This window comes from Hyphomicrobium sp. DMF-1, from assembly GCF_027886585.1.
In the GTDB taxonomy this organism is placed as follows: Bacteria; Pseudomonadota; Alphaproteobacteria; order Rhizobiales; family Hyphomicrobiaceae; genus Hyphomicrobium_C; species Hyphomicrobium_C zavarzinii.
Map to the genome: position 1 here is coordinate 3,417,754 of NZ_CP115706.1, position 115,343 is coordinate 3,533,096.

At 63.6% G+C, this 115,343-nt stretch carries 98 protein-coding genes and 2 tRNA genes (2 of these 100 only partly in view); 38 read left to right on the top strand and 62 right to left on the bottom strand.

Translation table 11 applies throughout. The features are described 5' to 3' along the window. Positions 1 to 325: the 5' portion of an FHA domain-containing protein gene (locus PE058_RS15715; RefSeq protein WP_020087378.1), read on the bottom strand. Its footprint begins 293 nt before the window's first position; only the first 325 of its 618 coding nucleotides appear in the window; the start codon lies at positions 323 to 325; its stop codon lies beyond the left edge, outside the window. Positions 326 to 401: 76 nt separating this feature from the next. Next, on the bottom strand, positions 402 to 1,928 hold the full coding sequence (locus tag PE058_RS15720) for an FHA domain-containing protein (protein ID WP_271028834.1): 1,527 nt from the start codon (positions 1,926 to 1,928) through the stop codon (positions 402 to 404). 220 nt (positions 1,929 to 2,148) lie between these two features. On the opposite strand from PE058_RS15720, the gene PE058_RS15725 reads away from it, so the two are divergent. After that, positions 2,149 to 3,621: a protein kinase domain-containing protein gene (locus PE058_RS15725; protein ID WP_271028835.1), complete on the top strand. Its 1,473-nt coding sequence runs from the start codon at positions 2,149 to 2,151 to the stop codon at positions 3,619 to 3,621. Positions 3,622 to 3,956: 335 nt separating this feature from the next. On the opposite strand, the gene PE058_RS15730 is transcribed toward PE058_RS15725, so the two are convergent. Further along, positions 3,957 to 5,639, bottom strand: coding sequence for an NAD+ synthase (locus PE058_RS15730; protein WP_020087380.1), 1,683 nt, complete (start codon positions 5,637 to 5,639; stop codon positions 3,957 to 3,959). Positions 5,640 to 5,849: 210 nt separating this feature from the next. Between PE058_RS15730 and PE058_RS15735 the strand changes: the two genes are divergently transcribed. After that, positions 5,850 to 6,791 carry an AEC family transporter gene (locus tag PE058_RS15735; protein WP_020087381.1) on the top strand — a complete coding sequence of 314 codons (942 nt, stop codon included), beginning with the start codon at positions 5,850 to 5,852 and terminating at the stop codon, positions 6,789 to 6,791. A gap of 192 nt (positions 6,792 to 6,983) precedes the next feature. Further along, the gene (ppa, locus tag PE058_RS15740; RefSeq protein WP_026868244.1) at positions 6,984 to 7,523 is read left to right on the top strand and encodes an inorganic diphosphatase; all 540 of its coding nucleotides are present in this window, start codon (positions 6,984 to 6,986) and stop codon (positions 7,521 to 7,523) included. 29 nt (positions 7,524 to 7,552) lie between these two features. Here the strand turns inward: ppa and PE058_RS15745 are convergent, their stop codons facing one another. From PE058_RS15745 to PE058_RS15820, 16 genes are all read right to left on the bottom strand, one after another. After that, entirely contained in the window at positions 7,553 to 7,906 is a 354-nt protein-coding gene (locus PE058_RS15745) for a hypothetical protein (RefSeq protein ID WP_156827510.1), read from the bottom strand. Positions 7,907 to 8,149: 243 nt separating this feature from the next. Further along, positions 8,150 to 9,541, bottom strand: coding sequence for a class II 3-deoxy-7-phosphoheptulonate synthase (locus PE058_RS15750; protein ID WP_020087384.1), 1,392 nt, complete (start codon positions 9,539 to 9,541; stop codon positions 8,150 to 8,152). Between the two features lie 306 nt (positions 9,542 to 9,847). Next, entirely contained in the window at positions 9,848 to 14,071 is a 4,224-nt protein-coding gene (gene rpoC / locus PE058_RS15755) for a DNA-directed RNA polymerase subunit beta' (RefSeq protein WP_020087385.1), read from the bottom strand. 110 nt (positions 14,072 to 14,181) lie between these two features. After that, complete coding sequence (gene rpoB, locus PE058_RS15760) at positions 14,182 to 18,336, bottom strand: DNA-directed RNA polymerase subunit beta (protein WP_020087386.1); 4,155 nt, start codon at positions 18,334 to 18,336, stop codon at positions 14,182 to 14,184. Positions 18,337 to 18,687: 351 nt separating this feature from the next. Next, the gene (gene rplL / locus PE058_RS15765; RefSeq protein ID WP_020087387.1) at positions 18,688 to 19,065 is read right to left on the bottom strand and encodes a 50S ribosomal protein L7/L12; all 378 of its coding nucleotides are present in this window, start codon (positions 19,063 to 19,065) and stop codon (positions 18,688 to 18,690) included. Positions 19,066 to 19,163: 98 nt separating this feature from the next. Then, the gene (gene rplJ / locus PE058_RS15770) at positions 19,164 to 19,685 is read right to left on the bottom strand and encodes a 50S ribosomal protein L10 (protein WP_026868245.1); all 522 of its coding nucleotides are present in this window, start codon (positions 19,683 to 19,685) and stop codon (positions 19,164 to 19,166) included. 362 nt (positions 19,686 to 20,047) lie between these two features. Beyond that, positions 20,048 to 20,812, bottom strand: a complete 765-nt coding sequence (gene rplA / locus PE058_RS15775) for a 50S ribosomal protein L1 (protein WP_020087389.1) — start codon at positions 20,810 to 20,812, stop codon at positions 20,048 to 20,050. A gap of 4 nt (positions 20,813 to 20,816) precedes the next feature. Further along, entirely contained in the window at positions 20,817 to 21,263 is a 447-nt protein-coding gene (gene rplK / locus PE058_RS15780; protein ID WP_020087390.1) for a 50S ribosomal protein L11, read from the bottom strand. Between the two features lie 156 nt (positions 21,264 to 21,419). Then, a complete protein-coding gene (gene nusG, locus PE058_RS15785; protein ID WP_020087391.1) occupies positions 21,420 to 21,956 on the bottom strand; it encodes a transcription termination/antitermination protein NusG in 537 nt (178 codons plus the stop codon). 68 nt (positions 21,957 to 22,024) lie between these two features. After that, positions 22,025 to 22,222 carry a preprotein translocase subunit SecE gene (secE, locus tag PE058_RS15790; protein ID WP_020087392.1) on the bottom strand — a complete coding sequence of 66 codons (198 nt, stop codon included), beginning with the start codon at positions 22,220 to 22,222 and terminating at the stop codon, positions 22,025 to 22,027. 110 nt (positions 22,223 to 22,332) lie between these two features. Next, positions 22,333 to 22,408, bottom strand: a tRNA-Trp gene (locus PE058_RS15795). 217 nt (positions 22,409 to 22,625) lie between these two features. Then, a complete protein-coding gene (locus tag PE058_RS15800) occupies positions 22,626 to 22,949 on the bottom strand; it encodes a YbjQ family protein (protein WP_020087393.1) in 324 nt (107 codons plus the stop codon). 945 nt (positions 22,950 to 23,894) lie between these two features. Then, a complete protein-coding gene (locus PE058_RS15805) occupies positions 23,895 to 24,293 on the bottom strand; it encodes an Acb2/Tad1 domain-containing protein (RefSeq protein WP_271028836.1) in 399 nt (132 codons plus the stop codon). 67 nt (positions 24,294 to 24,360) lie between these two features. After that, positions 24,361 to 24,434: transfer RNA gene (locus PE058_RS15810), tRNA-Gly, on the bottom strand. A 165-nt stretch (positions 24,435 to 24,599) separates the two neighbouring features. Beyond that, positions 24,600 to 25,991 (bottom strand): S41 family peptidase, encoded by a 1,392-nt coding sequence (locus PE058_RS15815; protein WP_271028837.1) that lies wholly within the window; start codon positions 25,989 to 25,991, stop codon positions 24,600 to 24,602. A gap of 123 nt (positions 25,992 to 26,114) precedes the next feature. After that, complete coding sequence (locus tag PE058_RS15820) at positions 26,115 to 26,507, bottom strand: hypothetical protein (protein ID WP_271028838.1); 393 nt, start codon at positions 26,505 to 26,507, stop codon at positions 26,115 to 26,117. Between the two features lie 682 nt (positions 26,508 to 27,189). Between PE058_RS15820 and mprF the strand changes: the two genes are divergently transcribed. Both mprF and PE058_RS15830 read left to right on the top strand, forming a co-directional pair. After that, entirely contained in the window at positions 27,190 to 29,868 is a 2,679-nt protein-coding gene (gene mprF, locus PE058_RS15825) for a bifunctional lysylphosphatidylglycerol flippase/synthetase MprF (RefSeq protein WP_271028839.1), read from the top strand. Beyond that, complete coding sequence (locus tag PE058_RS15830; protein WP_020087397.1) at positions 29,868 to 31,268, top strand: virulence factor family protein; 1,401 nt, start codon at positions 29,868 to 29,870, stop codon at positions 31,266 to 31,268. Before mprF ends, PE058_RS15830 begins: the two co-directional genes overlap by 1 nt. A gap of 13 nt (positions 31,269 to 31,281) precedes the next feature. Here PE058_RS15830 and PE058_RS15835 read toward each other — a convergent pair whose 3' ends face one another. Then, on the bottom strand, positions 31,282 to 31,791 hold the full coding sequence (locus PE058_RS15835; protein ID WP_271028840.1) for a CreA family protein: 510 nt from the start codon (positions 31,789 to 31,791) through the stop codon (positions 31,282 to 31,284). Between the two features lie 260 nt (positions 31,792 to 32,051). On the opposite strand from PE058_RS15835, the gene PE058_RS15840 reads away from it, so the two are divergent. The 3 genes from PE058_RS15840 to PE058_RS15850 are packed head-to-tail and all read left to right on the top strand — an operon-like array spanning position 32,052 to position 35,120. After that, positions 32,052 to 33,467, top strand: a complete 1,416-nt coding sequence (locus PE058_RS15840) for an ABC transporter substrate-binding protein (protein WP_020087398.1) — start codon at positions 32,052 to 32,054, stop codon at positions 33,465 to 33,467. 10 nt (positions 33,468 to 33,477) lie between these two features. Then, positions 33,478 to 34,272 (top strand): ABC transporter permease, encoded by a 795-nt coding sequence (locus PE058_RS15845; RefSeq protein WP_020087399.1) that lies wholly within the window; start codon positions 33,478 to 33,480, stop codon positions 34,270 to 34,272. Continuing rightward, positions 34,272 to 35,120, top strand: a complete 849-nt coding sequence (locus tag PE058_RS15850) for an ABC transporter ATP-binding protein (protein ID WP_020087400.1) — start codon at positions 34,272 to 34,274, stop codon at positions 35,118 to 35,120. The genes PE058_RS15845 and PE058_RS15850 overlap by 1 nt, the downstream gene beginning before the upstream one ends. Before the next feature lie 231 nt (positions 35,121 to 35,351). Here PE058_RS15850 and cysK read toward each other — a convergent pair whose 3' ends face one another. After that, positions 35,352 to 36,341, bottom strand: coding sequence for a cysteine synthase A (gene cysK / locus PE058_RS15855; protein WP_020087401.1), 990 nt, complete (start codon positions 36,339 to 36,341; stop codon positions 35,352 to 35,354). A 167-nt stretch (positions 36,342 to 36,508) separates the two neighbouring features. On the opposite strand from cysK, the gene PE058_RS15860 reads away from it, so the two are divergent. Beyond that, positions 36,509 to 37,921: an FAD/NAD(P)-binding protein gene (locus tag PE058_RS15860; protein WP_271028841.1), complete on the top strand. Its 1,413-nt coding sequence runs from the start codon at positions 36,509 to 36,511 to the stop codon at positions 37,919 to 37,921. A gap of 34 nt (positions 37,922 to 37,955) precedes the next feature. On the opposite strand, the gene PE058_RS15865 is transcribed toward PE058_RS15860, so the two are convergent. From PE058_RS15865 to PE058_RS15875, 3 genes are all read right to left on the bottom strand, one after another. Next, on the bottom strand, positions 37,956 to 38,945 hold the full coding sequence (locus tag PE058_RS15865) for an aliphatic sulfonate ABC transporter substrate-binding protein (protein ID WP_020087403.1): 990 nt from the start codon (positions 38,943 to 38,945) through the stop codon (positions 37,956 to 37,958). Between the two features lie 144 nt (positions 38,946 to 39,089). Beyond that, on the bottom strand, positions 39,090 to 40,028 hold the full coding sequence (locus PE058_RS15870) for a CysB family HTH-type transcriptional regulator (RefSeq protein ID WP_271028842.1): 939 nt from the start codon (positions 40,026 to 40,028) through the stop codon (positions 39,090 to 39,092). Between the two features lie 222 nt (positions 40,029 to 40,250). Beyond that, on the bottom strand, positions 40,251 to 41,117 hold the full coding sequence (locus PE058_RS15875) for a 3-methyl-2-oxobutanoate hydroxymethyltransferase (RefSeq protein WP_020087405.1): 867 nt from the start codon (positions 41,115 to 41,117) through the stop codon (positions 40,251 to 40,253). A gap of 127 nt (positions 41,118 to 41,244) precedes the next feature. Here PE058_RS15875 and PE058_RS15880 point away from each other — a divergent pair, with 127 nt between their 5' ends. Then, positions 41,245 to 41,994, top strand: a complete 750-nt coding sequence (locus PE058_RS15880; RefSeq protein WP_156827512.1) for a Crp/Fnr family transcriptional regulator — start codon at positions 41,245 to 41,247, stop codon at positions 41,992 to 41,994. Positions 41,995 to 42,017: 23 nt separating this feature from the next. On the opposite strand, the gene PE058_RS15885 is transcribed toward PE058_RS15880, so the two are convergent. Then, the gene (locus PE058_RS15885) at positions 42,018 to 42,251 is read right to left on the bottom strand and encodes a 4Fe-4S dicluster domain-containing protein (RefSeq protein ID WP_020087407.1); all 234 of its coding nucleotides are present in this window, start codon (positions 42,249 to 42,251) and stop codon (positions 42,018 to 42,020) included. Positions 42,252 to 42,274: 23 nt separating this feature from the next. After that, positions 42,275 to 42,583, bottom strand: coding sequence for a gamma-butyrobetaine hydroxylase-like domain-containing protein (locus PE058_RS15890; RefSeq protein ID WP_020087408.1), 309 nt, complete (start codon positions 42,581 to 42,583; stop codon positions 42,275 to 42,277). Positions 42,584 to 42,876: 293 nt separating this feature from the next. On the opposite strand from PE058_RS15890, the gene PE058_RS15895 reads away from it, so the two are divergent. The 3 genes from PE058_RS15895 (at position 42,877) to PE058_RS15905 (ending at position 45,779) form a co-directional block, all read left to right on the top strand. After that, the gene (locus tag PE058_RS15895) at positions 42,877 to 43,812 is read left to right on the top strand and encodes a sulfurtransferase (protein WP_020087409.1); all 936 of its coding nucleotides are present in this window, start codon (positions 42,877 to 42,879) and stop codon (positions 43,810 to 43,812) included. A gap of 82 nt (positions 43,813 to 43,894) precedes the next feature. Then, positions 43,895 to 45,052: a YeeE/YedE family protein gene (locus PE058_RS15900; protein WP_271028843.1), complete on the top strand. Its 1,158-nt coding sequence runs from the start codon at positions 43,895 to 43,897 to the stop codon at positions 45,050 to 45,052. A 436-nt stretch (positions 45,053 to 45,488) separates the two neighbouring features. Next, a complete protein-coding gene (locus PE058_RS15905; protein ID WP_271028844.1) occupies positions 45,489 to 45,779 on the top strand; it encodes a hypothetical protein in 291 nt (96 codons plus the stop codon). Between the two features lie 115 nt (positions 45,780 to 45,894). Here PE058_RS15905 and PE058_RS15910 read toward each other — a convergent pair whose 3' ends face one another. From PE058_RS15910 to PE058_RS15935, 6 genes are all read right to left on the bottom strand, one after another. Further along, on the bottom strand, positions 45,895 to 47,241 hold the full coding sequence (locus PE058_RS15910) for a porin (protein WP_020087412.1): 1,347 nt from the start codon (positions 47,239 to 47,241) through the stop codon (positions 45,895 to 45,897). Positions 47,242 to 47,865: 624 nt separating this feature from the next. After that, positions 47,866 to 48,402, bottom strand: coding sequence for a flavin reductase family protein (locus tag PE058_RS15915; protein ID WP_271028845.1), 537 nt, complete (start codon positions 48,400 to 48,402; stop codon positions 47,866 to 47,868). Positions 48,403 to 48,425: 23 nt separating this feature from the next. Further along, the gene (locus tag PE058_RS15920) at positions 48,426 to 49,259 is read right to left on the bottom strand and encodes an ATP-binding cassette domain-containing protein (RefSeq protein ID WP_083929247.1); all 834 of its coding nucleotides are present in this window, start codon (positions 49,257 to 49,259) and stop codon (positions 48,426 to 48,428) included. 15 nt (positions 49,260 to 49,274) lie between these two features. After that, entirely contained in the window at positions 49,275 to 50,057 is a 783-nt protein-coding gene (gene ssuC, locus PE058_RS15925; protein ID WP_020087415.1) for an aliphatic sulfonate ABC transporter permease SsuC, read from the bottom strand. Further along, positions 50,054 to 51,226, bottom strand: coding sequence for an FMNH2-dependent alkanesulfonate monooxygenase (gene ssuD, locus PE058_RS15930; RefSeq protein WP_020087416.1), 1,173 nt, complete (start codon positions 51,224 to 51,226; stop codon positions 50,054 to 50,056). The genes ssuC and ssuD overlap by 4 nt, the downstream gene beginning before the upstream one ends. After that, complete coding sequence (locus PE058_RS15935) at positions 51,223 to 52,173, bottom strand: sulfonate ABC transporter substrate-binding protein (protein WP_020087417.1); 951 nt, start codon at positions 52,171 to 52,173, stop codon at positions 51,223 to 51,225. The genes ssuD and PE058_RS15935 overlap by 4 nt, the downstream gene beginning before the upstream one ends. A 364-nt stretch (positions 52,174 to 52,537) precedes the next feature. Between PE058_RS15935 and PE058_RS15940 the strand changes: the two genes are divergently transcribed. From PE058_RS15940 to PE058_RS15950, 3 genes are all read left to right on the top strand, one after another. Next, complete coding sequence (locus tag PE058_RS15940; protein ID WP_271028846.1) at positions 52,538 to 54,304, top strand: fumarate reductase/succinate dehydrogenase flavoprotein subunit; 1,767 nt, start codon at positions 52,538 to 52,540, stop codon at positions 54,302 to 54,304. Continuing rightward, positions 54,304 to 55,284, top strand: coding sequence for a HEAT repeat domain-containing protein (locus PE058_RS15945; protein ID WP_271028847.1), 981 nt, complete (start codon positions 54,304 to 54,306; stop codon positions 55,282 to 55,284). Before PE058_RS15940 ends, PE058_RS15945 begins: the two co-directional genes overlap by 1 nt. Positions 55,285 to 55,463: 179 nt before the next feature. Continuing rightward, the gene (locus PE058_RS15950) at positions 55,464 to 55,775 is read left to right on the top strand and encodes a DMT family transporter (RefSeq protein WP_020087420.1); all 312 of its coding nucleotides are present in this window, start codon (positions 55,464 to 55,466) and stop codon (positions 55,773 to 55,775) included. A gap of 136 nt (positions 55,776 to 55,911) precedes the next feature. Here PE058_RS15950 and PE058_RS15955 read toward each other — a convergent pair whose 3' ends face one another. The 7 genes from PE058_RS15955 to PE058_RS15985 all read right to left on the bottom strand — a co-directional run bounded on the left by PE058_RS15955 (position 55,912) and on the right by PE058_RS15985 (position 65,555). After that, positions 55,912 to 58,266 (bottom strand): DUF1989 domain-containing protein, encoded by a 2,355-nt coding sequence (locus PE058_RS15955; RefSeq protein WP_020087421.1) that lies wholly within the window; start codon positions 58,264 to 58,266, stop codon positions 55,912 to 55,914. A 90-nt stretch (positions 58,267 to 58,356) separates the two neighbouring features. Then, positions 58,357 to 59,724 carry an NAD(P)-binding domain-containing protein gene (locus PE058_RS15960; RefSeq protein WP_020087422.1) on the bottom strand — a complete coding sequence of 456 codons (1,368 nt, stop codon included), beginning with the start codon at positions 59,722 to 59,724 and terminating at the stop codon, positions 58,357 to 58,359. Positions 59,725 to 59,837: 113 nt separating this feature from the next. Continuing rightward, positions 59,838 to 60,965 (bottom strand): aminomethyltransferase family protein, encoded by a 1,128-nt coding sequence (locus tag PE058_RS15965; protein WP_020087423.1) that lies wholly within the window; start codon positions 60,963 to 60,965, stop codon positions 59,838 to 59,840. Positions 60,966 to 61,022: 57 nt separating this feature from the next. Then, positions 61,023 to 62,063 carry a heme-dependent oxidative N-demethylase family protein gene (locus tag PE058_RS15970; RefSeq protein WP_020087424.1) on the bottom strand — a complete coding sequence of 347 codons (1,041 nt, stop codon included), beginning with the start codon at positions 62,061 to 62,063 and terminating at the stop codon, positions 61,023 to 61,025. A gap of 41 nt (positions 62,064 to 62,104) precedes the next feature. Next, on the bottom strand, positions 62,105 to 63,067 hold the full coding sequence (locus PE058_RS15975) for a PDR/VanB family oxidoreductase (RefSeq protein WP_020087425.1): 963 nt from the start codon (positions 63,065 to 63,067) through the stop codon (positions 62,105 to 62,107). Further along, positions 63,064 to 63,669 (bottom strand): dimethylamine monooxygenase subunit DmmA family protein, encoded by a 606-nt coding sequence (locus PE058_RS15980; protein ID WP_271028848.1) that lies wholly within the window; start codon positions 63,667 to 63,669, stop codon positions 63,064 to 63,066. Before PE058_RS15980 ends, PE058_RS15975 begins: the two co-directional genes overlap by 4 nt. Positions 63,670 to 63,761: 92 nt before the next feature. After that, the gene (locus PE058_RS15985; RefSeq protein WP_271028849.1) at positions 63,762 to 65,555 is read right to left on the bottom strand and encodes an APC family permease; all 1,794 of its coding nucleotides are present in this window, start codon (positions 65,553 to 65,555) and stop codon (positions 63,762 to 63,764) included. Positions 65,556 to 66,030: 475 nt separating this feature from the next. On the opposite strand from PE058_RS15985, the gene PE058_RS15990 reads away from it, so the two are divergent. Beyond that, a complete protein-coding gene (locus tag PE058_RS15990; RefSeq protein ID WP_271028850.1) occupies positions 66,031 to 66,747 on the top strand; it encodes a hypothetical protein in 717 nt (238 codons plus the stop codon). A 1-nt stretch (position 66,748) separates the two neighbouring features. Beyond that, the gene (locus PE058_RS15995) at positions 66,749 to 67,519 is read left to right on the top strand and encodes a FadR/GntR family transcriptional regulator (RefSeq protein ID WP_020087429.1); all 771 of its coding nucleotides are present in this window, start codon (positions 66,749 to 66,751) and stop codon (positions 67,517 to 67,519) included. A 13-nt stretch (positions 67,520 to 67,532) separates the two neighbouring features. Here the strand turns inward: PE058_RS15995 and PE058_RS16000 are convergent, their stop codons facing one another. Continuing rightward, positions 67,533 to 68,810: an ABC transporter substrate-binding protein gene (locus PE058_RS16000; protein WP_020087430.1), complete on the bottom strand. Its 1,278-nt coding sequence runs from the start codon at positions 68,808 to 68,810 to the stop codon at positions 67,533 to 67,535. Positions 68,811 to 69,396: 586 nt separating this feature from the next. On the opposite strand from PE058_RS16000, the gene PE058_RS16005 reads away from it, so the two are divergent. The 4 genes from PE058_RS16005 (at position 69,397) to lpdA (ending at position 75,434) form a co-directional block, all read left to right on the top strand. After that, on the top strand, positions 69,397 to 69,834 hold the full coding sequence (locus PE058_RS16005; RefSeq protein WP_026868250.1) for a CBS domain-containing protein: 438 nt from the start codon (positions 69,397 to 69,399) through the stop codon (positions 69,832 to 69,834). A gap of 162 nt (positions 69,835 to 69,996) precedes the next feature. Then, positions 69,997 to 72,684: a pyruvate dehydrogenase (acetyl-transferring), homodimeric type gene (aceE, locus tag PE058_RS16010; protein ID WP_271028851.1), complete on the top strand. Its 2,688-nt coding sequence runs from the start codon at positions 69,997 to 69,999 to the stop codon at positions 72,682 to 72,684. 18 nt (positions 72,685 to 72,702) lie between these two features. After that, on the top strand, positions 72,703 to 73,989 hold the full coding sequence (locus PE058_RS16015) for a 2-oxo acid dehydrogenase subunit E2 (protein ID WP_271028852.1): 1,287 nt from the start codon (positions 72,703 to 72,705) through the stop codon (positions 73,987 to 73,989). A gap of 17 nt (positions 73,990 to 74,006) precedes the next feature. Next, positions 74,007 to 75,434, top strand: coding sequence for a dihydrolipoyl dehydrogenase (gene lpdA / locus PE058_RS16020; RefSeq protein ID WP_271028853.1), 1,428 nt, complete (start codon positions 74,007 to 74,009; stop codon positions 75,432 to 75,434). A 70-nt stretch (positions 75,435 to 75,504) separates the two neighbouring features. Here lpdA and PE058_RS16025 read toward each other — a convergent pair whose 3' ends face one another. The 3 genes from PE058_RS16025 to PE058_RS16035 all read right to left on the bottom strand — a co-directional run bounded on the left by PE058_RS16025 (position 75,505) and on the right by PE058_RS16035 (position 78,654). Beyond that, positions 75,505 to 76,023, bottom strand: coding sequence for a PRC-barrel domain-containing protein (locus PE058_RS16025; RefSeq protein WP_020087435.1), 519 nt, complete (start codon positions 76,021 to 76,023; stop codon positions 75,505 to 75,507). A gap of 259 nt (positions 76,024 to 76,282) precedes the next feature. After that, positions 76,283 to 77,347, bottom strand: coding sequence for a zinc-binding metallopeptidase family protein (locus PE058_RS16030; RefSeq protein ID WP_271028854.1), 1,065 nt, complete (start codon positions 77,345 to 77,347; stop codon positions 76,283 to 76,285). A 140-nt stretch (positions 77,348 to 77,487) separates the two neighbouring features. After that, the gene (locus PE058_RS16035) at positions 77,488 to 78,654 is read right to left on the bottom strand and encodes an alpha/beta hydrolase family protein (RefSeq protein ID WP_271028855.1); all 1,167 of its coding nucleotides are present in this window, start codon (positions 78,652 to 78,654) and stop codon (positions 77,488 to 77,490) included. Between the two features lie 289 nt (positions 78,655 to 78,943). Between PE058_RS16035 and PE058_RS16040 the strand changes: the two genes are divergently transcribed. The 5 genes from PE058_RS16040 to otsB all read left to right on the top strand — a co-directional run bounded on the left by PE058_RS16040 (position 78,944) and on the right by otsB (position 85,067). Next, a complete protein-coding gene (locus PE058_RS16040; protein WP_020087439.1) occupies positions 78,944 to 79,201 on the top strand; it encodes an EF-hand domain-containing protein in 258 nt (85 codons plus the stop codon). 343 nt (positions 79,202 to 79,544) lie between these two features. Continuing rightward, positions 79,545 to 81,377 carry a glycoside hydrolase family 15 protein gene (locus tag PE058_RS16045; RefSeq protein WP_156827515.1) on the top strand — a complete coding sequence of 611 codons (1,833 nt, stop codon included), beginning with the start codon at positions 79,545 to 79,547 and terminating at the stop codon, positions 81,375 to 81,377. An 87-nt stretch (positions 81,378 to 81,464) separates the two neighbouring features. Next, positions 81,465 to 82,994, top strand: coding sequence for an alpha,alpha-trehalose-phosphate synthase (UDP-forming) (locus tag PE058_RS16050; RefSeq protein ID WP_333780402.1), 1,530 nt, complete (start codon positions 81,465 to 81,467; stop codon positions 82,992 to 82,994). Positions 82,995 to 83,052: 58 nt separating this feature from the next. Next, positions 83,053 to 84,147, top strand: a complete 1,095-nt coding sequence (locus PE058_RS16055; RefSeq protein ID WP_020087442.1) for a carbohydrate kinase family protein — start codon at positions 83,053 to 83,055, stop codon at positions 84,145 to 84,147. Positions 84,148 to 84,251: 104 nt separating this feature from the next. Next, positions 84,252 to 85,067: a trehalose-phosphatase gene (gene otsB, locus PE058_RS16060; protein ID WP_271028856.1), complete on the top strand. Its 816-nt coding sequence runs from the start codon at positions 84,252 to 84,254 to the stop codon at positions 85,065 to 85,067. 91 nt (positions 85,068 to 85,158) lie between these two features. Here otsB and PE058_RS16065 read toward each other — a convergent pair whose 3' ends face one another. Beyond that, entirely contained in the window at positions 85,159 to 85,464 is a 306-nt protein-coding gene (locus PE058_RS16065; RefSeq protein WP_020087444.1) for a hypothetical protein, read from the bottom strand. 249 nt (positions 85,465 to 85,713) lie between these two features. Here PE058_RS16065 and PE058_RS16070 point away from each other — a divergent pair, with 249 nt between their 5' ends. Both PE058_RS16070 and PE058_RS16075 read left to right on the top strand, forming a co-directional pair. Further along, positions 85,714 to 86,514, top strand: a complete 801-nt coding sequence (locus PE058_RS16070) for a matrixin family metalloprotease (RefSeq protein ID WP_271028857.1) — start codon at positions 85,714 to 85,716, stop codon at positions 86,512 to 86,514. A gap of 127 nt (positions 86,515 to 86,641) precedes the next feature. Beyond that, complete coding sequence (locus tag PE058_RS16075) at positions 86,642 to 87,094, top strand: PRC-barrel domain-containing protein (protein WP_271028858.1); 453 nt, start codon at positions 86,642 to 86,644, stop codon at positions 87,092 to 87,094. A gap of 32 nt (positions 87,095 to 87,126) precedes the next feature. Here PE058_RS16075 and PE058_RS16080 read toward each other — a convergent pair whose 3' ends face one another. Continuing rightward, positions 87,127 to 88,458, bottom strand: coding sequence for an autotransporter domain-containing protein (locus tag PE058_RS16080; RefSeq protein ID WP_271028859.1), 1,332 nt, complete (start codon positions 88,456 to 88,458; stop codon positions 87,127 to 87,129). Positions 88,459 to 88,786: 328 nt separating this feature from the next. Between PE058_RS16080 and PE058_RS16085 the strand changes: the two genes are divergently transcribed. Further along, positions 88,787 to 89,830, top strand: coding sequence for an ROK family protein (locus PE058_RS16085; protein ID WP_271028860.1), 1,044 nt, complete (start codon positions 88,787 to 88,789; stop codon positions 89,828 to 89,830). A 72-nt stretch (positions 89,831 to 89,902) separates the two neighbouring features. Here PE058_RS16085 and PE058_RS16090 read toward each other — a convergent pair whose 3' ends face one another. Beyond that, positions 89,903 to 90,400 carry a YciE/YciF ferroxidase family protein gene (locus PE058_RS16090; protein WP_026868251.1) on the bottom strand — a complete coding sequence of 166 codons (498 nt, stop codon included), beginning with the start codon at positions 90,398 to 90,400 and terminating at the stop codon, positions 89,903 to 89,905. Positions 90,401 to 90,576: 176 nt separating this feature from the next. Between PE058_RS16090 and PE058_RS16095 the strand changes: the two genes are divergently transcribed. Further along, entirely contained in the window at positions 90,577 to 91,083 is a 507-nt protein-coding gene (locus PE058_RS16095; RefSeq protein ID WP_020087450.1) for a DUF892 family protein, read from the top strand. A gap of 306 nt (positions 91,084 to 91,389) precedes the next feature. On the opposite strand, the gene PE058_RS16100 is transcribed toward PE058_RS16095, so the two are convergent. Both PE058_RS16100 and PE058_RS16105 read right to left on the bottom strand, forming a co-directional pair. Then, positions 91,390 to 91,998 carry a response regulator transcription factor gene (locus PE058_RS16100; protein ID WP_198011231.1) on the bottom strand — a complete coding sequence of 203 codons (609 nt, stop codon included), beginning with the start codon at positions 91,996 to 91,998 and terminating at the stop codon, positions 91,390 to 91,392. After that, positions 91,995 to 93,620, bottom strand: coding sequence for an ATP-binding protein (locus PE058_RS16105; RefSeq protein ID WP_020087452.1), 1,626 nt, complete (start codon positions 93,618 to 93,620; stop codon positions 91,995 to 91,997). The genes PE058_RS16100 and PE058_RS16105 overlap by 4 nt, the downstream gene beginning before the upstream one ends. A 320-nt stretch (positions 93,621 to 93,940) precedes the next feature. Between PE058_RS16105 and PE058_RS16110 the strand changes: the two genes are divergently transcribed. Further along, positions 93,941 to 96,391 carry a TonB-dependent receptor family protein gene (locus PE058_RS16110; protein ID WP_271028861.1) on the top strand — a complete coding sequence of 817 codons (2,451 nt, stop codon included), beginning with the start codon at positions 93,941 to 93,943 and terminating at the stop codon, positions 96,389 to 96,391. A 465-nt stretch (positions 96,392 to 96,856) separates the two neighbouring features. Continuing rightward, positions 96,857 to 99,277, top strand: a complete 2,421-nt coding sequence (locus tag PE058_RS16115; protein WP_271028862.1) for a TonB-dependent receptor family protein — start codon at positions 96,857 to 96,859, stop codon at positions 99,275 to 99,277. Between the two features lie 94 nt (positions 99,278 to 99,371). Here PE058_RS16115 and PE058_RS16120 read toward each other — a convergent pair whose 3' ends face one another. From PE058_RS16120 to hemP, 5 genes are all read right to left on the bottom strand, one after another. Continuing rightward, entirely contained in the window at positions 99,372 to 100,685 is a 1,314-nt protein-coding gene (locus PE058_RS16120; protein WP_020087455.1) for an O-acetylhomoserine aminocarboxypropyltransferase/cysteine synthase family protein, read from the bottom strand. A 132-nt stretch (positions 100,686 to 100,817) separates the two neighbouring features. After that, positions 100,818 to 101,657 carry a heme ABC transporter ATP-binding protein gene (locus PE058_RS16125; protein ID WP_271028863.1) on the bottom strand — a complete coding sequence of 280 codons (840 nt, stop codon included), beginning with the start codon at positions 101,655 to 101,657 and terminating at the stop codon, positions 100,818 to 100,820. After that, positions 101,650 to 102,750 carry a FecCD family ABC transporter permease gene (locus PE058_RS16130; RefSeq protein ID WP_020087457.1) on the bottom strand — a complete coding sequence of 367 codons (1,101 nt, stop codon included), beginning with the start codon at positions 102,748 to 102,750 and terminating at the stop codon, positions 101,650 to 101,652. Before PE058_RS16130 ends, PE058_RS16125 begins: the two co-directional genes overlap by 8 nt. Next, positions 102,747 to 103,682: a heme/hemin ABC transporter substrate-binding protein gene (locus PE058_RS16135; RefSeq protein WP_271028864.1), complete on the bottom strand. Its 936-nt coding sequence runs from the start codon at positions 103,680 to 103,682 to the stop codon at positions 102,747 to 102,749. The genes PE058_RS16130 and PE058_RS16135 overlap by 4 nt, the downstream gene beginning before the upstream one ends. Positions 103,683 to 103,690: 8 nt before the next feature. After that, complete coding sequence (gene hemP / locus PE058_RS16140) at positions 103,691 to 103,885, bottom strand: hemin uptake protein HemP (RefSeq protein ID WP_026868253.1); 195 nt, start codon at positions 103,883 to 103,885, stop codon at positions 103,691 to 103,693. Positions 103,886 to 104,215: 330 nt separating this feature from the next. On the opposite strand from hemP, the gene PE058_RS16145 reads away from it, so the two are divergent. From PE058_RS16145 to PE058_RS16165, 5 genes are all read left to right on the top strand, one after another. Next, a complete protein-coding gene (locus tag PE058_RS16145; protein ID WP_020087460.1) occupies positions 104,216 to 106,375 on the top strand; it encodes a TonB-dependent hemoglobin/transferrin/lactoferrin family receptor in 2,160 nt (719 codons plus the stop codon). Between the two features lie 142 nt (positions 106,376 to 106,517). Next, positions 106,518 to 106,859: an antibiotic biosynthesis monooxygenase family protein gene (locus PE058_RS16150; protein ID WP_020087461.1), complete on the top strand. Its 342-nt coding sequence runs from the start codon at positions 106,518 to 106,520 to the stop codon at positions 106,857 to 106,859. Positions 106,860 to 106,883: 24 nt separating this feature from the next. After that, on the top strand, positions 106,884 to 107,399 hold the full coding sequence (hutX, locus tag PE058_RS16155; RefSeq protein WP_271028865.1) for a heme utilization cystosolic carrier protein HutX: 516 nt from the start codon (positions 106,884 to 106,886) through the stop codon (positions 107,397 to 107,399). A gap of 46 nt (positions 107,400 to 107,445) precedes the next feature. Further along, on the top strand, positions 107,446 to 107,940 hold the full coding sequence (locus tag PE058_RS16160) for a hypothetical protein (RefSeq protein ID WP_020087463.1): 495 nt from the start codon (positions 107,446 to 107,448) through the stop codon (positions 107,938 to 107,940). Between the two features lie 8 nt (positions 107,941 to 107,948). Next, complete coding sequence (locus tag PE058_RS16165) at positions 107,949 to 108,950, top strand: TonB family protein (RefSeq protein ID WP_271028866.1); 1,002 nt, start codon at positions 107,949 to 107,951, stop codon at positions 108,948 to 108,950. A 21-nt stretch (positions 108,951 to 108,971) separates the two neighbouring features. Here PE058_RS16165 and PE058_RS16170 read toward each other — a convergent pair whose 3' ends face one another. The 9 genes in view from PE058_RS16170 to PE058_RS16210 are tightly spaced (at most 44 nt apart) and all read right to left on the bottom strand, a layout consistent with a single transcriptional unit that may run on beyond the window. Continuing rightward, positions 108,972 to 109,307 (bottom strand): hypothetical protein, encoded by a 336-nt coding sequence (locus tag PE058_RS16170; RefSeq protein ID WP_020087465.1) that lies wholly within the window; start codon positions 109,305 to 109,307, stop codon positions 108,972 to 108,974. A gap of 44 nt (positions 109,308 to 109,351) precedes the next feature. Further along, a complete protein-coding gene (locus tag PE058_RS16175; RefSeq protein WP_271028867.1) occupies positions 109,352 to 110,320 on the bottom strand; it encodes a YVTN family beta-propeller repeat protein in 969 nt (322 codons plus the stop codon). A 22-nt stretch (positions 110,321 to 110,342) separates the two neighbouring features. Then, positions 110,343 to 110,879: an SRPBCC family protein gene (locus PE058_RS16180; protein ID WP_020087467.1), complete on the bottom strand. Its 537-nt coding sequence runs from the start codon at positions 110,877 to 110,879 to the stop codon at positions 110,343 to 110,345. A 20-nt stretch (positions 110,880 to 110,899) separates the two neighbouring features. Continuing rightward, a complete protein-coding gene (locus PE058_RS16185; protein ID WP_271028868.1) occupies positions 110,900 to 111,928 on the bottom strand; it encodes a vWA domain-containing protein in 1,029 nt (342 codons plus the stop codon). Further along, entirely contained in the window at positions 111,925 to 112,542 is a 618-nt protein-coding gene (locus tag PE058_RS16190) for a hypothetical protein (RefSeq protein WP_271028869.1), read from the bottom strand. The genes PE058_RS16185 and PE058_RS16190 overlap by 4 nt, the downstream gene beginning before the upstream one ends. Next, on the bottom strand, positions 112,539 to 113,540 hold the full coding sequence (locus PE058_RS16195) for a vWA domain-containing protein (RefSeq protein ID WP_020087470.1): 1,002 nt from the start codon (positions 113,538 to 113,540) through the stop codon (positions 112,539 to 112,541). Before PE058_RS16195 ends, PE058_RS16190 begins: the two co-directional genes overlap by 4 nt. Beyond that, entirely contained in the window at positions 113,540 to 114,454 is a 915-nt protein-coding gene (locus tag PE058_RS16200) for a hypothetical protein (RefSeq protein ID WP_020087471.1), read from the bottom strand. Before PE058_RS16200 ends, PE058_RS16195 begins: the two co-directional genes overlap by 1 nt. Before the next feature lie 3 nt (positions 114,455 to 114,457). Further along, positions 114,458 to 115,330, bottom strand: a complete 873-nt coding sequence (locus tag PE058_RS16205) for a DUF58 domain-containing protein (protein ID WP_020087472.1) — start codon at positions 115,328 to 115,330, stop codon at positions 114,458 to 114,460. After that, a protein-coding gene (locus PE058_RS16210; protein ID WP_020087473.1) for an AAA family ATPase crosses the window boundary here: on the bottom strand, positions 115,327 to 115,343 show its end. Its footprint extends 1,033 nt past the window's final position; only the last 17 of its 1,050 coding nucleotides appear in the window; its start codon lies off the right edge, out of view; its stop codon occupies positions 115,327 to 115,329. The genes PE058_RS16205 and PE058_RS16210 overlap by 4 nt, the downstream gene beginning before the upstream one ends.

The following is a 115,343-nucleotide window of genomic DNA, read 5'->3' on the forward strand; positions in this document are numbered from 1 at the left end:
ACACCGGGCGGAAGCCGCCGCGGCCCGGTCCCTTGACGACGACGATCCAGCCAGCAACCGGATCGTTCGTATCGACCACGCCTTCGCGCACGTATTGCGTCTTGGCCTGCTGTTGAGGCTTGAGCGCCGGGCTTGCGGGCAGGGGACCGCCGCCTGCCTGGCCCTGGTTGCCGACAAGGCGCGTGGTGCCGATCACGGAGCCGCCACGCGGGGGCGTGGGGTCGACGCCGAAACCGCCCTCCGCCACGTCCGGACGCATGACAAGGCGGGTCTTCTTGTTGCCGTCGCTGTCGTCGTCTCCCGGATACCGTGGATCGTTGCTCATCGTCAGGTCTCCTTGATCTTTCGGCAGCCAAATCGCCAGGCCGCACGGCCATGGTTTTCGCACCGGGCGGCGGCGGTCATGTCAGAAACTCCGTCTCGGCCCGGAAGCGCAACCGGACCTCGCCCAGCTCAACCGTGTCGCCGTCGTTCAGCTCGCGCGACTTGTACTTGGTCTTGTTGACGAGCACGCCATTGCCGCCACCGAGATCGGTGATCACGAAGCGGCGCGTGTCGGCGTTGTAGTGCAGCACCGCGTGACGGCGCGAAATGGAATCGTTCTGCAGGCAGATGTCGTTGTCGCGATGGCGACCCACGCGCACGTTGGTGGTGCGCAAGGGATGGCGGCCCGCGTCTCCGTCGAGCCCTTCGAGCCATCCGTAGATCACGGGGCGGCCATCGGCATCGCGCAGCAGCTCGCCGTGGCTTTCGTCCCCGGGAACCGCGGGCTCCGCCCCGGAAGGAGGATCGGCCGCGGTCTCCTTCACGGTGGCCTTCGGCCGGTAGAGAAGGAAGCCCGCGATGCCAAGCCCTGCGAGTGCGCCGAGCCCTGCGAGCAGCAGCGCGTTCTCGGAAACCCAATCGAGTATCCCGCCGGGCGCGTCAGCGCGATCCTTGGTGTCGGAGCCGACCGAACGCTCGATCGTGGTGTCGAAGCCCGGCTGCGCCGCGGCCGGGACCTCGACCTTCTCCTCCGCTTTGAGAACGGTGCCTTCCGAGAGCGTGGCAGAGAGCTCGACCGTCTGAGGACCGGCCGGACCTTTGAGGGTCGCCTTCACCCAGCCGCCGTTCTCCAAAACCTCTCCGACAAAGCGGGGGGTGACGACATCCTTCGTGAAGTCCTTGCCCGAGCCCTGCTTCACCTCCGTCGCGTAGCCGCCCGTATCCTCTGCGAGCCGCAACAGCTTCTGAAATTTCGGCCGCTCAGCACGGTCGTCGTAGTAGCCGAGCACGTGGATGATGACGCCGGCATCCTTTGCCGCCTTCACCACCTGGTCGTGGCTGTAGCCAGTGTCGTCGGAGGTGCCGTCGGCGAGCAGCACGAGCGCCTTGCGTTCTCCGCTCTCCTTGGCGAGGGCCTCGATGGCCTGAAGGAGCACCTTGTAGAGTTGTATGGTCGCCGACGCGGGTTTCACAGCGATGATCTGGCGCGCGAACTCGTTCTTCGAGGCGCCCGAATCGGACACCAGCGTCAGGTCGTTGGCGAACGTGTAGGCCGTGAACCGGCGCTTGCTGTCGCGCCGGTCGGCGAATGTCACGACCGCATCGCCCATCTGCGAGAGCGTGCCGCGGCGACTGTTGGGGAGAAGCTGGATGAGGTAGGCGGTGGTGGCGCCCTCATTCGCCGGATCGAAGGCTTCGAACTTGGTCTCGAGCTCGCCGGCCTCGCCCTTGAGGACCGCTTTCACGTCGTTGAAGACGGCAAAACCGTTGGCGCGCACATCGCAGGACAGCGTGGGGCTGCCTGCCGTGCCCGCGGCCGCCTCAGGCGGCTGGCATTTGGCAATGAGCTTGGTCTCGGCAGCGCTCGCGCCGGACGATCCCAGTACGGAGAGCAGCAAGCCGATCGCCACAATCGCTTCGCGCTGCCTCGTGGGGCGCCGCATGCTTGCGTCTCCAAGTGTCGTCCCAGATGGGAAAGGAAAATCATCTTACGCTGACGATGTTTGGGGTTCAACATCGCCAAGGCTCGGCCCACAGCAGCTATCCTGTTAGCGTTAGCGTGTAACGGCGCCGCGAACGCCAGAGTAACCCTTTCCGCCGTAAAGCGAATGGGGCATTGTAGGGCCTTCAAGGCCCGCGGGGGTGCGAGGAGGGTGCCGATCCATGGACGGTCAGGACGATGCCGTGCTGGCACCCGGCACGCGGATCGATCAGTACGTGATCACAGGCCTCCTGGGGCGGGGCGGATTCGGCATCACCTATCTCATCAACGACGAGATGCTGAGCAAGGAATTCGCGCTCAAGGAGTTCTTCCCCGAGGATCTCGTCCGCCGCGACGGCAACAGTCTCAAGTTTCTGGCGCGGGCAAACTCCGAAGCCGACTACCGCTGGGGCCTCAAGAAGTTTTTCGACGAGGCGCGGCTGCTCGCGCAGTTCAACCACCCGAACATCATCGGCGTGCGGCGCGTGTTCGAGCAGAACGACACGGCCTACATGGTGCTCGATCTCGTCAAGGGCATGACCTTCGAGAAATGGCTGAGGGGGCTCGACAGCCGGCCGACGCAGGACGAGCTGGACCTCGTGGCCGAACCTCTGCTCAGCGCGCTCGAGCTCGTGCATGAGAACCGCACCTGGCATCTCGACATCTCGCCCGAGAACATCATGGTGCGCGCCGCTGACGGTGCGCCGCTCCTGCTCGACTTCGGCGCCTCCCGCTTCGAGATCAAGCAGCACTCGCAGCTCGTGTCCGCGCTCGTGTTCAAGAGCGGATATTCGGCGCCCGAGCAGTACACCTCCAATGCCGATCGCTACGGGCCTTGGACGGACATCTACGCCTTCGCCGCGACGCTCTACCGGGCGGTCACGGGCGAGCGTCCGATGGAAGCGACATCGCGGCAGCTTTCGGACGATCTCGTCCCGGCCGTCAAAGCCGGAGCCGCGGGCGGCTACCGCGAGAGCTTTCTCGCCGCCATCGACGAGGCGCTCAGGCTGCCTCCAAGTGCGCGGCCTCAGTCGGTGCGGGCGTGGCGTCCGCTGCTGCTCGGGGGTAGTCACGTCGTCTCGCCCGAGCCGCAGACCGCCTCCCAGCGCGGGCACATCTCCTCGAAGCACAGCGTGCCCATGCGCGCGCCCAACGTCTACACGCGCCTCATCACCACGAGCCTGTCGAAAATCGGCGCGGCGAAGGGGAAACGTAAACTCGTGATGGGGGCCATCGCGGCGGGCGCGGCTGCGCTCCTCGCGGGTGGCGCCGTGCTTCTCATGAGTGGCAAGCGCAGCCCGTTCGCGGAGTGCGGCGGGCTCTTCTCCGGGGCCGATTGCTGGGGCGCGGTGGTCGATCACGGCGGCAACATCTTCGCGCGCGTCGAGGAGCGCAGCAAGGAAGCGGCGGAGGCCGCGGCTCTCAAGAAATGCACGGACAAGTTCGGAGCGCAGGGCTGCGAGGTGATCGCCACCATCTCGAAGCAGGAGTGCTGGGCGCTGGCGGAGATGCCTGCCGATCCGACACGCTGGAAAGCTGCCTCCGGCAAGTCGATTCAGCTCGCCGAGACCAACGCCCGCTGGGACTGCGAGCGCGCTTACGGCGTCTGCCAGATTGCCCTCACCTTCTGTGCCGACGGCACCAAGGGGAAGTGAGCTTCGCTCTCCGCTTGCGCCCAGGCCGGACCGTCCCTCATCGGGTGCAAGATCGGATGCGTGTCTGGATCCCGGCCATCCTCCGCGCGGAACTCGGCTTCGCCGTGACGCCGGGATGACGTCAGGGGTAGGCAGGCTGACAGCCTACATTCAACGTCACCCCGATGAAGATCGGGGTCCAGTCACCTCTCGTGCAGGGCACGTTCGAGGCTAGATCCGGCGCCCATCCGCCAACTCCGTGGCCGGGCTTGACCCGGCCATCCAGGGGGCTACGCGCTCCGCCATTCAGACAAGTTGCCCGTGGATGACCGCCTCGATAACGCGGCTCCTCCGCCCTACTCGCGAAAGCGGTTGGTGATCGGGTAGCGGCGGTCGCGGCCGAAGTTGCGGCTCGAGATCTTGACGCCCGGCGCAGCCTGCCTGCGCTTGTACTCGGCGAGATAGAGCAGCCGCTCCACCTTCCGCACCACCTCCTCCGGGTGGCCACGCGCGATGACCTGCACGATCGGCATCTCCTGCTCGACGAGGCACGACAGAATATCGTCCAGCACCGGATAGGGCGGCAGGCTGTCCTCGTCCTTCTGGTTCTCGCGCAGTTCCGCCGTGGGGGGGCGGACGATGATGCTCTCGGGGATGACCTCTCCGGCCGGGCCGAGACCGCCCGTTGGAACATGCGCGTTGCGCCAGCGGCAAAGGCGATAGATCTCCATCTTGTAGAGATCCTTCACCGGGTTGAAGCCGCCGTTCATGTCGCCGTAGAGGGTGGCGTAGCCGACGCTCATCTCGCTCTTGTTGCCGGTGGTGAGCACCATGGCGCCGAACTTGTTGGAGATGGCCATCACGATGACGCCGCGTGCGCGGCTCTGGATGTTCTCCTCCGTGATGTCGGGCGCGCGGCCTGCGAACACAGCGGAGAGCGCCGCCGCGAACCCCGTTACCGCGGGCTCGATGGGCACCGTGTCGAGCTTGATGCCGAGCGCGGCCGCGCATGCCTTGGCGTCAGCGATGCTCTGGTCCGACGTGTAGCGGTAAGGCATCATCACGGCGTGAACCCGTTCAGGCCCCAGCGCATCAACGGCCATGGCGGCGACGAGCGCGCTGTCCACGCCGCCCGAAAGGCCAAGCACGACGCCCGGGAAGCGGTTCTTCTCCACGTAGTCGCGCAATCCCAGCACACAGGCGTGATAGGCGGCGGCATCGCCCTCGGTGAGCTTGTGGATGGGCGCGCCCGCGCATCGCCAGCCGTCAGCGGTGCGGGTCCATTCGGTTACCGCAAGATGCTCCTCCCAGGCCGGAAGCTGGCAGGCGAGGCTGTGGTCGCTGTTGAGCACGAACGAAGCGCCGTCGAACACCAGCTCATCCTGGCCGCCCACCTGATTGACGTAGGCGAGCGGCAGGCCGCTCTCGGTGACGCGCGCCAGCGCCACGTTGAGGCGCACGTCCGGCTTTTTCCAATCGAACGGAGAGCCGTTCGGCACGAGCAGGATCTCGGCCCCGCACTCGGCCAGACACTCCGTCACCTCGTCCTTCCAGATGTCCTCGCAGATGGGCACGCCGAGCCGCACTCCGCGGAAGGCGATCGGGCTCGGCAGATCACCCGCCGTGAAGACGCGCTTCTCGTCGAACACGCCGTAATTCGGCAGATCGACCTTGCGGCGAACGGCAACGACTGCGCCCTGGTCCAGAAGCGCAACCGCATTGTAGATCGCGCCGTTGTCCGGCCAGACGGTGCCGACCAGCACGGCAGGGCCAGGGCCGAGACGGGCTGCGAGCGCCTCCACCTGGGCGCGCGCGGCATTGTGGAAGGCGGGCTTCAGGACGAGGTCTTCCGGCGGATAGCCGGTCAAAAACAATTCCGGAAACACGACGAGATCCGCGCCCTGGGCGGCCGCAGCGGCGCGCGCATCGAGGAGCTTGCGCTCGTTGCCCGCGAGATCCCCCACGATGGGGTTCAACTGGGCAAGAGCGATCTTGAGGGAGGCGGGTGCGGCGGGCGGGGTCGACAGAACTGTGCTCATGCGGGCAAGATTTACGTGTCCCGCCGCCCGGGGTCCAGCGGCATCGAGCGCGCGCCTTTCGCACAAGTCCGCTGGCCTCGTCGCGTACTGGCCCGCGAAAAGCGCGGACCACCCCCTCGCTTTCCGGGAGGCCGCCGCTTTGGCAGGTGGACTTCTCGCAGGTAGACAGTATCAGAGAGGGGTGTTCTGGCCGGTCCAGGTCTTTTTTCGATGCTCTCAATCCTCTCGATCATTGCCCCTGTCTTCGCGCTGATGGCGAGCGGCTATGCCGCGCGCAAGATTGGAGTCATGGGGCAGGCGGCCGTCTCCGAGCTCAACCGCTTCGTCGTCTATCTGGCGCTTCCGGCGCTGCTCTTCGACGTGATGGCGCACGCGAGCTGGGGCGACCTAGCCCAGCCCGCCTTCATCGGCGCATTCGGCCTCGCGTGCGGGATCGTGTTCTATCTGACGGTCGGTTTGAGCCTGCTCGCGGGACAGCGCCTCGCCTCCGCCAGCATCGACGGCCTGCTCAGCTCGTATGCCAACACCGCTTACATCGGCTTTCCCGTCCTGCTCATGTTCTACGGCAAGGAGAGCCTTGTTCCGGTCACCATCGCCTCCATCCTCACGGTATGCGTACTGTTCGCCTCCGCCATCGTGCTGATCGAGGTGGCAAGCCACAACGAGCGCAATCCGCTGAGGCTCGCGCGCAAGGTGGGCGGATCGCTGGTGCGCAATCCGCTGCTGATTGCCCCGGTGCTCGGCGTCGCCTACGGCACGACGGGGCTCGGGCTTCCAGCTCCGGCCGACGCGTTTCTAAAGCTCCTCGGCGGCGCAGCGAGCCCGCTCGCGCTGGTGGTGATCGGTCTTTTCCTAGCCGAGCCCCGGCCGATTGCCGCGAAGGATACGAAGACGGCCGTCGTGCTCACCACGGTGAAGCTTCTCGTCCATCCGGCGCTGACCTGGGTACTGGCCATGGCCTTTGCCGTGCCCCCGCGCCTCGCGGCCATGGCCGTGCTGCTGGCGGCGCTCCCCACGGGCACGGGGCCGTTCATGCTGGCCGAGTACTACCGGCTTCCGGCAGTCGTCACGTCAGCGGTCATTCTCATGTCCACGATTGGCGCGCTCATCACGCTGCCGATCCTGATGGTGCTGACCGGGAACGCTCCCTGACCGAATCCGCCGGTTTTCATTCGATCCGGCATCGGACTTGCGGGCCCGGGACAGCCCCGGCGGGCAAGCAGCGCAATGCCCCTCTTTACCGCTTCGACCAAATGATGGTGTGACGTGTTGCGTCTCCCCCTTGTGCGGGCCCGCGCCATGGGGCACAGCTTGATCATCATCATTCCTGGGAATCCTCAGCACATGCGCCTCGACGCAATTCCGATCGGACAGAACCCGCCCCACGACATCAACGTGGTCATCGAGGTGCCGGTGGGCGGCGAGCCGATCAAGTACGAGATGGACAAGGCGTCGGGCACCCTCGTGGTGGACCGCTTCCTCTACACGCCCATGCGCTATCCCGGAAATTACGGGTTCGTGCCGCACACGCTTTCCAACGACGGTGACCCCATCGACGTGCTGGTGTGCAACACGCGCGCCATCGTACCCGGCGCGGTGATCAACTGCAGGCCGGTCGGCGTGCTGGTGATGGAAGATGAAGGCGGCGGGGACGAGAAGGTGATCGCCGTCCCCTCGAGCAAGCTCACGAAGCGCTACGACAAGGTGAAGAACTATTCGGATCTGCCCGAAATCTCGGTGCATCAGATCGAGCACTTCTTCAGTCACTACAAGGATCTCGAGCCCGGGAAGTGGGCGAAGATCCATCACTGGGGTGACAGCGCGGAGGCGCAACGCCTCATCGAGGAGGCGGTTGCGCGCGCCAAACAGCAGGGCAAAGGCTGATCAGAGCCAGCCGCTCCGGCGAGACCGCCCTACGAGACCTTCACGGCCGCCGAAGTGTTGGCGGGTGTTGCGGCGGCTTGATCGTAGGCCGTCTTGACGTAGGCATCGTCTGTCTTCGTGATCTTGGTCGTCCAGCCAGTGTCCCACTCAATGACGGCTGATACCTGACCGTCCTCGGTCCAGGTTCCGCTCATGCCCTCGCCTGCGCGGTTCGCCTCGGCGGTGCCGGACGGAAAGAGCGTGATCTCGAAGGGGTTGCCGGCGCTGTCCGAAACCTTCCACGTGCCGACGAAGGGGCTGTCGGCCAGGGTGCGCCCGTCAGACGAGACCAGCGAGAGAAAGTTGGAGAGCATCGCGCTCCCCTGTCTGCTGAGATTTGCCATGGGTTTCTCCGCTATTGCTGGGGGTCGCGGCATTCAGGCCGCAAAACCTCGTGTGAAGAAACGCCCCGGCAGACGGCAGGTTCCCCTCGGTTAACCTACGGGCTCCGTCCAGTACATCCCCTTATGAAAAAGGGTTCCGATGCCTGCGTTTGCATCGGAACCCTTTCCTGTCATTTTGTAAAAGGCCGCGACTTTTACCGCACGCGACCTCCGGTACTTATCCGAAAGCGACCTCCGGGCACTTTATCCGAAAGCGACCTCCGGTCGGGCAGGCGCCCCCCGGGTCTCGCGCTCGAGCTTCATGCGCTCGGCAACGAGGAAGGCCAGCTCCAGAGACTGATCGGCGTTGAGACGCGGATCACAGAGTGTGTGGTAGCGATCCATGAGATCGTTCTCGGCGATCGCGGTCGCGCCGCCGGTGCACTCCGTCACGTTCTGGCCCGTCATTTCGACGTGGATGCCGCCCGCGTGCGAGCCTTCCGCACGGTGCACGTCGAAGAATGCCTCGACCTCCTTCAGGATGCGATCGAACGGACGCGTCTTGTAGCCGTTGGCCGCGCTGATGGTGTTGCCGTGCATGGGATCGCACGACCACACAACCGTGCGGCCCGCCTTCTTCACGGCGCGGATCAGCTTCGGCAGGTGCTGGCCGACCTTGTCATGTCCGAACCGGCAGATCAGCGTCAGACGTCCCGCCTCGTCCTTCGGGTTCAGAATGTCGATCAGGCGAAGGAGCGTGTCCGGGTCCAGGGACGGACCGCACTTGATGCCGATCGGATTCTTCACGCCGCGGCAGAACTCCACATGCGCATGATCCGGCTGGCGCGTGCGATCGCCGATCCACAGCATGTGGCCGCTGGTGGCGTACCAGTCGCCGCTCGTGGAATCGAGACGCGTGAGCGCCTGCTCGTAGCCGAGCAGCAGGGCCTCGTGGCTGGTGTAGAAGCTCGTGGCGCGGAGCTGGGGCGTGTTCTCGCTGGTGATGCCGCAGGCGCGCATGAAGCCCAAGGTCTCGGCGATGCGATCGGCGAGCTCCTGGTAGCGGTGGCCCTGCGGGCTATCCTTGACGAAGCCCATGTTCCACTGGTGCACGCGCTCGAGATCGGCGTAGCCGCCGGTCGCGAAGGCGCGGATCAGGTTCAGCGTCGCCGCCGACTGACGGTAGGCCTCGAGCTGGCGCTGCGGATCGGGAATGCGGGCCTCTGGCGTGAAGTCCGTTCCGTTGATGATGTCGCCGCGATAGCTCGGCAGCTCCACGCCGTTCTTCTTCTCCATGGGCGAAGAGCGCGGCTTGGCGAACTGGCCAGCAATGCGGCCGACCTTCACCACCGGGCTGCCACCCGCATAGGTGAGCACAACCGCCATTTGCAGGAAAACGCGGAAGAAGTCGCGGATGTTGTCGGCGCGGTGCTCGAGGAAGCTCTCGGCACAGTCTCCGCCCTGCAGCAGGAAGCCTTCGCCAAGCGCGACCTCGCCCAGGGCCTTCTTCAGCTCGCGCGCTTCGCCTGCAAAAACGAGCGGGGGAAAGGTGGACAGACGGCCTTCGACGTCCTTCAGCACGGCGGCGTCGGGATAATCGGGAACTTGGACGATCGGAAGCGAGCGCCAGCTCTCTGGGGACCAGGTTGCGGCCATTGTCTTATGTACCTTCTCCACCCGCCGCATGAGGACCTCAGGCGGCCTATTCCACGTTTTTCCGGGGGCCTATGAGACAGCCGCTCGCGCGCCCTGTCCTTGATACCCCTCAATTTTAACTGGGCTTATAGGGCAAGAGCCGGCCGATAGCCAGCGGGCAAGCCGACGGGCAGGCCTGCGAAGGAAGACGCCGCCGCCCGGAGCCTGCCTCTTGCGTTTCCAGAAGCCCCCTCCGAACCTCAGATAAGAAGAAGGCGGCCAGTTTCCCAGCCGCCTCCCCGAAGTTCTTGCTCGATCCGGCTGCCGCTACTCGGCAACCCGGCGACGGCGGCGGGCCAACCCGCCCGCTTCCATGCCAGGTGCGGACAGGGACTTGTCGCCCTCGGAACGAGCCTTCTCCTTGCTGATCAACTCGTCGCGCTTCTGGGCGATGCGGCGCAGGCCGCGCAGCATTCCGCCCGTACCGGCCGGGATCAGACGGCCGACGATGACGTTTTCCTTGAGGCCTTCGAGCGTGTCCGACTTGCCGATGACGGCCGCGTCGGTGAGCACGCGCGTGGTCTCCTGGAACGAGGCCGCGGAGATGAACGAGCGGGTCTGCAGCGAGGCCTTGGTGATGCCGAGCAGAACCGGCGTCGCGGAGGCCGGGCGCTTGCCCGCCTTCTCGATCTTGGCGTTCTCCTCGTCGAACTCGATGCGATCGATCTGCTCGCCCTTGATGAAGCCGGTGTCGCCGACCTCGGTGATCTCCACCTTCTGCAGCATCTGCCGGACGATGACCTCGATGTGCTTGTCGTTGATGGTCACGCCCTGCAGACGATAGACGTCCTGGATCTCGTTGATCAGGTAGTTGGCGAGTTCCTCGACGCCCTTGATGGCGAGAATGTCGTGCGGCGCCGGGTTGCCGTCGTAGATGTAGTCGCCGCGCTCCAAGTGGTCGCCAGGCTGGACAGCCAGGCTCTTGCCACGCGGGATCAGGTACTCGACCGGCTCCTGGCTCTCGTCATCAGGCTTGATGGTGATGCGCTGCTTGTTCTTGTAGTCCTTGCCGAACTCGACGGTGCCCGAGACCTCGGCGATGATCGCGTGATCCTTCGGGCGACGCGCCTCGAACAGCTCGGCCACGCGCGGCAGACCGCCCGTGATGTCGCTCTGCTTGGCGGATGCCAGCGGAATACGCGCAATAACGTCGCCAGCCTTGACCTCCTGGCCGGGCTCGACCGAGAGAATGGCCTCGACCGTCAAGAGGTAGCGGGCATCGCCGCCACGGGCGACCTTGATGTGCTTGCCCTTGGCGTCCTTGACGACGATCGCGGGCTTGAGCTCCGCGCCACGCGGAGTGGCGCGCCAGTCGACGATGACGCGGTTGGTGGTGCCCTTTACGTCGTCCGTCTGCTCGCGCACGGACACGCCCTCGATCAGGTCCTCGAACTCGACCTTGCCCGAGGCTTCCGTGATGATCGGACGGGTGTAGGGGTCCCACTGTGCGAGCTTGGTGCCGCGCTTGACCTCATCGCCCTCGTCCACGTGCAGGCGGGCGCCGTACTGGATCTTGTGAGTTGCAAGCTCCTTGCCCGACTGGTCGACGATGACGATCGACATGGTGCGGCCCATGGCGATGAGACGGCCCTGGCCGTCCTTCACGATGGCGCGGTTCTTGATCTTCACCTTGCCGTTGAAGTTGCTCTCGATGAACGAACTGTCGACGACGTTCGCGGTGCCACCGATGTGGAACGTACGCATCGTGAGCTGCGTGCCCGGCTCGCCGATCGACTGGGCGGCGATGACGCCGACAGCCTCACCGATGTTGACGGGCGTTCCGCGCGCGAGGTCGCGGCCGTAGCACTTGCCGCAAACGCCGGTCACGGTTTCGCACGTCAGCACCGAGCGGATGCGGACTTCCTGAATCTGCGCCTTCTCGATGGCGTCGGAGTGACGCTCCTCGATCAGCTCGCCCGTCTTGAGAATGACGGTTTCCTCGCCGTTCGGGCCGGTGCCGACGACATCCTCTGCCGCGGTGCGGCCGAGAACGCGCGCGCCGAGCGAGACGATGACCTGGCCTGCGTCGACAACCGCCTGCACCTTGATGCCGCGATCGGTTCCGCAATCCTCCTCGGTGATGATGCTGTCCTGGGCGACGTCGACGAGACGGCGCGTCAGGTAGCCCGAGTTCGCGGTCTTGAGAGCCGTATCGGCCAGACCCTTACGGGCGCCGTGGGTCGAGTTGAAGTACTCGAGAACCGAGAGACCTTCCTTGAAGTTCGAGATGATCGGCGTCTCGATGATCTCGCCCGAGGGCTTGGTCATGAGGCCGCGCATACCCGCGAGCTGCTTCATCTGCGCGGGCGAACCACGCGCACCCGAATGGCTCATCATGTAGATCGAGTTGACCTGCTTCTCGCGCCCGTCCTTGTCCTTGGGAGCGGTCGAGATGCGATCCATCATCTCCTTGGCGATCTGATCGGTGCACTTCGACCAGGCGTCGACGACCTTGTTGTACTTCTCGAGCTGCGTGATGAGGCCATCGTTGTACTGCTGCTCGAACTCGCGGACCATTTCGGTCGTGTCGTGCACGATCTTGGTCTTGGTGTCCGGGATCAACATGTCGTCCTTGCCGAACGAAATGCCGGCCTTGAACGCGTGGTGGAAGCCCAGCGCCATGATGCGATCGCAGAAGATGACCGTCTCCTTCTGACCGCAGTTACGGTAGACGGCGTCGATCATGGCCGAGATGGCCTTCTTGGTGAGGAGCTGGTTGACGAGCGCGGGCTTCACGCCCGGCTTCTTCGGCAGCACCTCGCCCAGGATCATGCGGCCCGGAGTGGTCTCGAGAAGCTCGATGACCTCCTCGCCCTCAGGGCCGACCGTGCGGAAGCGGCCCTTGATCTTAGCGTGCAGCGTCACGGCGCCAGCCTCGAGAGCATGGCGCACCTCGCCCACCGATCCGAAGACCATGCCTTCGCCGGGCTCCTTGTCGCGAACGATCGACAGGTAGTAGAGGCCGAGAACGATGTCCTGCGAGGGCACGATGATCGGCTGGCCGTTCGCGGGATGCAGAATGTTGTTGGTCGACATCATGAGCACGCGTGCCTCGAGCTGAGCCTCGAGGGAGAGCGGCACATGGACGGCCATCTGGTCGCCGTCGAAGTCGGCGTTGAAGGCCGCGCACACCAGCGGGTGAAGCTGGATCGCCTTGCCTTCGATGAGTTGCGGCTCGAACGCCTGGATGCCCAGACGATGCAGCGTCGGCGCGCGGTTCAGCATCACCGGATGCTCGCGAATGACCTCGTCGAGGACGTCCCAAACCTCGGGCTTCTCCTTCTCGACGAGCTTCTTCGCCTGCTTCACGGTGGCAGCCTGGCCGAGCGTCTGAAGACGCGCATAGATGAACGGCTTGAACAGCTCGAGCGCCATCTTCTTCGGAAGGCCGCACTGGTGCAGCTTGAGCTCCGGACCGACGACGATGACCGAGCGGCCGGAGTAGTCGACGCGCTTGCCGAGCAGGTTCTGGCGGAAGCGGCCCTGCTTGCCCTTCAGCATGTCGGCGAGCGACTTAAGCGGACGCTTGTTGGCGCCGGTGATGACCCGGCCGCGGCGGCCGTTGTCGAACAGGGCGTCCACCGACTCCTGCAGCATGCGCTTCTCGTTGCGGATGATGATATCCGGCGCACGCAGCTCCATCAGCCGCTTCAGACGATTGTTGCGGTTGATGACGCGGCGGTAGAGGTCGTTGAGGTCGGAGGTCGCGAAGCGGCCACCGTCGAGCGGGACCAGCGGGCGCAGCTCCGGCGGGATGACCGGAACCACGGTCAGGATCATCCACTCCGGACGGTTGCCGCTCTCGATGAAGCTCTCGATAACCTTGAGGCGCTTGCCGAGCTTCTTCGGCTTGAGATCGGTGGTGCTCTCGGCGATCTCCTGACGCAGATCGTCACGGATCTTCGGCAGATCCATGTTGGTCATGAGGTCGCGAATGGCCTCGGCGCCGATGCCAGCGGTGAAGCTGTCGGCTCCGTGCTCCTCGATCGCCTGGTTGTACTGATCCTCGGTCAGGAGCTGCTTCTCCTTGAACGGGGAGATGCCGGGCTCGGTGACGATGTAGTTCTCGAAGTACAGGACGCGCTCGAGATCCTTGAGCGTCATGTCGAGAAGCAGGCCGATGCGCGAGGGCAGCGACTTCAGGAACCAGATGTGGGCAACCGGCGCGGCCAGCTCGATGTGGCCCATGCGCTCGCGGCGCACCTTGGCGAGCGTCACTTCCACGCCGCACTTCTCGCAGATCAGGCCCTTGTACTTCATGCGCTTGTACTTGCCGCACAAGCACTCGTAGTCCTTGATCGGTCCGAAGATGCGCGCGCAGAACAGACCGTCGCGCTCCGGCTTGAAGGTACGGTAGTTGATCGTCTCGGGCTTCTTGATCTCGCCGAACGACCACGAATGGATATCATCCGGCGACGCGATCGAGATCTTGATCTCGTCGAAGGTCGGAATCGACTGCTGCGTCTTGAAGAGGTTGGTGATCTCGTTCATCGGCTCTCTCCAGGGATCAGCGGTGGGTGGGGGCCGCGATCCTCAAAATTCTTGGCAATCAGCCTCCCTCCTGCGAGGGAGGGAGGAGACTCAGGTGTCGTAGCCGCCTGTTACTCGGCGGCGGCAGGCGGAAGCCGCGGACGCTCGGGCGAAGCCTCGGGCGGAGCCTCGACGGCCGGTGCATCGGAGTTCAGAAGCTCGACGTTGAGGCCGAGCGCCCGCATCTCCTTGACCAGCACGTTGAAGCTTTCCGGCACGCCGGCCTCGAACGCGTCGTCGCCGCGGACGATCGCCTCGTAGACCTTGGTGCGGCCCGCAACGTCGTCCGACTTGACGGTGAGCATTTCCTGCAGCGTGTAGGCCGCGCCGTAAGCTTCGAGCGCCCAGACCTCCATTTCGCCGAAACGCTGGCCGCCGAACTGGGCCTTGCCGCCCAGCGGCTGCTGGGTGACGAGCGAGTAGGGACCGATCGACCGGGCGTGGATCTTGTCGTCGACAAGATGGTGGAGCTTCAGGATGTACTTGTAGCCCACGGTCACCTTGCGATCGAACTGCTCGCCGGTGCGCCCGTCGTAGAGACGAACCTGGCCGGAGCTGTCGAAGCCCGCGGCGTCGAGCATCTGCACGATGTCCGGCTCCTTGGCACCATCGAACACAGGCGTCGCAATCGGCACGCCCTTGGTGAGCTTCTCGGCGACGGAGGCGAGGTCGTCGTCCTTGATGGCCGGCTTGATGACCTCCTTGCCGTAGATCTTCTCCATCTCCGCGCGCAGCTCATCGGCCTTGCCCGAAGCGTGGAACTCCTTCAACGCCTCATCGATGATGCGTCCGAGACCTCGGCACGCCCAACCCATGTGCGTCTCGAGGATCTGTCCGACGTTCATGCGCGAGGGCACGCCGAGCGGGTTCAGCACAACGTCGACGTGGGTGCCGTCCTCGAGGAACGGCATGTCCTCGCACGGCACGATGAGCGAGACGACGCCCTTGTTGCCGTGACGGCCGGCCATCTTGTCGCCCGGCTGGATCTTGCGCTTCACGGCGACGAAGACCTTGACCATCTTCATCACGCCCGGAGGCAGCTCATCGCCACGCTGCAGCTTGTCGACCTTGTCGACGAAGCGGCGCTCGAGGCTCTTCTTGGCTTCCTCGTACTGCTTGTTGATGGCCTCGACCTCGGCCTGGGCCTTCTCGTCCTTGAGGCCGATCTCCCACCACTGGCTGCGCGGAATGTCAGCCAGAATGGGCTCGTCGATCTCGGTGCCCTTGCGCGCACCCTTCGGACCCTTCGCAACCTCCTTGCCGAGGAGCGAGTCCTTCAGGCGGGCATAGACGTTGCGGTCGAGGATCTGCAGCTCGTCGTCGCGGTCCTTCGCGAGACGCTCGATCTCCTCGCGCTCGATCGCCATCGCGCGCTCGTCCTTGTCGACGCCGTGGCGATTGAACACGCGCACCTCGACGACCGTGCCGGTCACGCCCGGGGGCAGACGCAGCGAGGTGTCGCGCACGTCGGAGGCCTTCTCGCCGAAGATGGCGCGAAGCAGCTTCTCTTCCGGCGTCATCGGGCTCTCGCCCTTCGGCGTGATCTTGCCGACGAGGATGTCGCCCGGGTTCACTTCGGCGCCGATGTAGACGATGCCTGCTTCGTCGAGGTTCTTCAGCGCCTCTTCCGAGACGTTCGGAATATCGCGCGTGATCTCCTCAGGCCCGAGCTTGGTGTCGCGAGCCATGACCTCGAACTCCTCGATGTGGATCGAGGTGAAGATGTCGTCGTACACGACGCGCTCGGAGAGGAGGATGGAGTCCTCGAAGTTGTAGCCCATCCACGGCATGAACGCGACGAGCACGTTCTTGCCGAGCGCCAGATCGCCGAGGTCCGTCGAGGGGCCGTCGGCCACGATCTCACCGGCTTCGACGCGATCACCCACGTTGATGAGCGGACGCTGGTTGATGCAGGTGTTCTGGTTCGAGCGCTGGAACTTGCGCAGGCGGTAGATGTCGACACCCGGCTTCGACGGATCGGTCTCGTCCGTCGCGCGGATGACGATACGGGTCGCGTCCACCTGATCGACGATGCCGGAGCGGCGGGCGGCGATGGCGGCGCCCGAGTCACGGGCTACGCGCTCCTCCATGCCGGTGCCGACGAGCGGCGCCTCGGCCTTCACGAGCGGCACAGCCTGACGCTGCATGTTCGAGCCCATGAGCGCGCGGTTGGCGTCGTCGTTCTCGAGGAACGGAATGAGCGCCGCCGCAACGGACACGAGCTGCTTCGGCGACACGTCGATGTAGTCGACGCGGTCCTTCGGCACGAGCATCACGTCGCCCTGATAGCGGACGGTGACGAGATCCTCGGTGAGGTTGCCCTTGGCGTCGATGTCGGCGTTGGCCTGGGCGACGTGGTGGCGCATCTCCTCCATGGCGGAGAGATAGGACACGGTGTCGGTGACCTTGCCATCCTTGACCTTGCGGTAGGGGCTCTCGATGAAGCCGTACTTGTTCACCCGCGCGAACGTCGCGAGCGAGTTGATGAGGCCGATGTTCGGACCTTCCGGCGTCTCAATCGGGCAGATGCGGCCGTAGTGGGTCGGATGCACGTCGCGGACTTCGAAGCCCGCGCGCTCACGCGTGAGGCCGCCCGGCCCGAGCGCCGAGAGACGACGCTTGTGCGTGATCTCGGAGAGCGGGTTGGTCTGGTCCATGAACTGCGAAAGCTGCGAGGAGCCGAAGAACTCGCGCACGGCGGCAGCCGCCGGCTTGGCGTTGATCAGATCCTGCGGCATGACCGTGTCGATCTCGACCGAGCTCATGCGCTCCTTGATCGCGCGCTCCATGCGGAGCAAGCCGACGCGGTACTGGTTCTCCATCAGCTCGCCCACCGAGCGGACGCGGCGGTTGCCGAGGTGATCGATGTCGTCGATCTCGCCACGGCCGTCGCGCAGGTCGACCAGCGTCTTGATGACGGCGAGGATGTCCTCGCGGCGCAGCACGCGCATCGTGTCCGGCGCATCCAGCTCGAGGCGCATGTTCATCTTCACGCGGCCGACGGCCGAGAGGTCGTAGCGCTCCGCGTCGAAGAACAGGCTGTGGAACAGGTTGGTCGCCGCCTCGATGGTCGGCGGCTCACCCGGGCGCATGACCCGGTAGATGTCCATCAGCGCTTCCTCACCATTCGAGTTCTTGTCGATGTTGAGGGTGTTGCGGATGAACGGACCAATGTTGACGTGATCGATGTCGAGGACGTGGAATTCCTTGACCTTCTGATCCTTGAGCTCGGCAAGCAGCTTCGCGTCCAGCTCGGCGCCGGCTTCGGCGTAGATCTGTCCGGTCTCGAGGTTGACGATGTCCTCGGCGATGTAGCGGCCGGCGAGGTCCTCGGACGAGACGAGCACTTCCTTGAGGCCGTTCTCGGCGAGCTCACGTGCCTTGCGGGCCGTGATCTTGTCGCCGGCCTTGGCCACGACGTCGCCCGACTTGGCATCCATGAGGTCGGCGAGAGGCGTCATGCCGCGCATCTTCTCGGGCATGAACGGCATCTTCCAGCCGCGCTTGCTCTCCTTGACCGAGATCATCTTGTAGAACGTCGAGAGGATCTCTTCGTCGTCGAGGCCGAGGGCGTACAGCAGCGTCGTCACCGGCAGCTTGCGGCGGCGATCGATGCGGACATAGACGTTGTCCTTGGCGTCGAACTCGAAGTCGAGCCAGGAACCGCGATAGGGAATGATGCGGGCGGCGAACAGCAGCTTGCCCGACGCATGCGTGCGGCCGCGGTCGTGATCGAAGAACACGCCCGGCGAACGATGCATCTGGGAAACGATGACGCGCTCGGTGCCATTGATGACGAAGGTGCCGTTCAGCGTCATGAGCGGCATGTCGCCCATGTAGACGTCCTGCTCCTTGACGTCCTTGATCGACTTGGAGCCGGTCTCCTCGTTCACATCGAATACGATGAGGCGAAGCTTGACCTTGAGCGGCGCGGAGTAGGTCATGTCGCGCTGCATGCACTCGTCGACATCGTACTTCGGCGGCTCGAACTCGTAGCGCACGAACTCCAGCGTCGCGCGGCCGGAGAAGTCGGAGATCGGGAACACGGACTTGAAGACAGCCTGAAGGCCATGATCGTCAGGACGGCCGCCCGGGGGCTCCTTGACCATCAGGAAGTCGTCATAGGAACTCTTCTGAACCTCGATGAGGTTCGGCATTTCCGCGACTTCGTGGATGGACCCGAATTGCTTACGAATACGCTTGCGGCCGTTGAACGTCTCAGCCATGTCCGCTCCTCATCTCGCCCGGGGCCGTGCCAGGGGTTGCACGACCGCTCGACTTTCTTGCCCAGCGCCGGGGTCGCCCTCCCCTGCGCCTCGTTCTCGAGCGAAGTTGCTTTTCCAGGAAAAGCGGCTTCGCCCCAATTTTTCGTCAGACCGACGTTCCCGCCTCAGACTCCGAAGCGTTCGTGGTCTTGAACCATTGAAACGGCTCGCCGGAGGGCCTCTTCGAGGGGGGAAACCCTCGGAGGACCTCCGGTGAACCGTCTTTCGGCGCCCGCTTCGCGGGCCAAGCAGCAGGTCGCAGGCAACAGGCAGCAGGAAAATCCTGATGCCCGCCGCCTGCTGCCAGTTGCTTTACTTGAGCTCGACGACCGCGCCCTGGTCCTCAAGCTGCTTCTTGATCTTCTGTGCCTCGTCCTTGGACACGCCTTCCTTGACCGTCTTGCCGCCGGCCTCGACGAGGTCCTTGGCTTCCTTGAGGCCGAGGCCCGTGATGGCGCGCACTTCCTTGATGACGTTGATCTTCTTGTCGCCGCCCGACTTCAGGATGACGGTGAACTCGGTCTGCTCCTCAGCGGCAGCAGCAGCACCGCCAGCGGCGGGAGCAGCAGCAACGGCCACGGCAGCAGCAGCCGACACGCCCCACTTCTCTTCGAGAAGCTTGGCGAGTTCGGCTGCCTCGAGAACGGTCAGCTTCGACAGGTCTTCAACAATCTTTGCAAGATCCGACATGTATATAGTCCTTCCGGTTTAGCCTTCGAGAGGGGCGCTTTGTCTCAGCTTCATCATTTGTGCCGAGAGCGCCTGTTCAGTGATGCCCAACATTAGGCTCAAGCTGCTTCGCCACCTTGCGATGCCTTGGCCTGAATGACGCGTGCGAGCTTTGCACCGGGCTCCTTGACCGTGCGGGCGATCTTCGTCGCCGGCGCGTTCAAGAGACCAATCAGCTTTGCTCTCAGCTCATCAAGCGAAGGCAGGTCGGCGAGTGCTTTGACGCCGTTCGCGTCGAGGACGGACGCTCCCATCGCGCCGCCGAGGATCACGAGCTTCTCGTTCTCCTTGGCGTACTTGACGGCAGCACGGGCCGCGGCGATCGGATCCTTCGAGTAGGCCAACACTGTCGGCCCGGCGAAGAGATCGGCGATACCTTCGGCTTTCGTGTCCTTGAGCGCGAGCTTCACCAGCTTGTTCTTGGCCACTTTGACAGACCCGCCCGCCTCTTTGACGCGCTTGCGGAATTCTGCCGATTGAGCGGCCACCATGCCGGTGTTGTGGGCGACGACGACCACACCGGTGTCTTTCAACACCTCGTGGAGCGACGTCACGAGCGCCTGTTTTGCGGCTCTATCCACCTGCTCACTCCTGGTTGCGACTGGCCCGTTCGCGGGCCGGTCGCGGGTTGCACCCTGCCGCAGCGTTCTCCGCGAGGAGGTTGCCGCGACGCTAGTCCTGTCCAACCGCGCGCATGCAATACGGCACGGTGCTGACCCAGAAGGCTCATACCGGCAAGGCGCCCATTCGGGCGTCAAACCGGGTGGTCTCCCGTCTCATGCGGGCCCTCATCTGAGGATTATGCGTCACCGGCAAGCCGGATCGGCGCCCATCAATCTCGGACAGGTCCTCGGCAGATCGGCCCGGGGGCTTCTCTGCCGAGATCCCAGGCCGCTCCTCTTGCGAAAGGCGGCCCGGAATTCTTGCGAGCAACTCGGCTGGCTTAGGCCGCCGGAGTTGCCGAAACGACGGAGCCGGTCTCGATCTTGAGGCCCGGTCCCATGGTGGAGCTCAGCGACACCTTCTTGATATAGGTGCCCTTGGAGCCCGCAGGCTTGGCTTTCGACACGGCTTCGACGAATGCCTTGATGTTCTCGACGAGGGCCTGCTCGGTAAAGCTCGCCTTGCCGACGCCGGCGTGGACGATACCGGCCTTCTCGACGCGGAACTCGACCGAGCCGCCCTTGGCGCCCTTGACGGCGGAGGCGACATCCATGGTCACCGTGCCGACGCGCGGGTTCGGCATCAGGCCGCGCGGGCCCAGCACCTTACCGAGACGGCCGACGAGGCCCATCATGTCCGGCGTCGCGATGCAGCGATCGAAATTGATCGTGCCCTTCGAGACGATGTCGACCAGATCCTCAGCGCCAACCACGTCGGCACCGGCTGCCTTGGCCTCTTCGGCCTTGGGACCGCGCGCGAAGACGGCGACGCGGGAGGTACGGCCCGAGCCGTTCGGCAGGTTGCAAACGCCGCGCACCATCTGATCGGCGTGCTTCGGATCGACGCCGAGGTTCATCGCGACCTCGACGGTCTCGTCGAACTTGGCCTTGGCGCGGGCCTTGATGAGACGCACGGCCTCGTCAACGCCGTAAGCCTTGTTCCGATCGATGCCTTCGCGGACGGCCGCGTTGCGCTTGCCGCCGGCTTCGCGCGTCGCCTTCACTGCGTCCTCAGAAACGGACTTCTTTGCTGCTTCTTTCGCCATCGGTTTACTCCACCACCTTGAGGCCCATCGAGCGGGCGGAGCCGGCAATCGTCTTGGTGGCCTGGTCGAGATTGTCCGTGTTCATGTCCTTGAGCTTCACCTTCGCGATGTCGCGGAGCTGAGCCATGGTGATCGAGCCAGCCACGTCGCGGCCGGGGTTCTTGGAGCCCGAGCCCGGCTTGCCGGTGGGCTTCATGCCTGCGGCCTTCTTGATGAGGAACGTCGCCGGCGGCGTGCGCATCTCGAAGGTGAAGGAGCGGTCCGAGAACACGGTGATCTTCACCGGAATCGGCGTACCCTGCTCCAGGTCCTTCGTCTTCGCATTGAAGGACTTGCAGAATTCCATGATGTTTACGCCGCGCTGGCCGAGCGCGGGGCCGATCGGCGGAGACGGATTGGCCGCTCCTGCCGGGACCTGAAGGTTGATGTAGCCGTCTATCTTCTTTGCCATCGTATCCCCTAAGTTCTGCAGGAAGCTCGAGGCTTCCCAGGGTTAGCGGTCCACGGATCCGAGCTTTCGCCCCAAACCCTCCCGCACATTCGAGAGATGACCGAACCATCGGCTCACCTCTCTCAACCGGCGCGGTTACGCCGGAAGCTCGTCGTTTTAGGCTGGCACCTTCTCCACCTGCCCGAATTCCAGCTCGACCGGCGTCTTGCGCCCGAAGATCGACACGCCGACCTTGAGACGCGAACGCTCTCCGTCCACTTCCTCGACCTCGCCCTGGAAAGAGGCGAACGGTCCATCGACGACCTTCACCTGCTCGCCCACCTCGTAGATGATCGAGGGCTTCGGACGCTCCACGCCTTCCTTCACCTGGTTGAGGATGCGGGCAGCCTCCTCGTTGGAGATGGCGATCGGCTTGTTGTCGGCGCCCAGGAACCCCGTGACCTTCGGCGTGTTCTTGATGAGCACGAAGGCGGCGTCGGTCATCTCCATGTTGACCAGCACGTAGCCCGGCAGGAACTTCCGCTCAGCCTGCACCTTGCGGCCGCGCTTGACCTCCACGACCTCCTCGGTCGGCACGACCACCTCCTCGAAAAGGTGCTCGAGCCCAGCCGACCGCGCGCGCTCCTTGATGGCTTCGGCCACCTTGCGCTCGAAGTTGGTGTAGGCGTGAACGATGTACCAGCGCTTGGCCATTCTCAATTCGTCTCTATGTCCTGCCTTCGCAGTGAAGGCGCTCGCGACCCGGCTCACTTGAAGCCCGATCAACCGCGGAGTCCAAGCACCATGTTGACCAGATGCCCAAGGGCCTGGTCCGTAACGAGAAAAAAGGCTGAAGCCAACGACACCATGACGAGGACCATCAGCGTGGTAATCCACACTTCCTTCCACGTCGGCCAGGTGACTTTGGAGACCTCCTGCCGTACCTCTTGAACAAATTCAAACGGATTGAACTTCGACATCAAAACCGCTTCCTAAGCGCCATGCGACAGATTGACGCGCCCTGTGTTTAAAGGGTTCGTCTTATGAGCCGGATCACGCGCCCTCTTCATTCGATCCCGCCCCAAACAGCTGGCAGGGGAGGAGGGTCTCGAACCCCCAGCCTTCGGTTTTGGAGACCGACGCTCTGCCAATTGAGCTACTCCCCTATCGCACGGCTCGTACACGCCTCGTCGACGCGAAAGGCGCACATGCCTTATGCGGGGGCGGCATCCTTAGCTGAACTTTTTACGTTTGTCACTCGCCTGTGGACACTTTATCGAGCGCCTTTTTCTGGACTTGCTCGTTGCGGGCCGGTCATGCGCCTGTCCAAACGCCCCAACAGGCCCATTTTCCGGGCTTTACGGAGGGGAGTTTTTTCGCCGTTCAGCCTGTCTTTTCAACGACGACGGCGGTGCCGTAAGCCAGCACCTCGGTCACCGCCGAGGCAATCTCGTTGGCATCGTAGCGCATGGCGAGAATCGCATTGGCCCCCATGGCCTCGGCCTGCTTGATCAGCAGGTCGAACGCCTCCTGCCGGGTCTCCTCGGCCAGCTTGGTGTAAACCGATATGGTGCCGCCGAACAGAATTTGTATGGCTGCGCCTATGTTTCCGACCACGGATCGAGACCGGACTGTCAGCCCCCGTGCCACGCCCAGGTGGCGAACGACCCGATAGCCTTCAAGCTCGTTGGTGGTGGTGACGATCATGAGGAGCGCTCCGCGGCGGCTCAGACCACGGCGCGTTTCATGCGCCGGGAAACTGGAGCGGGTGATGGGAATCGAACCCACGTATTCAGCTTGGAAGGCTTTATGCTCTTCAATCTCGTCAATGACTTACTGACCTCGTGGCACTCTTTTGGCACTCGACTTTACGCAACAAGATAACAAAAGGTGATGCAGGATGACGTGAGTTGGCGATACTCGCATTGTTTTCTTGACCGCGCGACTTCCGCGATTCGCCGACGAAGTGATCCGTCGTCCATATTGTGCGCCAGAGTGCGCTGGAGTGCATACAGTGTCGTTTGTTGAGGTTCACGCGTGCAACAACTGTAGCGAACAAAATCCTCTCGACTGTTAAAGCCCATACTCCCCACGATTGCCCCTTGACCCTTCGCAAGCAGCGTGCAGGCTACTTCTCTCCCTTAAATCTTCGATTCGGTTCCGGTCTCACGACTAAAGGGCGCATTGCGTGCGCTCGGTCGTGCGCTGGAGGGACTGATGAAGCGTCGGTGGTTGAGAGCGTGGAAGCATGTGCGGCGTTGGGCGCCAATCGTTGCCGCCGGCGCGGCAGTGATGAGAATGCTGCGCGCGTATGGTGTGCTTTGAACACGGAAAAGGGCACCTCATCGCTGAGGTGCCCTTCCCTTAGATCAACCGCGCGAAAGCGGCCACCATCTTAGCCATTCGAGATGCAACGCGCACCCGAGGGCGAGGCGGTAGCTTCTACCGCACGGTCGCCTGGCTTCAAGACAGACAACCAAGGTCATTGGTCAGTCTCCTCGAAGTAATGTGCGAAGGCCCATGTAGCAGCCGATCTTCGCACGCCAGGCTAGCAGTTTGGGATTTTTTGGGTGTACGCCCGTGACCCCTTACACGCCTCGGCTGTTCCGTGACAGCGAAGTGGGAACAGCACACAGAACTTTCAAGGGACGCCTATGCGGCGGTCGCCGCCTTCACGGCCCACATTGCGGCTTCCTCGTAAGCTGTCTGCGCGAGGGACGCGAGCCGTGGGTCTTCCGGCTTGAGCGCTTCGCATAGGTCGATGAGTTCAGCGCTCTTGACCTTTATTTCGCGCACCCGGTCGGCCACTTCGCCCCCGCGCTCGGCGTTCGCCGGATTGAAGCTGATACGAACCCGCTGCTCACCTAACGTTTCTGATGGTCCCATAGTGATGTCGCTATCTGATATGCTTTCAGTGTACGCAGCATCACTCGGCAAGCAAGCCTGGCACTGTGCATATCCGGTTTGGCACTTTTGGCACTCGCTGACGCTTGGTAGGATGCAAATCACCAGCAAAATCAGCGTGTGGAAATCGCAATAGCGCGAGAGCATCAGTCTTTTGAAACAATGTAACGGCGACGCAAGGCGTTGAATAAGCTGCTGATTATGTTGTGGAAATTGGAGCGGGTGATGGGAATCGAACCCACGTATTCAGCTTGGAAGGCTGCTGCTCTACCATTGAGCTACACCCGCGAAACTCAGTCGAAACAGCGGCTTGAGGACGCTTCCTCATAACGCCTTACCCCTGGAAGGGGCACTGGCGGCTCGCCGCCCGATGCTCGGCCCGCTTCTATAAGTGTAATCGGCGCGATTGGGAAGGTGCTGGCGCAGCTTGCGGGACGACTTCCTCAGCTTCTCTCAGTTCGGCACGACAGCCGGCGCTGGTGGAGCCGGCGCTCGGGACGCGAGCTCAGGCGCCGGGCGAGGCACATTGACCTGAAGCGTCCCGGCCGGGAGCCGGTTCAGGAAGTCGAGCGCATAGTGGAGCTGCGTATCGTCGGCTGAGCTCTCCGGAACGTAGGGGATTGAGCGCGCGGTCCCAGCCTCGGCAGCCTCTCCATCCGGGTTCCTCAGATGATTGGCGAGGGACTGCTCCCCGCCGGTCAGCGCCCCTTCGGCGGCGGCCGCCTTCACGCTGTCCGGGACCTTCTCCTCCACCAGAACGTCGGGATCGATGCCCTTGGCCTGAATGGACCGGCCCGACGGAGTGAAGTAGCGCGCCGTGGTTAGGCGCAGGGCGCCCTTCGATCCGCCGAGCGGAAGGATGGTCTGGACGGTTCCCTTGCCGAACGAGCGTGTGCCCACGACGATGGCGCGCCTGTCGTCCTGCAGGGCGCCTGCGACGATCTCGGCGGCGCTCGCCGTTGCACCGTTGATCAGGACGACGATCGGCTTGCCCTTCATGAGGTCGGCGCCATCGGCGTCGAAGTCGGTCGTGTCAGTCTTGCTGCGGCCCTTGATGCTGACGATGCGCCCCTTCGCAACGGCTTCGCTCGTCACCGCTATGGCCTGCTCCAGCAAGCCGCCTGGATTGTTCCTGAGATCGAGCACGTATCCCTTGAGACCGGGGCCGATGGCCTTCTTCGTCGCGGCGATGGCGGCGGCAAGCTTCTCGGCGGTCTGGCCGTTGAATGTCGTGACCTTGATGTAGGCGACGTTGCCTTCCGCACGCTGCTCGACAGGGCTGACGTTGATGATCTCGCGCCTCAACGTCACGGAGATCGGGGCGTCCACACCTTTGCGCGTGACGGTGAGCGTCACCTTCGAACCGGGCGCACCATGCATGCGATCGACGGCTTTCTCCAGCGGCATGCCGTCAGTCTCGTCGTTATCGATCTTCACGATGACATCGTTGGACTTGAGGCCGGATCTCGCGGCCGGCGTTCCTCCGATCACCGTGACGATGCGGATGGCGTCATGCTCCGCCTGGATCTCGAGGCCGACGCCGCCAAACGTTCCGGAAATCTCCTCGCTCATGCGCTCGTATTCCTTCTGGCTCATGTACGAGGAATGAGGATCGAGCGCGGCCAGCATGCCGTTGATGGCGCCTTCCATCATCTTGGCGTCATCCGGCTTGTCCACGTAGTTGGCTTGGATCTGCTGGATAACCTCGCCGAAGAGATTGAGCTCGCGATCGAGCTTTGATTTCGATGCTGAGAAAGCGTCCACGCTCAGCGTGGCGCCTACCGACGCCGCCATCATTGCGGCTATCACGCAGCGCCGCGTGGCGCGTGACCAGGATCCCATCATGGCGGCGAAAGCTCCAACGATATCATCTTGCGGCCGCGCCGCCCCGGATCGTGTCGGAGGCGCGGAAACTTACCTCATGCGGCGGCTCGCAGGTTCTGGCCGGGCCGCCGCATCTCCTACCTGCTAGTCTACACAGTCGTAGTAGCGCTCACGCCAATACGGGCTGCCAGTGGCTTTCCAGCGGGAATACTCGTAGCCGCAGCTGTAGTAGCCGTAGTCTCCCACATAGACGTCGCCGAGCCCGAACACGACACCATGGCGGTGATGGAAATGATGATGGTCGTGACCGGGATGCATGTGAGCCGTGTGGATCGGCCCCATGTGATGTTCCATATGGTGTGCCATGGGCGCGTGTCCCATCGCGTGCCCCATGTGAGGGCTGCCCATGCTCATATGCGGCATGCCCATGCCGCCCATCGGCATATGGCCGCCAGCGGCTCCCGCCGCTCCCGCGGCAAGACCGATCGCTACAACGCCACCCGCGCAAGCGGCGGCTATTTTCGAGACTGCATTCATTTGCCTTACTCCTTCTTGGTTCGCGTGGAGCGAAATCTCCTTCCCCGGCGAAAGGGCAGGCTCCGGGCAACCAGGACATTCCCGCTGCCAGAGGCCAGTCGCAAAAAAGTGAGGTCAGGCTGAAGGGGGCCCGCGCGTCGGACCATTGCGAACGCGACAGACCGGAATGAGGGCTATGCGTGCGGGCCTCGCCGCGCGCAGAAAGGCAGTGCCGAACAGGGCCGCGATGGCAAGGCTGCCGAGCACCGCCAGGCCGGGATCACCCCCGGTTTCAGGGCTAGCCCATGGATCGAGCCAGAGGGACCCGCCCTCTGTCAGGCTCGCAATGGCGGTTGTTTCCGGGGAGGCGCGGCCAGTGCTGGAGGATCGCCCGTCGGCTTCGCCGAGGGCAAACGCCAAGCTCGCCACCGCGCCGCAGACCAGGGCGACCAAAATGCCGAGCCAATTACTACGATTTATGAACGCGTTTTTCACCGGGCACGTCCTCGTGCATCCTTCCAACACATAGGTCGCATTTGAAGAATAACCAGGGGCGTGCGGCGGCGTTCCCCTCCGCCCCGCGGTTTCACGGACAGCAAGGCGCCGGCAGGCAGGACTTGATACATTTGCGCGATTTGCCCGTTGTGCGATTGAGGCGTGTCGTCAAGGCTGCATCCAGCCGGCAGAAGACCAAGCGAACCAGATGGCCAAGCATAATTCGAATGCAACCGCAGAACGCGTGACGAGCCCCGGAGCGGACCCGCACGCGGGCGAGGCGGCGACCATCGACGCGCCGGTGCTCGCAGGCAGCCGCCTCGCCCGGCTCGCCGGAAACTCACGCGTGCGAGCGGGCGTGGTGCTGGTGCTGTTCGCCATCGTGTGCTTCGCGCTCTATCACGAGATCGAGGTCACCTCCTGGCACGAGGTGCGCGTGGCGCTCGCTCAAACGCGGAGCGATCAGATCGCGCTCGCCCTCCTCGGAACCGCGATCTCCTATTTCGCGCTCACGGGATACGATGTGCTCGCGCTCCGCCATCTCGGCGCCGTGCGCATCCCGTTCAGCACGGTCGCGCTCACGTCGTTCGTGAGCCAGGCGTTCACGTTCAATTTCGGCTTCGGAATTCTCACGGGGGGCGCGGTGCGAATGCGCCTCTACGGCGCGGCCGGGGTCAAGCCGGACCACATCCTGGCGACCAGCGTGTTCGCGGCGCTCGCCATCTGGACCGGCATCGCCGCCGTGGCGGGGCTTTCGCTCGTGATCGCGCCGGACGTCGCGGAGACCGTTCTCTCCATGCCGGAAGCCGGCGCGCGGGCCCTGGGCTTCGCCCTGATTGGTCTCGTCCTGTGGAGCTGGTGGTATACGGCGACGCGGCGCCCCAAGATTCCAGGCCTCGACGTGCCTGCTCCCGACGGCACCGTCACCGGGCTCGCCCTGCTCGTCGGCGCAACCGACATCGTGGCGTCGGGCTTCGCGCTGTGGGCTCTGCTGCCCTCCGAAGTGACGCTCAGCTTTCCAGCTTTTCTGGTCATCTTCGTTTCCGCCATCGCGCTCGGCGTGATCAGCCACGTTCCGGGTGGACTTGGCGTGTTCGAGGGCATCATCCTTCTGGCCCTGCCCACGGCACCCGCAAGCGGCCTTCTGGCCTCGTTGCTCTTGTTCCGCTTCCTCTATTACCTTCTGCCGATGGGGCTCGCGGCGGGCGCCCTCGCCTTTCTGGAACTCAGGGAACGGCAGGAGGCGCTCGCGAAACATGCCAAGCGGCTCGGCTCGTCGCTCGGCGCCTCGATTCCGCTGGTGTCGGCCATTCTCGTCTTCCTCGGCGGGTTCATCCTCATGGTGTCCGGCTCGCTACCCGCCGAGCATCACCGCATGGCCATCCTGCGCTATGCGGTGCCGCTGCCCTTCGTCGAAGCCTCGCATTTCGTCGCCAGCATAGCCGGCACGCTGTTGCTGATCGTCGCCTATGGTCTCGCCCGGCGGCTCGAAAGCGCTTGGCGCGTCGCGACGACGCTCCTGCTGCTCGGGGCGGCGTTCTCGCTGCTCAAAGGCATCGACTACGAGGAGGCCGTGGTGTGCCTCACTATCGCGGGCCTTCTGATCGCGGGCAACCGGTGGTTCTATCGCAAGGGCGGCGTTCTCTCGGGCGCGCTGCAGCCGAGCGAGATCCTGGCGATCGGGCTTGCGTCCATCACCTCGATCTGGATCGGCTTCATCGCCTTCCGGGACGTGGCCTATGACGACACGCTGTGGTGGGATTTCGCGTACAGAGGGGACGCGTCTCGCTTCCTCCGGGCCACCGTCGGTATCGCCGTCACCGTTCTGATCACGGTCGTCTATCGACTGATCAACCGCGCCGCGCCCGCACGCAACACGGCCTCGCGGGAGGAGCTCGACACGGCGCGCTCGATCGCGGCGGCGTCCGAGTTCGCCCATGCCAATCTGGCGCTGATCGGCGACAAACGTTTCCTGTTCAACGCCGAGAAGACCGGCTTCGTGATGTTCGGCACGCAGGGATCGAGCTGGATCGCAATGGGCGATCCCATCGTCAACGGCGACGACGACGAGGTCGCGGCGCTTGTCTGGCAGTTCAAGGAGCTTGTGGACCGGAACTCCGGCGTGCCGGCGTTCTACCAGGTCTCGAGCGAGAACCTTCCCATTTATCTCGATGCCGGGTTCTCCATGGTGAAACTCGGCGAGGAGGCGTGGGTCGATCTCGGCGCGTTCACGCTCGACGGCGCGGAAGGCCGCAAGCTGCGACACGCCATGTCCAAGGCGCAGCGCACGGGCGCCACCTTCGAGGTGGTGCCTGCGGCCAACGTCACGCCGGTTCTACCGGAGCTCCGGCGCGTCTCGGATGCGTGGCTCAAGGAACGGAAGCAAAAGGAGAAGGGCTTCTCGCTCGGCTACTGGACCGACGCATACATGACGCAACACGACATCGCCATCGTGCGCATCAACGGCCGGATCGCCGCCTTTGCCAACATCTGGCGCAGCGCCAACCGCAACGAGATGTCCATCGACATCATGCGCGTTCGCCACGAGGCACCCAACGGCACCATGGACTTCCTATTCACCGCGCTCATGGATTACGCCAAGACAGAGGGATACCACTGGTTCAATCTCGGGATGGCACCGTTGTCGGGCCTGCCGCGACACCGCCTCGCGCCGCTCTGGAGCCGCATGGCGACGTGGATTTCACGCCACGGCGACAGGTTCTACAAATTCGAAGGGTTGCGCTCGTTCAAGAGCAAATTCCGGCCTGAATGGCGCCCCAAATACCTCGCTTATCCCAGCGGCGTGCTTCTGCCGCAAATCCTGATCGACGTGACGACGCTGATCGCCACCGCGCCTTCCCGGGCGCGCACCGAGGAGACGACTTGATGACGCCCCAGCCAAAGCCGCTCGGTTTCAATCTCCGGCGTCTTGTCCTGCCGCTCGCGGCCTTGCTCGCGAGCTTTTTCAGTCTCCCGGCGCTTGCCGAAACGCGCAGCATCAGCCTCACCCAGGACACGCTCGGCACCATCAAGATCCTCGCGCCCGCCGAGGAGCCCAAGCATTTCGTGATCTTCATTTCGGGAACGGACGGGCTGACCAGCGAGCGTCTGGCGGAAGCCGACAAGCTCGTCGCGCAGAACGCGGCGGTTGCGCTGATCGATCTCGCAGCGCTCAAGGCCGTGTTCGCGAAGCACAACGACGACACCTGCCACTATGTATTCGGAGATTTCGAGGACCTTTCGCGCAATGCCCAGCGCAAGCTCGGCATGACGGACTGGCAATGGCCGCTGCTGCTCGGCACCGGCGAGGGCGGCACGCTCGCCTATCTCGCCCTCGCGCAGGCGCCTGCAAACACCGCGGGCGGCGCCGTGAGCCTCGGCTTCTCCCCGAGCTTTCCGACCAAACGTCCGATCTGCGACGGCGCGCCCGTGGCGTCCGACAACCGCGGCAGCATCACCTACGATCCCAAGGACGATCTGCCCGCGCCCTGGGCACTGGTGGTGGACAATGCGCCTTCGGACGCGGTGAAGGCCTTTGCGGCGAAGCCCGAGCAGACGGCGATCCAGATCGTTCCCGGGGACGATGCGACGCGGTTCGATGCGGCGATAAAAGCCCTGTTCGACATGAAGCCGCCGACCGGCCAGGCACTCGCAGACCTGCCGCTGACGGAGCTACCCGCGAAAGGCACGGCGACGACGCTGCTCATCCTGCTTTCCGGCGACGGCGGCTGGCGCGATATCGACAAGCAGATCGGCGAGTATCTCTCGGAGCGGGGCGTCGCGGTAGTCGGGCTCGACTCGCTCCGCTACTTCTGGAGCCGGAAGGAGCCGAGCCAAATCGCGGCCGACATCGAGCGGATCGCCGATCACTATCGGGAAAAATGGAAACTGCAATCGCTGGCGCTGACCGGCTACTCGTTCGGCGCGGACGTCTTGCCGATGGCTTGGCCGGAGCTCGAACCCAACACGCAAGAGCGGACGACGGTCATCGCGCTGCTTGGCTTCGAGCCGACGTTCGATCTCGAAGTGTCGGTATCGGGTTGGCTCGGCATGGCGCCCTCGACGAACATCGATGTGAAGCCGTACCTCGCGGGGCTCCCGAAATCCAAGGTGCTCTGCTTCTACGGCGTCGAGGAGAAGGACGACAACAGCACGGCTTGCGTGCTGCCCGGAATGGATGGCGCCACCCGGATCGAACGTCCGGGCGGCCACCATTTCGACGGCAACTATCAAGTGATCGCCGACGAGATCCTGAAGAGGCTGAAGGCCACCGAAAAGGTCGACTGAGCGGCGGCGCTTCTTAGTTGCTGATCCAGTCGGCGCATTTGGCGGGCGGTGTCGTCTCGCCCCACGGACTGATCGGCACGCTCGACGTGGAGTTCTCCGGACTGCCTTCGATCATCTTGTCGGTGTAGACGAGATAGACCAGCACGTTGCGCTTGGCGTCACAGCCGCGCACGATCTGCATGCGCTTGAAAATCAGCGAGCGGCGCTGGCTGAAGGCTTCATCGCCCTGCTGCAGCTTACGCTTGAACTTTATGGGACCGACCTGGCGGCAGGAGAGCGAGGCGTTGCTCAGCTCCTCCGCAAGGCCGAGCCAGCCGATCCAGCCGCCCTTCTCGGGCACCGTGAAATAGCAGGCCACGCCTTCCACGTCCGGATCGTCGATGGCATACGTGCCGAGCTTGTGATCCGGCGACAGGAACTTCCATACGGTCGTCTTCCTGAAGATCAGGTCGGGATCGTCGGCATGCGCCGCCGATCCGGCACAGAGCACCGCGCCAACGATCATCGCCTTCAGCAGTCTCATCTTTTGCATCCCTCGTGTTCGAGCGGGCGCCTCGCCTTGCCGGAGCGCCCGCCCTCTTGCCAGCATTTCCGATATGCTTATCTAAAAAATCATATGAGAAAACAGTCTAATAGGCCTGTAAACTAATTGCTTCATGGTCCCTTGGACGACCTGCACAGTCACTCCCTCACCGCAACCTTGCGAGCGCGTGGACATCACCCTGCGCGCGTCTGCGGAAACCTGAACCGGACTTGGAACCGGGCTTGGCACGAGGGATATCCATGCGATTGAAAACGCTCTTCTCGGCGTTGCTGCTCACCGTGAGCAGCTTCGCCACGACGGCTAACGCAGCCGAGACCGTCCGGGTTGCCATCGGCACCCAGGACACCACGATCAACACCGCAACCGGCGGGCTGCTCGTGCGCGAGCTCAAGCTGCTCGAGAAATATTTGCCGAAAGACGGCAAGTACAAGGACGTCACCTACGACATTCAGTGGAAGAATTTCACGAGTGGCGCTCCGATCACCAACGAGCAGATCGCGGGCAAGCTCGATTTCGGCCTGATGGCGGATTTCCCGGGCTCGCTCAACGGCGTCGCGCACGAGAAAGCGGGGCGCAAGAGCCTGTTCATTACCGTGCTGTCAGGCAGCGTGAAGGGCTCCGGCAATGGCATCGTGGTTCCCGCCATCTCCCAGGTGCAGTCGATCGCCGATCTCAAGGGCAAGACCATCTCGGTTCCGTTCGCCTCGACCTCGCATGGCCTGCTGCTACGCGCCATCAAGGCGCAGGGCTGGGATCCCGACAAGGACGTGAAGATCATCACGCAGGCTCCCGAAGTGGCAGGGCCTGCCTTGCAGTCGAACCAGATCGAGGCGCATGCCGACTTCGTGCCCTTCGCCGAGCTGTTCCCGTGGCGGGGCTTCGCGCGCAAGATCTATGACGGCTCGCAGGCCGACGGGCCCACGTTCCATGGCGGCCTCGTGGATGCGGCCTATGCCGAGAAGTACCCGGAGATCGTCGTCGCGTTCCTGCAGGCCGCGCTCGAAGCCGACCGGCTGTTCGCCGAGGAGCCCGAGAAGTACAGCGAGCTGGTGGCGAAGATCACGGGCGTCGAGGCGGAGGTGAACTACCTGTTCCACGGGCCTCTCGGCCTTCAGACGCGCGACCTCACCTGGAAGCCCGAGTATCGCAAGGCCGTCGGCACCTCCATCGAGACGCTGAAGCTGCTCAAGAAGGCCGACCAAGGCATCGACGTCGACAGCTTCGTTTCGGATCGCTTCATCAAGGAGGCTTTCAAAGCCTCGGGCCGCGACTACGACGCCGCGCTCAAAAACTATGACCAGCTCCCGCTCAAGGCCAAGGACGCGGTGACGGGCGAAGAGATCAAGGATCCGAAGCGGGTCGCGCAGATCTGGGTGAAGGACGAGCCTCTGGTTCGCCACTACGCCTCGGCCGAGAACGCACTCAAGGCCCTCAAGACGATCGAGGCCGAGGGCAAGACCATCCGCGTGCTCTACGCCCAGGATCGCAACAGCGGCATCAAGCTGCTCGGCAACCAGGCCTGGTTCGTGCGCGCCGATACCGGCGAGGTGAGCGCCTTCCTGCTCAAGGAGCAGGCGGAAGCCTGGGCCAAGGAGAAGGGCGGGAAGGTTCTCGACTTCCCCGGCGCCCGCTCCGCGGTTCTGGCCAGCAACTGAGGTCAAAGGCGTGGCCTCATCGAGCGATACCGGGCTCGCCCGGTGGACACTCCGAGCCGCATCGATCGCCGTCTTCCTCCTCGTGTGGCAGACGGCGTCGACGCTGCGGCTCAACCTCGGCCTCGTCACGTTCGTGAACGTGCCGCCGCCGACCGAAGTGCTCGAGGCGGCGATCGCCTTCGTGCAGTCCGCGAAGGCCGTCGACCACGTGAGGAGCAGCCTGGCCCGCGTCACGGCCGGCTATGCGATCGCGGCCTTCGCAGGGATCGCGCTCGGACTTGCGATCGGGCGCTCGCGGCGGGCGGCCGATATCCTCCTGCCGCCGCTCGAGATCCTGCGTCCGATCCCGGCGGTGGCGTGGATTCCGCTCGCGGTCCTGCTGTTTCCCTCGTCGGAGGCCTCGATGATCTACATCACCTTCATCGGCGCGCTGTTCCCCATTCTCCTCAACACCATTCATGGCGTCGAGAGCGTCGATCCGCGTCTGGTGGCATCGGCCAAAAGCCTTGGGGGAACGCCGGGCGCCATCCTGCGCGAGGTGGTGCTTCCCGGCGCGGCCCCGAGCATCGTGACGGGACTTGCGATCGGCATGGGCACGAGCTGGTTCTGCCTCGTCACCGCCGAGATGATCTCGGGTCAGTTCGGCATCGGCTACTACACGTGGGAAGCGTACACGATCCAGAACTACGCCGACATCATCGTCGGCATGATCCTGATCGGCCTGCTCGGCATGGGCTCGAGCGCGCTCCTGCGCTGGATCGGCGCGCGTCTCACGCCCTGGCACACGGTGGGGGAGACACGCTGATGAGCGGACGCGAAAGATTGGCCCGACCGGAGCTTGGCCGCATCGAGGCGCAGGACGTTTCGATCCGGCTCGGCCGCGGTGCGCAGGCATTCGAAGCCGTGCAAGAGGTGAGCTTCTCCATCGAGCCCGGCGAACTCGTCTGCGTGATCGGGCCGTCCGGTTGCGGGAAGTCCACGCTGCTCGGCGCTCTGGCCGGGCATATCGCGCCGGCTTCGGGAAAGTTGCATGTGGATGGCGCGCCTGTCACGGGTCCGCATCCCGATCGCGGCATCGTGTTCCAGCACCATACGCTGTTCCCGTGGAAGACCGCGCGAGACAACGTCGCGTTCGGTCCCAAGATGCGCGGCGTCGCAAAAGGAGAGCGACGGCGGCAGGCCGACGCGATCCTCGATCTGGTCGGCCTGGCCGATTTCGCCGGGCGCTATCCGAAGCAGCTTTCCGGCGGCATGCAGCAGCGCGTGGAGATCGCACGCGTGCTCGTCAACAAGCCGCGCCTCCTGCTGATGGACGAGCCGTTCGGCGCCCTCGACGCGCTGACGCGCATGATGATGCAGGAGCTCTTGCTCGACATCTGGACGCGCGTGCGCACGACCATCGTGTTCGTGACGCACGACATCGACGAGGCGCTGTTTCTCGCCGACCGCATCATCGTGATGAGCCCCCGGCCTGGGCGTATTCTGGAGGAGATCCCGGTTCCCTTCAAACGCCCGCGCTCGACCGACATCGTCGCCTCGCAGGAGTTCGGACGGCTCAAGCATCACTGCCTCGAGCTGTTGCGCGTGCGGCCGGACGGCGTGCCGCTGCCGCGACTGTCCCCTCTCGGCCTTGGAACGGGGGATAGCGAATAGCGACGCTTCAGAAGTCCGGCGCGTTGTCCGACAGCGCTCAGCGCGCATCCGCCTGACAAACTGCGTTCAAAGAAAAACGCGCCGGATCACGAGAGGCCCGGCGCGCTTCTTCTCTTTGGCTTGCGGGCCCCGACGCAAGGCCCTCGGGAGAGAGACCATGCATCGGGGCCGAGGGCCTTATGGCCCGCGTGCCCGAGATGCGAGCGGGGACGCAGCTCAGGCCCGCCAAGATCATGTGGGCAGGAACAAATCGCTCGAGAAGTAGCGCTCGGCAGACGACGGCGCGAACGTCAGCACCGTCTTGCCCTTGAGCTCGGGCCGCTTAGCAAGCGCGGCGGCAGCCGCCACGTTGGCGCCGGTCGAGATACCGCCCGGAATGCCCTCGATCTTTGCGAGCCGGCGTGAGGTTTCGAACGCGATGTCGTTTGAGACCGTCACCACCTCGTCGATCACCTTGGTGTCGAGAACCGCCGGTACGAAGCCCGCGCCGATGCCCTGAATCTTGTGCGGGCCTTTCTGGCCGCCCGAGAGAACGGGGCTCGCATCCGGCTCGACCGCAACGATCTTGAGATGCGGGATGCGCTGCTTCAGAACGTGGCCGACGCCGGTGATAGTGCCACCTGTGCCGACGCCCGCGACGATGACATCGACGTTGCCGCCGGTATCCTTCCAGATCTCCTCGGCCGTCGTGCGCTCGTGAACCAGTGGATTGGCGGGGTTATCGAACTGGCCGGGAATGAGCGCATCAGGCAGGCTCCCGGCGAGCTCCTTCGCGCGGGCGATGGCGGCGCCCATACCGCCTGCGGCCGGCGTCAGCTCGAGCTTGGCGCCCAAGTGGGCCAGGATCTTGCGGCGCTCGAGCGACATGGATTCGGGCATGACGAGGATCAGTTCGTAGCCGCGCGCGGCGGCGACGAACGCGAGCGCTATGCCGGTGTTGCCCGATGTCGGCTCGACGAGCACGGTCTTCCCGGGCGTGATCTTACCTTCCTGCTCAAGCACATCGACGAGAGACACGCCGATGCGATCCTTCACCGAGGAGAGCGGGTTGAAGAATTCGAGCTTCAGGAGAATGCGCGCGGGAATGTCGTCCGCAGCCTGGAAGCGGTTCAGAGCCACGACAGGCGTATGGCCGATGGTCTCCGTAATGTTCTCATAAACGCGGCCGCGGCCCCAGCCCGCTGTGGCCTCAAGCGTCTTGATCTTAACGATATCGTTCATCACTCGCTCCCCGTGCAAGACAGATTCGGCTCAACGTATGGATCTTCACCGCGGCGCGGAACGATGAATATGTGAAATGCAAATTCACGATTTGCATTGCGCGTCTTCTTCGTTGTGCGGGGCCGTATTCTCCGTAGCTTGGCGCTCTTTCCAGAGGATGAGGCGCTATGAGCGAAGCCCGACCGTTCGACGTGGCCATCGTGGGAGGAGGTTTTACCGGCGCGGCCGTCGCCTATCATCTCTCCCGCTACCGTCCCGGCGCCTCGGTTGCCGTTTTCGAACCTCGCAGCTTTCTCGGCGGCGGGCTTGCCTATGACGATCGGGACCCCGCTCACCGGATCAATGTGCCGGCTTCGCGCATGTCGCTCGTTCCGGGCGACGATACCCACTTCGCGCGCTGGCTCTCCGCAACGCAGGCGGGACGCGGGGACGAGGCCATCACTGGCCGCGACGGCGCTCTCTATCCGGCGCGGGCGGTGTTCGGACGGTATGTGGCCGCGCACATCGAGCCGCTCGTTTCCGAAGGGCATGTCGCGCATATCAGGGGCCGCGTGGAGGAGATCTCCTACTCCGGCGACCGGTGGACGCTCGCGACCGAAAATGGAACGACCGTGCGCGCGGAGATCGTGGTTCTCGCCACGACGCACCCCTCTCCCGATCCTCCCCAGCCGCTCGCCCCGATCGCCTCGGACCCGCGAGTGATTGCGGACGCGCTCTTGCCGGGCGCGCTGAACCAGATCGCGCCACAGGAGCGGGTGGTGATTCTCGGCACGGGTCTCACGATGGCGGATGTGGTGGCCTCACTCGACCGGCTCGGCCACCTTGGTCCGCTCGTCGCGATCTCGCGGCGCGGATTGCGCTCGCGCGGGCACTCAAAGATCGCGTCGGATCCGTTCGGCGATTTCACGATGCCGCCTGCACGCGCCTCTCGGTTCTTACGTCAGATAAGGCAGACAATTGGCGAGGCGGCAGATAGCGGCCTCAGTTGGCATGGGGTGATCGATGCGGTGCGCGCGCAGGCGCAGACGTTCTGGCCGACCCTCTCTCCCGACGCACAAGGCGCTATCGTGCGGCATCTGCGCGTCTATTGGGATGTGCATCGCTTCCGCATCGCGCCGCAGGTCGAGGACGTCCTCGACCGCAAGCTCGCGGACGGCTCGCTCACGATCCTTTCGGCCTCGCTCCTCGACGCGCGAAAAGACCTGGATGCCCTTACCCTCTCCGTTCGCCGGAGAGCCAGGCATGAGGTCGCAACTCTTTCGGCCGACCGTATCATCGTGACAACGGGACCAGCGCACGCGAAGATCCTCTCGACGCACCCCTATCTCGGGGCGCTCAAGGCTGCAGGTTACGTCATAGCCGATCATCTGGGGCTTGGCATCGCGTGCGACGGAGAGAGCCGCGCCATTGGACGGAAGGGGGGCGTCGTCCCGACGCTTTTCATCGCAGGCCCGCTTGCCCGCGCGCGGTTCGGCGAATTGATGGGTCTTCCGCAAGTTTCGGAGCATGCGCGCCGTGTTGCAGAGACAGTCTCAAACGCGCTTGCGGCGGCGGCGCGCGATGTCGCCGAAGTAAGCTGACCACGCGTTTGGCGCGCGTGGCCAGCTCTGATCGTCAGCGCTTTTCAACCTCCGAGCTCTTCTTGCCGGTGGGCGACCAGATCTCCGCGTCCGTCGCCTTCACCTCCTTGGGCAACAGGCCCTCGGCGAAAAACACGTCCGCGATGCGCTGCTGCTCGGTGAGATCGGCGGCGCTTAGAGCGCGGACCTGATAGCTGCGGCGCCCATTCGCCGTTTCGACAATGGCGGGATCGAGTCCCCAGACCGGGGCGAGCACCTTCGCGGCCTCCGCCGGGTTGGCCTTTACCCACTGCCCCGTCGACTGGAGAAGCTCGAAGTACGTCTCGATCACTTTGGGGTCGCTCGCGGCGAAGGCGCTGGCGGCCAGATAGTAGCGCTGATAGCTGGCTATGCCTGTTCCATCTGCAAGAACGCGCGCGTTGGCCTGCTTCTGCGCGGCGGAAACGAAGGGATCCCAGACGACCCAGGCGTCGACCGCGCCCTTCTCGAACGCGGCGCGTCCGTCGGCCGGCGAGAGGTAAGCGGGCTCGATGTCCTTGAACTTCAGGCCGGCCTTGCTCAGCGCGGAAATCAAAAGAAAGTGCGCGCCGGCGGCCTTGGTGACGGCGACCTTCTTTCCCTTGAGGTCGGCAAGCTCTTTCAGGGGTGAGTCGGGACGAACGAGGATGGCCTGCGCAGTGGGCGATGGCGCTTCCTGCGCGACGTAGGTGAGCTTGGCGCCCGCGGCCTGGGCGAACACCGGAACCGTATCGGCGACATCCGCCGAAAGCTCGATGGCGCCCACATTCAAGGCTTCCAGCAGCGGCAGTCCGCTCGCGAACTCGGACCACGAAACCTTGTAGCCGAGCGCCGCGAGGCGTTTCTCGAGTTCTCCGTTCGTCTTCAGGACAGTCGCCAGCGTCGAGGACTTCTGGAAGCCGATCCGAACCGTTTTGGTTTCGTCCGCCGCGTTGCCCGGCGTGAGTGCGGCCAGCGACGTGCCCAGCACGGCAGCCAACGGCAACAGGCGTTTCAAATATCGCATCGTGATCTCCTCATGTTCTGCCGGGGCCAAAGGCGTGGCCCGTCAGGCGCACTATGAGGACGGACGTTGCGTGCTCTCCAATATGAAGTTTCGCTAAGCAAATACGCAAAAAGTCTACTCGACCCCCACACTTGTTTCCGTGTGTCAGTCCTCGTCGCCCTGTCCGGATGCCTCCGTGTCACGGATGAGCTTTTCGGTGATCGTCGGCGTGCACAGCTCGATGAAGCGGTAGACGTAGCCGCGATGGAGACGCCCGCGTCGCAGCGCGATGCTGGTGGTGCTGGGCGCGAACGGCTCTTTCAGGTTGACGAGGCGCAAACCCGCGTCCCGCTTCGCATCGAACGACATCGGCGCGATGATGCCGACGCCGAGACCCAGCGCGACGTAAGCCTTGATCACGTCGGCATCGAGCGCCGTCATGGTGACGTCGGGGCTCAGGTTCTGCGCGTCGAAGGCTTCATCGATGCGCGGACGCCCGGTGAGGCCCGTGTCGTAGGTGACGATCGGATAGTTCGCCAGCTCCTCCAGCGTGACGTTCTCCCTGCCGTCGAGGGGATGACCCGCGGGGACCACAACGATGTGCTGCCAGGAATAGAACGGGAAAGAGACGAGGTCACGCTCGTCCGTGAAAGCATCCGTTGCGATGGCGAGATCGGCGGAGCCCGACTTCAGGAGCGTGCCGATGTCTCGCGGGCTCGACTGGTGCAGGACAAGGCGAACGCCAGGGTATTGCTGCTTGAACTTCACGATGACGTCCGGCAGCACGTATCGGGCTTGCGTATGCGTTGTTGCGATCTCGAGCAGGCCTCTGTCGCTCACCGCGAACTGCGAGGCCGCCTGCTTGATGTTCTCGGCTTCGAGCAACACGCGATCGGCAATCTTGACGACTTGCTCCCCAAGCTCCGTCAATCCGAGAAGGCGCTTCCCACGGCGGCGGAACAGCGCAACACCGAGCTCCTCCTCGAGGTCGCGGATCTGCTTGCTGACGCCGGATTGCGACGCGTAGATCGCATTTGCCGCTTCGGTGACATTGAACTTTGCGCGAACGGTTTCCCTGATAATCCGAAGCTGCTGAAGGTTCATCGACGGTGCCTTGCCTTGTCCTGCCGCCGGCACGGCGCAGGATTCATGCCCTAGGGTTATGCTGCTCCGTACGTTGCTCGATGATTTTGCATAACGACAAACAACAAGAACTACTTTGCTTATATGCAAAAGCGCCGAAACCCCCGGCGTGAGCTTGTTCAGCGAGCGGGCGCAGATGTCCGATGCTGCGCTGAGCCAATCTGTCGCGGAGGCTTTTGTCCTTTACGCCAAATCCTGCGAGAGGCGCGCCCACTCCTCCGCGTCGATGTGGACCGACTGCTCGTCGGACGGATAGGCGTGCGCCAGGCAATCGTCGCGAAAACGCGTCATGGCAGTCTCGATATCGGCGCTGATGTTGGCGTAAGCGCCGCGATTGCGCGGAGTGGGAAATGCCGTGTAACCCACCAGATCGCCGCTGATATGATAGACGCCGTCGTTGATCGGGCCGCCGCCGAGCGTGATGACCGGAACCGGCAGGGTGCGCGTCAGATAGGCGGCAAGCTCGGTCGGCACCTGCTCCACGATAAAGCCGAACACACCGGCCGCGACAAAGGCTCGGGCTGTTGCGACGATCTCCCGGGCTTCCGCGGCCGTGCGCCCCTTGATGCCGAAGCCGCTCTGCTCGACGCGGCGCGAGGCCTGCATTCCGATGTGCCCCATGACGGGCACGCCAGCCCGCACGATCTCGGCAATATAAGCTGCTGTATACGCGTTGCCTTCGCACTTGACGACATGGGCGCCGCCTTCCCGCACCATCCGTGCGGCGCTGGTGATCGCCTGCTCCTTCGACGCGTGATAGGTCATGAAGGGAAGATGGCCGACGATGATGCCATACTTCGCTACGCGGCTAACGGCGCGGGTCAGAAAAAGTTGCTCCTCGAACGTAACGCTCGTGGGATCCGGATGCCCGAGCAGCGACATGGGTCCGGCATTTCCAACAATCAGAAGGTCGAAGCCGACGCGATCGGCGATCGCGGCCATGGGCGCATCGTAGACGCCGATGGCCGTGATGCGGACACCCTCAGCCTTTTTCCGGTGCAGGGCCTTGAGGGTGACGCGCGTGCGTTTCGGTGAATTCGTGTCTGTCATCTTGCGCCTTCGATAGATCCATCCTGACTGACGTCACGCGCGGGCAAATGCAAAGAAGATTTTCTTCTTAGGATTTTCACGGGCGAACAGCCTCTAATGGCGGACGCACTTGTCATCGGAGGGCATCATGCATCACGGAACAGCAGCGACCGCGCAGAGCCCGAAAGGCCATGCGCTGTTCCTCATCGACGAGCACGAGATCCTCGAGGACAACGCGCCTCTCATGGAAACCTTGCCGGTCAACGTGCGCCAATTGATCAAGCGTAATGCGACGACGTTGCGGCTGAGCCCGGACACGCTCGTATTCGAGCAGGGGCGGCCGCACTCGGGCATCTTCGTGATCGAGCAGGGCTCGGTGCGCACGTTCTACGCATCCCCCAACGGCAAGGAGATCACGCTCGCCTATTGGACCGAGGGACACTTTGTCGGCGGACCGGAGCTGTTCGGACGCGGATCTCACGTCTGGTCTGCGGAGGCAGCGAGCGCATGCGTTCTCTCGTGGATACCGGGACACCTGCTGCGGGCGCTCGCGCTGCAGAACTCGAGCTTCGCAATGGGGCTGATCGATGCGCTCATCGTCAAGGGGCGATGCTATTCGTCGCTCGCCCAGATTCTCGCGACGAAGCCCGCGCGCGGGCGGCTCGCGGAGCTTCTGCTGACGCTTGCGGAGCGAAGTGCCATTCCCGGCGCACGCAAGGATCTCGAAGTTCCACGGCACGTTACGCACGAGCAGCTTGCCGCGATTATCGGCTCCACCCGGCAATGGGTGACCGCGACGCTCGGCCGTTTCGAGCGCGACGGCTTCGTGTCCGTCAAGCCGGACTCCATTGCCATCCTCAATGCGCGGGGACTGCGGGATGCCTATGCGTCCGGCTGAACCGCGCCCCCCGGGCTCCGTTGCTATCTCAGAAGGTAGGGGATGTTCACGGTTACCGCGCCCGTCGGGCAATCGGTCTGGCACGGCATGCAGTACCAGCATTCGTCGTAGGCCATGTATGCCTTGCCGGTCAGCTCGTTGAGCCTCAGCACGTCGAGCGGGCACACGTCGATGCAGACGGTGCATCCTTTGTCGGCGATGCATTTCGCGTCGTCTACCTCGACAGGAACGGCGGTGTAGGTGGCGGCAAGCGGCATTCGTCCTCCGAGCCTTGTCGTCGTTAGAGCAGGAAATCCTCGAGCTGGGGCGCCTCGGCAAGCTCCGCCAGATAGCTCCAGGGGTAGATGCCGCGGTTATGGCCGTCCGAGAAGGCGATGTTCACGCCGTAGGTGCCGATCACGGCCGCCCTTACGATAGCGAGAGCGGCCGGCGGTGACCTGTGCCCTCCCCGCAGGCGGCGCACGCGCCCCGCCGCAGAGGGGCACTGCGCCCACAGAAATTCCGCGGAAAGAGAGCGGCGCCGTCCTGCGTTCCACAGGACGACGAGCGCACGCCCCTCGTCCGCGATCTCGACAGAAACGACGTCCACAGCAGAGACACTCCCTCACAAGCTCGGAACGAAGCGAGGCTCGCATCCGGCATGCGCGCGGAAAAGCAATTAGTTGCGCAGGGCCGCAAACCGGCCGCATCCGCATCGATACGGATGGGACTATCCCGGGTCTTCAGGAAGCTTTGCAAAGCAACGGCAGGCTGCATTCGAAAGGCATTCTTCTTATTTCCGAACGCGATGCGGCCTCCCTAGTTTCGCGGCGCTGCGGCCTCGGTTCGTTCGGCCCTGTGGGTCGCGGCAGAGACGCGCCCCCAAAGAGGAGAACCGTTCCTATGACACTCAGACACCTCATCACTGCCGTGGCGGCACTTGCGGCCACCACCCTCTCGGTCACGGCGTTCGCCGCCCCGGCCAAAGAGCCGCTCGTGACCTACGAGTGGGTCCAGAAGAATCTCGACAATCCGAAAGTTCGCATCATCGAGGTGAGCGTCGATCCCGGCGTGTACGAACGCGGGCACGTGCCCGGCGCGTTGAACTTCCGCTGGCACACGGATCTCGTGGACAAGGTCTCGCGCGACATCGTCTCGCGTGAAAACTTCGAGAAGCTCATCCAGGGCGCCGGCATCGACAAAGACACCACCGTCGTCCTCTACGGAGACAACAACAACTGGTTCGCCGCCTGGGGCGCCTGGGTGTTCCACGTTCACGGCCTCGGCGAGCAGGTGCGCCTTCTCGATGGCGGCCGCAAGATCTGGGAGCTGAAGCAGCTTCCGCTCGACACCAAGACTGCCGAGGTCAAGGCGACCGACTACAAGCTTCCGGACGGCAAGCCCAACCTGCGCGCGCGTCTCAGCGACGTTCTCGCCGCCGCCGAGAAGAAGACCGACGTACACGTGATCGACATCCGCTCGGCCGACGAATACCAGGGCAAGATCTTCGCGCCGGAAGGCTCCAAGGAGCTGTCGGTTCGCGCCGGACACGTGCCGGGTGCCGTCAACGTGACCTGGAGCAAGGCCGTGAACGCCGAGGACGGCACGTTCAAGCCGGCTGCCGACCTGAAGAAACTCTACGCAGACGCCGGCGTCGACGGCTCCAAGCCGATCATCACCTACTGCCGCATCGGCGAGCGCTCGAGCCACACCTGGTATCTGCTGACCCAGATCCTCGGCTACGACGTCAAGAACTACGACGGCTCGTGGACAGAGTACGGCAACTCGGTCGGAGCCCCGGTCACTAACCTCGCCGGCACGGTCTGGCTCGGCAAGTAGCTCCTCGTCTCACGCTCACCATCCCCCACCAGCGGCATGGCTCATGCCGCTGGTGGCATTTTTTGCTGTCTGGAGATCCCGAATGCCGCGATCGATCGAGCTCTTTCTATCGCTCATCATCCTGGTGGGCTTGACGCTCGCCGCGTTCGCGCTCGACAGCGGCAAGCTTTCGAAATCGCTCGCCCTCGGAGCGCTGTTCGGCCTCGTGCTCCAGAGGTCGCGCTTCTGTTTCCTCTGCCACACGCGCGACTTTTTCTCGAACAGGGACGTGCGTGGCATCGCCGCCATCCTGCTCGCCCTCGGCGTCGGCACGCTCGGCTATCACGTCATTCTGACGACCTGGCTTCCGGATCCCGGCGCGGGACGCCTTCCGCCGGATGCCCATATCGGGCCTGCGGGACCCTTGCTCGCGTTTGCCGCCTTTGCGTTCGGCATCGGCATGGCCATCTCCGGCTCGTGCATTTCCGGGCACCTCTACCGGCTTGGAGAAGGATCGCCGACGGCGCCGTTCGCCCTGCTCGGCACGCTCGCGGGGTTCGGGGCCGGCTTTCTCACCTGGAACACGCTTTATGTGGCTTCAATCGCGACGACACCCGTGGTTTGGCTTCCGGCCTATACGGGGTATGCGGGATGGCTGCTGGGCCAGCTCGCCCTGCTTGCTGCGCTCGCAGCACTTTTCGCGCGCTTCGCGTCGCCACCTGTCTCTCAGCCGGACACCAGAGGGGCGACACCGCTCAGGCATGCCTTGCACCGAATTTTTATCGCGCGCTGGCCAGCGACCGCCGGCGGGGCAGCGGTCGGCGTGATTGCGGCTGTTGCCTATTTCCAGGTGCAGCCTTTGGGTGTGACGGCGGCGATCGGCAGCGTAGCGCGCTCGCTGCTCGCCCATGCGGAGCTCCTGCCGGAGACACTGCACGGGCTCGACGGATTTGCGGGCTGCCGCACGGCGCTCGTCACCGGCCTCTCGCCCAATGGCGCGTTCGTCGTCGGCCTCGTTCTCGCGAGCTTCGCCAGCGCGCTCGTTGCGGGCCAGTTCACGCCTGCCTGGCCCACTGCGGGCCAGGCGCTGCGCGGCGTGGGCGGGGGCATTCTGCTCGGCTGGGGCGCGATGACGGCTATCGGTTGCACGGTCGGCACGCTTCTTTCGGGCACCATCGCGGGCGCCGCCTCCGGCTGGATCTTTCTCGCCGCGAGCTTCGCGGGCGTCTGGGTCACGCTCAAGATCCTACCCACCCGCTAGAGCAGGTCGCCGAGCGCGGATCCATCTCGCGATCGCGACATGCGCATGAAAAAAGCGCCAGCAAGTGGGTTGGGTTCACTTGCCGACGCTCTTTATGACTGCCGGGCCCGGCAGTGCATCCAAACTTGTTCGTAGGGCGCTACGCATCTCGTGACGCTATTTTTACGCGCGTTCCGGATTTGCGGGAAATAATCATTTGTCAGAAGAACTTGTTTCCACGCGTGCTTTTTAAATCACTTTTGTCGCAGCCAGCGATCAGATCGTCACGCATGTGCCACCAGCGATGAATACGCACGCGTGTTATATCCGTTATATTAGATTAAATTACGCTATCTAAGACACATAATCATTTGCCCGCCGATTTGGAATATGTATATTCATAAATGCGCAATAGAACGCAAAAAACGTTGGGAGCAAACAACAAGGAGTTCATCCGATGCACAAAGTGCTCACCTTTGCCCTTCTGGTTGGCCTTGGCGCCGCTCCGCTCGTCGCGAGCACGACGACGGCAGATGCAAAGCAAAGCCGGAAGTCTGCCACCACCGTCACCGCCTGCAGCGAGCGCGGCGGGTTCAATTGCTATACCGCGCGCGTGTTCGATAGCCGGGTCGGCCGCAAGATGGTGCTGCGTCGCGGAACCGTGATCGATTGCGGTCCGGATTGCCGCGATACGCTTCGTCGGGAAACCGTCGATTTCTGGGATACGCTCCGCGAAAACGGGAGCTGATTGTCTCGCGAGCCGCCCTTACGATCGCAACCTAAACGCCATCCCAAAAGGGAAAGAGCCGCACCCGTGAGGGTGCGGCTCCGTCTGTTCCTCGTCTTCGGGAGAAGGTCTTGGATCAGAACTTGATCTGAGCGCCACCAACGACGTAGTCGAACTGGTCCTCGATGCCGGTCAACTTGCCACCGGTGGTCGAGATGTCGGCCGTGGTGTGATTGTACACGAGGTAGAGATCGAAGACCTCGTTGAAGTTCTGGTTGAGACCCAGCCCCCAACCCTCATACGTCGACCCAGTAACGAAGTTGCCGCCGATCGAGATCACATTGCCGCCGCCGCCAGCGACAGGAACGCCCCACGCGCCGCGCTCGGTCTGCCAGTACTCACCGAAGAGGGTGGTCTTGCCGATGGGGAAGAACTTCCGCTCGATGCCAGCCTGGACGAAGTAGAAGTCGGATTCGTCGTCGAGGTTAGCCGAGATGGCGCTGATACCGTCATCTGTGAGATGCCCGTAGGCACCGGTCACGTAGAGGCCCGTTTCCGTGTGCAGAAGCGAGGCGCTGAGACCGAGCTCGTCGGTGTCGCCTGCGCCGCGGCGCCACGTGTTCTGGTTGTTTTTGTTGATCTCCGAGTAGGCGATGCCGGCTGCGAACTTGAATCCGCTGAACTCGCCCTTGTAGCGCAGTGCGATGTTCCAGATATCGTCCTCACCCCACGAGGCCGATCCGGTAAAGCCGGCGATCGTCGGGGTTTCGTACTTCACGAGGTTCTCGCGGTGGCCTTCGCCGATTTGCTGAGCGGCACCCGGCGGGGAGGACACGTGACCCCATCTCAGAGACGTGCCCGGCGCGATGGCGATGTTGTTTCCGAGGTTGTTCTTGATGAAGAAGCCGTTTCCGCCGTCACCGGCGTACTGCTTGTTCGAGCTGGCGAAGTGGTTGGTGTTGGCGAGGTTGATCTCGGTGATGCCGTCGGCGGCGTCCGAGGTCAGGCCAAGCCAGAGCTTGCCGTAGTCCTTGCTGCTCAACCACCAGGCGCTGTGGCGGGTGAAGATCTGGTCGGTTGCAGATCCGCCGTCAGCGGTATCCTGATCAACACGGTCGCCGCGCGAGCCGCGGATGCCGAGTTCGATCAGGTAACCGGCCTTCCAGCCCTTGGTGATCTCTGCTTCGCCCAGGAAGCGGACGCGGGTCTGCGCTTCCTCGTTGGTGATGACGTAAGCGTTGCTCTCCTGGCCGTCATCCCAGAACAGGATGGCTTCGTTCACGAGACCGGAAACGGTCAGCGAAACCTTGCGGTTGCCCTTGCGCGCCGTCGTGGCCTCGAGTTCGGCAATGCGCTCTTCCAGGTCGGCGTAACCGCCGCCGCCCAGGTCTGCAGCCGAGGCGGACGTCGCCCCGCCGAACGCCAAGCCGGCGATTGCGATCCCAAGCGCAATGCCAGGCTTCTTGATAGTGCCCCCAATCATCTTCTACCTCCACTTAGTCCAGCATTCGGTCGGCCGACGAACCTGAGAGCACCCCTTCCGTGGGCGCCTCAGGCCTGAGCACGAAACGTGTGTGAAACACCGTTTTTCCGATTGCTCGGGCCCCGATGAAGAGCACTGAACCGCAAGCCAGTTTGCGCGTGAAATGAAAATAACTTCGCTCGATAGAAGACGTTTCGTTCTTTGCTTAGAAGAAAATTTTAGATTTTCTCGAAACCCCTAATTCCGTGATTTGAAAATCATTGGAATGGCGCTTCTGGCGATGCTCCTTGTCTCAAATTCCGAGATGTCGTCCGGCGCTCGACGATGTTGGCCGAAAAGCGATCCGGCCGCTTCTTCCCAAAGCATTTTTTGTCCAATGAGAGCGGGGCGTGCTCAGACCGGGATCGAGCGCCACTCACGTTGTTGTCTCTTGTTTGACGCCTTGCTGTGGCCCGGCAGCTACAGGGATTTGCTCGCGACTCGCGCGCTGTCTCGTCTCAAGCCGGGCTCTCGTGGAATCAAGCGCGCCAGGATTGGCCATGCGCGGCCGCATGACAGCGCCGCTCGTGCTCGCGCCCAAGGGCGGTCATCACGCAAGGTCTCAGACGTTCGGATGAAAAGAGGCTAGCGGCGGATGACGTTGTAGGCGCCCCGCCAATATGTCAGCGCTTCCGGCTCGGCATCCTCACCCCGGACACGCGCAGCCACGACGCGGCCGATGACGACGGCACTGCCGAAGCGCTCGATGAGATCCTCGACCTCGCAATCGAGAACGGCGAGCGCATCCAGCAGTACGGGCGTCCCCGTCACAAGCTCGGACCAGCGGGCGCCTTCGTAGCGATCGAGACCTTTCACTCCATTCCGTCCGCTGAAGCGGTCGGCTACGGATCTGTGCCCCGGCGGGAGGACGTTGACGGCAAAAGCGCGGCGGGCCTGGAGAATGGGCCAGCTCGACGCCGTCTTGTTGATGCAAAAGACCAGCGCAGGCGGCTCGGCGGACAGCGAGGATACGGAGGTCGAGGTCAAACCTGTCCGCTCATCGCCCCGGCCGACGGTGATGGCGCAGATACCGCCTGCGAGCTGGCGCATAGCGCTGCGGAACGTATCCGCATCGATCCCGGCGCCTCCTGCCAGAACCGCCGCCTGACATCCGTTCCCCATGGCCTTCGTCTTTCAGTCCCTTATCAAGCGTCCTCGCCGGCCCGCGCGTCCTTGAAGAGCGCGTCCAGAATGCGCCCCTCGAGCGCCGCGATCTCGGCGGAGCCTCGCCGGCGCGGACGCGGGATATCAACCCGAAGGTCGAGCGTGATGGCGCCGTTCTCTATCAGGAGAACGCGGTCAGCCAGCATGACCGCCTCGGCCACGTCGTGCGTCACCATGAGGGCGGTGAAGCCCTGATCGCGCCAGACCTGCTCTAGCAGATTCTGCATGGAGATGCGGGTCAGAGCGTCGAGGGCGCCGAGCGGCTCGTCGAAGGCCAGCACACGTGGCTGCGAGACGAGGGCGCGGGCGAGCGCAACGCGCTGGCGCTGGCCGCCGGACAGCACCGAGGGCCACTCGCCCTTCCGGTCTCCGAGCCCCACCTCGCTCAATGTCGCGAGCGCGCGCTCGCGCGCTCCTTTCTCCCTGCGGGCGCGGCCAAGCCCGACCTCCACGTTCGAAAGAACCCGCGCCCAGGGTAATAGCCGCGGCTCCTGGAACATGACGCGCACAGCGCTCTTGTCGTGCTGCTCCTCGGGTGCGGCCCCATACCAGAACTCGCCGCCGGTCGGCTTGTCGAGGCCGACGAGCAGGCGCAGCAGCGTGCTCTTTCCGCAGCCGCTCTTGCCCACGATCGACACGAACTGACCCGCCGGAATGAAGAGGTCGAGCCCCTTCAGGACCTCGTTCGATCCGAACGACTTCTTGAGATCGCGAACGGTGAGGCTCAAGCCGGCCGACGATACCGGGACTGTTTCCCGCGCCTCGCGCCAATACTCGGGGGCTACCCGGCCAAGTGAAAGTGCGCCAGCGGTCATTGGAGCCTCGTTCTATCACTTCGATTGAAAGGCGGGATGCCAGGAGAGGCATAGCCTTTCCAGGAGCCGCGCGGTGCTGTCGGCGAGCTTGCCCAGAAGGGCGTAGATCAAGATGCTGAGCACCACGACATCCACGAGCAGGAATTCGCGCGCCTGCATGGCCATGTAGCCAATGCCGGAGGACGCCGCGATGGTCTCGGCGACGATCAACGTCAGCCACATGAAGCCGAGCGCATACCGCAAGCCGACGAAGATGGAAGGCAGCGCGCCCGGCAGGATCACCCGCCAGAACAGCTCGAAGCTCGTCATGCCGTAGGTGCGCCCCATCTCAATAAGATGGGGGTCGACGGTGCGAATGCCATGAAGCGTATTGATGTAGATTGGAAAGAAGACGCCGAGCACGACGAGGAAGATCTTGGCGGCCTCGTCGATGCCAAACCACAGGATCACGAGCGGGATCAGCGCCAGGTGCGGAACGTTGCGCACCATCTGCAGGAGGGTGTCGGTCGCGCGTTCGAACTTTGTCGAAAGACCGTTGGTCAATCCGAGAACGAAGCCGAAGGTGCCGCCGATCGCGAGGCCGATGAGCGCGCGCAGGCCGCTGACGCCCATGTTGACCCACAGCTCTCCCGTTGATGCGAGCCGCCACCCCGCGATGACTACTGCGGATGGAGCAGGCAAGACGCGGTTCGAGATGATGCCCCCCTGAGAAGCCGCCTCCCAAACGGCGAGCAGGCCCAGCGGCAATAGCCACGGGACCAGCCCATCGAGGCGCCGTGATGCCCGGGGCGCGCTCATGACTGAGCGGCCTGCTTTTCGGGCAGGATGTCGTTGGCGATGGTCTCGCCGAACGGTCCGGTGTTGACCTTGGCCGTGAAGGTCTGCTTCGCGTGCGAGAGCGGCAACAGCGGGAAGACAAGCTCGGCGAAGCGGTAAGCTTCCTCGAGATGCGGGTATCCGGAGAGGATGAAGGTATCGATGCCGATATCGATGTACTCCTTGATCCGGGCTGCGACCGTTTCTGGATCACCCACGAGCGCCGTGCCTGCACCGCCGCGCACGAGGCCGACGCCCGCCCACAGGTTCGGGCTCACCTCGAGCTTGCCGCGGTCTCCGCCGTGGAGCGCGCTCATGCGCTGCTGGCCGACGGAATCCATTCGGGAGAAGATCTTCTGGGCTGCCGCGATGGTGTCGTTGCTGACATAGGAGATCAGCTTGTCCGCAGCCTTCCACGCGGCTTCGCTCGTTTCGCGCACGATGACGTGAAGACGAATGCCGAAGCTCACATCGCGGCCCTTGGCCCGCGCCGCCGCTTTCACCTGCTCGACCTTCCTCGCGACATCGGCAGGCGGCTCACCCCAGGTCAGATACTTGTCGACGCTGCTGGCGGCCACATCGATGCCAGCGGCGGACGAGCCGCCGAAATAAAGAGGAATCCCGCCTGGCTGAACCGACGGGAACAACACGCGCCCCTCCTCCACCGAGATGTGCTTGCCGGTGTAGTTGACCGTCTCCCCGGCGAGCAGCCGCTTGAAGATGTCGAGGAACTCCTGCGTCAGCTCATAGCGCTCGGTGTGGCCGAGGAAGAGACCGTCGCCCTTGTTCTCGACCGGATCACCGCCGGTCACGATGTTGATCAGAAGCCGTCCGTTCGAGATCCTGTCGAACGTCGCGGCCATTCTGGCCGCGACGGTGACCGACGTGAGACCCGGACGGGCCGCGACGAGATACTTCAGGCGCTCCGTATGAGGGGCGATCGCGGACGCGACCACCCAGGAGTCCTCGCAGCTCCGCCCGGTGGGCAGCAGGACCCCATAGTAGCCGAGATCGTCGGCTGCTTGAGCGACCTGGCGCAAATATTTGAAGTCGGCCGCCCGCGCGCCAATCGACGTGCCGAGGTATCGGCCTTCGCCGTGAGTGGGCAGGAACCAGAGAACATTGGCCCTTTGGGCGGCCGTCTTGCTCATGAGCCGGCCCTCCAGACGATCTCGTCGACCTTGATGGTCTTCGGGATCAGCCCGAGCGAATGGAACAGGTCGCCGATCTTCTGCTGCTCCTCGATCACCTTCGCATCGAGCGGCTTCACGCCATAGGACTGCCGCTTGAGCGCCGTCTCGAGAATTGCCGCGGGGACGCCGGTTCCGGGCGCCAACTGCTCGGCTGCCGCCTTCGGATCCTGCCTGACCCACTCGTTGACGGCGTTGAGCTCGGCCAGCACCACCTCGATCGCCTTGGCGTGCTTCTCCACCGCAGACTTGCCCGCGAGATAGAACTGATGGTTGGACACGATACCCGTTCCATCCTGAAGAACGCGAGCGTTGGCGGTCGCCTCCGCCGAGGCATAGAAGGGGTCCCAGATCGACCAGGCGTCCACCTTGCCGCTCTCGAACGCGGCGCGGGCATCGGCGGGCGCCAGATGCACCGGCTCGAACTCGCCATACTTCACGCCGGCTTTCTCGAGCGCCTTTACGGCGAAATAGTTCGCGTTCGATCCCTTGGCGTAGGCGACCTTCTTGCCCTTGAGCTCGGCCACCGATTTGATGGGGCTGTCCTTCGGTACGAGAATAGCCTCACCACCCGGTGCCGGCGGCTCGTGAGCGACATAGACGATGGCACTGCCGGCCGCCTGGGCGAACACGGGCGGGGCTTCGCCCGTGTGCCCGAAATCAATCGCCCCTGCGTTGATCGCCTCCAGCAACGGCGGGCCGAACGGGAACTCCGCCCAGGTGACCTTGTAGCCGATGGCCTCGAGCTTGGGCTCCAGCGTGCCCTTCGCCTTCAACAGGATGACGTTGCCGTACTTCTGATAGCCGATGCGGATAACCTTATCCTCGGCGGAGGCGGAGAGTGCCGTGCTGCCAAGCGCGAGCGCGCCGAGCGCCAGCGCGCCAAACCCTCTGCGGGTGAAGCTCATGTTCGAAATCCTTCGATGAAACTGGGTTTTCAGGTGGCGGATGGGCCGGATGACGCGGCCGGCGTTGCTCAGACGCCCCTACATCGGCTCTGAAAAGAGACCGGGAAACTGCGATGTCCCGTCATGTGCGATCGTCCTTCCCTCTACGCCTCGGCTGCGCGACCTCGCGTGTGGCGCGGTGAAAAGATGCGATCTGATGTGCATCGGCGTCTACCAACTATTTCCTCGATACTTATTCCTCATGCTGGAGAAGGCCGCGCCTCACGCATACACGGAATAAGCTCATCAGAATTTTTTCGTTAGGCTCCGCCCGGCGTGTCACTACCTTCGCGCGGATTGCATCAAACGAAACGAGAGAGACGCAGTGGCCCTTGATGAATTCGTCGACCGCACCTCCGAGGTTACCTGTGACGTTCTCGTGCTCGGAGGCGGAACTGCAGGGCCCATGGCCGCGCTCAAAGCCAAGCTGCGCAATCCCAACGCCAAGGTGATCCTGCTCGAAAAGGCGAACGTGAAGCGCTCAGGCGCGATCTCCATGGGGATGGACGGCCTCAACAACGCGGTCATCCCTGGGCACGCGACGCCGGAGCAGTACACGCGCGAGATCACCATCGCCAACGATGGCATCGTCGACCAGAAGCCCGTGCTCAAATATGCCGAGCGCTGCTACGGCATCATCGAGGAGCTGGATCGCTACGGCATCCGATTCCAGAAGAACGAGAATGGCGACTTTGCCGTCAAGAAGGTCCATCATCTTGGAACCTACGTGTTGCCGATGCCCAACGGCGACACAGTGAAGAAAGCGCTCTACCGGCAGCTTCGGCGCGCGCAACTTCTGATCTCGAACCGCTTCATGGCCACGCGCCTGCTCACGGGCTCCGACGGGCGAATTGCGGGGGCGATCGCCGTCAATACGAGAACAGCGGAATTCCTGATCATCCGCGCCAAAGCCGTCATCCTCTGCATGGGAGCGGCCGGGCGGCTCGGGCTGCCGACATCGGGCTACATGTTCGGCACCTACGAGAATGCGACCAACTCGGGCGACGGGTACGCGATGGCCTACCACGCAGGCGCCAAGCTAGCCAATCTCGAGTGCTTCCAGATCAATCCGCTGATCAAGGACTACAACGGTCCTGCCTGCGCCTATGTCGCCGGACCGTTTGGTGCCTTCACGGCCAACAGCGAGGGCACGCGCTTCATCAATTGCGACTACTGGTCCGGGCAGATGATGCTCGAGTTCTACAACGAGCTTCAGTCGGGCAAGGGGCCGGTGTTCCTCAAGCTCAACCATCTGCACGAGAGCACCATCTCCGAGATCGAGAGCATTCTGCACAAGGTGGAGCGGCCCTCGCGCGGTAAATTCCACGAAGGCCGCGGCACGGACTACCGCAGCGACATGATCGAGATGCACATCTCGGAGATCGGCTTCTGCTCGGGCCACAGCGCCTCGGGTGTGTTCGTGGACGAGTTCGCGCGCACGACGGTTCCGGGCCTCTATGCGGCCGGCGACATGGCAAGCGTGCCGCACAGCTACATGCTGGGGGCGTTCACCAATGGCTCGATCGCGGGCGAGCATGCCGCCGACTTCGCGGGAGAGATCGACCATGCCGAGATCGATCCCGGGGAGGTCGAGCGGGAACGTGCCCGCGTGCTCGCGCCGACACAGCGTGACAACGGGATTCCGCCCAACCAAGTGGAATACAAGACACGCCGACTGGTCAACGACTACCTGCAGCCGCCCAAGGTTCCGCGCAAATACCGCCTCGCGCAGGATCGCTTCGCAGAAATGCGCGAGGATCTCGAAACCGGCATGGTCGCGCGCAACTCGCACGAGTTGCTGCGGGCGCTAGAAGCCTCTTCCATTCTCGATTGTGCGGACATGGCGGCCGCCGCCTCTCTGTTCCGCACCGAGAGCCGCTGGGGTCTCTACCATCTCCGCACCGACTATCCCGAGAGGAACGATGCGGATTGGCTCTGCCACACACTGCTCGGCAAGACGGACGGGCGGATGACTGTCGAGAAGCGTGCGATCGATCCCTACATCGTACCGATCGCAGACAGTGAGAAGGATCTCTACTACCGGCAGCGCATGACGCCGCTCGAAGGCGCCGAGCAGAGGACGGCTACGTGATGTCGAACCTGTTTGAGGAATTCGTCGATCTCGACGAGCTTGCCGACGACATCTCATCCGACGATCCGTCCCGCCGCCGCGTCGCCGTGCTTGCTCTTGCGGACAGCGGGGTGCCGGAAGCCGTCTCGCTGTTGAGCCGTCTCGTTCGCGATCCGGATGCGGACGTGCGCCGGCAGGTGGCGATTGGGCTCGGAACTTTCGACGGGCCGATCGTCGCGGAGAACCTGGTCGCTCTGGTTCGTGACGCCGACACCGGAGTTGCAACGGCCGCAGCGGACAGCCTTGCGGAGCTCAAGGATCCGGCGTCCGCGCCGCGCCTCGTGGATGCGCTCGCGGATCCCTCTCCTTTCGTTCGCGGCGCGGTGCTGAGGAGCCTCAAGGAGCTTCGCTCTCCCCATGCCTGGGGGCCAGCGCTCGAGGCACTTAAGGACAGCGATGCGAGCGTACGCGTTCAGGCCGTCGGCGTGATCGGCTATCTCAAGCGCGAGGACACCGTGCCCGCGCTTCAGGCGGTGGCGAGAGATTCCGATCCGCTGGTGCGCCGCGCTGCCGTGGCGGCTCTCGGCTTCTCGCGCACGGCAGGCGCGGGCGCGACACTTGCGCGTGCAGTTTCCGATTCCGATTGGGTGGTGCGCGAAAGTGCGGCCGAGACACTCGGCATCAGCAAGGCCGACGCCATAGACGTGACCCCGTTGATCGAGGCGCTCGGTGACGACTACTGGCAGGTGCGGCTCAAGGCCGTGCGCAGTCTCGGCCAGCGCGCCGTCGGCGAGGCGGCGCTTCGCATTGCGCAAAGCCTCACGCATCCGGAGCCGAACCTGCGCAAGGAGGCGGCTGCAGCGCTCGGGCAGATCGCGCGGCCTGAAACGCGCCCGTTCCTGGAAGAGGCTGCACTCGATCCCGACGCTGACGTCCGCAAGAACGTCCGATGGGCGCTGTCGCGGCTCGACGCCGCCGCCTCGGAATCGCAACCGAGCTAGGCTCGGTCATCCCACCAGCAATCGCGCGCGAAATGCCATTCGCAGCGGGGGGCTGCGACACGGCGTTTGCTTGATTTGCGGTCAACCTGCACGCATATTGACCAGCGCGAGGCCACGACCTCCCCCACCATGGGCATTTCATTTCCGGGACGGCCCGGACCGACATGGAGGAGGCTCCTATGGCCTGGATTTATCTGATCATCGCGGGTGTTCTCGAGGTCGTCTGGGCTTACGCGATGAAGCAATCCGACGGCTTCACCCGCTTTGGCCCCACCGCCGTCACCATCGTCACCATGCTCGCAAGCTTCGCCCTTCTGGCCGCCGCCATGAGAGCGCTGCCGCTCGGGACCGCCTATCCCGTCTGGACAGGTATTGGTGCGGTCGGCACCTTCATCGTCGGCGCCTTCTTTCTCGGCGAGTCGCTCGATGCGCTTCGTGTGACCGCGGCCGCGCTGATCCTGACCGGCCTCGTGCTGATGAAAATCGCCTAGGCGACCACCTTTTCCCGCTCAACCCTCCTGACGCGCGCATAAAAAAGGACACCTCAAGCGACTTGAGGTGTCCAGGCAATCCACAGCGCACATACCGTGGAGGGGAGTTGCTTTGGCCAAGGGACGGGGCGCGCCGTTACATGCGGACGCGCTTCTTCTCGGGATCGTAGAACGGGAACGGAATGACGGTCGCCTTGAGGCGCTTCTGCATGCCGTCGAGCCTGCCGACCTCGAGTGCCGTCTCGAGTGCGGAATGAGTCACATCCACGCGCGCAAACGCGATCGTCTTCTTGAGAAGCGGCGAGCGCATCGCGCTGGTGACGATGCCCACCTGGGCGCGGCCAACGAACACGGGATCGCCATGCGACGGCTTCTCGTTGCCCGCGATCTCGAGGCCCACGAGCTTGCGCAGCGGGTTTGCCCTGCGCTTCTCGACAGCAGCCTTGCCGATGTAGTCCTCTTCCTTCTTTTGCGGCACGGTGAATGCGATCCCTGCTTCGAAGGGATCGGTGGTCGAGTCGAAATCATGGCCGCCGAAAACGAGACCGGCCTCGATGCGCACCATGTCCAGAGCGTCGAACCCGAAGGGCTGGAGTCCGAGCGGCCTGCCTGCCTCCCAGAGGGCATCCCATACCTTCGGCGCATCCTTCGGATGGCAGAAGACCTCGTAGCCCAGCTCGCCGGTGTAGCCGGTGCGCGAGACGAGAACCGGAATTCCCGCGACGCCGCCGATGCGGCCGATGGTGAAGCGGAATACGCCCACCTCCGCGATCGTGGGACGGCCCGCGGGCGTCTCGACAACCTGCTGCAGGATCTCGCGCGAGCGAGGACCCTGGACCGCGACGTTGTGGATCTCCGACGTCGCCGTCTTGAGATTGATGTTGTAGTTGGACTTCGCAGCCTGCTCCTTCAGCCAGATGAGGCTTGCGTCGTCACCACCGACCCAACGGAAGTTGTTCTCGCCGAGGCGGAACAGCGTGCCGTCGTCCACCATACCGCCGTGCTCGTAGCACATGGGCGTGTAGAAGACCTGGCCGACGGACAGCTTGCGCACGTCGCGCGTGACGATCCCTTGCAGGAACTGCTCGGCGTCGGGACCCAGCACCTCCATCTTGCGCAGAGGCGACAGGTCCATGATCACCGCCTTCTCGCGGCAGGCCCAGTATTCTTCGATTGCGCCGGCATTCGCGAAGTGATGCGGAACCCAGAACCCGCGGTAGTCTCCGAATGCGCGCGTGAGCGCGGACGTGCGCGGGTGGAACCCGCTTTCGCGCGTGAGCTGGAGGGGTGCGTCAGGTGACATTCTGTATCCGATCGAACGTTTGAAGGGGGTGTCTTTGGCATAGACCCGCACTTGAATTTCGCTCAGGTGCCAGCCGTTGGAGGGGTCGATGTCGGAGGGGCAGGACGAGGCCCCGCACACGAGATCGGTGAGCGCGCGCATGACGACATAATCGCCCGGACGCGACCACGGCTCGTCGGACCATATGTGGTTATGGCAGTCGACGTTCGTGTTGTAGAAGAAGTTGATTGCCGGCCATCCGCTCAACTGGCTGATCGGATCGTACTGCTTCAATACGTTGTTGAAGTTGTCGGTGCAGTTGGGATGGCCAAAGTAGCCCATGTCCTCGTAGTAGCGCGTCGTGCACGCGAGGTTGAACGTATCGTGGCGTCCAACGGTGTCCTGCACGATCTCGACGAGCGGATTGCGATCCTGGTCGAAAAACTTCGAGTGCAGGCCGGGCGTCGGATAGGCGGCGCCGTTCATCGTGCGGGTGGTGGTGGAGTCGAGACCCTGCTCGCGGCCCTCGTCCAGCGCCTTCCTGTTAAAGGCGATGAAGTCCGAGCACTGGCGTCCCTGCACGTCGATGATCTGGATGTACTCGCCCTCGTACACCTCGAAGCTTTCCGCGCTTGCGATGTTCACGCGGATGTCGAGGCGCGGCTCGGCGAGCGGATCCGGAAGCCGGGCCGTATTCATAAGCCGCGGGGTGGCGCGCAGAATGAAGATCAGCACGTCGCTCGGCGGCGTCTGCTCCCAAACGACCATGGGCTCGGCGGGGGCTCCGAACACGGCAAAAACGTTGCGCTCTGCCTGCAGCGCGACGATCTCTCCGGGGCCCGCATCGGGCCCTAGCAGGCGCGCAGCCTTCACGCGGCCGAGATCCAGACCGCGGCGATAAAGACCGAAGCGGACGCGCATCGCATCCTCGTCGTCCCGCTCGAGCGTCCGCTGGATGCCGACCGGCTTCACGCGCCCGTTGAGGCCGAGTGCCTCCAGATCGCTCTTGCCCTTGGCGCCAATGGCGGCAACCTCGACAAGCTGACCGCCTTCCAGCGCGCTGATCTGGATGCGATCGCCTGCTTCAAGCTCGAAGGCTGCCGTTCCCCCGCCCTTCAGAACATAGCGTTCCACGCCAGGCTCAAGCGAGGGGCGTCCCGGAACGAAGATCTTGGGCTTCGCAGGGGAAGTGAGAATTGTCTCGCTCATGTCTTTCTCGCAGTAAAAGAGAAGATGATGTGCCGGCCACGCCGAGAGGCGCAGCCAGCACAGGCTTGCTCATGATCGACCGCGAGGGCCTTATTCGGCCGCGACCTTGGCGTCGGGCTGATTGAGGAACGCCTCCATCGAGTCATCCAGCGCCTTCATCCACGGCGTGTGGTGAACCGGCGCGACCGTGCCGGTGAGCAGCGAGCGATGAGACTTATCGCGATAGGTCAGGATGTTATCCATCTTGTGGTGTTCCCAGTCCTTGAACATCTTTGCGACGCCGTCCACGTCGAGGCGCGGATAGTCGGTCGGCGCGATCAGGTCGCGGACGTACTCGGTCTGATAGTCGATGGCGTCCGATGCATCTCCCAGAGATTCCTCGCGGACGGTCCAGGTGTGGATGTCAGAGAACATGTCGGACTTCGAGGGCAGCTTGATGCGGCCGAGCACGACATCGCGCGCGTACCATGCCTGCGCGTCGAACATGTTGAAGGTGTAGAACTGGTCCTGCATGCCGATGTACATCAGCTTCGGGTTGTCCAGCCAGAAGATGCCCTTGTAGATGTTCTGCGGGTAGAGACGGTTGCGCGACTTGAGGCGCAGCGTGTCGTCCAGGAACGGATGGTGATGCAGATAGCCCGTGCAGAGGATGATGGCATCCACTTCCTTCTTCGTGCCGTCCTTGAAGTGGGCGACCTTACCCTCGACCTTCTCGAGGAGCGGAACCTCCGAGAAACTCTCCGGCCACTTGAAGCCCATCGGCTTCGTGCGCCAGGAGAACGTCACCGACTTGGCGCCGTACTTGTAGCACTGGATGCCGATGTCTTCGGAGGAGTAGCTCGATCCGACGCACAGCACGTTCTTGCCGGCGAACTCGTCGGCGGAACGGAAGTCGTGCGAATGAAGCGTGCGGCCAAGGAACTTGTCGAGGCCGGGGAACTCGGGGACGTTCGGCGTCGAGAAGTGGCCGCTGCACACGAAAACGTAGTCGAACTCGGACGACGTCAGCCTGTCGTCGACGAGGTCCTTCACGGTGACGGTGAACTTCTTGGTGTCCTCGTCATAGGTCACGCCACGCACGGCGGTGTTGAGCTTGATGTAGTGCGAGATGCCGTTCCGCTCGATGCGGCCCTTGATGTAGTCGTGCAGCACGGCGCGCGGCGGGAAGGACGGAATCGGACGGCCGAAGTGCTCCTCGAACGAGTAGTCGGCGAACTCGAGGCACTCCTTGGGGCCGTTCGACCAGAGATAGCGATACATGGAGGCGTGAACCGGCTCGCCGTGCTCGTCGGTGCCCGTGCGCCAGGTGTAGTTCCAGATGCCGCCCGAGTCCTTCTGGCGCTCGTAGCAGACGATGTCGGGAATGTCCGCGCCCTTGCGCCGCGCGCTCTCGAATGCCCGAAGCACGGCCAAGCCGCTGGGTCCTGCGCCGATGATCGCAATTCTCTGATTTGCCATTTCCTGTTTCCTTCCACTTGTCTCTTGATTTTGAAAGCTGCTGTGCGGTCGCCAATCCGGTTCGGCGCTACCGGGCTTTCCGGATCTCTCCCGCACGCTTGAGTGTCATGCGCTCACTTCGCGTCGCGCGGATGCGTGCGAAGGCGCAGCGGGTCGTAGAACGGCATCCTCACCACCACGGCGGGCACCTCGCCCTTGTCGTGAATGACCACTTCGGTGCCGAGCTTGGTGTAGGCCGGCTCGATCTGCGCCATGGCAATCGACTTCATGAGATGCTTCGAGAATGTGGTGCTGGTGACGACGCCCACCTGCTTGCCGTTGACCGTGATCTTCGACAGCGGCTCGATAGCCCGGTCGCTCTCGACGTCGAGACCGGCAATGAAGGAGCGCTCCTTGCCCTTCTTGGCTTCGAGGGCCTTCTTGCCGACGAAATCCGGCTTGCTGAGATCGACGGTCCAGTCGGCGCGCACCTCCCACGGAGTCGTGTCGCCGTGGGTCATGTCGAAGGGGAAGAACAGCAGGCCGCCCTCGACGCGGACGATATCGAGGCAGGACCACGACGCGGGCATAACGCCCCTGTCCTTCCCCGCTTCGAGAATCGAATCCCAGATGAAGTGAGCATCCTTCGCGGAGCAGAACACCTCGTATCCGCGCTCCGCGGAGTAGCCGCCGCGCGCGATACTCACGGGCTTTCCGAAGATCGTGGTCTTGCGGTGCTGGAAGTACGGCAGGCCCGCGAGATCCATCGGCGTGTGCGGGGCCAGCACCTCGAGCGCCACCGGACCCTGCAGGGAGAGGATATGTACGTCGTTGTCGCGCCGGATCGAGACGTTGTACTTCTCCGCGAGCGGCAGCATGCCTTCCTCGAACGCGCCGCCGCCATGAGAGACGCGGAACTCGTTCGGCCCGTCCACGTAGACGAGAACGTCGTCGATCAGGGCGCCGTCCTCGTTGACGATGTTGGAGATGTGCGAGTCGCCCGGCTTCGCCTTGGAGACGTCCGACGTCAGGAGCTGGTTCAGGAACTTGAGAGCGTCGGGACCGGAGACGTTGAGCATCTTCAGTGCCGAGACATCGAACAATCCGGCGCGATAGCGGACGGCGGCCGTCTCCTCATAGGGATCGGTCTTGTAGTTCTGAGGAATCGGCATGTCGTTCCACGACGTCGTCGTGAGGTCCGCGCCGAGCGCCGCGTGGCGATCGTTCAAAACCGATTGTCTGGTCTCTTTGTTCAGGCTCATCGGAAAACACCTCGTTGAAAAATACTGATCGGGGGAAGCAGTCTCTGGTTCTGGGGATCAATCCGGCCCGCATCCGAGCGTGGTCGGCGCGCCATCGTCGTACTTCGACAGCCACTCGAGGGTGGTATCGCGGTAGCGGGTCAGGCCCTTGTAGTCGACGAGCTCGGGCGGCAGCGTGCGCAGCACGCGCGGCAGACGGCGGCCCCACTTCGGCACCGTGACGAGCTCGCGCATCTTGATCATGTAGCAGCGGATCGAGAACAGGATGGTGTTCGAGCGCGGGAGGCGCCACAGACCCTGCAGTTCGACGCGCAGATGCACCTTGTCGCCGACATTCTCCGGCGTGACCGTGGTGCGATCGACACCCCACTTGTGATAGTTCTCCGGGCTCGTATCGAGGCGCGGGTTGATCGTCATGGTCCAGTTGAGGCGGCGGACCGGACGGCCGTGCTGGAGGTTCAGCAGGAACTTCAGGGCGCGGTCGAACACGCCAGCCTGATGAGCGAGCGGAACGGGGCCGTGCCACTCGAAGAAGTTCATGCCGATGTCGAAATCAAGCGACCAGTCGGCCTGGGTGGTGATGATTCCGGCATCCATCCAGAGCTGGCCGTCGCGCTGGTCCTGGATCGAGAAGTCGCCCTGGCACTGGCGGCCGATGTACTCCATCGGCTCATACGGCAGCGTCTTCACGTCGCCGAACGTGAACTTCTGGTCGATACCGAGCGGGCGGTTGATCCAGTGCCAGCGGTCGCCATCCTGCGTGAGCGAGAAGTGCTCGGGATAGTCGCGCGCCATCGAGGTCATCAGCAGCTCGAGCATGTCCCACTGCGCCGTCATCATGTGCGGCAGCGCCTGGCAGCGGCCCGGATCCGCCTTCAGAACCAGCTCGCGATCGCGCATCTCGGAGACGTAGTGCTCGTCGATATCGATCGGGAACTCGTAGACGGACCCCTTGGGACCCGGAACATGCGGCTCGATGTTGACCGAGTACATGTACTTGTCCTCGTGGAACGGGAAGGGAAAGCGCCGGATCGCTGCCGGACTGTTCGAGAACGTGAAGTCGTCCCGGAACGTCTCGTTCTTGAATGCAATGACCATGTCGGGTCTCCCGAGTAATGCGGTGTCGTTGATGGTTCGGATCAAAGGTCGAGCGTGACGGCGTCGCCCGAGATGCGGGACACGCAGATCATGATCTTGCGCCCGCTCGCCTTCTCGGCCTCGCTCAGGTAGTGATCGTTGTGCTCGATGAAGCCGTCACAGCCGCTCACCTCGGTCTCGCACTGCCCGCATGCGCCGCCGCGGCACAGGAACGGCGCATCGATGCCATTCTGCTCGAGCGCTTCCAGGATGCTCTGGTGGCCGCCGACGGTGATCTCGCGCCTGGAGCGGGCGAGCTTCACAACGAACGGCTTGCCGATCGGCGGGGCGTTGAACTGCTCGGAATGGATGCTCTCATCGGGCCAGCCCGCGAGCGTCGCCGTCCTTAGCGCCCAATCGATCATCGGCTTCGGGCCGCAGACATACATGTGCGCGCCGAGCCGCTGGTTGCTCAGAATACGCTCCAGGGGGACCATCTGGTCCTGGTCCTGCAGATAGAGGCGGATGCGTGAACCGTAACGCGCCTCGAGCAGCTTGCAGAACGCGCCCTCTGCGGCGGAGCGCACGCCGTAGTGCAGCTCGAAGTCCGAGCCCAGCGCGTCTAGCTCGCTCATCATGGACATGAACGGCGTGATGCCGATGCCGCCAGCAACCAGGATATGCTTGCGTGCGAGCTTCGCGGGCGGGAAGAGATTGAGCGGCTCGCTGATTTCGAGCTCGGTTCCGACGACGACGTTGTCGTGCATGAACTGCGAGCCGCCGCGCGAATTGTCGACCTTGAGCACGCTGATCTGGTAGCTCGACGTGTCGGAGGGGCATCCCATCAGCGAGTACGGGTTGCGGATCACGCGATCCTGCGCCCTCATGCACACCGTGACGTGGGAGCCGCCGGAGAACTCCGACAGCGGCTTGTTCTCAACGTCGACCAGGCGAAACCGCTTGATGCGGCTCGCGACGCGCTCGACCTCGGCGACCTTGACCCGGCGCAGATAGGAAGCAGTCATTGAAACTCCACCTTCGGTTCAGGGCTGTCGCTGGGATCCTCGGCGTTGATGCACACGCCCTGGAAGGCTGCGAGACGGCGGGAATAGTGATCCCGGACCAGAAGGAGGAGACCGCAGTGCGCGCACTTGACGGGATTGGTGACGACGTTCTCCGTCATGCCTTTGCAGTGTACGCACTGAACGCGGCGCATCAGCGAGCCGCGATGCTCGGTGCGCACGGACAGAGGATCGATAAAATTCTCGGCGCCGGCCTGCACGACCGAGCCGATCAGAGGCTCGGAGCCAGCCGCGTAAAGGCGGAGCCCCATAGAAGCCCCTGAGAGTATCTCTCGAAGTTGGGCGATGGCCGCGTCCAGACTGCACGCCACCTCGACATGGACCGGATCCAGCTTCTTCTGTAGCGCAGCCGCCTCCTCGCTGGAGGCATCGTCCGCCACGAGAATGACGGAGGCGCGCTTCACGAAGTCCTCGCCGGCGAGTGCCACCAACTCGACAACGGCTTCAGCGCCCGCACGATCGCAGACGATCAAGTTCCGGCGCGCGTTGGGATCCGGGCTGAGGCCGGGATAGACGGGCCGACTTTTGATCCCGCTTACAAGCATCGACTGCACCTCGATTCAAAAACCGACTTTCGACTTGCGATCCGAGCGGGCCGGGTCGGCGGAGGAAACCTCGCCGGCCCGCTCGGTTGGACTCAGCCTGGGAGCTGGAAGATCCAGTCAGCGGCCAACACCACGATCAGGCCGGCGATCAGCGTGAGGTAGGGAAGGATGCCGGCTTTGCGCTGGTTGAGGTCAGCCTGCGTCAGACCGAGGTCACCAAGCATGTGCTCGGGGAAGATGCCCTTGTCCTGGACGTAGTGGCGGTACCAGAACACGGGGACGATCAGGAAGGCGGTGAACAGGCCTGCCCAGAGCGCGATCGGATTCCACACCTTCGCACCGGCGCCCATGAAGACGGCGTTGACGTAAGCGAGGACCGTGCCCGCAGCCAGAACCCAGGTGGGAGCGCGCCACGGACGGTTCACGTGTGCGTTGTCGATCCGGTGGATCCAGCCCGAGTTGAGGTTGAGGAAGTTGAAGATGATGTATCCGCAGTTGGACACAGCGAGGATGAAGAAGAAGCTCGTCGCGTCTGCGCAAGCGATCGCGAGGATCGCCAGGTTGACGATGAGATCCGTCCACATGGCAGCCGTCGGCGCGCCATGCGAGTTCACGTGGCTCAGGTAGCGGGGCAGCCAGCCGTCGCGAGAGCCCTGGTAGAGCGTGCGCGAGGAACCGGCCATCGCCGTCATGAGGCAGAGCATGAGCGCGAGGATCATCATCATCACGAGCAGGCTCGTGACCCAACCGCCGTGACCCACCATGTTGCCCATGGCTTCAGCCACACCCGAACCGTCGACGATGGACGGAGCGAGCATGCCCTCGAGGCCAAGCACGCCCTGGAAGGTGAACGGCACCAGCGTGAAGAGAGCGAGGCAGAGCAGGCCCGAGTAGAAGATCGCCTTGAAGGTATCCTTGCCCGGATCGCGGAACTCGCGCGTGTAGCAGATGGCCGTCTCGAAGCCGTAGGTCGACCACGCCGCGATGAACATCGCGCCGAGGATCAGCGTCCAGCCGGGAATGTTCCACTCACCCATCTCCGGCGCGTAGGCGGCTGCCAACGGCTGGACGGGGGTGTAGTTGGACCACTCGATCTGACCGGTGACGATCGGAACGATACCGACGATGAACATCGGGATGATCACCGCGAGACCGATGAACTTCTGGACGCTGGCGGTGCCCATGATGCCGCGATGCTGAATCGCGAACGTGATGAGCATCAGAACGGCGCCGATGAAGAAGGCGGCGTTGAACGAGAACGACACCGGACCGAGCGTGCCGTGGAACAGCGACCAGTTACGGATCGTCGGCGTCAGAGCCGCGACTGCATCGGCCGAGAGCAATGCCGACACTGCATCGGCGGCCGTCTTGCCCTGGTTGGCTGCGAGCCACTCGACGACGCGCGGGCTATCCTGCGCGATCGAGGACGCATGCGCGCTGACCCAAGCCAGCACGTGCGGCGCATCAGCCGGAGGAATGGGCGCCAAGGAGTTCAGGATGTAGGCGGCGGCGATGGAGCAGCCGAGCGAAAGAACGGGCGTCCAGGCAAACCAGTTGCACCAAACGGAAAGCGGCGCGATGAGCTTCGAATATCTCACCCACGCCGCTGCACCGTAGACCGAAGCGCCGCCGGATTTATTGGGGAACAGGCCCGCAATTTCGGCGTACGTAAACGATTGAATAAGACCCATCAGCATCGAAACGGTCCAGACGAGAAAGGCAACCTTTCCCGCCACGCCGGCGATACCTCCGATCGAAAACAGCACAAGAGCCGGAACGCCGCTGGCGACCCAAAAAGGCCCCCGCCAGTCGATGGCTCTTATTAGTTGGCTGGATGAGGCGTCCAGCGCGCCATCCGCAGTCAGCGTTCCCTGTCCCGTTGCCATGCTCGGCTCCTTGTTTGTTTCAGCCCTAGCTCTCCGTGCACGTTTCTTTTGCCGGCTCGCTTTGCGTGCCAGCCGTCAGGCATTACGACCGCGATCCCCCAGTGCTGATTGTGCGGCGCTCATGCGTGAAACCACTTTCAACCATTTGAAACCAGATCGGCCCAACTCCTTTCATTTTATGAAATCTAATTTCCCTCGCAAGTGATAAAAATCAGGCGAAGCGCAAGGAAATTGCGCATTGAGCAAGTGCACAATCGATAAATTTCTTGTATTCTCAGTAGTTAGATACTATGTCGCAGTTGCGAACCTATTTTGGTCTTTTTTGGTTTGATTTGGTTTCAAGCTTGTGGCATTCTGAGAATTCCTTGTTGAATTATGGTGTTGCGACCTAAATGGGCTGGGGACGATGAAATTCGCTGGGGCCATGGGCTCGGTAAAAAAATGGGCAGAGGCGACCGTTTCCGGGTTTGACGCCATGGCCCAAGCACAACGCTCGCAAGCAGCGCGACACCTGCTGCACGCCCGCGATGCGCTCGGCGAGACCGATGCTGCGGATGCCAGATCGGCGGCTGCGCACTCGAATGCCGGTGTGGGCTTGATCCTGCAAAGCCGGATGCGCGACGCGTTACGCGCGCTCGATGCCGCCGAGCAAAGCTGGCTCGACGTGGCCGCAGCGCTCCGCACCGCCGAGATCCCCCTCTCGGGACGCAGCTCCTCGTTCCATTTTCGGCTCGCCGCGCAGAACCTCGCGGCGTTCGAGGCGGCGCGCCGGCGGCGTTACGAGCAGCTATGCGAAGCGGGGCTCGCGATCACGCGCTTCAACCGCCTGTTCGCAAGCACGACGACGACGCGAGAGACGGCTATTCTCGACGCCTGCACGGCATTGACAGCGCTCCTCGCCGACACCTTCGGCGCTCAATCGCCCGAAGCGCGCCTGCTCTCGCAGTACGGTGGTGGGCTGGTGACATCCAGCGACGACCCGTCTCCCTATTCCGACAAACTTGCCGAGGTGGCTCGGCACGCCGCGGCGCCATCGGCTGCCTCTCCGTCCGTGTGCCTCCACCTCGAAACGGCCGTCGCCATGACGGCGCTGTTCCCGCCCGATTGGTATCCCTTCCCTCACACCGTGGCACGCGAAGAGCCGGGTGATCGCCCGGCCTCCCCGCAGACGGCAACCTCGAGCAGCTCGTGACATGAACGACATTTCCGCACTCAGTCCGCCCTGGATCAGCGATCCCTCCAAGCACCCGCTCGTCACTCCGCAGGTGAAGGAGATCGCCACCCAAATCTTCGCGCGCATCGCGGCAGGAGTTTATCCATTCGGCACGCGCATCCCGGCCGAGCGCGAGCTGGCGCTCGAGTTCCGCGATACGCGTGCGACGATCCGTCAGGCGCTGGAATTTCTGGCAACTTATCAGATCGTGTCCCGGCGCGCCGGGAGTGGCACCTTCGTCTCCTATGAGCGTGCGCTGGTGCCTCCACCGCCCCGCAGCAGCGCGGTTCTACCCGATCATCTCAACATCAATCAGCTTGCGGAGACGGCCTCGCCGTTCGCGATGAACATTGCCGAATCCATCCTGGAGCCGGAGATGGTGCGGCTCGCGACGATCTACATGTCGACGCGGGATCTCGCGGAGCTCAGTGGCCAGCTCGCGGTTCTCGAGACCATCGTCACCGAGTCCGACAAGTTCGCCTCTCTCGAGGAGGATTTCATGATGACGGTGGCGCGCGGCACGCACAATTCGCTGATCGTGGCGATGTACGCGATCCTGCACGAGGTGCGACGTCAGCCTCAGTGGGCTGCGAGCCGGCGCCAGGCGCTCACCCCGTCGAAGATCCGCAGCATTCAGTTGCTGCTGCGATCGCTCTACAATGCGCTCGAGCGGCGCGACGTGGAAACTGCGGTGGAGCTGATCAAGCTGCACGTCGCCAGCACGCACGAGGACATGATCTACGAATCATAATCCCGCGGCCGGGTTACGACGAGGCGGCCAGATGCTCGCGCTGGTCCCACATGAGATCCAGGGCGCGCATGTGCTTCAGCAGCACCGGCTTGTGCTCCGACCACCATTGAGTGATCGAGCCGAACTCCTGAATACGGGCGCGGCCGTCCACGATGGTCACGACCGGCCAATCGCCCACGAGGGCGTTGTCGATCCCGAACAAATCCTTGCCCCACCACATCGCCTCGCCGAAGGCGTGCTGGCCGACGCCGCCGACCTTCATCAGAGCGAGGACGGAAAATGGCTCGAATGTGCGCGCGCGCTGGACGGCTGATTTCCAAAGCTCGAGCGTTGAGGCGTACTCCCACGACACAGCACTCCATGTGCCGGGGAAGCGGCGGCAAAACTCCTCGTAGAAGGCGTTCGGCTCCGCGAAGTTGATCTGCGGATCATTGAGGCGCGGATCGTCGAAATCGGGGAACTGGAAGACGAACCCCTCCATAAACTCGGGGCTCGTGCGGCGGATCAGCTCCGCGTAGTTGTCACAGGTGCAGGAGAGAAGCTGCCCCTTGAAGCCGCGTTTGTAGGCCTCGATGGTGAGCGCGTGAACGAAAGGCTCGTAGGCCGTGTCCCAACAGAGAATATCGGGCGAGCCTGCCATCAGCTCGTCGACGATTGGGCCAAAATCGCTCGTCTCGGGCTCGAACAGGCGCTCGGCAATCAGCTCGATACCGGCTGCCTCGAAAGCTGCGCGGTAGGTCGCGATCGACGGCAGGCCGAGCATGTCGCGCTGCGCACACATGGCCGCCGTCTTGAGATGAGGCTTGTTGCGCCTCAGCCAGTCGACGCCCGTAACATTGTAGATCGGATGCACCTCACTCGGCGCGACGAGCGTCGGCGCATCGGGAGACAGATCGCTCGGCAGCAGTGTCGCCACCAGCATGCGGTGCTGACTCACGAGGCTGCGCACCTCGGGCGTGAAGTCGTTGCCGCCGATCATGAGGATGAGCTTCACGCCATCCTCCAAAATGAGCTTTCTCGCACCCTTGAGGGCCAGCTCGGGCTGGTACATGGTGTCGTACTGGACGAGTTCCAGCATGTACCTGCGGCTGCCCACCTTCACGCCACCGGCGGCATTGATCCGGTCGATCCAGATGGTGCTCCCGTTCAAGCCCGGAGCGGCCCAGGACTTCAGAGGACCCGTAAGAGGCGCGAGGAATCCGATCTTGAGGACCTTCGAGGACTCGAGGCCGAAGTTGCGCAGGGCAATCCCCAGCGCGGACGCAACCGGACTTTTCGCTCTAGCGACCATGAATGGGCTTCACCAGCTCTGCCGCGCTTTCACAGCGGCACCCGGCGCGCGGGAGGCTGCTCGCGCCGGCCGTTGCCGCGCGCGCGATCTCTTGTTGTCCGGCCTACAGAAACTCATGAATTCAGCACCAAAATCATGCACTTAGACCACACTTCCACCGCCGAACCGCCGCAATCGGCGCGGCTCAACTCTAGCGTTGGCTCATCCGGCTTGGAAGGCTGCTGCTGAACTTTCAGGCGGCAACTGTGTCTCAGGCAGGCAGGGCGGCGCGGTCCATCAGCGTGCTGCGCGGCCGCGCGCGAGCCTCGGACGCATACTTCGTTCGAACCGGAAAGTGAAGGGCCACTTCCGGAGCACGCCCGGCCCGTCGGGGGCTCGAGCCACAAAAATGCTTGGTCCAAAATGTCGCGCGACATGCGCACGATTGCTCCCTCACCGCGCCGATGGATTCCTTGTCGCGCGGTTCGCGACGAGCGTTACGCACCGCACCAAAAATCCGGCGAGATCAGGAGCGCTCCGAAAATCTGTCGATCATGTTCGCGTACGCATCCGCTCGACCGAAAAAATACATCAGGTGGAGGAACGCATGAGGGTTGCAAACGTCCTTAAGGGCAAAAGCCCCGGCCTTTTGACGGTAAAGCCCAACGAGACGATCGGGAGTCTCGCCCGCAAGCTGCAGCAGAACAGGATCGGCGTGATGGTCGTCAGCCACGATGGCCGGTCGCTCGATGGCATCATCTCGGAGCGGGATATCGCCTACAGCCTGGCGGAGCGGCGGGGCGAATTGCATCTGCTGCCGGTTTCGGCGCTGATGACGCGCAGAGTCGTGACGTGTTCGCCCGAGAGCAGCTTGTCGGACGTGATGCATCTCATGCACCAGCATCATATCCGGCATGTCCCCGTTGCAGACGAGACCGGCGTGGTCGGTATTCTGAGCATGCGTGACGTGCTCGAGTTCCGCCTCAACGAGGTCGAGCGCAAGTCGAAAAGCGTGCAAAGCTGGCTTGCGACGTCGGAGCACTAGCGATGTCGCACTGCTCACAGTGCCTGATGCGCCGCCTCGTGGCGCGCAAAGGCAAGCTGTTGGTTGACGAGTGATTTACCGCTCAGATCGTTAGGGTCTGATACATTTCTAGTTTAGAGTTCGGCCCTGGGTGCTCACTCCGACGCTCAGGAGCCGATCTCCATGACCAGGACAGTTCTCGAAATCAACGACGTCAGCGAGCCGGATGCAGAGGCGCGCGAATGGGTCGACGCCATCTCCTCGGTGATGGCCTTCGAGGGCAGCGAACGCGCGGACTTCCTGCTCGGCCGCGCAGTCGACATGGCGCGGCGGCAAGGCGCGCGCCTGCCGTTCGCAGCCAATACCGCCTACATCAACACCATTCCCCCGCACAAAGAGCAGCAGCATCCCGGCGATCGCGAGATCGAGAACCGCATCCGATCCTTGATTCGCTGGAATGCGCTCGCGATGGTGCTTCGGGCGAACAAGGCGTCGAGCGAACTCGGCGGGCACATCGCTAGCTTCCAGTCCGCGGCGACGCTCTACGACACGGGCTTCATGCATTTCTGGAACGCGCCACACGAGGGCCACGGCGGCGATCTCGTGTTCGTTCAAGGTCATTCCTCGCCCGGAATTTATGCGCGCGCTTTTCTCGAAGGACGGCTCACGGAGGAGCAACTCGCCAATTTCCGCCAGGAGACGGATGGGCACGGAATATCCTCCTACCCGCACCCGTGGCTGATGCCGGACTTCTGGCAGTTTCCGACCGTGTCCATGGGGCTCGGTCCGCTGATGGCGATCTATCAGGCCCGCTTCCTCAAGTATCTGCACGATCGTGGGCTTGCGGATACCTCCAACCGCCACGTGTGGGTGTTCTGCGGCGACGGCGAAATGGACGAGCCGGAGAGCCTCGGCTCGATCTCTCTCGCCGGGCGAGAGAAGCTCGACAATCTGATCTTCGTCATCAATTGCAACCTACAGCGCCTCGATGGGCCGGTGCGCGGCAACGGCAAGATCATCCAGGAGCTGGAGGGCGGCTTCCGCGGCGCTGGCTGGAACGTCATCAAGGTGATCTGGGGCTCGAACTGGGACCCCCTGCTCGCCCGTGATACGTCCGGGCGCCTGCGCCAACTGATGGAAGAGTGCAACGACGGGCAGTACCAGGACTTCAAGTCCAAGGACGGCGCCTATATCCGCAAGAACTTCTTCGGCCGCTATCCCGAGACGGCCGCGCTCGTGGCCGACTGGTCCGATGACAAGATCTGGACGCTGACGCGCGGCGGACACGACCCGCGCAAGGTGTATGCGGCTTATGCGGCGGCCGTGGCACACAAGGACCAACCGACCGTGATCCTGGCCAAGACCGTCAAAGGCTACGGCATGGGCTCGGCGGGCGAAGGGCAGATGATTGCCCATCAGCAGAAGAAGATGGGGCTCGACGCCCTCCAGAAATTCCGCGACCGCTTCAGCGTGAAGGTCTCGGACGAAGAACTCGACAAGCTTCCCTTCCTGCGGTTCGCGGAAGGCAGCCCGGAGCTTGCCTATCTCCGGGAGCATCGCAAAGCGCTCGGCGGCTCCCTTCCGCAACGGCGCGTCAAGACCGGCTATGCGATCGCGGCGCCGCCTCTGTCTCTGTTCGAAGCGCAGCTCAAGGGCTCCGAGGGGCGCGATATCTCCACGACGATGGTATTCGTGCAGCTCCTGACGAAGCTCTTGCGCGACAAGCAGCTGGGCCGGCACATCGTGCCCATCGTGCCCGACGAGAGCCGCACGTTCGGCATGGAGGGGATGTTCCGCACCTTCGGCATCTACAGCCAGGTGGGCCAGCTCTACAGGCCCGAGGATGCCGATCAGCTCATGTACTACAAGGAGGACAAGAGCGGTCAGGTGCTCGAGGAAGGCATCAACGAAGCGGGCGCGATGGCATCGTGGATCGCGGCAGCGACCTCCTATTCGTCCTCCGACGTGCCGATGGTGCCGTTCTTCATCTACTATTCGATGTTCGGCTTCCAGCGGATCGGCGATCTGGCCTGGGCGGCGGGCGACATACGCTCGCGCGGGTTCCTGATCGGAGGAACATCCGGACGCACGACGCTCAACGGCGAAGGGTTGCAGCACCAGGACGGGCATAGCCACATCCTGTCTTCGACCATTCCGAACTGCGTCTCCTACGATCCCGCGTTCGGCTACGAGCTGGCCGTCATCATCCAGCACGGGCTCGCGCGGATGCTCGATGCACAGGAGGACGTGTTCTATTACATCACGAGCCTCAACGAGAACTATCAGCACCCGCCGATGCCGGACGGCGCGGAGGACGGCATTATCCGCGGCATGTACTTGCTCAAGGCAGGGGCGGCGCCCACGGCCGACAAGCCGCGCGTTCAACTGCTCGGCTCGGGTGCAATCCTGCGCGAGGTGATCGCAGGCGCCGAGCTTCTTGAGCAGGATTTCGGCATTTCGGCCGAGATCTGGAGCGTGACGAGCTTTACGGAGCTGCGCCGCGAGGCGCTCGAGATCGAGCGCTGGAACCTGCTGCATCCCGCGGAAATTCCAAAGGTGCCTTACGTGACGCAGTGCCTCGCCTCACGGGGCGACACACCCGTCGTCGCCTCGACGGACTACGTCAAGATGTTTGCGGATCAGATCAGCCCGTTCGTGCGCGGCCCGTATCAGGTTCTCGGCACGGACGGCTTCGGGCGTTCCGATTACCGGCGCAAGCTTCGTCACCATTTCGAGGTCGATCGCCACTTCGTCGCGGTGGCCGCGCTCAAGGCGCTCGCAGACGACAACAAGATTCCCTCTACGAAGGTCGTGGAGGCCATCAGCAAGTACGGGATCAACCCCGACAAGGCTGCTCCGGCGCGCGCTTAACTCAGGGACACCTGCTGCATGTCCGTCATCGAAGTGAAAGTTCCCGACATCGGCGACTACAAGAACGTGCCCATCATCGAGGTGCACGTGAAGCCAGGCGACGCGATCAAGCGCGACGATCCATTGGTCACGCTCGAAAGCGACAAGGCCGCGATGGAGGTCCCCGCGCCGGAAGGTGGACAGGTCGCCGAAGTGCTGGTGCGCGTGGGCGACAAGGTTAGCGAGGGATCAGCGATCCTGCGGCTCACTTCGGACGCTGCGACACCTTCCGACACCAAAAGCGCGAACCCGCCATCTTCTACGCCCCCTCCTCCACGGACGGAGACCGCGCCGGAACCCCAGAGCGCGAGCGGACCGGGAGAGCCGCCCGATACGACCAAGGGGACGGCGCCGCGCACGCCGCTTCCGCTCGGCTCAGATTTCGGAGGAGTTCATGCCAGCCCCTCTGTGCGCCGTCTCGCCCGTGAGCTCGACATCGACCTGACGCGGCTGACCGGAACGGGCGAAAAAGGACGGATCACCAAGGAAGACGTGAAGCGCGCACTCTCGGGCGGGGCAGGCGGCGGGAGTGGCATTCCCGAAATTCCGCCGCAGGATTTCGCCAAGTACGGCCCGATCGAAACCAAGCCGCTCACGCGTCTCAAGCGCCTTTCGGGGCCGCATCTCACGCGGGCCTGGCTCAATATTCCCCACGTCACCCACACGGACGAAGCCGACATCACCGATCTCGAAAGCTACCGCAAGACACTCGATGCGGCTGCCAAGGAGAAGGGATACCGAGTGACGCTGCTCGCCTTCCTGATGAAGGCCTCCGTCGTGGTGCTCAAGGAATTTCCCGAGTTCAATGCGTCGCTCTCACCGGAAAAGGGGTCGCTCATTCTCAAGCGCTACTATCACCTCGGCATCGCCGTCGACACGCCGGACGGCCTCGTCGTGCCCGTGATCCGCGAGGTGGACCGGAAAGGTATCATCGAACTATCGCAGGAGCTGGGTGACGTCTCGCAACGCATGCGCGAAGGCAAGATCGCACCGGCCGACATCCAGGGCGGAACGTTCTCCATCTCGAGCCTCGGCGGCATCGGGGGGACGAGCTTCACGCCTATCGTCAACGCGCCCGAGGTGGCGATACTGGGTGTCGTACGCGCGGAGACGAAGCCGAAGTGGGACGGCGCGCAGTTCGCCCCGCGCCTCATGCTGCCGCTGTGCGTCTCCTACGATCACCGCGTCATCGACGGGGCCCTGGCCGCCCGCTTCACGCGGCGGCTTGCCGAGATTCTCGAAGACGTCCGCCAGCTCGTGCTTTGAGCGTTCGGGAGGGTTCCTTGTCAGACGCAAACGCCATCACCTGCGACGTTGCCGTGCTGGGCGCGGGACCCGGAGGATATTCGGCCGCGTTCCGTGCCGCCGATCTCGGGCTCAAAACGGTGCTGATCGAGCGCGCTCCCACCCTTGGCGGTGTGTGCCTGAACGTGGGCTGCATTCCTTCGAAGACGCTTCTCCACGCTGCCTCGTTGATTACCGAGGCCCAAGCGTTCCGCGCCCACGGCATCGATTTTGGCTCGCCGCGCATCGACCTTGACCAGCTTCGCGCGCACAAGGACGGTGTTGTGGGAAAGCTCACGCACGGGCTCGCCCGCATGGCGAAGGCGCGCAAGGTGGAGGTGGTTCAGGGGACAGGCACCTTCCGAGACGCGCATTCTTTCGACATCGCGCTGACGAAGGGCGGCACGGCGGCCGTGCGCTTCGAGAAGGCGATCGTCGCCGCTGGCTCGGAGGCTGTCTCGCTTCCGTTCTTACCGAAGGACGATCCGCGCATCGTGGATTCGACGGGCGCGCTCGCGCTGCCGCAGGTTCCGCAACGGATGCTGGTGATCGGCGGCGGCATCATCGGTCTCGAGATGGCCACGGTCTATGCGGCGCTCGGCAGCCGGATCGACATCGTGGAGATGCTGGATGGGCTGATGGCGGGCGCAGATCGCGACTTGGTGCGCGTCTGGCAGAAACGCAACGCCAGCTGCTTCAACCGCATCATGCTCAAGACAAAGGTCGCGGGAGCAAACGCGAAGCGGGATGCCATTCACATCCGCTTCGAAGGCGAGGGCGCTCCGGAAAGCACTGAGGCTTACGATCTTGTTCTCGTTTCCGTCGGCCGCGTGCCGAACGGACGGCTGATCGGCGCCGAGCGCGCCGGTATCGCCGTCGACGCGCGCGGGTTCGTCACGGTCGATCGGCAGATGCGCACCAACGTCCCCAACATCTTCGCCATCGGAGATATCGCAGGCGCGCCGATGCTCGCGCACAAAGCGGTTCACGAAGGGCACGTTGCTGCCGAGGCCGCCGCAGGCAAACCCTCTCACTTCGATGCGCGCCAGATCCCGTCTGTCGCCTACACGGATCCCGAAATCGCCTGGGCAGGACGCACCGAGGACGATCTCAAGGCGGAAGGCGCCACGTTCGGAAAAGCCGTATTCCCCTGGGCCGCATCGGGTCGCGCCATCGCCATGGCGCGCGACGAAGGCTTCACAAAGCTGCTGTTCGATGCGGACACCCATCGCATCATCGGCGGCGGGATCGTCGGCGTTCACGCAGGCGATCTCATCAGCGAGATCGCGCTCGCGATCGAGATGGGCGCCGACGCGGTGGACGTCGGCAAGACCATCCATCCCCATCCCACCCTGTCGGAATCGATCGGCATGGCTGCGGAAGTGTTCGAAGGCGTGTGTACGGACCTGCCTCCCGCGAAGCGATGATCGCCCGGACACGGAGCGCAAAAAAGAAAGGGACCGGCGAATGGTCCCTTTCTCGTTCTTTTGAGCGCGCTTAGTTGGCCTTTGTGGCCGACGGCGCGTAGTACTTGAACTCCGGCGCGTTCTCGAGCGCATCCTTCGTGCTGTTCAGCGTCACGCGCATCGTGCCATTGGCGTCGCGGTTGAGCTGCAGGTCGCTGAACGACACCGCCACCAGCTTTTCGCCCATACCGAGAAAGCCGCCGACTCCGATCACGGCGTTGGCAATCTTGCCATCCGGTCCAAGGATCAGGTCGTTGATGTCACCGATCTTCTCGTTGGCGGCGTTGTAGACCGTCAAGCCGATGAGCTTCGACGAACGCCACTCGTCAGCGGACTGGCTGGCCGAGAAGGCTCCCGCTGTCCGCTCGCTCGAAGGTGCGGGGACCGCGACGGACGGCGACGGGGCAGGCGTCGGAGCCGGGGCCGTTTCCTGCATCCTCTCAGGCGGAGCCTCGGACGGCGACGGTGCGGGGGTCTGCGCGAAAGCGGATGCCGCGCCGAGCGTCAGGGCCACCGGCATGGCTACAGCGGACAGCAACTTGGACTTCATCGGATTCACTCCTTTGAATATATTTTATTGATCTCGCACGGTCCTCGACGTGTTGGGCGCAATGCCCGCAAGTAGCGTGTGTCTCGGATTTTCCGTGCTTGCAGCGGGCATCGGCCAGCTTGGAGATCTAACGTCGAGGCGGGCGGTTGGTTCCTCTCGGAAATACGCTGTTCGCATGCTTTGCGTTGCTTAACGAACTGCGCATCCGGTGCGGCATTGCGCGATGTTCTCCCGAGCGCGACAATGCTGCGTGTCACACTCACGCTGCGCCCGCGTGCACCACGCGATGCACGAACGCGAGCTTCGCGCGCACCGGCGCGGAAATCACGAACGGATAAAAATCGCGGTGGCCGAGACTCCTGCTGAGGCTGTTCATCGAGAGAGACAGCGGCACCCAGCGCTCGATCAGGCTCTCGAAACTCACCTGCCGGTAGACATCGTATTTCTTGAACGGCCACGCCGCACCGAACAGGAGGCCTGCCGCGCGTGGCTCCATGCCTTCCGCTTCTGCCGTTTCCACCGCATCCACCATGTGCAGATAGTGGGCCCAGGTTTCCGCCCAATCTTCCCACGGGTGTGCGCTGGCGTAGGCCGACACGAAATTTTCGGCCCAGTTCGCGGGCGCGCCTTCTGCATAGTGCGAGGAGAGTGCCGCCTGATAATCCTGACGCTCGTCGCCAAACATGGTGCGGAAACTCTCGATCGACTCGTCGCGATCGACGAGAAGCATCCAATAGTAATGCCCGCTTTCGTGCCTCAAGTGCCCCAGAAGAGAGCGATAAGGCTCGTCCAGGAATTGACGACGCCGTTCGCGTTCCACATCGTCCGCTTCCAGCACATCGAGCGTGATGACGCCGTTGTCGTGCCCGGTGACAGCTTTGGCCACGAAGTCAAACGTGAGCGGCGTTCCGCTGCGCGCCGTGCCGCCGTCGAGAGGCAAGCCGAGGCGCAACAGCGAATAGATCAGCCGCTTCTTCGCGTGCTCCACCTCGCGCCATGCATCGAGGCGGCCGGGCTCCGACAAGTTCGGAATGGTTCTGTTGCAGGCGCAGGCCTTGCAAAGCGTGGATGGCGCGCCATCGGGAACCAGCCAGTTGCAGGCCCCGTGCATCGCGTTTTCACAGAAGCGCACATCGCTCACTGCGTCCTTGATGCCCGGATTGGCCTTGATCTTGCGGTAAAGACCGCCGTCGGGTGCGACCGGCTCCACTGCCACCAGCGTCAATGTGCCGGCGTCGAACCCCAGGCTGTGGCCACACGAGAGGCAGGTGCCATTCTCGAAGTAGACGCGGCTTCCGCAGGCCGTGCAGGCAAAGTTTTTCATCCGGCGTGGGCTCCTGGCGGTTCCGCGTTTCACTTTGCCGCGCGTTCGGCATGCAGCGATGTTGCCGCTTGCCCTTGTGGGCCGGCCGAGGTCAACTTTCGTTTCTCGCAATGGTTCCGGGTGCCTGGAAAAGCGGCAGATTACTGGTCGCCAGCGCCCTCGACCGACACTGCGGCGGCGAAAGAGTCCGCAGGCGCATCGCTTGCTTCGGCACCAGGAGCCGGCAGGCTCGGTGTCGTGGCAGCTATCGCAGGCGCATGCGCCGCCGCGAGAAAGCGATCCATCGCGGGACCCCAGACGTCCCATCCCGCGCGATCGTCGGCGAGGTTGTGTCCATCGGCGCCATAAGGCGGGAAAATGTGAAGCTCAGCCTGTCCGCCGCCGTCCTGCCAAGCGGCTGCGAGCCCGCGCGCAAGCTCGGGGCGGAAGAGGCTGTCGTTTGCCGCATAGAGCCAGAGCGTCGGCAGACGCGCGCTCACACCGTAGCTATGGGCCGCTTCGAGCAGGCGCCGCTCACCGCATACGGCGCGCTCAGGATCACTGTCCCATGGACGGCCGCCGCGACCGCCTGCAATGTTCACCACAGCACGCACGTTGGCGGGATTGCGCGAGGCGAGAGCGAGGGACGCCCAGCCGCCCGACGAAATGCCGACGACGATGGCTTGGCCCGGTGCGATGAACGGCTCGCGCGAGATGTAGTCAATCGCGGCCTCGATGTCGTCCGCTGCGGCGAGCCCCGAGCGATAGTGATCCGGATCCGCGCAAGTTCCGATCGATTCCGCGAGCGTGCCTCCGGTTGCGCCATGTCCGCGCCGCTGGGGCAAGAGCACGACGTAGCCACGCTCGACGAACCAGCGCGACAGCCAATAGTAGACCGGCATGGCGACGGCGAGGCGCGTCGCATCCGACGTGCCGTGATTGATGACGACCAGCGGGCGGCGCGCAGCGTCCCCCTCAGCGCCCGGCTCGTCTGCCGGACGAAACACTGTCGCACGCAGCGGATTTTGCGGATCTCCGCCGGGCAAGAGCCAGAGCTGCTCGCGAAGGCGCGGCCCTTCCGGACCGAAAGGTCCCAACATGGCAGCGCGGCTCGGAGACGCGGCTTCGGCGTATGCGGGAGCGCTCATGACGGCGGCTGAGCACAACAACCCAGCGCAGGCGGCCGCTGCGAGCGTCGCCGCGGCGCGCATCACGACGCCGCGCATCACAGGGCCGCGGATGGCGCCAATGACACCCGGGCGCTTCGAGCCAAGAAATTCTCGTGTCGCGCCGCTATTGGCGCGCAATCCCCGCGCTGCCCCGATCATCAAAAAATGTGCCCCGTCCGTGCTTTCATTCCGCGCTGTCGCGTGCTGCTCGCTCGTCTCACTCTCTCATTCGATGAGCCCGTGCTTCCCCAAGCACGGGCTGCTTCTCGGAACCGCCCCTTTCGCCATGCGTTGATGCGGCGGCTGGGTGAGTCTGAAGCCTGGCCCATTTGAAATGGAAAGAGGAGTATAATCAATGAAAAAGCTGTGCACCGTTAGTATCGCAGCTCTCCTTGCCACCTCTGGAGCAACAGTTTTCGCCCAAACGGCTCCGGGCGCAAATGTCAAAATGTCCAAGGCAGAGTGTCAGAGCATCTGGGGCCGCGCAGATGCTGCGGGCGGCGGATCGCTCACCAGCGCCCAGGCGCAAGGCTTTGTCACGAATTTCAACAAAGTCGACACCAACGGCGACGGCAAGCTCACAAGTGCGGAATTCCTGGCCGGTTGTCAGAAGGGCCTCGTGCACGATTCCGCCAGCAGCGGCGCGGGTGAAGGCGCCTCGGGCTCTTCGAGCTCCGGCCAGTCTCCCCCCGCAAAAAACTACTAGTTCAACGCTCTCCGTTGCGAGCCGTCCTCCCGCCGGCTCGCAACGGAGCGAGCGCCCAGGCGAGGCGAGCCAGGACGGAGCAATCACCATATTCGTTGTTGTCTTATATGCCATGATGGTCATTATGACGTTTGGCGTCCTCGCTTGGTTCGTCCATAGCGAAAGCGACTGATCGATCGTCGATCTTCGGCGGCAGCCGCGCTCTCGCGCGCCGCTCGCGCCGATCTGGCAATCCACGCAACCGTTTTTCGGGCAGTACGGGCCTCGGCCACTCCCGAAATCAATTGGCACGGGGGTGCGCTGTCTCTTGAATATCCCGCTTCTCACGAACGAGCAGGCTTCCATGACTGCTGAACAGCGTCCTGCTCAACCGCTCGATTTCGCCGTGATCGGCAACGGCCGCATCGCCGCGCTTCTCGACCGCTCCGCCCGCATCGTGTGGTGGTGCTTCCCGCGTTTCGACGGAGATCCGGTGTTTTCGCGGCTCCTCGCCGGAGACGAGGAGAAGGGCTTCTGTGACGTGGTTGTGGAAGGCGCCGTTCGCACGCGGTCTGCCTATCTGCGCAATACCGCCATCCTCGAGACCGTGATCGAGGACAACAGCGGCAACGGTGTGCGTATCATCGATTTCGCGCCGCGCTACCCGCGCTTCGAGCGCATGCTTCATCCCGCGCAGATCATCCGGCGCATCGAGCCCATCGGCCTGCCGCGCATAAAAATTCGTGTGCGCCCCACGTTCAACTACGGCCAGCCGCGCCCCGCGCAAGTGGTCGGCTCAAACCACATCCGCTACAGCGGCGGCGAGATCACGCTGCGTCTCACGACGGACGCGCCACTCTCATACATCGTTCACGAAACGGCTTTTGCGCTCGCCCGTCCGGTGACGCTGGTGCTCGGCCCCGACGAGTCGCTCGAAGCAGCGGCGGACACGGTTTCCCGCGAAGCGCTCGAAAGGACGCGCGACTACTGGCTCGGCTGGGTGCGCGGTCTCGCGGTACCGCTCGACTGGCAAACGGATGTCATTCGCGCCGCCATCACGCTTCAACTCTGCACCTTCGACGAGACCGGCGCCATCGTCGCCGCGCACACGACCTCGCTGCCGGAGGCTCCGGGAACCCAGCGCACGTGGGACTATCGCTACTGCTGGCTGCGTGACGCGTATTTCGTGATCATGGCGTTGAACCGGCTCGGTGCGACGCAGTCGATGGAAGCGTATCTCGACTACATCACCACGCTCGCGGTCGGCTCGGAGGGCACGCTGCGGCCGGTCTACGGCATCGTGCACGATCAGCCTTTGGACGAGAGCGTGGCCGAGCATCTGCCGGGATTCCTCGGCATGGGGCCTGTGCGCGTCGGCAATCAGGCAGCCGAGCAGATCCAGCACGATTCCTGGGGCAGCGTGATCCTCGGGGTCTCGCAAATGTTCATCGACCAGCGTCTGCCGCGCATGGGTGACGAGGCGCTTTACCGGCGGCTCGAGGTTCTCGGCCGTCATGCGATGCGCGTGTTTCTCGAACCCGATGCGGGTATCTGGGAATATCGCGGGCGCCTGCGCATCCACACGCATTCGGCCACCATGTGCTGGGTCACGCTCGACCGGCTCGGCCGCATCGCGGCGCTGCTCGGGCTTTCGGGCGACGCGGAGCAGTGGCGGCGCCAGGCGGACACCGTTCGGACCGAAATCCTCACGCGGGCCTGGAGCTCGAAAGTGGGCGCGCTGGCCGGCGCGCTGGATCAGGACGAGTTGGACGCAAGCGTGCTGCTGCTGCCGGAGCTCGGCCTCATCTCGGCGCGTGATCCGCGCTTTCTCAAGACGTTGGACACCATCGGCGGCCAGCTCGGCCGCAATGGCTTCATGCTGCGCTATACCAACGACGATTTCGGTGCTCCGGAAACGTCGTTCCTCGCCTGCCAGTTCTGGTACATCGATGCGCTGACCGCGGCCGGACGCGTGGAGCAGGCGCGCGAGTTGCTCGACGATCTCCTCAGTCGGCGCAATGCCTTCGGGCTTCTTTCCGAGGATATTCACCCGACCACGGGCGAGCTTTGGGGCAACCTGCCGCAGACCTATTCCATGGCTGGGATCGTGAATTCCTGCATGAACCTCTCGCGAAATTGGGCCGATGCGTGGCCCCGCTCACCCGCGCCGGAACCCAGCGCGACCTCAAGCGTTTGATCTACGGGACCAATTTCGGCAATAGCCGCAAGGCGGTCACAAACAGAGTGAGATACAGCGTTTGCCCTCGGGCACGCGGAGGCGGGCTTGAGACGGATTGTTCTCGTATCAAATCGGGTGATGGAGCTGCGCAAAGCCGCGCAAGCGGGCGGCGTCGCCGTTGCGCTTGCCGAACTTCTGCGCGAGCGGCCGGGCCTGTGGTTCGGATGGAATGGAAAGGTCGTCGAAGAGCACGACAGCACCGACATTCCCGAACTCCGGACCGCGAAATCCGCGGGACGCAGCGCGATTGCAACGCTTCCGCTGACGGCGGCGGAGCATCGCGACTACTATCTCGGATACTCGAATTCCGTCCTCTGGCCGGTATTTCATAACCGGCTGGATCTCGCGCAATTCGATGCCGGTTTCTACGCTCGATACATCGGTGTGAACGAGCGTTTCGCCCGCGCGCTCCGCCCCCTCATCCAGCCCGACGACATCATTTGGATTCACGACTACCACCTCATTCCGCTTGCGGCAGAGCTGAGACGGGCGGGCGTGGACAATCCGATTGGATTCTATCTGCACATCCCCGTGCCGCCTTCGCAGACGTTTCTCGCCATTCCAGAGTATCGCGAGCTGGCACGCGCCCTCACCGCTTACGACCTCATCGGGTTGCAGACGCAGGCGGATGTCGCAAACCTCATCCAGTTCCTGGAGGACAGCGTCTCGGGGCGCATCCTGCAGGACGGGCGCGTCAGTGCCTTCGACCATCGCCTCTCGATCAAGCGCTTTCCCGTCGGCATCGACGCGGACGTGTTTGCGGGTGGGGCGCCCGAGGAAAAGCTCGTGCAGGCGACCGAAGGCGCGGACCGCATCATCGGCGTGGACCGCCTCGACTACTCGAAAGGCCTTCCCCAGAAATTCCGTGCGTTCGGACGCTTCCTCGAAAAGTATCCCGAGTACCAGCGCAAGGTCGTGCTCTCGCAGATCGCGCCGCCAACGCGCGAGAGCGTGGAAGCCTACACCGACATCCGCCAGACGCTGGAAGCACTGTCGGGCAAGATCAACGGCATGTTCGGCGAGCTCGACTGGGTGCCGATCCACTACATCCATCGCTCCGCCCCGCGGGACAAGCTTCGAGACGTCTATCGCGGCTCGCGCATCGGATTCTTCACGCCGCTACGGGATGGCATGAACCTGGTATCCAAAGAATATGTGGCCTCACAGGACCCGGCCGATCCGGGCGTGCCAATACTGTCGCGCTTCGCAGGGGCGGCGGAGCAGCTCGTGGATGCTCTGATCGTCAATCCCTACAACATCGAGGAGATCGCGGACGCGATCAAAACGGCCCTCGAAATGGACAAATCCGAGCGGATCGATCGCTACAACCGGCTGATGGCGGTGATCCGGGCTTACGACTCCGCCACGTGGTCATCGTCATTTCTCAACACGCTCGAAGCCACTGCACGCGAGCGGTCTCTGTCGTTCGCACCGTCCAACGCCTCGATCCGCTCCTCCATGGACAAGCTCGCGAGAAGTTCGCGCCGCACGTCCCGGCCGCCGGGAGACAGCTTTCTGAAAACGCCTTCCAATCGCGACAAATCGCACAAGACCCAACCGAGCAGACCGGAATGACGCACGGCGCGTACAGAGGCGCAGTTAGGCCCGCAATCCAAAGGCGGAGATCGGCCTCATGAAAGCTCTCTGCGTCGGCGGCGCCATGATCGACACGATCGCCATCATCGAGAGCTCCGCCATCGAGCGCATGGAGCTGCTCAATGCCGGCACCTCCTTCCTGCTGCTCGAAGAGGGGCGCAAGACGGAAGCACTCGAAGTCTCGACCCATTGCGGAGGCGGCGCGATCAACACGGCCGTGGCGCTGGCGCGCCTCGGCGTCACGTGCTCGGTCTTGATCAAGCTCGGGGCGGATCTGCGCGCCGAGCAAATCCTGGCGCGTCTGGCCGATGAAGGCATATCCGTGTCATGGGTCTCACGCGACTCGCGCGCGCCGACCGGCGCCTCCGTCCACGTCTCTTCCCACGACCGCAACGCGGCGGTTTTCACGTTCCGCGGCGCGAACACGCTGCTTGCCCCTCCCGATCTTCACGACGGCGCGTTCGAAGTGGATCTCGTCTACATCGCAAACCTTTCAAATGAGGCGGCGACCTGCTTTCCGCTGATCGTGGAGAAGGCCAAGCGCGCCCGTGCGCTGGTGGCAGCCAATCCCGGCCTGCGCCAGCTTCATGCCCATGGCGACGCTTTCAAGGAGACGCTGCCGCATCTCGATATCCTCGCCCTTAACCGGCGCGAGGCGGAGGAAGTCTTGATCCTGCTCGACGCACCCAGGAGCGACGAGAGCGCGCCTCTGACCTATCCGACGAACGTGAGGCTTCCGCCGCTCGCCGAGTGCGGCCTCAAGCATGAAGGGCGCAGGATGAGTGTCCGCAACTTCCTTCGTGCGCTGATGGACCGCGGCGTCGGCTCGGTCGTGCTGACGGACGGGCGCGATGGGGCCTTCGCGGCGTCCGGCGATCGCATGATCTATTGTCCGGCGCACGAGGCAGAGGTGGCGGGCACGGCGGGTGCCGGCGATGCGTTCGCGTCCACTTTCTCGGCGTATCTTGCAGACGGCGGAGACGCGGAAGCCGCGATCCGCGCCGCAACGATCAACGCCGCAGGCGTGCTGCAGCACGTCGATACGCAAACGGGGCTGATGCGGCGTGCCGATCTCGAAAAATTCCTGAGCAGCAAGAAATCGATACCAAATGTGATAGGCTGGCCACTGTGAACCTGCCGATGGCCATATCAACGTCATGTTCCAAAGAGAAGAGGCTCGCACGGATGTCCGGAGCGGCATCCTTCTGACACGCTGAACGAGGTTAGAAGAGAACGATGGTAGCGGAGAGAATACCGCCCTTGCGGCCGCGTCTCAGCACGTGCACGAACTCCATCCTCGCCAATCCCGGTGCGTTTGCGCTGTTTCTCGATGTGGACGGGACTTTGCTCGAGCTTGCCGCGACTCCAAGAAGCGTGCGCGTGCCGGATGGGCTCAGCGACCTTCTCGGGCAGCTCACCCGGCGCCTGGACGGTGCGGTGGCGATCATTTCAGGCCGCCTGATCTCGGAGATAGACCAGATCCTTTCGCCGCTGAAGCTCACGGCGTCCGGCGTACACGGGGCGGAGCTGCGCAAGGCGCCCGATCGCGACATCGAGCGGGTGACACCGGTTCTTCCGCTGGAGATCGTCGAAGAGATGCGCCAGCTCGCGGCGCGCATTCCCGGCGTGATCGCAGAGCCGAAGGGACCTGGCCTCGCCATCCATTATCGTCTCGCCCCTCATGCAGAGGCCAACATTCTCGCGGTGATCGAGGATTTTCTCGACCGGCACGCCGGCGCGTTCGAGCTTCTGCCCGGAAAGCGGCTCTACGAAATCATCCCGTCCGGTCTTTCGAAGGGAACCGCGCTTGCGGCCCTTGCGTCGCTGCCAGCCTTCCGTGGCCGCGTTCCCATCATGATCGGAGACGATATCGGCGACGAAACGGCTTTCGCGGCCGCCGAGGGCATGAAAGGCTTTGGGCTGCGTGTCGCCGGCGAGCATTACCACGAGGAGATGGCGGACTTCTCCGGTCCCCGTTCGGTGCTCACGTGGCTGGAACGGATTGCAGGGGCTACGCAGCAGCCTGCGGAGCGAGCCCGCTCCCTCTTTTGAGGTAGGCGCTCCCGCAACGTCGTGCCGCTACGAGAAAGGGCCTGTTCCGATTTCTCGGACAGACCCTTCCTCCGGTCACGCCACTAAATTCTTAATGGCGGTGATGACGTCTGTAATGGCGGTGATGCTTGTAGCGCGGGCCGATGTAGAGCGAGACGCCCGGGCGATATCCGTAATATCCGTAGCCCCGATTGGCGGCGCCGCCGTGACACCACTTGCGGCCGTGGCGGCGATGGCAATGGCGATAGGGACGCCAGTCGACCTGCTGAAGATCGGAGCGCTGAATGTCGGCTGCTTTCTGGATCGGCCCTACGGGTGCTGCGTTCGCGGACGCGCCTCCCAGATGAAGCGAAGCTGCGGCCAACACCGCCGCGAGGATCGTCGCCTTGTAAGTCATTGCGTGTGGTCTCCACTATGATCTTGCGTGATCTGCGGGGTTAACGCCCGGCGGCACGCAGGGTTCCCACGCGACGCCTACGGAGGGGTCTGCGCGGCCTTGCACGCTTCTGAGCAAAAGCCCTTGGCGTCAGCATTTCTGGGGATGCGACCCAGGCGACATTGACCCGCCTCATTGCTGCTTTTAGAAAGCATGCATAAGCAATCAATGTCGCCGTATGGGGTGTCGATCCGGGGGAGCAGGAGACCGTTGAGGGGTTTCGTTCTGACAACGTGCCTGGGGCTGGCTGTCGCGTCGGCAGCATTGAGCGCGCGCGCGGGCGAGACGCCGAAGGCCGCCGACCCCGAGTTCCGCCTGCTCGTACTCGGCGGACACACGGTGCGCTGGAACGTGCCGGCGGCAGGTCTACCCGCGACGATCACCTACGCTTTCCTCACGGAGCCGGCGAGCTTCCCCGGCGCGCGCAACTGCGATGCGATGCTGGCACCGGACGCCGCCCTCGAGCGCTCACACGTCTCTCTCGAGGATTTTCGCGGTGAGGTTCGCGCCGCGTTCTCCCAGTGGGAGCAGGCGGCGAACATCGTCTTCAAGGAGGTGTCTTCCGCACACGACGCCGGAATCCTGATCGGGGCGGACGCCAAGTCCCGCGGACGCGCGTTCACGAACGTGGCGCTGCACCAAGGTCTCGCGCGCGCGGAAGTCAAGAGTGGCCCGGACAACATCCGCCAGTCGCTGATCTGTCTCAATCCCGATCAGCCCTGGAAGATCGGCTTCGACGGTAATCTCAACGTCTACGATCTGCGCTTCACGGTGACCCACGAGATCGGCCACGCCATCGGCCTCGATCATCCGAGCCCCGAGGGACAACTTATGTCGTTCCGCTACGTCGAGAAGTCGCGCACGCTGCAGCCGGGCGACGTCGCTGGCGCGGTCGCGCTCTACGGACGCAAGGGCATGGATGCGCCCGCGATGCCCGCCAAAGCACCATCGCCCTCGCCTGCCCCTTCCGGCGACCGCGCGTTCGGCCTCGGCGCCAACGAGAGCCGTTAACCGCCCTCCAGCTTCTCGAAGTGCTCCCTTCGTCCGGAACCATCGGGCGCGACGAGCCGTTGCTTTCACCAGATGCGCGCTGCGAACGCACGCGCGCCTGCAGCAATCGGAACGCGGAGGTCACATCATGCTCAGAAGATTGACGCTCGGCGTTGCGGCCGTCTCGCTTATGGCGGCTGGAACGCTCGGCGCGGCCCAGGCGCAGCAGAAGGCTCCGCGTCCCGAGACCCAGCGCAACGAAGAGAGCAAGATCGTTCCAGGCCCGCTTCCTGGCGCACGCACGTCCAGCGACTGGCGCGCTGGCAAGCTGATCGGCGTCACCATGACCAACACGCTCGGCGAGTCCGTCGGCAAGGTGGACGACATCGTGATCGACAGCGACGGGAAGGTGGTGGCGGTTCTCGTGCGCGTGGGCGGCTTCCTCGGCCTCGGCGAGACCAGCGTTGCCATCGGCCTGCGAAACCTCGTGATCAGCCAATCCGATCCGGATCACTTGGAGGTCAAAACCTCTCTCTCGCGCGACGCCATCGAGCAAGCGGCCAGCCTGAGCAAACAGGACGGCACACCGGTCACGCCTTGAGCCAAGTCATGACGTGACCGCCCCGCAGCCGACTACTTCCCAAGCGGCATGTTGAGCTGAAGCCGTCCGGACCAAGTATCCGCTGCTGATTGCGCGCCGGTCTCGACGCCGCCCGTGGCCTGCACGTTGACGCTATCCTTCATGCCGACCGCCACACCCGCTTCCGCCTTCCATTGCATCTCCGGCACCTGAGAGCTCATGCTTCCGGGGCCGATCTTGGAGAGATCGTCGAACGCGAGAAAGCCTCCAGCAGCAAGACGCGGCTCGATATAAGTTTCACTGTCGAGGCTGAACCTGCGCTTCACCTCGGGCAGCACATCGAGACGGCCGGTTCCGGACGGCGTGGCCGTAGCCGTCTCCCCCATGGCGAGACCGTCGACCATGGGCGTGTCCTGCACATAGCTCAGACCGACGCTCGGCGCGACCGTCCAGCCGCCGACCTGCCGCGATCCGCGCAGCGTGCCACGCAGGAGCTTGCGATCGGCAGGTGCCATATCCAGCATCACGCCACGCGCTGCATTCTCCGCGACGCCCCAAGCCGCACGCCCGTCAAACACGACGCCTGGGCCGAAGCGGACGCTCATGTAAGGCCCCGCCATCCAGCCGTTTGCGGAGATCTGGTCGCCATAGCGGCTGCTTTCTCCCGCCTGATCGAACTGAGCGAGAGCGCCGAGCATAATGTCCGGACCCAGCATGTATTTGCTGCCGAAGTACATCACGCTGAAATTTCCATCGCCGGGCTTCGCGTTGGCATCGACCGTATCGTAGGTCAGATAGCGGCCTTCGAACCAGAAATCGAGGATGCCCGGATCCTTCTTGCCGCCGAGCTTCATGGCCGCCGCCAGCTCGGACATGCTGATCGACGCGGTTACGTCACGGGGGGCTTCCGACGATTGCACCGCCGAGTCGAGCGGCTTCGGCTCGGCGGGCGCGCGATCGATGCGAATGCGATCCGGATCCTTGCTCGTCAGGAACGATTTGCGCCGCTCCAGAAGACTGCGCTCCACGTTGAGCTTGGCGACGGACGCGCACGTCACAGCGAGCGTCGCGTCGGCGGCGCCGTTCGCGTCGAGATAAAAGCCATAGGTCGCGGATGCGGGGGCGACGAACATCAGCGTCGAGGCACGTCCCGCGTGCAGCGTGCGCAACGCGCCGCCTCCGCTCGAGACCGCGAGCCTCGCGGTTCCGCGCGTCGAAAGATCGAGGCTCAAGGTTTCGCCTTCCGAGAGGGCTGCCTCGCGAAGCGCGCTTGCTCCGCCCGAGACACTGACATTGAGGGCGCCGCCGTTTGCGGCATCACACCCTGCGCTTGCATTGGCGGAGGCCGATCCGGCCGCTGCCGCCTGCATACCCAACGTTGTCAAACTTAACACAACGCCACGTACTACCGCCCTCGACAAAGAGCGGGCCTGAACGATTTGCTGCATCGTTCGCGTACCTCTTTCTGTTCCAGATTTTTGTTTTCTATCAATGGGATTTATGTCCCTGAAAATGGACCAAAGCATGACCCTCCGTCCAATTTCGCGCTCCTGACAGCGTTCCTTCAGCGCGGGCGGAAGAAAATTTTTGCTTTCTCCGCGATCTTTCCCTGGTGATCGGCGTTTGATCATCACGACCAGTCATCGTGACAGTCAGGGGCCTCCGGCGTGGCGAGCCGCAGGCCCTTCCCTTGTGCCTCAATGGATCGCGAAATTGCCCGTCATCACAGAACACGGCGCGAAGGTGCTCCCGAGCGTGGAGATCGACAGCTATAACCTCGAGATCCGCGACGAGGAGGGCTTCGTCGGCGATCGCGCCAGCCACGGTGCATTCAAGAGCATCATCGAGGAGTGGCGCGAACCCTTGCGCAAGCTCGGCGCCGATCCACTCGGCGACATGCCGATCGAGGATGTGAGCAAGAAGCAGCTCGATGCCCTGCTCGCCGACGGAGATCCGGAAGCCGGGGGACTGGTCCACAGCGCGATCGAGGCTTTTGCTAAAGAGCTGGATCACGTGATCCGCCGCTTCCTGAAGAGCGCGAGCTGGCGCGATACGGAAGCGATCGTGATCGGCGGAGGCTTCCGAAAGAGCCGTGTTGGAGAGCTCGCGATCGGACGAACTGCCGTGCTCCTCAAGGCAGGCGGCATCGACATCGATCTCAACCTCATTCGCAACCATCCGGACGAAGCGGGCCTAATCGGCGCGGCGCACCTCATGCCCTCCTGGACGCTCGAAGGCTTCGACGGCATCCTCGCGGTCGACATCGGCGGCACGAACATCCGCGCCGGTGTCGTGGAGCTCAACCTCAAGAAATCCTCGAAGCTCGATAAGGCGAAGGTGTGGAAATCCGAGCTCTGGCGCCACGGCGACGAGAAGACGAAGCGCGACGAGGCGGTGGACCGCCTCATCGACATGCTCAAGGATCTCATCAAGGCTGCCAGCAAGGCGAAGATCAACCTGGCACCTTTGATCGGCATCGGATGCCCAGGGCTCATCCGGCCGGACGGCTCGATCGAAACCGGCGCTCAAAATCTACCGGGCAACTGGGAGACGAAGAGCTTCAATCTTCCCGCTTGCCTCAAGGAAGCCATTCCGGAGATCGGGAAGCACGAGACGGCCGTGGTGATGCACAACGATGCCGTCGTGCAGGGGTTGAGCGAGCTTCCGGCGATGCGCACCTACGATCACTGGGGCGCGCTGACGATCGGCACGGGGCTCGGCAACGTGCGCTTCACGACGCGCCATGATCGCAGCTAGCGACGTTCAATCGTTTCGTTCGAAAATAGCCGGGCGCGCTGCGCCCGGCTTTGGCTCGAAAGGCTGGGTTCTTCAAGCAGCCTGCTCGGCATCCTTGTTGACGGAGCCGCGTGCGATCTCGGTCAACAGCGTGTCGGCGTGGTGCTCCTCCTTGAGATTCTCGGCCAGAAGCTTGGCGGCTTCGGTATAGCCGAGATCTTTCGCCCACTCGACGAGGGTGCCATAGCGGCAGATCTCGTAGTGCTCGACGGCCTGCGCAGAGCTGATGATGCCGGCGTCGAGCACGCGCTCGTCGTCGATCTCATCCATGTGCTCCTTGGCCTCGCCGATGATGCCCTCGATGGCGTCGCATTTCTTACCGCGCGCCGGCACTTTGATCAGCTTGAACACCTTCTCGAGGCGATCAACCTGCCCTTCCGTCTCCTTCTGATGCGCTTCGAGCGCCTTCTTGAGGTCGGCGTTGTCTGCCTTGCTCACCATTCCGGGCAGGGCCTTCAGGATCTGCTTTTCGGCGTAATAGATATCCTTGAGGGTCGCTACGAAGAGATCCTCCATCGTTTTTACTGACATGCTTGGCTCCATTTGCTCGCGGGGTTGTATTGGACTGCTCAACACGCGAGATCATCGTCTGTTCCCGCTTACCCCAACCGAAAAACAAGGGCCGGCCGCTCGCGGCAGAGGAACCTCTCCCCTCGCTGTTGCGTTACCTCCATCGTGCGATGCAATAGCGAGACAGCGAGCCCAACATGCAGGAATTCGAGCGCGTCTACATGCGCACGCTGCGTCACATCTACGACACCGAGAAACAGCTCATCGCCTCGATCCGGATGCTCTCGTCATCGGTCACGAACCTCAAGCTGATGAGCGCGCTCAGAGAGATCGAGGCCCAATCGCAGAGCCAGGCGACGCGTATCGAAGGGATTTTCGACACGCTGTATCTGGAAGCGCGCGGCGAAGCGTCTTGGGCGACCACAGCGCTGCTGCGAGAAGCGTGGGATTCGGCTTCGAGCCGCCCGGAAAGCGGCACGCGCGGATGCGCGGCAGCGTTGCTTGCCATCAAGCGCTACGAGATCACCCTCTATGAAGCGCTCCTGCGCTGGTCGGAGCAGTACGAATTCGACGAGATCATTCCCAACATCCGCCGCTCGATTGCGGAAGAACTCGTGCAGGCGAGTATTCTCTCTGAGCTTGCTTTCGGCGACGATGCTGCTGACGAGGCGCTCGTTCATACGGAGCGCGGCGCACTACATTGATCCCTTGCCCAGCCGGTCGATCGAAGAGACAAAGCGCTTTTTTTCGCACCAGTTTCCGAAAATAACAAAGCCGGCCCGAAGGCCGGCTTCATTATTTACATTACTCGTCTGCTTGCTCAGATCATTCCGAGCAGATGGAGCACGATGAGGCCCGAGATCGGTACGCCCAAGGCCCAGAGTACGACGTAGCGCATTTTTGGTCTTCCTTATCGAGGGGACGCGAGGCTCTTACCTCTGCGTCCGAAGTGGATCCCTCCACTAACACTCGACCCTTCCGGAAGTTCCGCTCGCGCCTTTATGTGGCCGTTATTTCGGATCCGACGGCAGGAAGGCGCTGACCTTGCGAACCAGGTCAGCCACGTTCTGCGCACCGATGCGCTCCATGACCCAGGCCCGATAGGTTTCAACCGTGCGCGGGCTGATGCTGAGCTTGGCTGCGATCTGCTTGTTGGACATTCCGGCAGCCACGAACTCCAGCACCTCGCGCTGGCGCGGCGAGAGCGCCTTCAGCCGCTCTGCGATGTCGATACGTTCACTGTTCTCCGTGCTCTGGCGGCGGCCCTTCTGCACCGCGTCCCACACGCTGGTGGCAAGCCGCTCGCCATCGTAAGGCTTCTCGAAGAAGTCGAACGCGCCTTCCTTGAGCGCGCACACGGCCATCGAAACGTCGGCGTGGCCGCTAATGAGGATCAGGGGCGCATCGCTGTTGCGGTATTTGAGCTCCCGCTGAAGCTCGAGCCCCGTCATGCCGGGCATCCGCACATCCGCCACAACGCAGGACGGCTTGGATTCGGGCAAATCGTCCAGGAAGGCTTCGGCGGATTCATAACAGGCAACGGGAATGTCGCGGCTCTCGATGAGAAGGCGCATCGAGTGCAGGACAGCGGCATCATCGTCGATCAAAGCTACGGTCACTTCAGCATCCTTTGGTCGTTCTCTATTGATGTCGGGAGAGTAAAGGAAACAGCGGCCCCGCCGCCAGTGCTTTCGATCAGCAACTGGCCGCCATGAGCCTCGGCGGTCGAACGTGCGAGCGCCAATCCGAGCCCAAGACCCTCGCGTTTCGTAGTGGTAAACGGGGTCAGGGCGCGTTCCAGGATAACAGGATCGAAGCCGGGGCCGTTGTCACGAACCGTCACGATTACGCGACCCAGCTCCGACGTATCGGCCTCGACGAGGATGCGGCCATCCGGACGGCCGCCCCCTTTTATCGATTCCGCCGCGTTACGGATCAGGTTGATCAGGGCCTGCTGAATTTGCAGCCCATCGCACACCACCAACGGCAGATTGCGCGCAAGTCTCGTCTCGAGCGCGACGTGATTGGCCTGCATCTCGAAGCGGCAGTGCGAGACGGCCTCGCGGATCAGCTCCGCCGCCGACTGGGGAACCATCTCGTTGTGGCCGAGCTGAATGAGGTCGCGGAGACGGCGCACAACCTCCGCCGCCCGGTCCACCTGGGCCACCGCGTGGCCCGCGGCCTGACGGGCCGCCTCGTTGTCGGGGGGCTGCTTCTCGACCGCCATCTTGGTGAGGCGCGTGTAGTTCGAAATGGCCGTCAGAGGCTGGTTTATCTCGTGCGCGAGGACGGCGGCGAAAGCCCCCATCGTGTCGAGACGTGCAGCCCGCTCCAGCGCCTCCTGGTTCTGGCGAAGCTGCGCCTGCGTTCTCAACTGCTCGTTCACGACGGCACCGATGGTGAGACCGGTGAGCGCCAGAACGATCATCAGGGCCTGATACGCGGTGACCTCGCTGTCCTGGACGCCCGCATACTGCATGGCAGCCATGAGGCCCACTTGCGTCAGCACAAGGCCTGCGGTGACGCCTTCGAGGCCGAAGCGCACCGCCATCCACATCACCGGCAGAAAGAACAGATAGAACTGCTTTACCCGGAAGGTATCCGAGAGGCCGAAGACGGCGGCGAGCGTCAATGCCAGAACGATGACGAGCGCGCCGAGCTCCAGCGACGGAACGAGCATGCGACGGCGCGTAAAGCCGATCAGCAGGAACGGCGTGAGCACCGTCACGCCGATCATGTCGCCGATCCAGAGCTGCGCGGTGGTCACGGTGACGTCTGCGGCCGCAACCAGCCCGAAGGCTGCGAGAAGTCCCACATAGACCACCGCGACGACACCGGTGCTCACGGCTGCCACCGCGATCAGCATCATCAGCGATCGCTTGGTGCTGAGCGTCCGGTCGAACCCCAAGCTCGGCATGGTCAGGAAGGCGGTCGCGGCGCCATAGCCCACGCCGACCACCGCGGCCCCGAGCACGTGCACCGCCGGAGGCAAAGGCAGCCCCAGCACGAACGCATTGACGATGAGGGGGGCGATGAACAGCCACGGGATGTAGTCGCGTCCCAGCAGGAGCACGAGGGCAAAGCTCAGGCCGGTCGCCGGGTTCCAAGGCGTGACGCCGATCGGCGTTATGGGGCTGATGTAACTCAGCCAGTCGATAGCGACGTAGGCGACGAGGTACGCCAGCCCAGCCAGGGCCGGAGGCCATGAGAACAGGACCGAGACGGGAAGGTTTCTCGCCATTGCTTCCTGCCTCCACTCATACATCTGACTTCTCCAGCCAGGAATATCCGGTGCTTTACTCAGGAAATCCTCCCGATCGATGCCACCTCACGTGCGCGTCCCCAATTGCTGCCGTGCTCGGACATCGAGACGATGCGCATGAGTAAAAGACGCCGTCGTCCGTGTCCAGAAAGTGAAACTTTATATCAAAACACAAGCCTGAACACGGGACGCCTCCGGATAAACGGGCACGGAGCACGGGGAATTTAGGAATATTTGCCCGAGGGATAAAGGCTCGCGTGCCGGGAAATTCGGGCGAGAGTTCATGGGAGGGGGATTGAATGCTGGGACGCCAAAATCTCAAACTTACGGTCATGGCCGGCGCGGTTGGCCTGCTGACGACTCCGGCGGCGGCTCAGACCGCCGCGCAGCCAGCCAATCAGGGTGCGCTTCCGCAAGTCGAGGTGGTGCAGAAGAAGAAATCTTCGCCCGCTCCGGTTGCAAAGAAGGGCGCGCCGGCGCAAGCCTCCTCGCCTGCGCCGCAGCCGGCACCAGAGGGTGACTTTGCGGAGGCCGGCCCTGGGGGCGCTACACGCGGCGCCGACGGACGTCCCGCCGGGAACTCGCCGAGCCTCAGCCCTGTGAGTCCTTCCACCGGGCTCCTGCCCAGCAATCTTCAAGACTTCGCGGGAGCCGCCTCGCGCGTCACGTCGGAGCAGCTCGAGGAGCAGCGCCCCCTCACCAACCACGAGGCCCTCGCGCGCGTGCCGGGCATCGTTACCGTGACCGACGACGGTCTCGGCCATCATGCCGGCATCGGCATCCGCGGCTCGAACTTCCGCCGCTCGCGCAAGGTGCTCGTCATGGAGGACGGCGCTTCGATCAACTTCTCGAGCTACCTCGATCCCTCGACCCATTACACGCCGCCGACAGACCGCGTGGAGAACATCGAGGTGCTGCGCGGCACGGTCGTCGCCTACGGCCCGCTCAACAACCACGGTGTCATCAACTTCCAGAACCTCAATCCGTTCGGCACCCCGGGAACCGTAATTAAGGGCGTGCTCAGCTACACGGACGATTCCAACAAGGAGATCGGCAACTATCGTCACGTCCGCACGCGGCAAAACCTCGGCAACGTGGGCGTCGTTGCATCCTATTCCGGCTCGGAAGCGCCTGGCTCGTGGGAAATCGAGCGGCTGCGCTACAACGACTTCTACGGCGCACTGGGCTTCAGAGGCTCGCAGCAGGATCTGACGATTTCCGGCTCCTACAATCGCCAGCGGGACAACTACGACGAGGACAACTTCGTCGGCACCGCCGCGGACTTCTTCGCCAACGGACACGCCAAGCCGTCCGCGCTGTTCGACGAGGAAGGTCTCCAGTTCAACACCTACAACGCCGAGCACTACAATCTGCAGCTCGCCCACAACTACTATGTTACGGACGACACGACGATCTCGACGCGGATCTACGGCCACAATCACGATCGCCGGCGCTTCTCCAGCCGGGAGGACGGCCCGGCAGAGGGCGGCTGGATGCGAGGACGTGAGCGCGAGTACGAAGTGTTCGGCGCCGAAAGCCGCATCGAATTCGCCAACGTGCCGATCGCAGCCAGCATCCGGCAGGACATCCAGGCGGGCGTTCGCTACGAGCGTCACAAGCTGACGAACTGCACGAGCTTCGGCCGCGTCGGAGAGGTGCTCGACGGCAGCAACAGCGGCAACTGCCGCTCGGAGGAAGGCGTCGACGGATATGAGGATGACGGCGAGATCTTCGAGTACAAGGCGGATTCGTTCGCTGCGTTCATCCAGTCCGCGATCCACCTCTCGCCGAGCCTGACGGTGACGCCCGGCCTGCGCTTCGAGAGCTACGACGTGACCGGCCGCGAAGTATTCCCCGGCACGGAAAGCGCCAAGTCGGATCACGATCACGTCCTGCCGGGCATCGCCTTTGCCTGGGAGGCCTTGAACCGCACGACCCTCTACGGCGGATACCATCAGGGCTTTGCTCCGCACATCGTGCGCGACGTGGACCTCGACGGCTTCCCGCTCGACGAGGAGGTCGGAGACAACTTCCAGATCGGCGTGCGCTCGACCGCCATCAAGGGCTTCACGTTCGACGTGGCCTACTTCCACAGCATCATCGACGACTATCAGCTCAAGGAAGCCTACTCGAACGCGGCGGGCGACGGCCTCTACGGCACGCTCGACGAGGTTGAGATCAAGGGCGTCGAGCTGGCTGCTCGCATGGAAAGCGCCCCGTTCACCGGCGGACCGTGGAACTTCTTCGGCGAGGCGACGTACACCTACACCGACGGCAAGATCAAACGCGGCAGCGACTCGATCTTCGACTTCGAGAACTTCACCGCGGTGGATCAGGATGTCTCCGGCAAGCGCCTTCCGTTCACGATCGAGCACTTCGCCAATCTGACCGTGGGCGTGGCCTACAGGAAGCTCTGGGATGCGAGCGTGACGGCGACCTATCGCGGCGATTTCTTCACCAACGCGCAGAATACGAGCCCGCTGCTCTGCGTGGATGAGGAAGCCGCGACCGAAGCCGAAGGCGATGGCGTCTTCACGGGCTGCTACGGCGGCGACGAGATGGTCGGCGGCAAGGTCGACGACGTGTGGCTGCTGTCGGCGCGCAGCAACTTCAATCTCACCGACAAGCTGACGCTGTTCGTTGCCGGCACCAACCTGACGGACGAACTCTACATCGCGGATCTCTCGGATGGCGCCAAGCCCGGCCAGGGGCGCACCATCTACGGAGGCTTCACGCTCAAGTTCGACTGATCATCTCGCGTTTACGACTTACACGAACTTCTCCCGCGAAAGTTCGGGCTCATGGCGGATCTGCCGGCATGGGCCCGAAGCCTTCCGAAATCGGCGCCTCCAGCCGGTGGACTATTGGCAAATCCGATCTGCCAGGGGGCGCCAAGCCAAACCTCGACGCTTCCCAGGAATTACTCCCCGCTTTGATGCCACATCATCCCGTATATCCGCTCATAACTTCCTGATTTTATTTGTTTTTTCGTAATTATACGGCGGCACTTACCCCGACCAATGCCACCGCATGGGACCATCCCGAGTTGCTGCGGCCCCCAGCTATCGAGAACATGCTGCAACTTTATAACAACACTATGCCCTTCCGTTGTGCGTGCGCTGTCGGCAACGGGACCCGGGTTACTTCGGCAAAAGAACCGACGGTGGGGATTACGGGCTGCGCTCCGGCATGGGCGCGGACGGGGAGGAAGCAGAATGCAATTCAAACACCAACTCAAACTTACGGTGATGGCGAGCGCTGTCGGCCTTATGGCCTCGCCCGCGAACGCACAGACTGCGGCGCAGCCTGCAGATCAAGGCGAGCTGCCGCAGGTCGAGGTGCTCCAGAAGAAATCCGCTCCGGCGGCGAAAAAGAAATCCGCACCCTCCCAGGCTTACTCTCCTCCCGCACCTCAGCCGCCGGCGCCGGCCCCGGTTGCCGAGGAAGCACCCGCGAACTCACCCTATGGGGCCGCAGCAAGCGGCGGGGCGGCAGCACGTGCCGAATCCGGGCCGCTTTCGCCGATCAACGCGCGCCAAGCGCTTCCCGGCGATCTGCAAAACTTCACCAGCGCGGGAACGCGCGTCAACGCCGCGGATCTGGCGGAGCAGCGCCCGCTGACAAATCATGACGCGCTCGCCCGCGTGCCTGGCGTCGTCACCGTGATGGACGACGGCATGGCGCGCCACTCGGGCATCGGCGTGCGCGGCTCGCCCATGCGCCGCTCGCGCAAAGTGCTCGTCATGGAAGACGGGTTGCCGATCAACTTCTCGACCTATCTCGATCCCTCGACGCACTACACACCGCCGACGGACCGTGTCGAAAGCATCGAGGTCATGCGCGGCCCCGTCGTCAACTACGGGCCGCTCAACAACCACGGCGTCATCAATTTCCGGAACATCTCGCCATTCGGCGCCAACGAGACGGTGATCAAGGGCGCGTTGGGCTACACCGAAGGCTCCGACAAGGATCTCAACAACTACCGCCACGTTCATACGCGCCAGAACATCGGCAACGCCGGAATCGTCGTCTCCTATTCCGGTGCGGAAGGCGGCGGCGCGTGGGACAACGAGGAGCTGCGCTACAACGACTTCTATGGCGCAATCGGCCTCAAGGGCACCAACCAGGATCTCACGATCTCCGGCGGCTATTTCCGCCAGCGCGACCAGTATGACGAGATCAACTTCGTTCCGAACGACGAGGACACGGGCTACCAGGAGTTCTTTGCCAACGGGCGCAACAAGTCGGGCAGCCCCTACTTCTTCGACGGCATCGCCTCGCTTGCCGGCTTGAGCAGCTATAACGCCGACTACTGGCGTATCCAGGCGACGCACAACCTCTACATCGACGATACGACGACGCTCACGACGCGTGCGTACTACTCCGACAACGAGCGCAACCGCTTCTACGTGAATGCCGATCGCGGCGACTACGACGCCAATTCGTTCTTCATGCGCGGCCGCGAACGGCACTATCAGTTCTACGGCGCGGAATCGCGGATCGAGTTTGCAGACCGGCCGTTCATCGCCGGCATGCGCCAGGATATCCAGGCCGGAATTCGCTACGAGCGTCACGAATTCACGAACTGCAACACGGTGGGTCTCGAGAACCAGGTTCTGGACGACGACACCAGCGGACGCTGCGATATCTTCACCCGCCTTCCGGAATTCAACGAGGACCGGTCTCGCCGCTCTGACACCGATGCGGATGCCTTCTCGGCGTTCGTGCAGACCGCGATCCACGTGACGCGGAACCTGACCGTGACACCGGGTCTCCGCTTCGAGGACTATCGCATCAATCGCAACTCGATCCGCCCCGACGATGAGACCTCGGAGCAGCCGGGACGCTCGAGCTCGGATCACAGTGAAGTTCTGCCGATGATCGCCGCCGCGTGGGAGGTTGCGCCGCGCACGACCGTATACGGCGGATATCACCAGGGCCTCACGCCTCAAGTCACCAGAGGCGTCGCCTTCCCTCTTCCCGACGAGAAGGGTGACAACTTCCAAGTCGGCGTGCGCTCGACAGCCATCCGGGGCTTCTCGTTCGATCTCGCCTACTTCCACAGCAACATCGACAACTATCAGGTCAAATCGCCGTCGGCTCCGGACGGAGGCAACAACATCTATGGCGCGGCCGACGAGGTGAAGATCGATGGCTTCGAGATCGGCGCCCGGCTCGACAGCCGTCCGATCACCGGCGGCCCGTGGAACTTCTTCGGTGAGACGATCTACACGTACGCCGACTCCGTGATCGAGCGCGGCGTGGACGGCGACGGTGACGACGTATCCGGCAACATCGTGCCCGAGGTTCCCAAGCACTACGCAAACCTCACGCTCGGCGTCGCCTACAAGGCGTTCTGGGATGCCAGCGTGACGTGGACCTATCGCGGCAGCTTCTTCACCGACGTCGGCAACAATTATGACATCGAAGTCGACGATGGAGAGGTGGAGTCCGGGTTTGTGGACGACGTCTGGCTTCTGTCGGCCCGCTCCAACCTCAAGGTCACGGACAACCTCTCGCTGTTCGTCTCAGGTACGAACCTCACGAACGAGTTCTACCTGTCGGACATCGACGAGGGCATGAAGCCGGGACCGGGACGCACCATCATGGGCGGCTTCTCTTACAAGTTCGACTAACTGCAAACCCTTCTCCCAGAAGGTGCAGCGATCCCCGAGCCTGGCATCAGGCTCGGGGATTGGCTGTTCTGAGGGCCGTGGCTATGACAAGGGACTAGGCCGTCGCCGCGGCGAGCGCCTGGTCGAGATCGGCGATGATGTCGTCGATGTGCTCGATGCCGATCGAGAGCCGTACATAGCCGTCCGTCACGCCCGTGGCCAACAGCTCCTCACCGCTCAACTGGGAGTGCGTGGTCGAGGCCGGATGGATGGCCAGGCTGCGCACGTCGCCGATGTTGGCCACATGATAGAAGAGCTTCAGGGCATCGATGAAGCGGCGGCCCGCTTCGCGTCCCTTCGCCAGCTCGAAGCCGAGAAGTCCACCTTCTCCGCCCGAGAGATACCGCTCCGCCCGCGCGCGCTGAACGCCGGTCTGCTGAGAGGGGTGGATGACGCGCGTCACGGCGGGATGCTTGGTCAGCCAGCGCACAACGGCAGACGTGTTCTCGGAATGGCGCGCGATACGCAGCGGCAAGGTCTCGATGCCCTGCAGGAGAAGAAACGCGTTGAAGGGCGAGAGCGCGGCGCCGAGATCGCGCAGCAGCGTGACGCGCGCCTTGATGATGTAGGCGATCGGGCCGAGCGGCTTCACCGCCTCGTTCCAGATGGCGCCGTGATAGCTCGGATCGGGCGTGCTGAACACGGGCTGGCGCACCGGATGCGCGGCCCAGTCGAAATTGCCGCCATCGACGATCACGCCGCCGATCGAGGTGCCGTGGCCGCCCAGATACTTGGTCGAAGAATAGACGACGACGGCTGCGCCGTGATCGAGCGGGCGGCACAAGGCGGGCGCGGCCGTGTTGTCGACGATCAGCGGGATGCCGAGGGGACGCCCGATCTCGGCGACCTCCGCGATGGGAAACACGGCGAGCTTCGGATTGGGCAGCGTTTCGGCGTAGTAGGCGCGCGTCCGCTCGTCCGTCGCGCGGCGGAAGTTCTCCGGATCGGTGGGATCGACGAAGCGAACCTCGACGCCCTGATCCTTGAGCGTGTTGGCGAACAGGTTCCAGGTTCCGCCGTAGAGATCGGTCGAGCTCACGATGTTGTCGCCGGCACGAGCCAGGTTCTGCACGGCATAGGCGGATGCGGCCTGCCCCGACGCAACGCCGAGCGCCGCAACACCGCCCTCCAACGCCGCAACGCGCTTCTCGAGCACGTCGGTCGTGGGGTTCATGATGCGCGTATAGATGTTGCCGAGCTCCTTCAGAGCGAACAGATCCTCGGCGTGTGCCGTATCGCGGAACTGGTAGGACGTCGTCTGGTAAATCGGAACGGCGACTGCACCCGTGGACGGATCAGCACGCCAGCCGGCATGGAGCACCACGGTCTCGGTGCGCGGCGTTTTGCTGGAAACATCCTTGTCGGTCACGGCTCTTCCTCCTGGCATTCGGTGTGATCGCGGGTGTGGGCCACCGTGGCCCGCGGCATCGCGACAGCCCGTCTTCTAGCTCAGAGGAATGGGTCCGTCATGGGGGATGACAGGTGTTTCGGGCGATTCAGGTCAAAGGCGGGCGCCTTTGGCTGCCTTTGCCTGCCCCAGTGCTGGAATAACGAATGGAATTCCGTCGGTGGGAGGCCGTCCAACCGACAACGGGCACTCGTAGGCCCGGCTCAGGATGGCTTCCGTCATCGCCTGACGCGGAGGACCGTCCGCTATGATGCATCCGTGGCTCATGATCACGACCCGATCGGCGAAGGCAGCGGCCAGATTGAGATCGTGCATAACCATGAGGATCGCGGTGCCGGCGTCTGCCTCGCGCCGGAGCGCTTCGAGGACGACGACCTGGTGGCCGACGTCGAGGCTGGACGTCGGCTCGTCCAGCAGCAAGATCTTTCCGCCGCCGGCCAAATCACGTGCGACAGAAAGCTGGCAGAGAGCGCGCGCGATATGGGTGCGCTGCCGCTCGCCGCCCGAAAGCTCGGTGAACAGGCGGCCCGAGAACGCCGCCAGCCCAACGCGGCCGATCGCGTCTCCCACTGCCCGTTCGATGCGCGGGTTCTCCCGGGATAATCCCGGAACCGAAACGCCGAGGCGCACGACCTCGCGCACAGTGAACGGAAAGCTCAGATTGCTCGACTGGGCGACGACCGCGCGCAGGCGTGCCAGCTCGCCGGCTTTCAAGATGGCCAGATCCCGTCCGTCGACCACAACGCGGCCCGATGCGGGCGAGAGCTCTCCCGCCATCACTTTAAGAAGCGTGGACTTCCCAGCTCCGTTCGGCCCCAACACTGCAACGACCTCACCCGCGGCCACGCCGAGATCGGCCTTGCTCACGAGGCTCACATCATGAACCCGATAGCTTACGGACTGGGCCGCCAATACGTCGGCACGATCAGACATAAGCCCCTCGCCTCAGCACCAGATGCAGGAAGACCGGCGCGCCGATGAGCGCGACGACGATGCCGAGCGGAAGCTCGGCAGGCGCGACGATGATACGGGCCACGATATCGGCCGCGAGGACAAGGGCGGCGCCGAGCATCGCGCTTGCAGGCAGGACGGTTCCGTGATCGGGGCCTGCGACGAGGCGTACGACGTGAGGCACGATGATGCCGACGAAGCCGATAATCCCTGCCGCTGCCACCGCGGCCGCGACGGATGCCGCTGTGGCGATGATGATGAGGCGCTTGATGCGCTCGACATCTATCCCAAGATGGAACGCCTCCGCCTCCCCGAGCAGCAGGCCGTTCAGAGCCCTGACGAGATAGGGGAGCAGAAGCAGATTGAGCACTGCAAACGGCGCGACGCCGATGACCTTGGTCCAGCTCGATCCCGCGAGGCTTCCGAGTGTCCAGAGCGTCAGATCCCGCAGCTCGCGATCATCGCTCAGATAGGCGAGCAACCCCATCAACGCTTGTGCCAACGCGCCGAGGACGAGGCCCGCAAGCAGCAGGGCTGCGACCGAGACCGTGCGACGGCTGCTCGCGAGCACGACGAGCGTTCCGGTCACGGCGAGACCGCCTGCGAAGGCCGCGACGGGAAGCGCGTGCACTCCGAACGCCGCCACCACGGGCGCGGCAATTCCGTGCCCGAGGACGATCACGGTCACCGCGGCGAGCGCCGCGCCCGACGACACGCCGATCAAGCCTGGATCAGCGAGCGGATTTCGGAAGATGCCTTGCATCATGGCGCCCGCAACAGCGAGACACGCGCCGACCATTGCGGCGAGGATCGTTCGCGGCAGACGAATGTCGAGTAGCACGAGGGCCGAGCGTGCGCTCTCGGCGTCGCCGTCACCGAACATCGCCGTGATGGCGGATGGAAGCGCGTCGAGCGATATGCCGGTCGCTCCGATCGAGAGAGACAGCACGGCCGTGACGGCAAGAGCCAGCGCAGAGACGGCGAACAGAACGAAGCGTTGCTGCGCCCTGTCCGGCTCCGCCGCTCTCATATGCTCAGCGGACACGATCGCTCCAGCCGGAAGCTTCGACGTCATGGCCGCTCCGCTGTGGCGGGCTTCTGGGCAAGCTCCGGATAGAAGCGGTCCATCAAGTCCGACGCTGCCGCCGCTGCGCGCGGGCCGAACTGCAAGGCGTAGCTTCCATCGACCTCGATGATGCGGCCGGCCTTTGCGGCAGGCGTGCTGCCAAGCCCTTTCATGGAGCCGATCTCCTTGCCCATCTCACCTTTGTTGGCGCCGTCGCTGCGCAGCATGACGACGATAATGTCCGGAGCCGCCGTTACAGCGGCCTCGTCGTTCAGGGGCTTGTAGCCTTCGAGGCTCTTCACCGCATTCTCTGCCCCGGCAAGCCCGAAAATCGCCTCGGCCGACGTTTTGGTGCCTCCTACCACGACGCGGCCGCCTTGATTTGCCAGCACGAACAGCGCGCGCACGGGCTTCGTCACCTTGGCCCTCTTGGCGGCAACGGCGTCGAACTCCGCCTTGACGCGGCTTGCGAGCTTCGCACCTTCCTCCTTGAGGCCCAGAGCGTCCGCCACGGCGCCAATTTTCTGGGCAACGCCGTCGGGTGTTTCTGGCGTCGATATCTCGATCATCGGAATGGAAGACGCCTTCAGTGCGGCGACGACCTCGGGAGGTCCCGCATTACCGGACGCGATAATCAGCGTCGGGCTCATGGACAACACGCCTTCGGTCGAAAGCGCGCGCATGTAGCCCACGCTTTCCTTGGTGGCGACGGCGTCCGGCGGATAGTGGCTCGTGGTGTCCACGGCCACGATGCTATCCCCGCGGCCCAGCGCAAAAATTATCTCCGTCACATCGCCACCGATGGAGACGATGCGCTGCTCTCCTGCGGCCTTGGGTGTTTCCGCATGCGCCTTGGGCGCGAGCTGCGCACCACACACCGCGAGCGAGCCGATGCCGGCAATCCACAAGAAGCGACGAACGCGTTTCAGAAGAGCGAACATCTTGGTTCCTATTTTGTTAGAATGAGGCGGCCATTGGCGGTGATGCGCAGACGGTATTCAGCGCCGTCGTGCTCGAGGATGGCTTCACGCCTTCCTTGCAGAAGATCCGCCACGCTGTAACGGATCAACGCCTCAACAGATCCACGTGCCGATGGCAGGGGCGCCGATATTTCAGTCTTCTTCTCGTGTTGCTCGGGTGACATTCCTACGTCCAGATTAGAATTATTTGAAATCGGCAGCCGTTCACGCGTCGTAGAAGCGGATGTTTTCGGATCGCCTTTTGTTTGTTGACTATGTAATTCCACATTACTATTGTGCGCAAGTCCGCATCGCAATCGCGGATGTTCCGGCAGACGCAATATCGTCGCCGCAACGGCAAGCCAGCCTTTCGGGAGGGGGTCCCGAGCCAGCCAGCCAGTGAACCGCAAGCTACAACTGGGGCGAGGGCTGTGATGGTAAGAGTGTGGGCAGGGGGCCTGATGTCAGCGGTTTCGTTGATATCGCTAACGCAATACGCAAACGCGCAAGAAATTATGCTCGACGGCATCGTCGTGACGTCGTCCAAGACTCAGGAGAGTGCGATCGACGCGCTCTCGGGCTCGTCGGCGATCAGCAGAGAAGAGATCGATACGCAATTCCAGCCGGACCGTATTTCGCAGGTTCTCAGAACGATCCCAGGCGTGACGACACAGGAGACGGCGCGCGATACCGCGACGGCGATCAATATTCGCGGCCTGCAGGATTTTGGACGCGTCAACGTGCTGATCGATGGTGCGCGGCAGAACTTCCAGCGTACCGGCCACAGCGCGAACGGCATGTTCTACATCGATCCCGAGATGATCAAGAGCGTCGACATCACGCGCGGTCCTACGGCGACGATCTACGGTTCGGGTGCCATCGGTGGCGTCGCACAGTTCTCGCTGCTCGATGCCGGCGACATCCTTCGGTCCGGGGAGTACGCGGCCGGACAGGTGAAGACCCGCTACGGCACCAACGACGACGGCAAGCTTGCGAGCTTCACCGCGGCGGCCCGCTCTCTCAGCGGCACTGTCGATATTATCGGGCAGGTGAACGGCCATTGGTCCAACGACTACGAGGACGGCAGCGGGAACGTCGTGCCGGGCTCGAACGACGAGACGGATTCGAAGTTTGCCAAGCTGCGGATTCGTCCCGAACAGGGCCACGAGGTGACCGCGACCATCATCGACTACAATTCGAGCTTCATGGATCAGGTCGAGCAGGGCTCGACGGACTACGACACCAACGTCGAAAATCGCCAGTACACCCTCGGCTACACCTTCACCAGCCCGACCAACCCGCTGATCGATTTCTCAAGCAAGGTTTACTACAACGAGACATCGCTCGATCAGACGCGCCTTTCGGGCGGCGACAATTCCTACTATACGGCAAATCCGGGTGGCGGCGGGGTCGCATGTAACTCCTCGAATCTCGCGCGCTTCGGAACAACGGCATTTCCGACCGTCTTCCTGCCGGTGGGCTCGCCGTGCTTCTTCCACCCGGACGCATTCCCAGTCGGCTCGCAGCGCAGCTTCAATATCGAGACCGAAGGCGCCGACATCTACAATACCTCGCGTTTCGACGCTGCCGGCATGAAGGTGGCGCTGACCTATGGCATCGACGGGTTCCGCGACACCGTCAAGACCGCCGATCCGACCGGAAATGGCGACGAGTTCACGCCGTCGGGTCAACGTGAAGTCTATGGCGGCTTCGTTCAGAGCCAGCTCACGTTCTTCAACGACATGGTCGATCTGATCACGGCGGTGCGTTACGACAGCTACAAACTGGAGGGCGGCGGCACGGAGCTTTCCGACGATCGCATCTCGCCGAAGGTCACGCTCGGCGTCACGCCGCTGCAAGGCTTTACGGTGTTCGGCACCTATGCCGAAGGTTTCCGCGCGCCAGCCCTTTCCGAGACATTGCTCAGCGGGTTCCATCCCGGTTTCGCGCACTTCCAGCTTCTTCCCAATCCCAACCTCGAGCCGGAAGTCGCGCGTAACTGGGAAGGCGGCATCAACCTCAAGTACGACAACGTCGTCACGACCGGCGATAAGTTCCGGGCAAAGTTTACTGCGTTCCACAACAAGGTCGAGAACTATATCGACCAAGTGACGACTGGAGACACGAACGGGTACCTGCTGTTCTTCCGGCCAGGCTGCACGGGCGTAAACCCGGGGGTAGGCTGTATCCCGGTTTCGTTCGTCCCGATGTTCGACGGCGTGAACTTGCAGTACCAGAACGTGCGCGACGCGACTATCGAAGGCGTGGAGTTCGAGTCCTACTACGACGCGCAGTCCTGGTTCGCGGGGATCGGTGCTCATCGCATTCGGGGCACGAACGAGGATACCGGCACCGGTCTCATGACCATTCCGGCCGACCAGGTCACGCTTACCGCAGGCTTCCGGGCTTTCGACAACAAGCTGACGGCTGGTGCACGCACGCGCTTCGTAGCCAAACAAGACCGCTTCGAGCCGGGCGAGATTCGTGCCGCGCAGTTCGCGGATGCTTACACCGTGGTCGATCTCTTCGGAGAGTATCAGGTCAACGACAAGCTCACCGTCAACGCCAATATCGACAACCTTTTCGACGAGACCTATCGCCAGCATCTCGACCAATACAACAGCCCCGGCTTCAATGCCCGGGTTGGAGTGACCATGCGTCTTGGGGCCCAGTAACTCCTCCCGCACTGCCTGGGACCCCCAAGTTGGCGGCGGCGTGCCTTTCCGGTCGTTCTTCCGAGGCCGGATCGGACGCTGCCGCCGTTCTCTAATTCGTCTATGATCGCACCGTTCGGAAACTACGAAAGGACCCCCCGCGATGTTCATCGCAATGAACCGCTTCAAGGTGATCAAAGGAGCAGAGAAGGACTTCGAGAACGTCTGGCTTTCGCGCGAGACGCATCTCAACGAGCTTACGGGCTTCGTCGAGTTCCATCTGCTCAAGGGACCGGAGCGCGAGGATCACGTGCTCTACTCGTCGCACACGATCTGGCGCTCGAAGGCCGATTTCGAGGCATGGACGAAGTCGGAGCAGTTCCGCAAAGCCCACTCGGGCGCGGGCTCCAGCAAGCCGCTTTATGTGGGCCATCCCGAATTCGAGGGATTCCAGGTGCTGCAAACCGTGACGAGCGATGGAACGCGCCTCGTCGCTGCCGAGTAATTCGATCGAGCGGAGGTGTCTTCCATGAACGCCGTAGCAGAACAGAAGGACGACGTCTTCCTGCCGCTCCAGCAGCGGCTGGCAACCAATCCAGACGGTATTCTCGAGGACATCGCCCGCACATACTGCGTCAGCACGCTCGATGTGGTGCGCGCTCTTCCCGAGGCGCACCGCACGATCGTTGCCGGAGATCGGTTCGAGACAATATTCGAAGCGGTGACGGGATGGGGTTCCATTCTGTTCATCGTGCACACGCCGGATCTCGTGCTCGAATGCGAAGGGCCTCTGCCGCCCGGCACGTTCGGGCGCGGCTACTTCAATCTGCACGGAGACAGCCCCATCGGCGGACATATCCGTGCCTCGCGGTGCAAGGAGATCGCGTTCGTCTCGCGGCCATTCATGGGTCGGGAGTCGCGCTCGATCCAGTTCTTCAACTTGGACGGCGACGCAATGTTCAAGATCTTCGTCCGCCGCGATGAAGCCCGCAACCTCATCGCCGATCAGGTCGCGCGGTTCGATACGTTGAGAGCCAGCCTTTGAACGGCGGCACTTCTCGCATGGCTTGAAAGATCTTTGGAGGCCCGTGATGTGCAAAGGGCGCGATTCCCTGACCGACATCCAGTCCACCGGCTTGGGGGATCTGGAACGCGAGTGGCTGCATCTCGTCCGGCTCCATTGCATGAGCTACGAGCACAATCATGCGGAGGGCTGGGACCGCGCGATCAGCCATGCCGAGGTGAAGTTCGGCGCCGACAACGGGCCGGGCATCGCCTCGCGTATCGCCGTTCTCATTCGCGCCATGCGCGAAGAGCGCCGTGGCGGCTTCGGCTATCTCTCACCGTTCTGCCCCTCGTGCCGATTGCGCGTGACCGAGGACGAGTGGCAGCTCATTACGCTCATGCAGGCCGGGTATCGCGGCGAGCCTCATGACATCGACGAGGCCGCGGCCGAGTTTGCGCGCCGCTCCCGCGCGCCCGTCCTCGCGGCTGCCGCCGCCCGATTCGGCAGCACGCTTGCCGCGGCAGTCGATCCCGGGAAGCGGCAAGGTGCGATGCCAGCGCCCAGCTTGCGGCTGCATTGAGGCTGCCGATGGACGCGGCGTGCGAGTTTGCCTTCACCCACGATGATGGGGTTGCGCTCGCGCTTCCGCGCTCCTTCGAATGCCCACTGCTGTCCCGTACCGTCCACACCTCCACGCGGCCTCGCGCCGCCATCGCCACGTCCGGCGTTCTTTCGTTTTCGTTGCATGCGCTGGCCGCGATCGCGCTCATGATGACGTGGGAGCGCAACGAGCTCGGCGTTCTGCAACAGCCGACCGAGGCCATCAGCATCGAGTTCATCGCGAGCCCCGTTCTCGAGCAGGCTCTCGTCGACGTGACCCAGACACAGAGCGGCGAGACGGCTTCCGTCGCGCAGCAGGCGGGCGCGGAGACCGAAAGCGCCGCCGCCTCCACCGCGGAGGAGGTCAAAGCCGAGGAGACGCTCAAGGCCGAGCCGGTGACAGACGCTCTGCATCCGTCTGTCCCTCCCGTGCCCTTCGCGCAAGCGGTCGAGCCTTCCGACACAGTGATGGCGGGAACCGCGGAGGTGGAGGACAGCCTTCCTCCCCCGGCAGCTGAGGAGAAGCGGACCGAGCGGGAAGAGGAGAAGAAACCTGCGCGCGAGGAGCAGGAGAAACCAAAAAAGAAAGCCGAGAAAGCTTCGGAAAAGCCCAAGCAGCCCACGCAGAAGGCCGAGACCGATCCGAGCAAGAAGGGTGGCGCCGCCTCGCGCGCCAGCAGTTCGACGAAGGCGGGATCCGGACGTGTGTCGGCGAGCTCAGGCGACATCGCGGGTTATGCTGCCCGCGTGCGCGCCCGCGTTGCCGGTAATCGCCCGTCGAGCGGCGGAAAAAAAGGAACCGTCGTGGTGTCGTTCGGCGTCTCGTCTTCAGGCGGGCTGACGTATGTGCGTCTTGGGAGATCCTCCGGCGTGCCGGCTCTGGACCAGGCAGTGCTTTCGGCCGTGCGGCGCGCCGCTCCGTTCCCGCCGCCGCCGGCGGGCACACCGTCGAGTCGGCTCGGGTTCGCGGTGCCGTTCTACTTCCGCTGACGCCGCCTCCGCTGAGGACGCTTACATATCGAGCTTAGGCACGTTCTCGGGCAGCACGCCCTCCGGGAGACAGGGGCGGGCTGTGGCCTTGCAGTAGAAGGTTCCATCGCCACCCTTGCTGCATTCCAGCCCGCGGTCGTCGGCATTGTCCCAGCTTTCGTATCCACGGCCGAGCGAGCCGGCGCGCGACGACCACCAGTTCTGGGCCGCTTGTGCGGCTTCCTCCTGCGTGGAACCCGACGACTTTCCACCCTCCACAGGATCTCCGCAGAACTTTCCGGCCTCTGCGGCCGCGGACGAGAGGATGATCAGCGCCGCCGCAAGCGCTGGCGCCCTCAGGCGTGATCCGAATTGCATGCGCCGCTTTCTCCCTCGTTTGTCATTTTTTCTTTTCGCCTTCGTCACGGATCTCGCGCGATCACAACCGATCGCGGACCGCCGGGGCATTTGATGCGGCGAATTTCCTTGAGGCTTGCGAGATCCAGCACCGAGACATCATCCGAGAACCAGTTGGCGACATATGCGAAATGGCCACTGGCGTCGATCGCGACGCCTTCGGGATATCCGCCGACACGAACGCCCGGACGAGGGGCACCGCCAGCCTCCAGGACCGCGACCGTGCTGCTCTGCTGATTGGTGACCAGCACGCGGGCGCCATCGGGCGTCACCGCCGCGCCGTAAGGCATTGCGCCGCTCTTGATCGTCTCGACCACGGCCAGCGCAGCGGTATCGATCACGGAAACGGAGCCGCCCTGCACGTTGCCGACGTAGAGGCGCTTGGCATCCGGCGAGAGCGCCATCGCGAAAGGCGCCCGCCCCACCGCGATGGTCGCGACCACCTCGAGATCGGAGGCCCGTATTACGCTGACGCTGTCGCTCTCACGATTGGCGACGAACAGCGTCGTCTCGTCGGGCGTGAGAAGAACGTGGGCCGGTGCACGCCCGACTTTCAAGATACGAGGCTGTGTCGCGCCGTTATCGGAAGGCTCCAGGACGGCGACGTCTGCGCCGTTCCAATCCGCGACGTAAATGCGTCCATTCCCGGCGACGGCGATGCCGAACGGTGAGCCGGGGACGCTGATGGTGCGGAGAACCTTCTGCCCGCCGAGGCTCACCACCGATATTTTTCCGAGATCGGGGTGAGTGACGTAGGCCAGCTTGCTGTCTCGCGAGAACGTCAAGGCCGCGGGCGCCTTTTCGAGTGCGACAGACGCGCCGAGCTGATGCGTCGCAAGATCTATCTCGGTCAGCTTGGCGCCTGTCTGGCTCAACACGTAGAGCTTCTCTGCCCCGAGAGACGCGCTCGCAAAGGCCAGCCATGTCACGAGCATGGCAGCCACGGCGCTCCCTCGGAGGCAGAGAAATCTCATGATCGCACTCCGATGCTTTGTCTCAGCCGCTGCCCTCGACCTTGGCCTTGAGGCCCTTCAGGCCTTCCTGAAGGAACTCGGTCATGGCTTTTACGGCAGCTTCGTCGTTCAGGTTCTCGGGCGGGAAGTTGCTGGTATCGCCGCGGTAGAAGCGGCCGATCCAGGTCACCTCGCTGCCGTCTCCGGACGGGGTCACCGCAATGGTTGCCGAGTAGAAGCTCACGGGCAGCGCTTCCAGGTTCTCGGTCGAGAGGCGATAGCCGTAGGACATGGTGTCGGCGCTGTATTCGTCGAGGCCTTCGACGAGCACCTTCCCGTTCTTCAACGTGATGGAGCGGCTTGCGCCCGAGTCGTTGCCGCCAGTGGCCTCGGTCTTGGTGATGCCGGGGTTCCAGCTCACGTCGGCGAACTCCTTCAGCGCGGCCCAGACCTTCGCGGGCGGAGCTGCGATCGTGATCTTCTCCTCCGCCTTCTGAGGGGTGGGGCCGTGCGCAAGAGCCGGAGCCGTTGCGCCGATCCACAGGGCGAGAACGCCCATCACGCGTGCGAACAGTGTCATTGTCATCCTCGTGTTGCTTTTCAAATTCCGAGCGGTGTTGGGCGTGTCAAATCTTTCGTGCGATCCGCCCTGCGGGTGGCGGCCTCCTTGAGATCCCTGCGTAGTTGCGCAAGGCGCGGTATGGCGTAGAGCCCGACCAGGAGCGCGAGAGCCAGGGCTGCGGGAATAGGGCGAATGTCGACCGAGACCTCCACCGGGCGGGTGTGGGCGTGCGATGCGATCGCGCCCAGAACGTCTTTGGTGTCGACCAGATCAGCGTGGGCGAGGCCGGCCTTGGCCGACAGGCTGTCGAGGTGCTCACTGCGAACGGACGTCAGATGCTCCTCGCCTTTCTGCACATCGGTGCCGAAGGGCGCCCATTTGGGATGGTAACCGGGCCGCAAATGGGCGTCCGGCGGAGGCGGACCGGAGTGATTTTCCTGCGGCACATCCATGGGGCCGTAAGTTCCGATCTCGTTGCCCTCGTCGTCGTACTTCGGCATCGGCACCTTGTCCTTGCCGCCGATACCGAGCACGAGACCCATCACCTTTCCGGGTGTGCCCTCGAAATCCGGAATGCCGCCGCCGGGCGGAAGAGGAGGCGCTTCATGGCCGTCGGTCACAAACAGCAGGTCGGCCTTGAGATCGTCCGCGATGGCGACGGCGCTGTAGAAGCCTTTGGAGACCATGCTGTCCCCTTCCCAGGCCATCCGCCAGTCGAGGTTCTGGATCGCGGTCTCGATCGGCGCGAAATTCTCGCAGACCTCCACGGGATTGAAGAGCAGGAACGAGCGGCGCTCGGTGAAGACGCCGAGACCGAGGCGCGACTGACAGGGAAGCGTGGCGAGCAGCCGCTCCAGCGCGTCCTTCGATGCCTCGAGGCGGCTCACCGGCTTCCCCGATACGGTCATGTCGCGGGTGTTCATGCTACCCGTGATGTCGACCACGGCGACGATATCGTAGGCGTTGCGCGTCAGCTTGATGCGCGGAAGGATCATCGCGAGCACAGTCAAGACGAGTGCCGCGAGCAAGACCCAGAAGCGCACATCCTCCAATCGCTCACGCATCATGGAAGCCCCTTCGGCACACCGGGAAGATCGGTCCACAGGCGCTTCGGCGCATCCGGCGGCACATCCTCGCCTTCCTGCTCGTAGCCCGGGAAGTCGCGCACGATGCGCATGGCGACGTCGTAGTTGTATTTGATGTCCCAGGCTTGCGGATCGAGGCGCAGGGCCAGCCGGTATTCATCCTTGGCCAGCCGGGTGAGAGGGATCGCCTTATCGATATCGCCCCGCTGGACGAGGTCGATGGCGTTGCGCACGCGCGCATTGGCATGGTTGTAGAGCAGTTGCGCCCGGAGCTTCGGATCCGTCATGGCGGACGAGCCGTCGATCAGCGTCTGGGCCTCCTCGCGCCGGTCACGCTGCAGGAGGAAATGAGAGCGGGCGACCAGCACCTCTCCCGAGGCCTTGCGCGCATCTACGGGGACGTCCTCGCCCTCCTTCAATGCCGCGATAATTGCATTGTCGCGGCGGACCTCGTGGATACGCCAGGTGAGCACCGCCAATGTCGCGACAGAGGCGATGAGCGCGGTTGCCAGGAGAAACGTGCGCACCTTGCGGATCGCGGCAAAAACGGGGGCGAGAAGGCGCGACAGAGTGATGGGCTCAGATGCGATGCTCATGCGTCCTCGCTTGAAGGAACGAGACGGACCTCGGCCAGCTTGGCCGCCAACAGCACCAGCAGCGCGGCAGCGGCGACCGCAAAGGCGCGCGATTTCAGATCCTCGTGCGGGATGCGCTCGAGATACGTGATCGGGCTGCGCTCGAGCTTGCCGATCTCGGCGATGGCGAGGGCGATCGCCTCCGGGTTCTCTGCCTCGAAGGCGCGATAGTCGATGCCGAGAGACTTAAAGAACTTGTCGAGATGGCGCTCCGGCATGGCCTGGGGCGTATCCTCCTCGCCAGGCGCGGGCACGGTGGAGATTCCGGGGGTTCCGGCGGTGCGCAGGAAGAGCCAATAGAGATTGATGGGCCTGCGGGCAAACGCGGCGCGCAGCTTTTCCTGCACCTTCCTGTCGATGACGGCCGCACCGTCCGACACGAGCACGATCACGCGCGCGGCGGGAGACGGGTCTGCCTCCTGCATGTCGAGCGCAAGGGCGAGGCCGCGCCCAACGTTGGTGAAGGCGAGGCCCGGACGATCCATGGCGTCGACCGCCGCCAGCACCGCGTCCTTGTGCTCGGTCATGGGCAGCACGTGCATCGGCGACGTCGAGAAGGCTGCAACACCGACCAGGTCATGGTCACGGTGCACGATGAAATCCTTGAGCAGGCGGCGCGCGGCGGCAGACTTGCTCTCCTCACCGCCCTCCGGAGCGCGTCCGGCAAAGGTGTTGTCCATGCTCGACGAGCGGTCGATGAGCAGAACGATGTGGGCGCCCTCGCCGCTCTTCTCGATGGTACGACCCAGCCGGTGAAGGCCGCCGATGCCGAGGATCAGCGCCACGATGGCGATGCTCCCCACGATCCGGAGCATCCAATCCAGGGCTACCGACAAGGGGTCCGCCTCGATGCCCTCGATCGAGGGATAGCTCTGCGCTCTCTGCGCCGAGAGCAGCAGTGGGAGCAGCGCCAGTGGAAGGAGCGCCAGCACCCAGGGCGTCTGGAGGGCGAGATCCATCAGGCCGCCCTTTCCTGCCGGGCAAGGACGGCGGCAAGCTGCCTCAGATCGGACGGAGGCAGGCCGATCTCGCCTTCCCTCTGCGCGTCTCCGAAGAATACGGAGCGTGAAGCTGCAAAGAAGCGCTCGACCTCGGCGCGCGTTTCTGAATGCTCCGGATGGGCCGCGAGGAATCCGTCGAGATCCGCGGCAAGCAGGCGATGGCCGGCGGCAGTGTCGAAGGCGCGATGCAGGGCGAGCAGCGCGCTGCGATAGCCGTCACCATTGCTTCCGGACGCGAGCGCGCGCGTCACATCTCGCACGGCGCGAGAGAACGGCCGTGCGGCACGGCGATCGAACGGCCACCAGGCGAGATCACGTGCGAGCAGAACGAGCAGCAGGCCCGAGAGGCCGGCCGCTATCAAAGCGGCGGAGCGCAAATTGCCAGACTTTCGCAACGGAGGCGGACTGTCATTCCGCAGGAACGTCTCTGCCGTCTCGCCGCTCTTCTCCGGAAAGATCTCGCGAATCGGGGAGGTGAGGAACGTGAACGGCGGCAAGGTCGCCGTCTCGCTGCCCTCGGGGCTGCGCACCGTCACCTCTGTTGCCGGGATTGTGACCTTCTTGGGATCGATCGGCGCGTAGAACGTCTGATACGTCAGCGTCAGCCGATGCCGGCGCGCGTCTCCGTGAAGCGAGGATGTGAGATCGAGCGACCTCAGCTCCAGCCAATAGTTGGACGGCCCGGTGCGCGGGAGGGACGCGGGAACGATCTCGTCGTCAGCGCCAGTCTCGATCTCGATGGTGCGGACGAGCGTATCGCCGAGGAAGTATCCGAATGGCCTCGGGTCCTCGACGCTAATGGAGCGCACACCCGCAGCGGCGCCCTGCGCAAGCCCAAGGATCGACAGTAGAGCGAAGATGGCCCGCAGCATGGCTCATGCTCCCGTCGCGAGATGGGCGCCCAGCAGATCCCATCGGATGGAATCCGTGATCTCGAACGGCTCGCGACCGTAGCGCGAGGCCAGAGATCGAAAAAAGGACCGGCGGGCCTCGATCCTCCTTTGCCACTCGGCCTTTAAAGAAGGCCTCATGGCTACGAGGCGTCGCCGGCCAGTTTCGAGATCCGTGAGCTCCATGAGGCCCCAGGACGGAAGCTCGGCGTTCTCTCTCGAATCCGAGATCCTGATCGGGACAACGTCGTGCCCGGTTAGGGCGTCGAACAGCTCCTCGAGCTGTTGCTCGGGGAGCAGGAAATCGGACACGACGAAGACGACATTGCGCTTGCGGCCGATCCTCTGGGCGGCCTCGATGAGCCCGGCCGCGCCCCGGTGGGCAGGCACGTATGCCCGAAGGGCGGCCACCATCTCCGCCTCACCCGCGCGAGAGCGCGTCGGCGCAACGCAAAGCTCCTCCCTCACCTCGCTGTCAGCCGCGTACAGAGCGAAGGTATCGCCTGCGCGGCGCACCGAGGTGGCGAGAACGGTGGCGAGCTCGGCCGCGATCTCCATCTTTCTAGAGGCGCCGTGAAAGGCCATGGAGCCCGAGACATCGAGCAGCATGGTGACGCCGATCTCGCTCTTCTCCTCGAAGCGGCGCACATGCAGCGTGCCGAACGGATCCCGCAACGTCTGGCGCATGTCGATGCGGCGAGGATCGCGGTACTCCATAAGGGTGGCGAGGTCCCGGAACAGGCCGCCCGCACCCGACTGCGTGCTGCGGTGGGACCCCTGACGCACCGAGCGGCTCCGCCAGACGATCCGATAGGGCAGATCGACCGGAGGTGGCGACGTCATGGGCTTCGTCGTCATGGGACGGGCACCG

Coding starts and splice junctions, on each gene's coding strand:
- PE058_RS15750 (WP_020087384.1), bottom strand. CDS start 9,541: ATGGCCGCAACCTGGTCCCCAGAGAGCTGGCGCTCGCTTCCGATCGTC.
- PE058_RS15815 (WP_271028837.1), bottom strand. CDS start 25,991: ATGATGGGATCCTGGTCACGCGCCACGCGGCGCTGCGTGATAGCCGCA.
- PE058_RS15900 (WP_271028843.1), top strand. CDS start 43,895: ATGCCGCGATCGATCGAGCTCTTTCTATCGCTCATCATCCTGGTGGGC.
- PE058_RS15980 (WP_271028848.1), bottom strand. CDS start 63,669: ATGCTTGTAAGCGGGATCAAAAGTCGGCCCGTCTATCCCGGCCTCAGC.
- PE058_RS15805 (WP_271028836.1), bottom strand. CDS start 24,293: ATGCTCTCGCGCTATTGCGATTTCCACACGCTGATTTTGCTGGTGATT.
- PE058_RS15835 (WP_271028840.1), bottom strand. CDS start 31,791: ATGAGACTGCTGAAGGCGATGATCGTTGGCGCGGTGCTCTGTGCCGGA.
- PE058_RS15995 (WP_020087429.1), top strand. CDS start 66,749: ATGAACGACATTTCCGCACTCAGTCCGCCCTGGATCAGCGATCCCTCC.
- ppa (WP_026868244.1), top strand. CDS start 6,984: ATGCGCCTCGACGCAATTCCGATCGGACAGAACCCGCCCCACGACATC.
- PE058_RS15950 (WP_020087420.1), top strand. CDS start 55,464: ATGGCCTGGATTTATCTGATCATCGCGGGTGTTCTCGAGGTCGTCTGG.
- hutX (WP_271028865.1), top strand. CDS start 106,884: ATGAACGCCGTAGCAGAACAGAAGGACGACGTCTTCCTGCCGCTCCAG.
- PE058_RS16200 (WP_020087471.1), bottom strand. CDS start 114,454: ATGCTGCGGGCCATCTTCGCTCTACTGTCGATCCTTGGGCTTGCGCAG.
- cysK (WP_020087401.1), bottom strand. CDS start 36,341: ATGAACGATATCGTTAAGATCAAGACGCTTGAGGCCACAGCGGGCTGG.
- PE058_RS15960 (WP_020087422.1), bottom strand. CDS start 59,724: ATGGCAAATCAGAGAATTGCGATCATCGGCGCAGGACCCAGCGGCTTG.
- PE058_RS15720 (WP_271028834.1), bottom strand. CDS start 1,928: ATGCGGCGCCCCACGAGGCAGCGCGAAGCGATTGTGGCGATCGGCTTG.
- PE058_RS15745 (WP_156827510.1), bottom strand. CDS start 7,906: ATGGCAAATCTCAGCAGACAGGGGAGCGCGATGCTCTCCAACTTTCTC.
- aceE (WP_271028851.1), top strand. CDS start 69,997: ATGACCAGGACAGTTCTCGAAATCAACGACGTCAGCGAGCCGGATGCA.
- PE058_RS15870 (WP_271028842.1), bottom strand. CDS start 40,028: ATGAACCTTCAGCAGCTTCGGATTATCAGGGAAACCGTTCGCGCAAAG.
- ssuD (WP_020087416.1), bottom strand. CDS start 51,226: ATGAGCAAGACGGCCGCCCAAAGGGCCAATGTTCTCTGGTTCCTGCCC.
- PE058_RS16110 (WP_271028861.1), top strand. CDS start 93,941: ATGCTGGGACGCCAAAATCTCAAACTTACGGTCATGGCCGGCGCGGTT.
- PE058_RS16045 (WP_156827515.1), top strand. CDS start 79,545: ATGACTGCTGAACAGCGTCCTGCTCAACCGCTCGATTTCGCCGTGATC.
- mprF (WP_271028839.1), top strand. CDS start 27,190: ATGGCCAAGCATAATTCGAATGCAACCGCAGAACGCGTGACGAGCCCC.
- PE058_RS16075 (WP_271028858.1), top strand. CDS start 86,642: ATGCTCAGAAGATTGACGCTCGGCGTTGCGGCCGTCTCGCTTATGGCG.
- rpoB (WP_020087386.1), bottom strand. CDS start 18,336: ATGGCTGAGACGTTCAACGGCCGCAAGCGTATTCGTAAGCAATTCGGG.
- PE058_RS15920 (WP_083929247.1), bottom strand. CDS start 49,259: ATGACCGCTGGCGCACTTTCACTTGGCCGGGTAGCCCCCGAGTATTGG.
- ssuC (WP_020087415.1), bottom strand. CDS start 50,057: ATGAGCGCGCCCCGGGCATCACGGCGCCTCGATGGGCTGGTCCCGTGG.
- PE058_RS15830 (WP_020087397.1), top strand. CDS start 29,868: ATGACGCCCCAGCCAAAGCCGCTCGGTTTCAATCTCCGGCGTCTTGTC.
- PE058_RS15965 (WP_020087423.1), bottom strand. CDS start 60,965: ATGAGCCTGAACAAAGAGACCAGACAATCGGTTTTGAACGATCGCCAC.
- PE058_RS16015 (WP_271028852.1), top strand. CDS start 72,703: ATGTCCGTCATCGAAGTGAAAGTTCCCGACATCGGCGACTACAAGAAC.
- PE058_RS15895 (WP_020087409.1), top strand. CDS start 42,877: ATGACACTCAGACACCTCATCACTGCCGTGGCGGCACTTGCGGCCACC.
- PE058_RS15735 (WP_020087381.1), top strand. CDS start 5,850: ATGCTCTCAATCCTCTCGATCATTGCCCCTGTCTTCGCGCTGATGGCG.
- PE058_RS16095 (WP_020087450.1), top strand. CDS start 90,577: ATGCAGGAATTCGAGCGCGTCTACATGCGCACGCTGCGTCACATCTAC.
- PE058_RS15840 (WP_020087398.1), top strand. CDS start 32,052: ATGCGATTGAAAACGCTCTTCTCGGCGTTGCTGCTCACCGTGAGCAGC.
- PE058_RS16055 (WP_020087442.1), top strand. CDS start 83,053: ATGAAAGCTCTCTGCGTCGGCGGCGCCATGATCGACACGATCGCCATC.
- PE058_RS15725 (WP_271028835.1), top strand. CDS start 2,149: ATGGACGGTCAGGACGATGCCGTGCTGGCACCCGGCACGCGGATCGAT.
- PE058_RS15915 (WP_271028845.1), bottom strand. CDS start 48,402: ATGGGGAACGGATGTCAGGCGGCGGTTCTGGCAGGAGGCGCCGGGATC.
- PE058_RS16185 (WP_271028868.1), bottom strand. CDS start 111,928: ATGATGCGTGAGCGATTGGAGGATGTGCGCTTCTGGGTCTTGCTCGCG.
- PE058_RS15820 (WP_271028838.1), bottom strand. CDS start 26,507: ATGAATGCAGTCTCGAAAATAGCCGCCGCTTGCGCGGGTGGCGTTGTA.
- PE058_RS15905 (WP_271028844.1), top strand. CDS start 45,489: ATGCACAAAGTGCTCACCTTTGCCCTTCTGGTTGGCCTTGGCGCCGCT.
- secE (WP_020087392.1), bottom strand. CDS start 22,222: ATGTCGAAGTTCAATCCGTTTGAATTTGTTCAAGAGGTACGGCAGGAG.
- PE058_RS15985 (WP_271028849.1), bottom strand. CDS start 65,555: ATGGCAACGGGACAGGGAACGCTGACTGCGGATGGCGCGCTGGACGCC.
- PE058_RS16025 (WP_020087435.1), bottom strand. CDS start 76,023: ATGAAGTCCAAGTTGCTGTCCGCTGTAGCCATGCCGGTGGCCCTGACG.
- PE058_RS16170 (WP_020087465.1), bottom strand. CDS start 109,307: ATGCAATTCGGATCACGCCTGAGGGCGCCAGCGCTTGCGGCGGCGCTG.
- PE058_RS16145 (WP_020087460.1), top strand. CDS start 104,216: ATGCTCGACGGCATCGTCGTGACGTCGTCCAAGACTCAGGAGAGTGCG.
- PE058_RS16130 (WP_020087457.1), bottom strand. CDS start 102,750: ATGACGTCGAAGCTTCCGGCTGGAGCGATCGTGTCCGCTGAGCATATG.
- PE058_RS16165 (WP_271028866.1), top strand. CDS start 107,949: ATGGACGCGGCGTGCGAGTTTGCCTTCACCCACGATGATGGGGTTGCG.
- PE058_RS15730 (WP_020087380.1), bottom strand. CDS start 5,639: ATGAGCACAGTTCTGTCGACCCCGCCCGCCGCACCCGCCTCCCTCAAG.
- PE058_RS16090 (WP_026868251.1), bottom strand. CDS start 90,400: ATGTCAGTAAAAACGATGGAGGATCTCTTCGTAGCGACCCTCAAGGAT.
- nusG (WP_020087391.1), bottom strand. CDS start 21,956: ATGGCCAAGCGCTGGTACATCGTTCACGCCTACACCAACTTCGAGCGC.
- PE058_RS16190 (WP_271028869.1), bottom strand. CDS start 112,542: ATGAGCATCGCATCTGAGCCCATCACTCTGTCGCGCCTTCTCGCCCCC.
- PE058_RS15955 (WP_020087421.1), bottom strand. CDS start 58,266: ATGAGCGAGACAATTCTCACTTCCCCTGCGAAGCCCAAGATCTTCGTT.
- PE058_RS16205 (WP_020087472.1), bottom strand. CDS start 115,330: ATGACGACGAAGCCCATGACGTCGCCACCTCCGGTCGATCTGCCCTAT.
- rplK (WP_020087390.1), bottom strand. CDS start 21,263: ATGGCAAAGAAGATAGACGGCTACATCAACCTTCAGGTCCCGGCAGGA.
- PE058_RS15880 (WP_156827512.1), top strand. CDS start 41,245: ATGCATCACGGAACAGCAGCGACCGCGCAGAGCCCGAAAGGCCATGCG.
- PE058_RS16150 (WP_020087461.1), top strand. CDS start 106,518: ATGTTCATCGCAATGAACCGCTTCAAGGTGATCAAAGGAGCAGAGAAG.
- hemP (WP_026868253.1), bottom strand. CDS start 103,885: ATGTCACCCGAGCAACACGAGAAGAAGACTGAAATATCGGCGCCCCTG.
- PE058_RS16125 (WP_271028863.1), bottom strand. CDS start 101,657: ATGTCTGATCGTGCCGACGTATTGGCGGCCCAGTCCGTAAGCTATCGG.
- PE058_RS15990 (WP_271028850.1), top strand. CDS start 66,031: ATGGCCCAAGCACAACGCTCGCAAGCAGCGCGACACCTGCTGCACGCC.
- rplL (WP_020087387.1), bottom strand. CDS start 19,065: ATGTCGGATCTTGCAAAGATTGTTGAAGACCTGTCGAAGCTGACCGTT.
- PE058_RS16135 (WP_271028864.1), bottom strand. CDS start 103,682: ATGTTCGCTCTTCTGAAACGCGTTCGTCGCTTCTTGTGGATTGCCGGC.
- PE058_RS15875 (WP_020087405.1), bottom strand. CDS start 41,117: ATGACAGACACGAATTCACCGAAACGCACGCGCGTCACCCTCAAGGCC.
- PE058_RS15970 (WP_020087424.1), bottom strand. CDS start 62,063: ATGGTCATTGCATTCAAGAACGAGACGTTCCGGGACGACTTCACGTTC.
- PE058_RS15935 (WP_020087417.1), bottom strand. CDS start 52,173: ATGAGCTTCACCCGCAGAGGGTTTGGCGCGCTGGCGCTCGGCGCGCTC.
- PE058_RS15850 (WP_020087400.1), top strand. CDS start 34,272: ATGAGCGGACGCGAAAGATTGGCCCGACCGGAGCTTGGCCGCATCGAG.
- rpoC (WP_020087385.1), bottom strand. CDS start 14,071: ATGAACGAGATCACCAACCTCTTCAAGACGCAGCAGTCGATTCCGACC.
- PE058_RS16105 (WP_020087452.1), bottom strand. CDS start 93,620: ATGGCGAGAAACCTTCCCGTCTCGGTCCTGTTCTCATGGCCTCCGGCC.
- PE058_RS16115 (WP_271028862.1), top strand. CDS start 96,857: ATGCAATTCAAACACCAACTCAAACTTACGGTGATGGCGAGCGCTGTC.
- PE058_RS16160 (WP_020087463.1), top strand. CDS start 107,446: ATGTGCAAAGGGCGCGATTCCCTGACCGACATCCAGTCCACCGGCTTG.
- otsB (WP_271028856.1), top strand. CDS start 84,252: ATGGTAGCGGAGAGAATACCGCCCTTGCGGCCGCGTCTCAGCACGTGC.
- PE058_RS15910 (WP_020087412.1), bottom strand. CDS start 47,241: ATGATTGGGGGCACTATCAAGAAGCCTGGCATTGCGCTTGGGATCGCA.
- PE058_RS16175 (WP_271028867.1), bottom strand. CDS start 110,320: ATGAGATTTCTCTGCCTCCGAGGGAGCGCCGTGGCTGCCATGCTCGTG.
- PE058_RS15865 (WP_020087403.1), bottom strand. CDS start 38,945: ATGCGATATTTGAAACGCCTGTTGCCGTTGGCTGCCGTGCTGGGCACG.
- PE058_RS16180 (WP_020087467.1), bottom strand. CDS start 110,879: ATGACACTGTTCGCACGCGTGATGGGCGTTCTCGCCCTGTGGATCGGC.
- PE058_RS15860 (WP_271028841.1), top strand. CDS start 36,509: ATGAGCGAAGCCCGACCGTTCGACGTGGCCATCGTGGGAGGAGGTTTT.
- PE058_RS15885 (WP_020087407.1), bottom strand. CDS start 42,251: ATGCCGCTTGCCGCCACCTACACCGCCGTTCCTGTCGAGGTAGACGAC.
- PE058_RS16035 (WP_271028855.1), bottom strand. CDS start 78,654: ATGATCGGGGCAGCGCGGGGATTGCGCGCCAATAGCGGCGCGACACGA.
- PE058_RS16065 (WP_020087444.1), bottom strand. CDS start 85,464: ATGACTTACAAGGCGACGATCCTCGCGGCGGTGTTGGCCGCAGCTTCG.
- PE058_RS16040 (WP_020087439.1), top strand. CDS start 78,944: ATGTCCAAGGCAGAGTGTCAGAGCATCTGGGGCCGCGCAGATGCTGCG.
- PE058_RS16030 (WP_271028854.1), bottom strand. CDS start 77,347: ATGAAAAACTTTGCCTGCACGGCCTGCGGAAGCCGCGTCTACTTCGAG.
- PE058_RS15975 (WP_020087425.1), bottom strand. CDS start 63,067: ATGACTGCTTCCTATCTGCGCCGGGTCAAGGTCGCCGAGGTCGAGCGC.
- rplA (WP_020087389.1), bottom strand. CDS start 20,812: ATGGCGAAAGAAGCAGCAAAGAAGTCCGTTTCTGAGGACGCAGTGAAG.
- PE058_RS16195 (WP_020087470.1), bottom strand. CDS start 113,540: ATGGATCTCGCCCTCCAGACGCCCTGGGTGCTGGCGCTCCTTCCACTG.
- PE058_RS15800 (WP_020087393.1), bottom strand. CDS start 22,949: ATGATCGTCACCACCACCAACGAGCTTGAAGGCTATCGGGTCGTTCGC.
- PE058_RS16005 (WP_026868250.1), top strand. CDS start 69,397: ATGAGGGTTGCAAACGTCCTTAAGGGCAAAAGCCCCGGCCTTTTGACG.
- PE058_RS15945 (WP_271028847.1), top strand. CDS start 54,304: ATGTCGAACCTGTTTGAGGAATTCGTCGATCTCGACGAGCTTGCCGAC.
- PE058_RS16000 (WP_020087430.1), bottom strand. CDS start 68,810: ATGGTCGCTAGAGCGAAAAGTCCGGTTGCGTCCGCGCTGGGGATTGCC.